Below are 114,206 nucleotides of genomic sequence, written 5' to 3'. Positions count from 1 at the left end.
CGGTTTCTGTCGAATGCCCATCTGTGGAAATGGCGCAAGAAGTGTTGCAAAGATAGACCAACTAGCGGCGCATGGGGAAAGGCGGCGCCGACGGCAACGGAGGCGCGGAAAGGACGGGGCATGTCTGAACAGGACCAGGCGGATTTGCGGCTGGCTTTTGCGCGACTGAAGCAGGAGCATGCCGACTACGATGCGGCGATCGACGCGATGACGAAGGCCGGGTGCAGCCCCTTGCAGATTCAGCGGATGAAGAAGAAGAAGCTGGCGATCAAGGACAAGCTACAGGACATTGAGGACCAGATCATCCCGGACATCATCGCCTGAAGCGGAGAAGACCCAGGTCGAAGACATGCCAGCAGACGTCGCCATCATCATGGGCAGCCAATCGGACTGGCCCACAATGCGCTTTGCCGCTGAGATTCTCGACGAGCTGGGGGTCAGCCACGAGGCCAGGATCGTTTCCGCGCACCGCACGCCGGACCGCATGGTCGAGTTCGCGAAATCCGCCAAACAGGCGGGGTTCAAGGTGATCATTGCGGGCGCGGGCGGCGCGGCGCATCTTCCCGGCATGACCGCCTCGATGACCCCGCTTCCGGTATTGGGCGTGCCTGTCCAGTCAAAGGCGCTCTCCGGCGAGGACTCCCTGTTGTCGATCGTGCAGATGCCGGCCGGCATTCCGGTCGGAACACTTGCGATCGGCAACGCCGGCGCGACCAATGCGGGGCTGATGGCGGCGGCTATTCTCGCCCTTCAGGATGAGGCGCTCGCGGCACGGCTCGACGCCTGGCGGGAAGGCCGCACAGCATCCGTGGCCGAAAAACCCGAAGACACGGAAACCGCGGCAAAATGACACTTGCTCGCGGCGCGACCATCGGCATTGTCGGCGGCGGACAGCTCGGACGCATGCTCGCCATCGCGGCTGCCCGGCTTGGATTTCGGACATGCGTGCTCGATCCGGCGGAAAATTGCCCGGCGGCGCAGACCTGCAACGAGCACATCGCGGCTGCCTACGACGACATGACCGCACTTGCCCAACTGGCGCGCCGATGCGACGCGATCACCTACGAATTCGAGAACATCGCCCTCGGGGCGGCCCGCTGGCTCGAGAAAAATGCAGTCCTGCGGCCCGGCGCGACCGCCCTGGAGACGGCGCAGGACCGGCTGATCGAGAAAACGTTTCTCAACGCCAACGGAATACCGACCGTCGGCTTTCGCGATGTCGCCGATGCGGCATCGCTTGCGGACGCTCTCGCCGCGTTCGGCGGGCGCGGCATCCTGAAGACGCGGCGTCTCGGCTACGACGGCAAGGGGCAGATCCGCTTCCGCGGCGCCGCCGGCGATCCGAGCCCCGAAGAAGCGCTGGGCGAGATCGGCCATGCGCCCGCGATCCTCGAGGCGTTCGCCCCTTTCGAAGGCGAGATTTCCGTGATCGTGACACGCGGCGGGGACGGCACGACCGTGTGCTACGAACCGGCGCGCAACGTCCATGCAGAGGGCATCCTCTCGACATCGACGGTGCCCGCCGGCATCGCAGAACCTGTCGGGGAGCAAGCCGTTCGCACAGCGGCGAAACTTGCGGATGCGCTCTCCTATGTCGGCACGCTGGGGCTTGAACTCTTCGTCATGGCGGACGGCACCCTGCGCGCCAACGAGTTCGCCCCGCGCGTCCACAATTCGGGCCACTGGACGGAAGCGGCCTGCGCGGTTTCCCAGTTCGAGCAGCACATCCGCGCCGTGGCCGGATGGCCGCTTGGCGCCCCTGACCGCCATAGCGACTGTGTGATGGAAAATCTGATCGGGGACGATATCGGCCGGATGCCGGAGCTTGCCCGGGCGCCGAACGTGGTTCTGCATGACTACGGCAAGGCGGAAAGCCGCCCGGGCAGGAAAATGGGGCATTTCACGCGGCTGCGTCCACGCCTCGGTTGACATTTGCCGGGGTTCTCGGTTATCCACCGCCAATCTGGTTTCGCGCGCCTTCCGGCGCGTTTTTGTTTGAGCCCCCAAGGGCCGCATAGGCTGAAAGATGAAGATCAAGAACTCGCTCAAGTCGCTGAAAGAGCGCGACCGCAACAACCGGCTCGTTCGCCGCAAGGGCCGTGTTTACGTGATCAACAAGCAGAACCCGCGTTACAAGGCGCGTCAGGGCTGATCGCGGCGACGCGGACATGCGTCGCGATTTCACACAAAATTGCGTTTGACGTTTGCGTGGCGGGAAATACCTTACCCGCATGCGAACGTATTTTTGCATCCTTGCGCTTGGCGCAACCTTGTTGACGGCAAGCGCGTATGCGCAGGGCCTCGACGAACTCGAGCCTGAAGAGGCGCTTCCCGTTCCAGAAGAAAATCTGACCGCGCCGCCGCCGGTCTCCGACGACGTGCCGACAGCAGCCGCTCCAGAGCAAAGCCGCCTCGACGAGTTGTTCGCCCGGCTCAAGCGTGCGCGCGATCCCCGTCATGCAAAGACCATCGCGGACGGCATCTGGGCCCAATGGTTCCGCTCCGGCAGTGCGACTGTCGACTTGATGATGGGCTGGGCGAATACGGCCTACGACGAGAAGAAATACAATGTGGCGCTCGACTTCCTGGATCAGGTCGTGACGCGCGCGCCCGGATTTGCCGAGGGATGGAATCGCCGGGCGACGCTTCACTATTCGATGGACAATTTCGCCAAGTCGATGACCGATATCCAGAAGACCCTCGAACTGGAGCCACGCCACTTCGGCGCGCTGGCCGGCATGGCAACCATTCTCGAACGCGTCGGCCGCAAGGAGGCTGCGCTCCGGGCCTGGGAGCGCGCATTGGCCGTCTATCCGGCGATGGAATCGGCGCAGCGCGCCGTCATCCGTCTCACCGACGAACTTGCCGCCGAACCCGCCTGATCACCTCCGCTCCTCTCCCTGCCATCGAAAAGCTGGCCGGCAAGCCGCGCGATCTGCAGGAAATGGCGCGCGAGCTGGAGAAACGTCTGGTCGGCGACCGTTTTGGTCCGTTCGAACGCTGGCTGAGGTAGCGTCGGCACCGGCCGCGGGATCAGATTCCCGACATTCCGTCCGAGCCGATATAGGCGATCCGGAGCATGTTGGTTGCACCGGGGGTGCGCAATGGCACGCCTGCCGTGATGATCACACGGTCGCCCGGCCTGGCGAACTCCTCACGAAACGCGATCCGGCAGGCGCGGTCCACCATGTCGTCGAGATCGCTCGCATCGTCCGTCACGACGCAGTGAAGTCCCCAGACCAGAGCCAGCCGGCGCGCGGTCTCGATGACCGGCGAAAGCGCGATGACCGGCGTCGAAGGCCGTTCGCGCGAGGCGCGCAGCCCGGTCGTGCCGGATGCGGTGTAGCAGACTATTGCCGAGAGTTTCAGGGTTTGCGCGATCTGGCGCGCGGCGGCGGATATGGCATCCGAGCCCGTGGCCTCGGCTTCCGGACGCTGGGCGTTGATGATGCCCGGATAGTTCATGTCCCTTTCGACCTTTTCGGCGATGCGCGACATGGTGGCGACCGCCTCGACAGGATAATCGCCCGCGGCGGATTCGGCAGACAGCATCACCGCGTCCGCACCCTCGAACACGGCAGTCGCGACATCCGACACCTCGGCGCGGGTGGGCACCGGCGCAGTGATCATTGATTCGAGCATCTGGGTCGCGACGACCACCGGCTTGCCTGCCCGCCGGGCCGCACGGGTGATCTGCTTCTGAATACCTGGAACGGCTTCCAGCGGCACCTCTACTCCGAGGTCGCCGCGCGCCACCATGATGGCGTCCGACAGTTCGATGATCTCGTCGATGCGTTCAACCGCCTGGGGTTTCTCGATCTTCGACAGGAGCCCGACCCTGCCGCGGGCGATCTTACGCACCTCGGCGAGGTCGTCCGGTCGCTGGATGAACGACAGCGCCACCCAGTCGATCTCCTCCTTGAGAATGGCGTCGAGGTCCTTGCGGTCCTTTTCGGTCAGCGCGCCGACGCCAAGCGTCGTATCGGGGAGGCTCACGCCCTTCCTGGACGAAATCTTCGTGCCGGAGACGACCTTGGTGACGATCGACCTTCCATCGGCCTTCTCGGCAATCAGCGCCAGCCGTCCGTCGTCGATGAGCAGGCGATGGCCAGGTTGGACAGCTTCGAGGATCTCCGGATGCGGAAGATAGACGCGCGTCTTGTCGCCGGGTTTGGCGACGCCGTCGAGAGTGAAGGTCTGTCCGGGCTCGAGTTCGACCGCATCGTCTTCGAAAGCTCCAACGCGCAGCTTCGGGCCCTGCAGATCGCCAAGGATGCCGATCGGTCGCCCCGCCTTTTTCTCGACTGTCCGAATCCGCCTGACAAGATCGCGCATCACGTCGTGGCTGGCATGACTCATATTGATCCGGAACACGTCGGCCCCGGCGTCATAGAGCTTCCGGATCATCTCCTCGGACGACGAGGCCGGTCCGAGCGTGGCCAGAATCTTGACTTTGCGGCCGCGCTTCACTGGCCTTCCCCCTGCGTAATCAACGGCTGCGCCTGTCCGCCGCTCAAGGCCGGATCCGGATCTTCGACAAGCTGCACCATCCAGTTGGACTGGTTGCCGGTGTCGTATTCCCGGAACCCTGCCTTTTGAAAACCCCTTGCGTAACAATCATTCACGCCGGTGATCTTGAACTGCAACTCCGCGATGCACATGCTGATTGGCCCGTCCCACCGGCCCCCGCGCACGCCATCCTCGGCATAAAGATAATAATAACGGGACTCCAACGGTCCCTCGATCAGCGTTTTGCATGTCGATCCCTCGACGGCCCACCAGCCTTCGGTGATCCATCCGGCCCGCGCCCGATAACCAATCGCGACGCCAACGAGATCCTGGGTGGCATTACAGACGCGGAAATCGGCCCGGGCAGAGGGTGTGGCGGCTAGCGATGCCCCGACAAGCATCGCGAACATACACAACACCTGTATACAAATCGATTTATTTTGCTGGATTTTGAGCATTTTCAATGACTGTGGTGTGACGCGGGAGAGATCGGCGCTCCTTCGAGGTTTGTCGCATTGTGTCGCTCGATGTCAATGCAAAGCTACCGCGATCCCGAACTTGATTGGTCGGTGCGACGCTCCCCTGAAGACGGGTCTTTTAAAGACCACATCCCTTGAAGAGTGCGCAAATGATCGCATTATCTGCATCACACACCCAACCGGAGCATTTTATGACCGAAATTCCATCGACCAAGCAGATCGAACTCGAAGCCGCCGCCTTTCGCCGACTCGTTTCGCATCTGCGCGCGCGAACCGATGTCCAGAACATCGATCTGATGAACCTTGCGGGCTTTTGCCGCAATTGTCTTTCCAACTGGTACAAGGACGCCGCAGACGCGGAGGGCATCGACCTGACGAAGGATGAGGCCCGCGAGATCATTTACGGCATGCCGTATTCCGAATGGCGCGAAAAGTATCAAACCGAAGCAACCGAGGCGCAAAAACAGCAGTTCGAACAATCGGCGCCCGACCATCATTGAGCTGTCGCACCAGCCGTGACGCTCTAGGGTCCGGACCCTAGGACGGCTCGACCGGTTCGGCCTGCGGTTCATCCTCCGGCCAGGTGAAATCGTTCGCGCGACCGGGCATGGGCGGTGGCGGAACCCCGTCCTGCACAAGCTTTCGGCGGATCGATTTTGCTTGGAGAGGGTTGTTTCCGGCTTCGCGCTCGCGGCGCGTGATGTCGCCGAGAAGGGCCGCACCGCCATCGAGCTCGGGATCGGTGAGCGGGATCGGGTTTATCCGAACAAGATCCGTCTCCGGTTGCAGCGGCGGCAGCCGCATGGTCGAGAAGCTCTCCGGCGCAAGCGTAGTCAGCAGCGGCGACGCGGCGTCCCCGAGCATCTGCCGGATCTGTCGCTCGACATAGAAGGCCAGCTTGCGTTTCCCGTCCTTGGTGAAATTTATGCCGTCGGACGCCCGCAACCGCACGGTCTGCCCACTGACCCCCGATCCGCTGGCGACGAAGGCGCCATCCTCGTCGACAAAACCGTCCCAGATGTCGACAAACGTGCCGCCAACCGCGGTGGCCGCATCGCGATAGAACTCGTTGAAGGCGAGAATATCGGCCGACATGCTCTTGAAGCGGAATGGCGGGCCGCCGACCCAGACGAGCGGAGTGTTGGTTGCCTGGACGGCAGCCGCAAAGCTGTTGACGCGAGAGATATATTCACGGTCCCACGCCCCGGTGCGAACCTCCTCGCTTCGGCCGCCTACACGCATCGCCTGCCGATCGTTGGAGCCGATCATCACCACGACGACCGCTGGTGAGACCTCCTCGATGATCGCACCGACGGATGCGGGCCAGTCGTAAAAATCATCGCGTACGAAGCCCGACGAGCCATTGGCCCGTGACACGATCCGTACCCCGGCCACGTCGGCGAATGCCTCTTCCAGCCCCTGGGCGAGCCCGCCGGCGATGAAATCGCCGACAACGAGGACAGTCCGGGCGCTATCGAGCTTTTCGACCGTCTCGCTCTCCGCGACCGCCGGCGCCCGCGGCGCGGACGTTGTGACCGTTCGCTTGACGGTACGGTTGCTTCGCCTGGATGTCTTGCGGGTCTTGGTCGTGCGCCGCGTGGCGCGTTTCGGCGCCTTCTTGACCTGCGGCGCGACCTGCTGCTGCTGGTTCCCTTTCAGCAGTTCCAGCAGGGTACGGCGCCGGGGCTGCTGCTGCTGCGCCTGCGCTTCGCCGATGCCGTCGAGCCTGGATGTTTCCGGAGGAAAGCCGGTCAGAAGCAACGCGACCGCCACGGGAACCGCAAAGAGACAGGTACGCAGGCGACTGAATGACAACACGTGGATGGCTCGCTTCGGGAGTCTGGCGGACTATCGCCGCCGCAGGACTTGTAGCAGTTCCATCGATGCGAAACCATCCTGTTCGAGGCCGTAACGGGCCTGATACGACTTGATCGCGGTCCGCGAGGCCGGTCCGATCTTGCCGTCGACCTCGCCGTCATAGAACCCGGCCCGTTTCAGACGGGTCTGCAGTTCCTCGCTTTCCGCGATGCTCAGCTTGGTGAAAGGCCGCGACCAGTCGCGCGCGGGAGGCGCACCGCCGCCAATCTGATCTGCGAGCAGGCCGACGGCGAGCGCATATTTGTCGGCATTGTTGTAGCGTTTGAGAACGAAGAAGTTCTTCACCATCAGGAAGGCCGGGCCGTCGCGTCCCTGCAGGACTTTCAGTTCCGCCGACTGTCCGGGCCGCGGAAACGAACTGCCATTGGTGCGGCGCACGCCAATGCTTTCCCACTGCGAAAGCGACATAGACCCGCCGGGGAACTTCCGGCCCGCAGGCAGCGTCACCTCGTAGCCCCAGGTTTCGCCGGCGCGCCAGCCATTGCGCTTGAGCAGGTTCGCCGCCGTCCACAACGCATCGGGAACCGAATTCCAGATATCCTTGCGCCCGTCGCCGTCGCCGTCCACCGCGAAGGCAAGATAGCTGGTCGGAATGAACTGCGTGTGCCCCATCGCGCCGGCCCATGACCCGACCAGCCCGTTGCGCGATACATCGCCGCGCTGAAGCATCTGCAGCGCGCCGATCAACTGGCCGCGCGCATATTTGGAACGCCTGTCGTCGGCATAGGCCAAGGTCGCCAGCGCCTGCGGCACGTAATGCAACCGGTCGGTGCGCTTGAGGAATTCGCCGTAATCGGACTCCATCGACCAGATGGCGAGAACGATATTGCGGCTAACGCCCGTCTGTCGCTCGATCCGGTCGAGCAGCCGGCCATATTTGCGGAGCATCTGGCGGCCGGTCGCGACCGAGCGCTCATGTACCCGCCCATCAATATACTGCCACGCCTCGTCCCGGAATTCCGGTTGAAACCTCGCCTTTTTCAGCACTTCGCCATCCGGCGCGTTCACACCGGCAAAGGCCTGGTCATAGACCGCTCCCGAGATGCCGTTCTTCGCGGCGGTCGAGCGGAAGTCGCTGATCCAGCGCTGGAACCCGGCGTCCGCATGGGCGACCGATCCTCCGAGCGGAGCGAATGCCGTGGCCGATGCGACGAGTGCTCCGGCAATGTGCCGATGGAATTTGAAGTCTGTCACGGACACCCCCTTTAGGTGCGATATGCATGCTTTAGCTACGATTTGCATGGCGTGGACGATGAAAATCTCACGATACGGCCGGTCCTGTTCTGGTCCGATTCGATGGCGATTTTTCGACAGCCCCCCGCTAGTGTTGCAATCTCAGGCCGACGAACGCGCTCGTGGTGGTAGAACGCTCGAGCGGATCTGAACTGTAGGTCTCTTCGTGCCTGAGGCGCGTGGTTAGGCCGGCGAACCGGTTGAACCAGTAGGTCAGGCCTGTCTGGCCGGCGACTGTGGTTTCGTCGGCCCCGCCCCGGACATCCCGGAAATCTGCGCCGAGCGAAGCTTCCGCCGACAGGTTCGCGCGAATCCGGTGTGTCACTGCCAGATCGCCGGAATAGAGCAGCGCTCCGCTCTCGCCGCCGACGCTGCTCGTCTCGGTGGTCGTCGCCAAGCGCAACGTCACGTCGGTTTCCCGGCGCGGTGACCAATTAACCAGGGCATCGAGGGCGATACCGTCGATATCCTCGAGCAGGGGGTCGGCAACGTCTTCGCGCAGATAACCGATCGCAACTTCACCGTTCAGCTTTTCGCCAAGATCGATCCCGGTTCCCGCCCGCGCCGCATAACGGACAGCATTTCTATCCATGCCGCCGCTGTCCGGCCGCTCGTCCATCCTGCGGATGCCGTAACCGACTTCGACGAAGGGGGAAAACACAGGCGACAATTCGAATCCGGCCCGAAGGCGGCCATCATAGACGGTATTGTCGAGATCATTTTGCGAGATCGACGAACCGTCACTTAGCTCGGCCGCGCCATGAAGGGTGCGTTCTACCGACACGCCGGCCTCTCCGAACAACGATCGGAAGTCCTGCCGGAGCGAAAGCGATCCGTCCAGCGTCTGCGTCGGCGGATCGTTGGTGCCGCTGACGGCGGGCACGAGCGCCGGATCGGTCGCCGCGTAAAATGCCGCCGACTGCGCATCGTCAAGCCGGTAGGCGTACCCAGCCGTTGCCGTCACCGTGGTGCCTTCGCGCACATCGATGCGGGCAACCGCGTCGAGCAGGACCTCCGGCTCGATCTTTCGGTCGCCGTCATCGCTGATGTCGCGTTGCAACCGGCCAAGCGCGTCGACATTCAGCGCGTGCCGGCTCCAGTCCGAATCGAGGTCGAGGCGCAATGCCCCGTCGCCGAGAACGGAAATGCTCGTGGACTCAGCCGCTACGGGGGGCGTTCCGCTCGCAAAGGTCGTCGTCTCGCGCGAGCTGGAGAGGCCGAGGTCGAGCGTTGAGCGCAGGATGAAGGAACCTATGCGGGTTCCCACCGGCGCATAGGGATCGCTCTCCGGCTGCCCTCCACCGCCCTGGACGGAAGGGATAGAGCCGACCGAGCCGACCCGCCCGGGAACGGAGGATATCCTGCCGTCCGACGCTGTGGTTCCATCGCTGCCCGCATTCGGTCGGGCAGCGTTCTCGCCGTCTTCACCGGTGTTCATTTCAAGCGGATCGAATGCGATCCCGTCCCGACCGGCGGCCTCGCCATCGGGGGCCGTCCCGGTGCCCAGCGGACGATATTCGGGCACGCGAATACCGCCCCGATCTCCGGCGTCATCGGGGGCGGAACGGCCACCTGGCTGATTCAGGACATCCTCGGCAACCCGCCCCCGTAGCGTGCCGAATTCCTGCGCAGAGGCGTCCGCCGCCCCCGAAAGCAGGAGCAACGCCAACGCAAGGCACCCCCCCGGGCCGCCTCGCATAATCGCACTGGTTTTCATGGGGCCAATCGGCACGACCCGTCACCTCGTTTTCGTTACCGGAACCTAAATCGCCGTGGTTAACGAAAGCTTAGGAAAGCAGCGCGTTTCCTGTGCAATCGCAGTCGTTTATGTGAAGCCGTGGAGAGCCGGTTCATGGACAAATCCAGCGGACTGGAGTAGCGGTCTGCCATGAGTGAACGTGCACACAAGATCGAGCCGGCCGAGACCGCCATTGCTTCCGCGCTGAATACGCTTTCCATCGAAAGCAAGGGGCTGCAGGCCCTCGCCGAGGCGCTGTCGAACAGCCTCGGCGGGCCTTTCCGGAAAGCTCTCGACGTTATCGGCAACATCAGCGGCAGGGTGATCGTCACCGGCGTCGGCAAGAGCGGGCATATCGGCTCGAAAATCGCCGCGACTTTGGCGTCGACCGGCACACCTGCCTTTTTCGTGCATCCCGCCGAGGCCAATCACGGCGACCTGGGCATGATCGCCCGCGACGACGTAATCATCGCGATGTCATGGTCCGGGGAATCGAGGGAACTGGGCGGCATCGTCCGCTACTCGCGCCGCTTCGAGATCCCTCTCGTGGCGATGACCGCCGGAGGAGAGTCCACCCTCGCCCGCGAAGCAGATATTGTTCTCCTCCTGCCGAAGGCGGAGGAAGCCTGCCCGCATGGGCTGGCGCCAACGACATCCACGCTGATGCAACTGGCGCTGGGCGACGCGCTCGCGGTCGCGCTTCTGGAAATGCGCGGCTTTTCCGCGCTCGATTTTCGCGATTTCCACCCGGGCGGCCAGCTCGGCGCGAGCCTCACCAAGGTCGGCGAGGTCATGCATACCGGCGACCGGGTTCCGCTGATCCGCGCCGGCGCCAGCATGCGCGACGCGATCATGCGGATATCCGAGAAGGGATTTGGTTGCGTCGGCGTCCTGGCAGAGGATGGCCGACTGTGCGGGATCGTGACGGATGGCGACCTTCGCCGTCATATCGACGCCGATCTTCTGGCCATGACGGTCGATCAGGTAATGACGGCAACGCCGAAAACGATCGGCAAGGAGACGCTCGTCGCCTCGGCGCTGACGATCGTCAACGCCTCCGCGATCACCGCCCTGATGGTGGTCGAGAACGGTGTCCCCGTCGGCATCGTTCACCTGCACGACCTGCTAAGGGTCGGCGCGGCCTGACGGGGGGCGTCCGCCTCAGATCCAGCCCTGCAATTCGCGGCGTACCATCGCCTCGATAACCGCCATTCCTTCGGGACTGTCATTCAGGCACGGGATGTGGGTAAAGTTCACCCCGCCATTCTCGCGAAAAATCTCGCCGCCCTCGCCCGCGATCTCTTCCAGCGTTTCCAGGCAATCGGAAACGAACCCCGGGTTGAGCACGGCTACGCTCTTCACGCCGTTCCGGGGAAGCTCCGCGATGGTCTTGTCGAAATAGGGCTGTAGCCATTCCTCGGGCCCGAACCGTGACTGGAAGCATGTCATCAGACGGCCCTTTTCCCAGCCGAGCCGTTCCTCGAGAAGGCGCGATGTCTTCTGGCAATGGCAATGATAGGGATCCCCTCGCTCAAAATAGCTCTGAGGAATGCCGTGATAAGAGGCGATCACCTTCTCGGGCTCGAAATCCAGCGTTGACAGATGCTGCTCGATCGACCGCGCCAGCGCTTCGATATAGACCGGCTCGTCGTGATAGGCGGATACGGTGCGAATGGCCGGCATGAACCGCGTTTTCATCAGTGATTCGAACGCTTTGTCGTTGACGGTGGCGGTTGTGGCGGCCGAATATTGCGGATAAAGCGGAAAAACCAGGATGCGGTCGCAGCCCTGCTCTCGCAGTGCGGCGAGGCGCGACTCTATCGACGGGTTGCCGTAACGCATGCCCCAGTCAACGACGATCTCGTCATGCGCCCCGAGTGCTTCCGCCAGCTTGTCGGCCTGCGACCGCGTGTAGGTGCGCAGAAAGCTCTCGTCGAGTTCCTTGTTCCATATTTCCTCATACGCCTTGCCGACCTTGCCGGGCCGGGTGTTCAGGACAATTCCGAACAGGATCGGATACCAGATCGCCCTCGGCCATTCGATGACCCGCTTGTCGGTGAGGAATTCCTTCAGGTAGCGGCGCATCGACTTGTAGTCGGTCGCATCGGGCGTCCCGAGGTTAACCAGCAGCACGCCGACCTTTTGGATTTTCACCGGCGGATGCTCCGGCGGGAGCGGTCCCACCTGCCTTGCACGGGCGCGATCGATAGTCGTCGAAATATTCATGATCGAGGTCCTTTGGGCCGAAATTAGCCCCGCCGCCGCCAAATTCAATGGCGCGGGATGCGGCAAAACGGTCCGCCCGACGCGGTTGGGCGCGGAAAGACTCCGCGCCCGATTCCGGTTCCGTCCCGAGCAGTCAGTTCGGAATGACCAACTCCGCGCCGACTTCAAGCGCGTTCGGGTTTACGTCGGGATTTGCGTCCCTGAGCTTTGTCCACATTTGCGCGTCGCCGAGATAGGTCTTCGCCAGTTCCCAAAAATTGTCCCCGCGGACGACGATGTGAACGCTCGTGCTGTCCTTCTTGTCCATCGCCGCATTCTCCCCGGCGGACACCATGGGAGCCTCGGAAGCGATCGCTCCCGCCGCCAGTCCGGTCTCCGGAACCTTGACGGCGGATTCCGCTTCTGCGTCAGCTTCCATCGCGCCCTCCGCGGCGACGGGCGGCGCCTCGGTCGATAATGATGTCGCGGCGAGACCCGTCTGCGGGACGTCGACGGTGACATCGGCAGTTGTTTCACCTTCCGATTCGACCGCGGCCTCTTCGGCGGGCTTCTCCTCGCTCATCGCCTTGGCGACCTGGATGCGGCCATCCGTGTAAGGCGTGTAGGGATTGTTCTCCGCGAGATAGTCTGCCACCACCTGTTCGACACCCGGGCCGTAATCGTAGGCGTCGATCGCGTTGTCTGCGAAGACCGAATACCCATCCCCGCCGCCACGCATGAAATTGTTCGAGGCCACGCCGTACGTTGCATCGGCCTCGATTGGCGCATAACCGCCATTGCCGTCAGCGACCATCACCTCCGATATTCGGCTGCCCGGCTCCGTGGACGGATCGACGGTATACTTCAGACCGGCGACCTGCGGGAAACGGCCGGCACCTTCCTCAATCTGGCTGACGCCGTTCTCGAGAGCGGCGACGACATCGGAACCCTTCAACTGGAATGTGGCGAGCGTGTTCTGGAACGGCAGGACCGTCAAGACCTCGCCCATCGTCACCTCGCCGGCGTCGATGGATGCGCGAAGACCGCCCCCGTTCTGGATGGCGACCTGAATACCCTGATCGGCGACGCGCTCCAAGATGGCATCTGCGACGAGGTTACCCATCTGGCATTCCATCGCCCGGCAGACGTCGCGGTTTCCTTCGATCGCCTCGGTTGTCTCGCCGATGACTTGGCCTTTCAGTTCCTCGATCGGCGCCGCCAGTTCGGCGATGCGATCGAGCGTTTCCTGATCCGGTGTGACCGAAGCGTCGAGAAGCTGCGGTTCACCGGTGGCGCTGGTTACGACACCCTCGTCATCGAACACGACCGTGAGGTCGCCCAGATATTTGCCGTAGGCATAGGCCTGCACGACCGGCACCTGATATCCGTCCGGATTGTCGACCATTGTCGGATAAACGTCGACGGCGTTTTCATCCGTGTTCGACAGCAGCGTGTTGGTATGCCCGCCGACGACAACATCAACGCCCGGAATCTTCGCAATCGCTGCAAGATCGCGCGGGTAGCCGACATGGGTCAGGGCGATGATCTTGTCGACACCCTCCTCCTGCAAAGCCTCGACAGCGGAGGTGATCGAGGCGACGTCATCCGCGATTAACACGTTCTTTCCGGGGGAAGACAGTTCGTCGGTATCGTTAGCGACGGCGCCAACCACGCCGATCTTTTCGCCCCCGCGTTCGAGCACAACATAAGCTTTTACCCGGTCGCCCAGCTCGGATTTGTAATCGGCGAGAACGTTCGCGGACACCACGGGAAACTCTGCCTTTTCCAGGAAAGACGCCAAGCCCGGTTCGCCATCGTCGAATTCGTGGTTGCCGACAGTCATGACATCGGTGCCCATCTTGTTGAGAAACTCGGCTTCTGCCTCGCCCTTATAGGTCGTGTAGAAAAGCGAACCCTGGAAATTATCGCCCGCGTTGAGAAACAGCACATTGCCGTCCGCCATCTTCTCGCGCGCGGCCGCAACCGCCGTGACGAGCCGCGCGACGCCGCCAAAGCACTTACCTTCGGCCTCGTCCTCGCCTCCGCAGGTGGAGTCGTACTTGTTGATCGACTCAATCCGCGAATGCAGATCGTTGATGTGTAGAATGTTGAGTGTGTATTCGGCGGTTGCGATGCCGGTGCCGAGCGCCAGGACCGACACCGTGGCCATGGCAAGAGTTGTCAAACGTTTCATTCCAGTCTCCCTCATCGATCGATGCGCCGGCATCGCCCGCGCGAACAAGGACCATGTCGCTTGCGCTGCTGTGCAACCGACTGTCAGGAGAGGATGTTTTCACCCTCCACGGCGGAAGGCAAGTTATCTTCGGGGCAAAAGCCGGGATGTAGAAATCCCGACCATCCGGCTACGTGTCAGGCGCGCCGGACGAGCGTGAATTGCGACCCGGTGTTGCTGGTGCAGTTCATCTGGGTGTTGTTGACGAGCAGGCAATTGGTGCGCACCTGCTGCTGCCGGACCAGCGACGTGAAATTGATCTCGATCGTGCGCGAATCGACATACCGGTAGGACCCTTGCGCGAGCGGATTGCCGGTGTCGTTGGCGTAGGAGGTGAACGCTCCGTTCCTGAACCTCGATGTGGCGACACCGCCCGTATCCCCCCAATTCCCCTCGACCGCACTAGCTGTCCTACGTGGCGTCAACCCCCCGCCCGGCGCCGGTGCGTCGATGACGCATCCGGCCAGGAGTGTCAGGCCTGCAAAGCTGCAGGCGACCGAGGCTGTCCTAGTGAGTGTTCTCGAAAGCATCCGCATATTCCCCCCTTAGTGTTAATGGTGAAAGCTTACGTCACTTTCGCCCGACGTTGAAGTCACTATGCTCGCAAACGCGGGAACCGCCATCCGGTTCCGGTAACCCTGCATTAATGCACAAGCACGTTGCGGAACTGCCACGGATCGGCTGTGTCGATGTCTTCCGGGAACAGGCCCGGGCGTCCTGTCAGCGGCGTCCAGTCGGTATAATATCCCCTGACCGGGCCGAGATAGGGCATCTGGACTTCCAGGCAGCGGCGGAAGTCCATCTCGTCGGTCTCAACAATTCCCGCCTCCGGGTTTTCCAGTGCCCAAACCATTCCTGCGAGCACCGCCGACGTGACCTGCAGCCCGGTTGCATTTTGGTAAGGTGCGAGATCCCGAGTTTCCTCGATCGATAATTGCGAACCGTACCAATAGGCGTTCTTGCCATGTCCGTAGAGCAGGACGCCGAGTTCATCGATCCCGTCCAGTAATTCGTTCTCGTCCATGACGCTGAAAGTGGACTGAGGCTTCCCCGCCTGCCCGAACATTTCGTGCAGCGAAAGAACGGCGTTATTGCATGGATGGTAGGCGTAATGGCAGGTCGGCCGGAAACGGGCCTCGCCCTGCGCATCATACACGGTGAAGAAGTCAGCAATCGAAATCGCCTCGTTATGCGTCACCAGGAAGCCGTATTGGGCCCCCGGCGTCGGACACCAGGTGCGCACCCGCGTGGCCGCGCCGGGCTGGTCGAGCCAGATCGCCGCCCTGCTGCCCTTTGTGTGGTTATGGGCGTTTGGGGGCATCCATTTTTCATGGGTTCCCCAGCCTAGTTCGGCCGGCTGCAGGCCTTCCGCGATAAACCCCTCGACCGACCAGGTATTGGAGAAATTATCGGGTTCCTTTGGAGTCTTGGAGCGCTGTGTGTCGCGTTCCGCTATGTGAATCCCCTCCACACCCACCTTTTCCATGAGGGCAGCCCAGCCTTCCCGGTCATCGGGCGCGGGTTCCTCGAAATCAAGACCGAGGTCGCCGGCGAGATTGACGAGCGCCTGCTTGACGAACCAGGACACCATGCCCGGATTGGCGCCCGAACACGACACCGCGGTGGTGCCACCCGGGTTGCTGCGTTTTTCGCGGCGGACGGTCTCGCGCAGCGCGTAATTGGTCCGCGCCGAATTGTCGGCCTCGTCGTCGAAATAGAACCCGAGCCACGGCTCGACCACCGTGTCGATGTAGAGCGCTCCGAGTTCGCGGCAGTATTTCATCAGATCGAGCGACGACGTATCGACCGACAGGTTGACGCAGAACGCCTGCCCGCCGCCCTCGGTCAGCAGCGGCCTTAACACATCCTTGTAATTGGCGGCGGTGAGCGCCTCGCGGGTATGCCGCAGACCGTGCTTCTTCATTAGCGCGCGGTCGTTTTCGTCATCGTTCGGTTCGATCACGATGAAGCGATTTTCATCATAGGTGAAATGGCGCTCGATCAGCGGCAGCGTGCCCCGTCCGATCGAGCCAAAACCGATCATCACCACCGGTCCGGTGATTTCGCCGTAAACCGGATACTCTGCTTGCGCCAATTTCCAACTCCCCGAAACAGCCGATCCCCTGGGTTCGCGATCGGCTAAAGCACGACTGAAAAGGGAAGAAAAGGGCTGGGGACGACTTTAGCCCGACACCGCCCATCTCCGGAGATGGGCGACAAGCGCGTCGCGCGAGGCGGCAAGCCCCTTGTAGGTGAGACCGTCCGCATCTATCACGGTGAGCCTTTCGGCGAGGCTGGCGCACATCTCCGGCGACGCTTCCAATGCCTTCAGCGAGCCGGTGCGCACACGGATCGTGAACAGCAGATCACCGGTCTCGGGAAGCTTGGTCAGCGTCTGAAACTCCCGCCGCAGGAACAGCCTGGCCAATGCTTCCGTCGTATTTGCCGCGGCAAGATTCCCGTGCGGTTCGTAGTGATGCAACGCGCCGTCGGCATGAACCGACCAGTTCGATCGCTGCACGGTATCGTCTGGCCGGAGCCGGTCGAAAATCCGCTCGACAAGCGCGGCGTTCCGCGTTCCCCGACCGAATGCGGGAACAGGTTGGTGGATTTCGGTGATCGGTCGGCCGAATTTCTCCGGAAGTTTCCAGAATGTGGGAAAACACAGCGACGCGGCAACGAGCGTCCAGCCGTCCGGTTTCCGGCGCATGATCACGAGGTCGTCGGCAACAAGCCGCGCCGCGTCTTCCAGAAGCCGCGGCGCATCGGTGGCCAGCCGGACCCTTCGGCCTGTCCCGGCGAGCGAAACGGTATCCCCCTCGCGCGCATAGACGTCCGCAAAGGCGCTCGTCAGATGGTCGCGCAGCCGTACCGCAACCTCGCGCTGTGCGGTCTGGGTGCCCGGCTCGGCCATGAAGACACGCGTCGGATAGGCGGCGATCAGCCGATCCTTTTCCGCCAGAACGAAATGCAGATCATCTTCCGGTGCTAGCCATGAGGCCGGGTCGGAATGCGGTGTCAGGCCGATCGAGAACGGAGGCGGCAGGCTGTCCATCGTCGCTCAGCCGTCCATCGACTCCAGTTCGTCGATGATGCCCTCGATGACCCCGAGTCCCTTCTGCCAGAAGGCGGGATCCGACGCATCGAGACCGAACGGTGCGAGAAGTTCGGAATGGTGCTTGGTTCCGCCGGCCCGAAGCATCTCGAAATACTTGTCCTGGAAGCCCGCTTCCGCGTTCTGGTAAACGGCATAGAGCGAGTTCACGAGACAGTCGCCGAAGGCGTATGCGTAAACATAGAACGGCGAGTGGACGAAATGCGGGATATAGGCCCAGAAAGTCTCGTAGCCCTCGACCAGATGGATCGACGGCCCGAGGCTTTCAGCCTGGACTTTCATCCACAATTCGCCGATTTGTCCGGAGGTCAGTTCGCCGTTCGCGCGCTCGGCATGGACAGCGCGCTCGAAGGTATAGAACGCGATCTGGCGGATGACAGTGTTGATCATGTCCTCCGCCTTCTGCGCCAACATCGCCTTGCGCTCGCGCCGGTCCGTCGTCCGGTCGAGCATGGAGCGGAAGGTTAGCATCTCGCCGAAAACGGAGGCGGTTTCCGCGAGTGTTAGTGGCGTTTGCGACATCAGCGCACCCTGCTCGGCCGCGAGAACCTGATGAACGCCGTGACCCAGTTCATGCGCAAGCGTCATCACGTCGCGCGGCTTGCCCAGATAGTTGAGCAACACGTAGGGGTGAACAGACGGAACGGTCGGATGCGCAAAGGCGCCAGGCGCCTTGCCCTCGCGGGCCGGCGCGTCGATCCAGGACTGGTCGAAGAACCTGCGCGCGATCGACGCCATGTCCGGCGAAAATCCGTGATAGGCCGACAGAACCGTATTACGCGCCTCGTCCCACCCGATGATCGCGTTCGGGGTTTCCGGCAATGGCGCATTGCGGTCCCACGGCTCCATCCGGTCGAGGCCGAGCCATTTCGCCTTCATCGCGTAGTAGCGGTGCGATATCCGGGGATAGGCCTCGCGAACGGCCGTTGTGAGCGCATCCACGACATCCCGTTCGACGCGGTTGGCAAGGTGACGGCTGTCGGCGATATCCTCGAACCCGCGCCAGCGGTCGGAGATTTCCTTGTCCTTGGCAAGCGTGTTGGTGATCAAGACGAACGTTCTCAGGTGTTCCGAGAACGTCGCCGACAGGGCGCGAAACCCCTTCTCGCGTTTGGCCCGCTCGTGATCCTGCAGCAGGTTCAGCGTTGGTTCGAGCGGAAGGCTCTGGCCGTCGACTTCGAAGCGCAGCGCCGTCATCGTCTCGTCGAACAGCCGGTTGAAGGCGGCGCGGCCGGTCAGCGATTTCTCGTGAAACAACTGCTCGATCTGGTCGTCGAGCTGGAACGGCTTTTCCTTGCGAAGGTCATCGACCCACGGCCGGTAACGGGCAAGCGTTTTGTCACCGGCATAGGCGCGGTCCAGCTCGTCCTCGCCAAGCCGGTTCAGCTCGAGTGCGAAGAAAAGCAAATGGGAACTCGCGTCGGTCAGCCTCTGCTGCACATCGCCGTAGAATTTCGCCTTGTCCGGATTGGCGGTCTCTCCCGCATAGGTGAGACTGGCGAATGCCATGATCCGTCCGAGAAGCTCCTCGAGCGTCTCGAACTCGACAATCGCCTGTCCCAGTTGCCCGTTTCCGGCGGCGATCTGTAGTTTGCCCTTCCATTCTTCCGAGAACGCTACGGACGCCGCCTCGGCCTTTTCCAGATCCCGCTGGAGCTCGGGCGCATCCATCCCGGGATAAAGATCCGCGAGATTCCACTCGGGCAGATCGCCATAGTCCGGTCGCGTTCCAGCCGCCGCAGGTTCGCCGGCCGCAAGGACCGGCCGGCCGCCGACACTCCACCCGTTGAAAAAGCTCATGTAGCTGCCATTCCTTGCCGTATCCCCGGCGCAGACCCGGCGATCGTTAAACTTGTCGGGAACCGTTTAGCCCGCGCTTCAGAAAAATGTGCCAACTTGGCGCACATGTCGCACGACGGAAATTTCTGCCCCCGGGACAATAACGAAGGCACATGGCTGATCAAGCGATGAGTGCAAACATCCTCATTGTCGACGACGATCCGGTCCAGCGCAGGCTGCTCGATGCGGCGGTAGCACGGCTCGGCCACGTCGCCCACCCAATGCCCGGCGGCAACCCGGCCCTCGCCGCGCTTTCCTCCGGGAAGGTAACTTATGACGCCGTGCTGCTCGATCTGATGATGCCCGACATCGACGGTCTGGCGGTGATGCGGGCTATGCGCGATCGCGACATCAACATCCCGGTTCTGGTACTGACAGCACAGGGCGGCATTGACGTGGTGATCTCGGCGATGCGCGCCGGCGCATTCGATTTTCTGGTCAAGCCCGTCTCTCCCGAACGTCTCGCGGGCGCCCTCTCCGACGCGCTTGCGGTTTCGAAGAAGCAGCCGCAGGCGTCGCCCGCCATCCGTCGCGAGCAGTCGGCCGCCGTTCCGATGATTGCCGAGAGCGAGGCGATGGATCGGGTCAAGATGCTCATCGGCAAGGCGGCAGCAAGCGACATCCCCGTGCTGATCGAGGGCGAAAGCGGCGTCGGAAAGGAACTGATCGCCCGCGCTATCCAGGCCGGCAGCGCGCGCCGCCGCAAGCCGTTTGTTGTGGTGAATTGCGGAGCGATACCGGAGAACCTGATCGAGAGCATTCTCTTCGGTCATGAGAAGGGCGCGTTTACCGGGGCGACCGAGAAACACGCCGGCAAGTTCGTCGAGGCGAATGGCGGCACGCTGTTCCTCGACGAAATCGGCGAACTGCCGCTGGCGGCGCAGGTGAAACTTCTGCGCGCCATCCAGGAGGGCGAGGTCGAACCCGTGGGTGCGAAGTCGCTGAAAAAGGTTGATATCCGCATCATTTCGGCCACCAACAGGGACCTTATCGCCCGCATCAGGGAGGGGCGGTTCCGGGAGGATCTGTTCTACCGGCTTAATGTGTTTCCGATCCTCGTCCCCGCATTGCGGCAAAGAGCATCCGACGTTCCACTGCTCGTCCAGCATTTCATCAGCGCTTTCCGCTCGGGAGAGGCCTCGCCGACCGCGCGCAGGATCTCGCCAGAGGCCCTGAAGCTGCTCTCGTCGCATGACTGGCCGGGCAATGTCCGCCAGCTTCAGAACGCCGTTTTCCGCGCCATGGTCCTTTGCGACGGCGATACGCTCGGAACTGCCGACTTCCGGCAAATCGCGGCTCAGGTTCATGGCATAGATTCAGCGGAACTGATGGCCGAGGACGACGAGGCGGCGGCCTCCCGCCAAGACATCGAGGCCCCCGGTCTTGTGCCGGCAGGCGACCCGACCGGTGGCAGCTGGGTCGCATCTTCCGATGACGGACCCGGGCTCGACATCCTAGATGACACCGGAAATGTCCGGACCCTGGCGGAACTGGAATGCGACGCGATCATCTTCGCGATAGAACATTACAAGGGGCAGATGAGCGAGGTCGCCCGGCGTCTCGGAATAGGACGCTCGACCCTCTATCGCAAACTCAAAGAATACGATCTCGGCCCGATCGGAGTCTCCACCGGATAGGTCAGGCGCCACGCACTATCCAACATCGCAGCCAGGTCGCTTATGCATTTGGTAACCAACGATCATTCTGGAACGCCGCAGCGCTTCCAGCGCCATGGTATTACCGCATTTCGTCGTCATGAACCGGTTACGTTAGGGGATCGATGGGGAATAATCGGTGAAGGTCCGCTCTTCCGGCCAAGTTCAACTGGATTTTTTCGGCATTCGGTGCAATCACCTCGCTAAGAGGCGGTTAACCATGCACCCGCTATTGTCTGGGGAGATGCTGTTCTTACAAGTTGGTGCAAATTGACATCGTCGACGTCAAATTCCGTCGGATGCGGCTTGCGTCGCCTGTTCGCCGGACTTGCCCTTCGCGGGGCAGTTCTCTCGGCGCTGTTCGTGCCGCTGTCGTTCACGGCCATGCAGACCGCCGAGGCGGAAACCCGCACGCTGAAGCTCTACTACGTTCACACCAAGGAACGGGCGGAGATCACCTACAAGAAGAACGGCCGCTACCTGCAAAGCGGACTAAACAAGCTCAACCGCTTCCTGCGCGATTGGCGGCGCAACGAACCGACGCGCATGGACCCGGAACTGTTCGACGTCATCTGGGAAGCCTACCGCATGGCCGGCGGGCGCGATTACATTCACGTCGTTTCGGCCTATCGATCACCTGCGACCAACGAAATGCTGCGGCGGACGCGCGGCGGGCAGGCCAAAAAGAGCCAGCACACCCTTGGCAAGGCGATGGATTTCTACATCCCGGGCGTCAAGCTGAGCAAGTTGCGCGAGATCGGCTTCAAGCTCCAGGGAGGCGGCGTTGGATATTACCCGAAATCGGGCTCACCCTTTGTCCATTTCGACACCGGAAACGTTCGCGCATGGCCGCGCATGAGCCGCTCCGAGCTTGCCCGCATCTTCCCCAAGGGGGGAACGTTGCATCTTCCTCCGGACGGCAAACCTCTTCCCGGCTATGAGCAGGCCCTGGCGTCCTACCAGTCTCGCAAGCGCAAAGGGCAGGCGACAGCCATCGTCAGCGGCGGCAGCGATGACTCCCGCAAGGGCGGCACCTTGCTCGCCGCCCTGTTCGGCGGTGGGGCGGATGACGAGGAGGACAGCGTCGAGGCCGCTTCACCGGCGCCACGTCCAACACGGGCGGTCGCCCCGCAGCCACAACCGGCGGCGCCAGAACCCGAAACCACGACACCCCAGACGTTGATTGCCGCGCTTACCACGCGCGCCACGCCCCGTCCCAGCAGCGCGCCACGGCCGCAGGCGGATATCCCGGCGCTTGCCGAACAGCCTGTCGCGGTCGCGGCAGCAGCGGCCCCGGCCGGAACAACGGAGCCCCCGAGGCCGCTTGCGCTGGTCCCGGTGCCGGACGCCAGGCCCGAAGCGCTGTTGGCGCGCGCAGACGCCCGAACGGACCCAGGTCGCCGGACGGCTTCGGAAATAGTGAACGCGCTCAATTCGGCAACGCCCCAAGAGGACGTCAAAACGCTGGTCGCGTCGGCTCCCGAGGCAACTGCAGCCGAAGCGCTGCGCATTCCGCTGCCGGTTGCCGCGCCGCGCGAAGATCAGCGGTCGGCGCCCCGGATCGAGATCGCTTCCCTGCCGGTTCCCGCCTCGCGCGCGGACGGTTCGCACAGCACCGCAGAGGGTTTGATCTCCGTTGCATATGCTCCGGCCGCTTCACCGACCGCAATACTGGCAGATCCGGCACCCGGATCGCCGCAACCGGCCGCAACCGCGGTGACCGGCCGCGTCGCGCCGCTTAACGAGCCAGACCGCCGAATTCTGGCCGCCTATGACACAGGAGTCATCACCACCGGGAAATCCGCGCGCCCCACGGCGACGGAGGCCGCGGACCGACCCGACCGTGACCCGTCCAGCGAGCTCATTCCCGCCGACCAGATCGATCCCGGTCGGTTCGGTTCCTGGACAACCGCATCGCTGAGCATTACCGACTATGGACGCCCGTCTGACAGGCCGCTGTTCATACAGAACGCGCTCCGCGGGGCTCCTACCGAGGTATACACGGACGGGTTCCGCAAGGACGCCGCTCCTGACCCTCGCCGTTTCAGCGGAAACGCTGTGACATTTCTAGCCTTCGCACGTTTCGAAGGCGGTTCCGGCGGCGACGGACAACCGCTCACCCTGCAACTGCCTCTGGCAAACTAGGCCCGCTCAGCTTTCCGCGGGATTTTCTCCGTCAGCGAGCGCCGATTGGGCCGCCGACTCGGGCGGCGCCGTTTCGGAGGTCCCGCTCTCGCCGGATGAAGAAGAGGCCTTCCTGGCTGCCTTGGCTTCGCGGCGCTTGCGGCGGGCGATGCGCCCGGCGCGATAGCGCACCTTCAGCCACCAGAAGCCCTCTTCAACATTCTCGATTTCACCTGAATACGCTTCGGCGAGGCCCTCGCGATAGGACGAATAGTTCACCATCGCCACCTCCTCGGCACGGCGCATCAACGCCATCCACGCGGGAGAAACGAGGAGAGTGATGGCGGTTACCGCAATCGAAAGGCGGTAGATGTCGTAGCCAAGCGCCCCGGCGGCAAACCCGGCGGCAGCGAGAACAAAGGAGAACTCCCCGATCTGAGCCATCGAAAGTCCACCGACCAGCGCCGTGTCCCGGTCGAAACCCGCGACACGCAAGAGGAATACGTTGAGAAGCGTCTTGATGGCGATAACGAACAAGGCGGCGGCCAGCACCACGCCCAGATGCGCCCGGATGTAATCGAGATCGATTAGCAGACCGATAGACAGGAAGAACACCACGAGCAGCACGCTCTGGATCGGCTCAATGACCGGAATGACCTTGTTGCGCAAGGACGAGTTTCCGATCACCAGACCGGCCACAAACGCACCATAGGCAGGTGAAAGCCCGATCGCGCCGGAAGCCGCCGCCGCGGCGAAGCATGCCGCAAGTGAGCCGAGGGCAAGGAGCTCCACGTTCTCGCCAACCTGCTCATCGAACGGGACCTTGATCTTCGGACTGCGTCCGAGCCACCACAAGAGCGCGCCGAGCAAGCCGACCGCAACGGCGATCTTGAGAAACAGTTCGAGAGCATTCGCCCCTGCGCCACCAAACGAGGAAATCAGAATCAGCATCGGTACGACCGCAATGTCCTGCGCGATAAGGACCCCGACCGTGATCCGGCCCGGCAGCTTGCGCAACGCACCCATGTCGTCCAGCATCTTCATCGCAACGACCGTGCTGGACAGCGCGATGATGAAGCCAAGGATGACACCCTCGGCGACGGTAGATCCGGTGAGCCAGGCGATGCCGGCCCCGATCACCATGGCCGCCGCCAGCTGCCCGGCCGCCACGATCACGGCAGGTCTCAGCGTCGCCACGAAAGCCTTGAGCGAGAGTTCGGTCCCGATAAAGAACAGCAGGACGAGAACCCCCATCTCGGCGAGCGCGGTAACGTTGTCGTTGTTGCTGATAAGGCCGAAGCCCGTTGGTCCCATGACGACGCCCGCCAGGATGAACCCGACGAGAGGCGGCTGCTTGAGCCGCATCAAGCCGAGGCCGGCGAGAACTGCGATCACGATGACCGTAGCTATCTCGACAAGCGGAAATCCGTGATGAATCTCGTCCAAGGCTGTCTCCGCAACGCTACCGAATCAGTAGTATCGCGCAAGGACCGGAACAGCAATTTGGAAGAAGCCGCCGAACTGCCAGGTTCTAGGCATCAGCCGGTTCGTCGGGCGCCGGCGCCATTCCCAGTGCATGAAGATAGAGGTCGAGGACCGCCTCCTGCTCCATGCGCTCTGCCTGATCCTGCTTGCGGATCGAGATCACCTTGCGCAGAACCTTGGTGTCGTAGCCGGTTCCCTTGGCTTCCGCATAGACGTCCTTGATGTCGTCCGCGATGGTCTTCTTTTCTTCTTCGAGCCGCTCGATACGTTCGATAAATGCGCGCAATTGATCGCGGGCGACGCCGTTCACGTCGGACATGTAAACACTCCTGCATTGCCGGAAAACGAGGCAAACGGATGCCGCATCCGCGCGCGCTGGTCAACCGCATCCGCGCGCGGATTCACAGCCAGGACGATCACCGCGGCAGCGTCGTGGACCCCATCAGATCCTCGTCGATCGCGCGAGCGGCCTGCCTGCCTTCGCGGATCGCCCACACGACCAGAGACTGCCCCCGGCGCGCGTCACCGGCCGCATAGACCTTGTCGACGGTTGTCCGGTAATCGAGGTCATTGGCATGTACGGACGTGTTTCCGCGACGGTCCTTGTCGACGGAAAGTGTATCACCGAGTTCGCCTATGAAGGCCGTATCCAGCGGCCCGGCGAAGCCGATGGCGATGAAGGCAAGATCGGCGCGGATGAAGAATTCGGTTCCGGCGATCGGTTCGCGTTTCTCGTCGACCTCGCAGCATTTTACGTGCGTCAGATGGCCGTTTTCTCCGATGAATTCGAGCGTTGCAACGCGAAACTCGCGCTGCGCGCCTTCCGCCTGGCTGGACGACGTGCGCATCTTGGTCGCCCAATACGGCCACACCGCAAGCTTGTCCTCCTTCTCGGGCGGCTGCGGACGGATATCGAGTTGCGTCACGCGCACCGCCCCCTGCCGGAAGGCCGTGCCAATGCAATCGGACGCCGTATCGCCGCCGCCGACGACCACGACATGCTTGCCGCTCGCCAGAATAGGCTCGGAGTCCCACGCCACCGAACCGATATTTTCGCCCGCGACGCGCTTGTTCTGCTGCACGAGGTAATTCATCGCCGGATGCACACCGGCAAGTTCGTCACCTGGAATGCCCGCGTCACGCGGCTTTTCCGACCCTCCGCAGAACAGCACTGCGTCGAATTCGTTCTTCAACTCGGCGACGGATTTGTCGACGCCGATATTAACGCCGGTGTGAAACGTGACGCCCTCCCCCTGCATCTGCTCCATGCGGCGGTCGATGTAGTGCTTCTCCATCTTGAAATCGGGAATGCCGTACCGCATCAGGCCGCCGATCCGGCTCTCGCGTTCAAAGACGTGAACCTCATGGCCGGCGCGCCCGAGTTGCTGCGCCGCCGCCATGCCGGCAGGGCCGGAGCCGACAATCGCTACCGTCTTGCCGGTCCTTCGGGAAGGCGGCTGAGGCACGATATAGCCCCGCTCATAGGCCTTGTCGGCGATCGCCTGTTCAACGGTCTTGATCGCAACAGGCACGTCCTCGAGGTTGAGCGTGCAAGCCTCCTCGCAGGGCGCCGGGCAGATACGCCCGGTGAACTCCGGGAAATTGTTGGTCGAATGAAGGTTGCGGATCGCGCCATCCCAATCGTCATTATAGACGAGGTCGTTCCAGTCGGGAATCTGGTTGTGGACCGGACAGCCGGTCGGGCCGTGGCAGAACGGAATGCCGCAATCCATGCAACGGGCGGCCTGCTTGGCCACTTCGCCATCGTCTGGCGCGATCGTGAACTCGCGAAAATGCCGAATCCGGTCGGACGCCGGCTGATATTTCGGCGTCTGCCGGTCAATCTCGAGAAAACCCGTAACCTTGCCCATGTCCAGCCCTGACCCTAGCGCAGCACGACAGCCGTGCCCGATGCCGATACCATCAGCATCGAGCCGTTGCCGGCAGAGATATTTTCGTAGTCGAGATCGACGCCGATCACGGCATTGCAGCCGAGCCGAGCCGCCTCTTCTTCCATTTCCCAGATCGCGATCTGGCGCGCCTCGCGCAGCGACTTTTCGTATGCTCCGGAGCGGCCTCCGACGATATCGCGGATTCCGGCGAAGAAGTCGCGAAAGATGTTGGCTCCAAGAATCGCTTCTCCGGTGACAACGCCCTTGTATTCGGCGACTTCGCGGCCCTGCAGTATATTCGTCGTGGAGACGATCATGTCTTATTCCTCGTCATATTCGAACAGCACCTCTCCGGACATTCCATCCTCGCGTCTTCGGGAAGTCCGCTTCACCTTCCCGCTCTTGTTGGAAAGGTGCAGGATCTTCTCCTGGCTAAACCCCAGTTCGCGCATCAAATGGTTAACCGTGCGCTTTCCGGTGTCATCCGCAAAGCGCGGATTTGACTTCTCTGCCGCCAGATAGCGCTCCAGCAACCCCATTTCCCGGCGCTCGGCGATACGTCGATGGACGAACCAGAAAAACGAAGCCACGACGGCGGCGATGGAAAGCGCCGTTGCCAGCGTCTCGACCATCCGACCACGCTACTCCGCCGCGAGATTCATGCGCATGCGTTCCATGTCCTCCAGCGCGCGGCGGTATTCGACCGGCATCACCTTGCGGAATTTCGGCCGGAATGCCTCCCAGTTCTCTAGTATTTCGGCGGCGCGGGCCGATGCCGTGAATTGCTTGTGGTTCGATATCATCTGCACCAGACGCTCCTCGTCGTGCCGGGTCATGTCGCCGGAGATGTCGACACGGCCCATGTGGGCCAGATCGCCGCCATGATGGTGCAGCTTCTCGAGGATATCATCCTCCTCCGGCACCGGCTCCAGTTCCACCATCGCCATGTTGCAGCGGGTCTCGAACGTGCCGTCCTCGTCGAGCACATAGGCGACGCCGCCCGACATGCCCGCGGCAAAATTGCGGCCGGTCTGGCCGAGGACGACCACGACGCCGCCGGTCATGTATTCGCAGCCGTGATCGCCGACACCCTCGACGACCGCCGCAGCGCCGGAGTTGCGCACCGCGAAACGTTCGCCGGCCACGCCTCGAAAATAGGCCTCGCCCTGGATCGCACCGTAAAGCACCGTGTTACCTACGATGATCGACTCCTCGGGCACGATACCGGCATTGTCCGGCGGGCGGACGATGATGCGTCCGCCGCAGAGCCCCTTGCCGACATAGTCGTTGCCGTCGCCGATCAGATCAAACGTCACGCCGTTTGCGAGGAACGCGCCGAACGACTGCCCCGCGGTACCGCGCAGCGTCACATGGATCGTCTCGTCGGCAAGCCCCTTGTGGCCGTAGCGCTTGGCGATTTCGCCCGAAAGCATGGCTCCGGTCGACCGGTCGGTGTTGTGGATCGGCGTCTCAATGCGCACCTGCCGCCGGCTTTCCAGCGCCGGAGCCGCCCTGGCAATCAGCTGGCGGTCAAGAATGTCGTCGATCGGGTGCTTCTGACGCTCGGTCCAGTAGATCTCGGATTTCCCGGCTTCCGGTTTGTAGAACACCTTGGAGAAATCGAGCCCCCGGGCCTTCCAGTGCTCGATCAGCGCTTCCTGCTCGAGGAGATCGGTCTCGCCGATGATTTCGTTGAGCGTTCGGTAGCCCATCGCCGCGAGCAGTTCGCGCACCTCTTCGGCGACGTAGAAGAAATAGTTGATCACATGTTCAGGCGTTCCCTTAAAGCGCTTGCGCAGGACGGGGTCCTGCGTCGCAACGCCTACCGGGCAGGTGTTCAAATGGCACTTCCGCATCATGATGCACCCTGCTGCGATCAGCGGAGCGGTCGAGAAACCGTATTCGTCGGCGCCCAAGATCGCGCCGATCACCACGTCGCGACCGGTCCGCAAGCCGCCATCGACCTGCAGCGCCACGCGAGAGCGAAGACCATTGAGGACGAGGGTTTGATGGGTCTCCGCAAGACCCATTTCCCACGGACTGCCGGCGTGTTTAAGCGAGGTCAGCGGCGACGCGCCCGTACCGCCGTCATAGCCGGAGATGGTGATGTGGTCGGCGCGCGCCTTTGCAACGCCTGCGGCGACCGTACCCACGCCAACTTCCGAAACCAGCTTCACCGAGACGTCCGCCGCCGGGTTGACGTTCTTCAGATCGTAGATCAGCTGCGCGAGGTCCTCGATCGAATAGATGTCGTGGTGCGGCGGCGGCGAGATCAGGCCGACGCCCGGCGTCGAATGGCGTGTCTTGGCGATGGTCGCGTCGACCTTGTGGCCGGGCAACTGTCCGCCCTCGCCGGGCTTCGCGCCCTGCGCCACCTTGATCTGCATCATGTCGGAATTGACGAGATATTCCGTCGTCACCCCGAACCGGCCCGACGCGACCTGTTTGATCGCCGAACGCTCGGGATTGCGGGTGCCGTCAGGCAGCGGCAGGAACCGGTCCGGCTCCTCGCCGCCCTCGCCGGTATTCGATTTGCCGCCAATCCGGTTCATTGCACGCGCCAAAGTGGTGTGCGCCTCGCGGGAGATCGAGCCGAACGACATCGCGCCGGTCGAGAACCGCTTCACGATCTCCGAAGCTGGTTCCACGTCTTCGAGCGGCACCGGAGCACGCCCCGCTTCCTCGGCGGACCTGATGTGGAACAGCCCGCGCACGGACTTGGCGTGACGCGCGTCGGCATCGACCTGCGCGGAAAATTCGCGGAACTTTTCGGGCAATCCCTGCCGCACCGAGTGCTGCAGGGACGCGACAGCGTCCGGTGTCCAGACATGTTCTTCGCCGCGCACGCGGTACATGTATTCGCCGCCGACCTCGAGCGCATTGATGAGAACCGGGTCCTCGCTGAACGCGGACGCATGCCGGCGCGCCGTCTCTTCGGCGACTTCGGCCAGACCTATCCCCTCGATCGTCGTCGCCGTCCCAGAGAAATACTCGTCGACAAATCCGCTCGACAGACCGACCGCATCGAAGATCTGCGCGCCGCAATAGGACTGGTAGGTCGATATGCCCATCTTGGACATGACCTTGAGAATGCCCTTGCCGAGCGACTTTATGTAGCGGCTGACCACCTCGTACCGATCGACTTCCGGCGGAAAGTCGCCCTTTGCGTGCATGTCGAGCAGGGTGTCGAAGGCGAGATAGGGATTGATCGCCTCCGCTCCATAACCGGCAAGGCAGCAGAAATGGTGCACCTCGCGCGGCTCGCCGGATTCGACGACGAGCCCGACCGAGGTGCGCAGCCCTTTGCGGATCAGGTGATGATGCACGGCGGCGGTTGCCAGCAACGCGGGAATCGCGATCCGGTCTGGTCCGATCTGCCGGTCGGAGAGAACAATAATGTTGTAGCCCCCATGGACGGCCTGTTCGGCCCGGTCACACAGACGCTCGAGCGCCGCTGCCATCCCGTCAGCGCCTTGTTCCGACTTGTAGGTCGTGTCCAGCGTCTTGGTGTCAAACAGGTCCTCGGTGTGGCCGATCGACCGGATCTTCTCCAGGTCGCCGTTGGTCAGGATCGGCTGACGCACTTCCAGCCGCTTGCGCTTCGACGCGCCCTCGAGATCCAGAATGTTCGGCCGCGGTCCGATGAACGAGACAAGGCTCATCACCAGCTCTTCGCGGATCGGGTCGATCGGCGGGTTGGTCACCTGTGCGAAGTTCTGCTTGAAATAGGTGTAGAGCATCTTCGATTTGCTCGACAGCGCCGAGATCGGTGTGTCCGTACCCATCGACCCGATCGCTTCCTGACCCGTCGTCGCCATCGGCGCCATCAGGATCCTGGTATCTTCCTGGCTGTATCCAAACGCTTGCTGGCGGTCGAGCAGGCTGACATCCTCCCGAAGAGCACGGGGCGCCACCGGCTTGAGTTCCTCGAGAATAAGCTGCGTATTCTCCAACCATTTGGTGTACGGGTGCATCTGCGCCATGTTGCGCTTGATCTCCTCGTCGGAGACGATACGGCCCTCATCCATGTCGATAAGCAGCATCTTGCCCGGCTGCAGACGCCACTTGGTGATGATCTTGTCTTCCGGCACGGTGATGACCCCGGCTTCCGACGCCATGATGACGAGATCGTCATCCGTGACGATGTAGCGCGCCGGGCGCAGACCGTTGCGGTCGAGGGTCGCGCCAATCTGGCGGCCGTCGGTGAACGCCACCGCGGCCGGACCGTCCCACGGCTCCATCAGCGCGGCATGATATTCGTAGAAGGCCTTGCGCTCATCATCCATCAGCGTGTTGCCGGCCCACGCCTCCGGGATCAGCATCATTACCGCATGGGCAAGCGAGTAACCGCCCTGGAACAGGAATTCGAGCGCGTTGTCGAAGCATGCGGTGTCGGACTGGCCCTCGTAGGAAATCGGCCACAGCTTTCCGATCTCGTCGCCGAACAGTTCGGAGGCCACCGACGCCTGGCGTGCCGCCATCCAGTTGACGTTGCCGCGCAGCGTGTTGATCTCGCCATTATGCGCGACCATACGGTACGGATGCGAGAGTTTCCAACTCGGGAAGGTGTTGGTGGAGAAGCGCTGATGCACGAGCGCCAGTGCGGAAACGAACCGCTCGTCGGTCAGATCCTTGTAGTAAGCGCCGACCTGATAGGCCAGGAACATGCCCTTGTAGACGATCGTCCGCGACGACAGCGACACCGGATAGAAACCGTTGTCCCGGCCTTCGGTCTCGGTATGGATACGCCCGGAAATCACCTTGCGGAGAATGAACAGGCGGCGTTCGAAGGCGTCGCCGGTGTCGATATCCGGGGCCTTGCCGATGAACACCTGCCGGTGCACCGGTTCCGTGGCCACGATCTGCGGCGCTTGGGAAAGCGATGAATTGTCGACCGGGACATCGCGAAATCCGATCAGCGTCTGTCCTTCTTCCACGATCACCGCCGCAATGATCTTCTCGATGTGCTCGCGCATCCCCGCGTCTTGCGGCAGGAAGAAATGTCCGACCGCGTAATCGCCAGCCGGCGGCAACTCGACACCCTTTTCGGCCCATTCGGCACGAAATAGCGCGTCGGGGATCTGCAACAGCATGCCGGCGCCGTCACCCATGAGCGGATCGGCTCCGACCGCTCCACGGTGGGTAAGATTTTCCAGCATCGCCAGCCCGTCGGACAGGATCCTGTGAGACTTCTGGCCCTTCATGTGGGCGATGAAACCGACGCCGCAGGCGTCATGCTCGTTTTGGGGATGATAGAGCCCCTGCGCGACGGGAAGTCCCTGAGCCACCGTAGACCGCGACGAGCCGCCGAGCATCGCCGCTTCGCGCGTCTTGCCGCGTGCGAAATGCGTCTTGCCTTTCATCGCTCAACCCTCCGTCATTGCGCCAATGGCGCGGGAACTACCGCCCTATTTAGCACTTCGTCCGGTCCGTGACATCCTTCACCGCCGATCCGGCGCGCCGCCAACGCACCGGATCGGTCTCCGGTGTGGGTGCCAATTCCGTTCGTCAGGATCGAAACGTTGTCCTGCGCCAGCGGACGCGAGAGCGGATCAGCCGCCGCAGGCTGCGGCGAATGATCCACGCTTCAAAATAGGACAGCATTGCTGTCATATTCCTATGGCAGAAATGTCCAGGTTTCTCAAGATGCAAATGCAAAAAAATTGAACCCGTAATGACGGAAAGTGTCGCGAAAGCCCCCTTTCTGGTTACTTCCTTGCGCAAATCGTGTTTTGTGCGGCTTTTGAAACACTGATCTACGGACCAACATGTTCTTCGCTTCCGACAACTGGGCGGGTGCCCATCCTCGAATTTCAGATGCCCTTCGACATCACTCCAGGGGCTTCGTACCGTCCTATGGGTCAAGCGACCTTGATCACCTGGCCGAGAAGCGTTTTGCGGAAATCTTCGAACACGAAGTTGCGGTTTTCTTCCTCCCCACCGGGACTGCCGCAAATTCGCTGGCGCTGGCGGCCGTGCACCGGACCGGCGGCGTTGCCTTCGCCCATCCCGACGCCCACATCCGGGAAGACGAGGGCGGCGCTCCCGAATTTCTCACCGGCGGAGTGCGTGTGAGACCCGTCCCCGGACCGGATGGAAAGATCGATCCGGAGGCGTTGCGCGCGTCGATCGCACCTTTTTCGCCGGGGTCGGTTAACATGGGCCGCGCCTCGGCAGTTTCATTGACCCAGGCCACCGAGATCGGCACCGTCTATGCGCCCGACCGGATTCGCGAGATCGCTGGCGTCTGCCGCGAGCACAATCTTCCACTGCATATGGACGGAGCACGGTTTGCCAACGCGCTGGCATCGCTGAAGTGCACCGCCGCAGACATGACTTGGCGCGCCGGCGTCGACATGGTCTCCTTCGGCGGCACGAAGAATGGATGCTGGTGCGCCGAAGCGCTCGTGTTCTTCGATCCGGCCAAGGCGCACGACATGCCCTATCTACGCAAGCGCTCCGGACAACTGTTCTCAAAGTCGCGCTTTGTCGCTGCGCAGTTCCTCGCCTATTTCGAAGACAATCTCTGGCTTGAACTCGCCGCCCACGCAAACGAAATGGCGCAGAAGCTCGCCATCGCCATCCAGCATTCAGGTAGTTCCAAGCTGGCATGGTCCCCGGAAGCAAACGAGGTGTTTGCCGTGTTGCCGAAGACCGAGTTCCGCCGTTTGCAGAAAGAGGGTGTCCGGCTGCACGAGTGGCTCGCACCCGTGGGGACTCCGACCGAAATGTCGGATGACGAGGTTCTGGTGCGGTTGGTGACCAGCTACGCCACGGAGCAGGAAGACGTCTCCCGATTCGCGGAATTCCTTGCACGTGGAAACGGGGTCAATTGCACCTCACGTTGATGTGACGTGCGATAACGCCCGCTTGATTTCCGTTTGATTCCTGGGTCTGCCACGTTTCTCCTCGCCGGGACGACTATCGCCCCGGTCTTCCATTTCCCAGAGGAGTCTTCCATGTCCAATGCAACCAAGTCAGCCTTCGGCGGCGCGGCGCTCGCTGGCGCAGTCGCCGTTGCCCTTTCCGGCGCACAGTTAACGACCGCAACCGACGCGGCTGCCGCAAATGTAAAATGTTACGGTGTCTCGCTCGCCGGCCAGAACGACTGCGCGGCTGGACCCGGCACGACGTGCCAAGGCACCTCGACGGTCGATTATCAGGGCAATGCCTGGAAATATGTCGAGGAAGGCACATGCACCTCGATGGAATTGCCCGATAACCGCATGGGTTCGCTCGAGCCACTTGAGCGTGACGTACCCGCATAATCCGAAAACGGGACTTCCTTTTGCCGGCCTACCGGCAATCCCACAGCCACGCCGGGCGGCTGAAGTCCCGGTATTCTCAAGTACGGGAGGAAAATGACCATGTCCAAGACGGCAAAGACAGTCAGCACAGCAATTCTTGCCGGCGCGGTGGCAACCGCGATGTCCTCATTTGCCCATGCGGGCCCCCTCACGGAGGCCGAGGGAAAGGCTGCGATGGAGGCGGGAAAGGAGAAATGCTACGGCGTTTCCCTTGCAGGCACGAATGACTGCGCCGCCGGCCCGGGTACCACCTGTCAGGGCACGTCCACCGTCGACTTTCAGGGCAATGCGTGGACCTTCGTAAGTGGCGGTACGTGCGCGTCGATTGAAGTACCGGGCGGCCGCATGGGCTCGCTCGAGCCGCTTGACCGCGACCTGCCGGCCTGATCCTGACGTCACCAGACGCCGCAAACCGGAGCGCCTCAGACATGGCCGACCCTCACACTGGCCACTTGGCAGATACCCCCTCAACTGCCTCCACAACCCGGTTTGCGGCTTCATCAATGCTTATTCCGGCGTCGGCCGGGGTGAGTTTCAAGCACACTCATCTGGACGATATTCTGGCCGATCGCGATCCGGTTGGCTTCTTCGAGGTCCACGCGGAAAACTACATGGGCGATGGTGGCTTTCCACATCGCGCCCTCGAGCGGATCCGTGAGGACTACCCCATCTCTCTTCACGGCGTTTGCATGTCGATCGGCGGCCCCGAACCGCTGAGCCGGGATCACCTGGCCCGCTTCAAGGCGCTGGTCGACCGATACGAGCCGGGGCTGGTTTCCGAGCATCTCGCGTGGTCGACGCATGACGACGTCTTCATGAACGACCTGCTGCCACTTCCCTATACCGACGAGACGCTTTCGCATGTCTGTGCACATATCGACGAGATGCAGTCCTTTATTGGCCGCCGGATCTTGCTGGAAAATCCGTCGACCTATGTCGTGTTCGAGAACTCCACCATAAGCGAGACCGATTTCATTCGCGAGATCGTGAGCCGCACCGGCTGTGGCCTGCTTCTGGATGTGAGCAACGTTTTCGTCTCCGCAACCAATCACGGTTTTTCGCCCCTCTCCTATTTGATGGATTATCCGCTCGAGCATGTCTGCGAAATCCATCTTGCCGGGCATGCGGTACAGGAAGACGATGAGGGCGAGACGCTGCTGATCGACAGTCACGACACACGTGTCGCCGAGGCGGTCTGGAACCTCTTCGAGATTGTGGTCAAACAGGCCGGTCCGGTGCCGACGCTGGTCGAATGGGATTCCGATCTGCCGGCTTGGCCGGTACTGAAATCGGAAGCAGCGGCTGCGGAGCGCATTCTCGATGACGTCGCCACCACGTTCCTGATGGGTAAACGCCATGCAACCGCATCGTGAGAGGGGAGACCTTGATACGGCCGGCTTTCGAGCCGCTATCCTGAATCCCGCCGCCGAAAGGCCGACATCGATTACCGGACCAAACGGCAAGCAGGCCGTCAGGCGGTTCAACGTTTATCGAAACAACGTCACGGTGAGCCTGATCGACGCACTGGCCGACATTTTCCCGGTAGTCCAGCGCATCACCGGCAAGAGCTTCTTTCGCGACATGGCGCGCGAATTCGTGCGCGCCCATCCGCCATCATCACCGCTGCTGTTCGAGTACGGCCATAATTTCGCATCCTTCATGGAGACATTCGAACCGGCGGCCCGCATGCCATATCTGGCCGATGTCGCCCGCGTAGAACGGTGCTGGCTGACGGCTTATCACGCGGCCGACACGGCGACGCTGGCGCCGGCGAGATTGGGCGAAATTCCGCCTGACCTGCTCGGCGATACTGGTTTTGCGCCGCATCCCGCGACCGGCCTTGTCCGGTCGAAGTTCGCAGTCGTCGAGATCTTCGACGCCAACCGGAATCAAGAAAATGTCGGACGCATAAGGGCCGGCATTCCGCAAGACGCGCTGGTCACGCGGCCGGGCCACGACGTCGCCGTCACCCGGCTCCCGGACGGCCAGGGGGCCTTCTTCGGCCGGTTGATCGCCGGTGGCACACTGGCCGAAGCCGCCGAGGCGGGTGCGAACGAGGCGGGGGGTTTTGATATCACCGAAGCGATCGGCGCGTTGATTTCAACCGGCGCATTCATCGCCGCGGAAACACGGGATCAACAGGACTAAACATCAATAGGATGAAACGCCCATGGCGGAAACAACTCGTATGGACAGCGCCAATACCGGGCGGGCGGGTGGTGCAGCTAGCGCGGTCATTCGGCTCCACTGCGGATTCTTCTCCGCGCTTGAGCGCGCGTTTGCGGGCTGGTTCAACGGATTTGCCGCGCGGTTGGCCTTCACCAGCGTGCTGCTTCTCTATTACCTGAACTCAGGCTGGAACAAGCTCGGCGAGGGCCTGTTCGGATTCCTCGATCCTTCGGTCGGCGCCTTCGCGTCGATCCTGCCGTCGGTGATGGAACAGTACGGTTTCAATCCGGCGGCGGTGCCGTTTTTCCCGTGGCACGTGATCGTACTGCTGGGAACGTGGGTCGAAATCGTCCTTCCGGTTATGATCGTAATCGGTCTGTTCAGCCGCATTTCCGCGCTCGGCATGATCGTTTTCATAATCGTGCAGAGCTATGTGGACGTTGCGCATCACGGCCTCGAGGGCAAATTTGTCGGAGCGATGTTCGACCGGTTCCCCGACGCGATCATCTTCGATCAGCGTCTACTGTGGATTTTCGTGCTATTGATGATCGTCGTCAACGGACCGGGGAGGCTGTCGATCGATCACCTGCTCCGCAGGCGCGTCGGCTGACCATTCAAAACAAAAAAGGCGGGGTTTCCCCCGCCTTTTTGTATCACGCTGAAAGCCTTTGCGGGCTCCGCAGCGGATCGATCAGTTGACCGATTTGGCTTCGATCTGCTTGGCATCCTTGCCGTTCTTGATGTCGATCTTGCGCGGCTTCATCGCCTCGGGGATTTCGCGCTCCAGATCGATGTGAAGCAGGCCGTTCTTCAACTCGGCAGCCTTCACTTCAACATAATCGGCAAGCTGGAAGCGGCGCTCGAAGGCGCGTGATGCGATCCCGCGGTGCAGGAACTCACGCTTCTCCTCAGTCGATTCCTCGGCCTTCGCGCCAGCAACGGTCAGGACGTTCGAACGGGCTTCGATCGTCAGGTCTTCCTCCGCGAAGCCGGCGACTGCCATGGTGATGCGGTAGGCGTTCTCGCCGGTCCGCTCGATATTGTAGGGCGGATAGGTCTGACCATTGCTTTCCGGCTGGGCAAGGGTGTCCAGCATGGAAAAAAGACGGTCGAACCCGACGGTTGAACGGAACAGGGGTGAATAGTCTATGTGACGCATGATTGGTCCTCCAATTGAGCGACATGGTTTGCGTTTGACGCTTCCGGCTGCCCGTTTTCGGCACAACCCTTTCACGCCAGCGGACCCGATTGGGCGTCCGCTTCCGATATCTGGGAATTCAATTTCTGCGGTTCAAGTCCACTGTTTTTCGCCATGAACTGAAGATGAACAGCCTCTTCCGGCTCAGTTCAGGTGAGGGCTGGCACATTGGCCTCAAATTTGAAGACCGATCGAACCGGCCACTGTCACAGAAAAAGCCTTTGGAGCATGAAATGAAATCCAGGATCGCCACAGCCGCCGTCGCAGCCCTTCTTTCTTCCGGCCTGTCGAGCGCCGCGTTTGCCGCGCCCGCCGCTCCCGCGCCCATCGGCGTATCCACGGCATTCGATATCCAGACCATCCACTATCGTGGCCGTGAAGCGCGCCGTTATGGCCGTCAGCGCATCCTCCCACTGCCGAGGATCGTCCGCTCCCTGCGTCACCGCGGCTACACCAGGATTCGCAGCATCGAGCGGGTGCGCGGCGACTATGTGGTGGTGGCCCGCGGGCATCGGGGTCCGGTCCGGCTCGTCGTCGACGGGCGCACGGCGGAAATCGTTTCCCGTCAGCCGCTTCGCCGCTACGGCCGCGATACAGGCTACCGTTTCCGCGGCCACAACGGCGGATTTTCATATTCGTTCGGAATCTACTGAGATTGCCAAGAGTTCTGGCCGGGCTGTAACGTCCCTTCCTGTCCGGTCCGACGCCGGGAGCGCCTTCGTGGCGCTCCCGGATTTTTTTTGATTTCTGCGATGCCCGCCCGTAACACTGATCCCGTCAACGACGTCGAACAGCCAGTCCTCCATGAACCAGACTTCAGAACTCGAAAGACCGGAGCAACCGGCAGCCTATGCAATGGGTCACGTCGAAACGCCGGACGGGTTCAATCTGCGCTACGCGGTTCACCGACAGTCAAAAGCATCGCCCACGGGTACGATCCTTCTTCTGCACGGTCGCAACGAGGCGATCGAAAAATATGCAGAGACGGTCGGTGATTTGGTCAAGTCCGGGTTCGACGTCGCCACATTCGACTGGCGCGGCCAGGGCGGTTCGGACCGGTTCTATACGAATCGTGATCCGGGTTATGTTGACGATTTCGCCCAATACGCGTCCGATCTCGAGACGATCTTCCGCGAAGTCGTCCTCCCGGATTGCCGCCCGCCCTACTTCATCCTCGCCCATTCCACCGGAGCGCTGGTGGCCCTCTACACGGCGCCCGCGATGGTCAACCGTGTGCGCCGGATGGTTCTCTCAGCGCCCCTGCTGGATATCCCCGGCTCCCCGCTCCGGCGAGCACTTTCACGGTTCGCTGCGCGCACGCTCCGGTTTGTCGGGCTTGGGAATGTCTACGTCGCTGGCGGCCCGGCCCGGAAGATGCGCAAACCGTTCGAGGGCAACCGGCTCACGTCCGATCCTGCGCGGTATGCGCGCAACCTTGCAGCGGCGGACAGCGAGCCGCATTTGACCTTGGGCGGACCCACGGCGGCATGGACCGCGGCGATGTTCGAAGCGGTCGATCATGTCAAACGTTCAGAGCACCTGGCGGCCACCGTCATTCCCACCCTGATTGTCATGGCCGGCGCGGACAGCGTGGTCTCCAATGCGGCCATTTCGGCTCACGTCCACAGATTGCGATCCGCATCCTTGCTGACGATCGATGGCGCACGTCACGAAATCATGCAGGAGGCTGACTTCTACCGCGATCAATTTCTTGCCGCATTGAACTCGTTCATCCCGGGGACGGACGACGGGTGATCCGTCAGGCGGTCTTTGCGTTGAGAACTTCCAGCGCGGCTGCGTGGAGATCCGGCGTCGCCGCGGCAACGATATCGCCTCCATCGACCGCGTTCGCGCCTTCCCACGTCGTCACGACCCCTCCGGCCTGCTCGATAAGCGGAATCAGGGCCGCAATGTCGTAAGTTTGCAATCCAGGCTCTACAACCAGATCGGCATGGCCGGCGGCGAGCATCGCAAAGGCATAGCAATCGCAGCCATAGCGGGGCAGGCGAACCCGGCTTTCAAGCCGGTCGTAGGCTGCGCGTTTGTCGTCATTATAAAGCGCCGGCGAGGTCGTGAAGAGCGTTGCCTTTTCGATTGTGCGATTCCCGCGTGTTGTCATCTCGACAGGCGCGCGCCCATGGGCGATGAGCAGGCTACGGCGACCGTCCGCTACGAACAACTCATTGGTAAAGGGTTGCGACATCATCCCGGCCCGCGCCGCCCCGTCAACCCTGAGGCCGGCCAGCGTGCCCCAGACGGGCAGGCCGGAGATATAAGCCCTGGTGCCATCGATGGGATCGATGATCCAGACATATCGGCTTTCACCGCGCACAGTTCCGCGCTCCTCGCCAATAATGCCGTGGTCGGGAAAGCGCGCCTCGATCAACGATCGCATCGCATCCTCGGCCAGACAATCCGCCTGGGTCACCGGATCAAATCCTGTGTCGAGCTTGTTTTCCACCGAAGCGGCGCTTCGAAATAATGGCAGCGTCTCGGCGGCGGCAACCTCCGCGAGTTCCTGAAAAAAGGCAATTTCCGGCAATAATGGTGCGCTCATTGGCGCTAACTGGCCGCGGGACGCCAGGTTTGCAAGAAAAATCTCCGCTCCGTTCCGCAACGTCATTGACTTTTGTGCATTGCAGCATATCATGGGTCCTGGCAGATCTCTGCCACGCCCTCCTTGGGCGTTTCCTCCCTAGACTTGGGCCGTGTCGCAACGCGATGCGGCTTCTTTTTGAGGAGACGGCTACTCTGCAGCGATGGAAAAATCGTGGAAGAGATGGTCCGGCAAGTCCATCAGCCTGGAAATGAACGCGGCGATATCGTCCTGCAGCAGGTGGAAGGACGGTTTGCGCACCAGCGTCTGCTCGTCGATGTAGAGGCCGCGGTTTACTTCCACTTGCAGGGCGTGAAGTCCCTTCAGCGGACGTCCGTAGTGTTCGGTGATGAAGCCGCCGGCATAGGGCTTGTTAGAGGTGACCATGTATCCCATCGATGAAAGAATTTCGGCCACCGCCTCGCTGACGTTCCGGCTGGCGCTGGTGCCGAAGCGGTCGCCGATGATGAAATCCGGGCGCACGCCGTCCGGTCCGTAGCGCACCGAGGCGGGCATGGAATGACAATCAATCAGCACCGCGAAGCCAAAACGGCGATGCGTCTGTGCAAGAAGCTCGCGCAGGGTCCGGTGATAGGGTTTGTAAATGCTTGTGATGCGGGCTTGCGCCTCAGCGACCGGGATGCCCGACCGGTAAATCTCAAGGCCTTCCGAAACGACCCGTGGCACCGTTCCCAGACCACCGGCAACACGGATGGAGCGGGAATTGGCGAACGGCGGCAAGCGCTCCCTGAACATGCGCGGATCAAGTTCGTATGGCTCACGGTTCACATCGAGATAGGCGCGCGGAAAATGCGCCAACAGCAACGGGGCTCCGAGCGGCACGGCGCCAGAAAACAATTCGTCGACGAAATAGTCTTCAGAGCGCCTTATCGACACGCTGTCCAACCGAGTCATGGCCATGAAACGCTCGGGGTAGTACCGCCCGCTGTGCGGAGAATTGAAAACGAAAGGCACGCGCTGCTCGGCCGGTTCCCTGACCTCGAAGGCAGGATGATCCAGAAAATCGGGCTCGCCGTACATTTTCCTCCACGCCCGCGCTCGCGGGATTCGTTGGGTTGCCAATTGATTGTTGACAGGAGCCTCGTGCCCTGTCCAGTGTGCGGCGCCCGGCGATCACGCGAAATTTCAAGTGCGGCGCGGACATTTGGGGATAATAAACCCCATGTTTACCCCATCCTGTGATGACTGGGACACTGATTTTTATTTCGACGGCCGCGAGCCGATAGAACGGGTGCGACATGAACCGCATACTTCTTGCTGAAGACGATAACGACATGCGCGCCTTCCTGGTGAAGGCACTCGAGAAGGCCGGATACCATGTTACCGACTACGACAACGGGGCCAGCGCGTACGAGCGCTTGCGCGAGGAACCGTTCTCGCTACTCCTGACTGATATCGTGATGCCGGAAATGGACGGCATCGAACTGGCGCGCCGCGCCACGGAACTCGATCCGGATCTGAAGGTGATGTTTATTACTGGATTCGCGGCGGTTGCGCTGAACCCGGATTCCAATGCGCCGAAGGATGCCAAGGTGTTGTCCAAGCCCTTCCATCTTCGCGAATTGGTGTCAGAGGTCGACAAGATGATCAAGGCCGCCTAAGGCCACTGTCAGGCCTCGTTTTTTATCGACTGCGCACTATTGACCGCACGCGTCTGTTATGGTGTATGCCCGGCTCGGATGGGCGATTAGCTCAGCGGGAGAGCACTTCGTTGACATCGAAGGGGTCACTGGTTCAATCCCAGTATCGCCCACCATCCGACCCCGGACAGGGCTGTTTTTTGGACGGACGCGGACCCGACCGACGACGCGTTCGGGATCGCGCAGACGACTAAGGATTGGCTGCGCGAACTCGTCCGCCCGCGAGTGCGAAAGCTGCTGCGCTCAAAAACCCATTCGGCTCGAAAGAGCCTTTAGGATTGCCAGCAGCGCCAGACCTGTGAATGCGCCGCCCACCGCCATGACGGCCGCCCACGTCGCGTCGCGTCCGAAGATCGGCAGATGCATTTGCGCGTAATAACCAATGAATCCGCCTGTCATCAGGATCAGCGCATTGATCAAAGTGCCAAATCCGTCCGCGCCCATAACGCCATCCATTGCAATGCCCGCAATGTAGGAGGCCGCGGCGCCAAGGAAAATAATCGACAGGACCAAGGCGATATCAGCGTCTATCCACACGATGGCCTCCATAGTCGACCAGTGACGTCTCGGCCCATGGTGCCCCATGACGATTAACACGACCTTACGTCGGGTCACCCATTCAGTGTCTTGTCTGCATCAGATGCAGGCATCAAACAGCGCTCTGGTGTTTTCGGGCGTCATCCTGACCGGATTTCCGCCCACACTCGGATCCTGAAGGGCCATCTCGGTCAGCTCGTCGATCCGGTCGGCACCGACGCCAAGCGCGCCCAACTTGTCGGGAATGCCGAGCCCGGAGCGCAGTTCGAGAACGTGATCGAAAAAGCCGTCGAACCCGCCATCGATGCCGAGATAGGCGGCGGCCCGAACGATACGCTCCTCGATCGCCGGGCGGTTGAACATCAGAACTGGCGGAATCACCACCGCGTTTGTCGTCCCGTGATGGGTATTGTAAACCGCGCCAACGGGATGACTGAGCGCGTGCACCGCACCGAGCCCCTTCTGGAACGCGACGGCTCCCATGGCCGCTGCGCTCATCATGTGGGCACGCGCCTCGAGGTCGGTCCCGTCAGCGTAGGCACGCGGGAGATATGTATCGACCAGACGCATCCCTTCCAGGGCGATGCCTTGGCTCATCGGATGATAATGCGGCGAGGAAAATGCCTCGAGGCAATGCGCAAATGCATCCATGCCCGTGCCCGCCGTGATCGCCGCCGGCATCCCCACGGTCAATTCGGGATCGGCGATAACCGCCGATGGCAGGACTTTCGGATGAAAGATGATCTTCTTTACGTGGGTCTCGGAATTGGTGATCACGCTGGCGCGGCCGACTTCCGAGCCAGTGCCCGCGGTGGTCGGCACGGCGATGATCGGCGCGATCCCGGCGGGATCGGCGCGGGTCCACCAGTCGCCGACATCCTCGAAATCCCACACCGGGCGCGACTGGCCCGACATGAACGCGACCATCTTCCCGAGATCAAGCCCCGAGCCGCCGCCGAACGCGATGACGCCATCATGCCCGCCTTCGCGATAGACCTTGAGCCCCGCCTCGAGATTGTTCTCATTCGGGTTAGGGTCAACCTCGGCGAACATCGCGCGGCCAAGGCCCCCGTCCTCGACGATGTCAAGCGCCTTGGCCGTGATGGGCAGTGCCGCCAATCCGCGGTCGGTGACCAGAAGCGGATTGCGGATGCCCAGTTCCACGCACGTCCCGGCGAGTTCCGAGATGCGGCCGGCGCCAAAGCGGATCGCCGTCGGATACGACCAGTTGCCGGTCAGGTTCATGAGGTCACCTTTTTGAGATGGTAGGATTTCGGACGTGTTAGGTTCTGATAGCCGATCACCGATAGCGCGCCGCCGCGTCCCGTCATCTTGCAGCCCGTCCAGCAAAGACCGGGATCAAGATAGTCGGCACGGTTGAGAAAAACCGTTCCGGTCTCGATTCGCGCGCCGAGGTGCTCCGCGCGTTCGACATCCGGCGTCCACAGCGACGCCGTCAGGCCAAATATGCTGTCGTTCATCAGGCGGATCGCCTCGTCATCGTCGGAGACCGGCATGATGCCGACAACCGGGCCGAAACTTTCGTCGCGCATCACCCGCATGTCGTGGGTCACGCCGGTCAGGATCTGCGGCGAAAGATATGTTCCGCCATCATCCTCCGGAAGCGGGTCGAGAAGCGCGGTCGCGCCGGCCGCAACCGCTTCGCTGATTTGGGCGCGCACCTCATCGGCGAACCGCCTGTGCGCCATCGGCCCGAGCGACGTGCCGGGATCGAGAGGGTTGCCGAGCTTCAGCGCCTTGGCAGTCTCGACCGCTTTTCCGACGAACGCGTCGAACAAGCTTTCATGAACATAGATGCGCTCGATGCCGCAGCAGCATTGTCCAGAGTTGAACATTGCGCCATCCATCAGCGTGGCGACGGCCGCATCCAGATCAGCGTCCTCCATCACGTAGCCCGGATCCTTGCCGCCAAGCTCGAGCCCAAGCGGCGTGAAGGTGCCGGCAGCAGCCCGCTCCATGGCTTTTCCGCCACCCACTGAACCGGTGAAGTTGACGAAATCGAACGCTCGCGCACCGATCAGCTTTGATGTGGTGTCGTGATCGAGGAACACATTGGCAAAGACGGCCTCGGGCACGCCCGCCTCATGAAAAGCGCGCGCCAGTCTCTCGCCAGCGAGAAGGGTTTGGGTGGCGTGCTTCAGGATTACAGTGTTGCCCGCGATCAGTGCGGGCGCGACCGTATTGATCGCAGTCATGTAGGGGTAGTTCCACGGTGCCACGACGAAGACGACGCCGTGCGGCTCCCGCTTGATCACGCGGCGGAAGCGCTCGCTACCCTCGATCTCGAGCGGTGCAAGTGCCTCCTTGGCAATCCGGGCCATGTGCGACGCACGCTCCTCGACGCCGCCGAACTCGCCGCCGTAGCGTACCGGCCTTCCCATCATGTGCGCCAGTTCCGGCACGATCTCGTCATTCATTTCGCCAAGCCGGGCAACGCCGGCGAGTACAAGTGCGACGCGTTCGGAAAGTGGCCGGGCGGCCCAGTCGGCCTGTGCGTTGCGGGCGCTCGCGGCGGCGGACGAAGCTGCCGCCTCGTCTAGTGTAGGACGTTCGGCATAGATCGACCCGTCGATCGGCGAGATGCATTGGAGTGTCTGAGTCATATTGGAGTACCCCTCAGGCGCGCTCGAAACCGCGCGCGATTTCCCAATCAGTCACCACCGCATCGAAAGCCTCCTGCTCCCATTCGGCGGCGCGGGTGTAATGGTCGACGACCTCGTCGCCGAAGGCTTCACGCAGCATCGTGGACTGGCGCAGCGCCTCGGTCGCCTCCGTCAATGTGGAGGGAATATGTGCGGCCTCTCCCTCGTAAGCATCACCCGCAGCCGGCCCGCCCGGATCGAGCTTCTCCTCGATGCCCCTGATGCCCGCAGCCAGCATGCCCGCGATCGCCAGATAGGGATTCATGTCGGATCCGCCGACCCGGCACTCGATGCGCACGCCGGGCGATGTATCGCCGCAAATCCGGAACGCCGCGGTGCGATTGTCGACCGACCAGACCTTGCGGGTCGGCGCGAAACTTCCCTTCTGGAAACGCTTGTAGCTGTTAACGTACGGAGCGAGGAAGAAGGTGATGTCTCCGGCATATTCGAGCAGGCCGCCGAGATAGTGCCGCATCGTCTCCGACATGCCGAGGTCTTCCCCGGCATCGTAAAATGCCGGTGCGCCGTCCAGCATCTGGAGCGACTGGTGCACATGGCTCGACGAGCCGACCCTGTCAGCGTGCCATTTCGGCAGGAAGCTCACCGCCCGCCCCTTCTGCCAGCCGATCTCCTTGGCGGCATGTTTGGCGATCGAGTGGTTGTCGGCGGTTTCCATCGCCGTTCCATAGCGGATATTCAGCTCCTCCTGGCCGGCCTCGGCCTCCCCCTTGGTTCCCTCGACGGGAACACCCGACCCATAAAGGCCGTTGCGAAGCGCCCGCATCACATCCTCTTCCTTGGTGGTCTGCAGGATGTGATAGTCCTCGTTATAGCCGGAGATCGGCGTCAAGTCGCGAAATCCGTCCTTGCGGATGTCATCGAAGCTCTTCTCGAAGATGAAGAATTCCAGTTCGGTCGCGGTAATGGGGCTGAAGCCCATGTCTTCCAGCCGCGTGACCTGCGCGCGCAGCATGGCCCGCGGTGAATGCGCCATTTCGTGATGGCCATGGTGATCGAGCACGTCGCACAGCACAAGCGCGGTGGCGTCGAGCCAGGCGGCGCGCCTGAGTGTCGACATGTCCGGACGCATCACGTAGTCGCCATAGCCGGCGGCCCAACTTGTCGACCGGTAACCGGCCACCGTGTGCATCTCGAGGTCAGTTGCAAGCAGATAGTTGCAGCAATGGGTTTCCTCCCACGCGCTCTCGACGAAATGCTGCGCGTGGAAGCGCTTGCCCATCAGCCGGCCCTGCATGTCGATCATGCAAGCCAAAACGGTATCGATCTCACCGGATTCGGTCAGTCGCTTCAGTTGATCGAGACTCAGGTTTCCCGGCATTTCGGCATTCCTCTCACATGGCATGGCGAAGCCCCGGGCAGGTTTCCCGGGGCTTCTCTTTGATGGTGTGATCAACTGTTGGTGTAGGGCGGGCCCGCCTGGTTGATCACCTCGTTGTACTCGCGGAAGATACCCACGATCTTCTCCTGAAGTTCGCCCTCCTCGGCGACCTCGTTCCAGAATTCCTTCGCGGCATCTTCCACCTGTGCCCATTCATCCGCCGGCACGGTGCGTAGGTCCAGCTTGTCGCCGCGCGCCCGGAGCCGGGCCTCGCCCCCCCAGTACCACTGGTTGCGGTAGGTATGCCCAGCCTGGGTGGCCGCCATGACAAGTTGCTTGAGATGTTCCGGCAGGTCCGCCCAGCGTTGCTGGTTGACGAACCACGACCCGATCCAGGCACCCGAAATGTTGTTGGTCAGGAAGTGGTCGGTCACATCGGCCCAGCCGACCGTGTAATCCTCGGTGATACCCGACCAGGCCATACCGTCGAGCTCGCCGGTCTGCACGGCAACTTCCGCATCCTCATAAGGGATCGACACCGGCACCACGCCGAACTTGGCCAGGAACCGGCCCGCGGTCGGGAAGGTGTAGAGCTTGAGTCCGTCCAGATCGGCGACCGAGGTAATTTCCTTCTTGGTGTTGAAGTTGCACGGGTCCTGCCCTGCCGCCGAAATCCAAGCGACACCGACCTTTTCGTATTCCGACCGCCAGATATCGGCCAAGCCGTACTGGTTGAACAGCACCGGAACGTCGAGGATATGCTTTGTCGCGAAGGGGAAGTAACCGCCAAACTGGCGCAGCGGCGTCGGCGACGCCATCGAGTCATCGTCCGAATGCACCGCATCGATTGTTCCGCGCTGTAGCGCCTGGAACAATTCGCCTGTGGGGACAATCTGGTCGGCATAGAACAGTTCGATTTCCATCTCGCCATTCGCGGCGTTGTTGACGAAATCCACCATGGGCTTGGTCACATGCTCGCCGAGGGCGGCGCCCGCATAGGTCTGGAACCGCCACTTGATCGGTGCCTGGGCCTTGACGATGGCCGGACTTGCAAGAACCGCCGCGCCGCCGAGACCGGCTGTACGCAAAAATGAGCGTCTTGAGGTCATTTGGAAATCTCCTTGTTGGGGTTGCTGTTGATCCGCTCCTTCCTCGGAGTCTTCTTTCGTTTATTTTCCATAGACATGATCCGGTAGCCACAGGGCGATCTCGGGGAAAACCATGACCAGCGTCAGCGCCAGCATCATCACCATCACGAACGGGATGATCGAGCGATAGATGTCGCGCAGCGAGATCTCCGGCGGAGCCATCGCGCGCATCAAAAACAAATTGTATCCGAAGGGTGGCGTCATGTACGCGATCTGGCACGTGATCGTGTAGAGCACCCCGTACCAGACCAGATCGAAACCGAGCGCACCCACCAGCGGCACGTAGAGCGGCGCCACGATCACCAACATCGCTGTATCGTCCAGAAACGTGCCCAGAAGAATAAATGACAGCTGCATCAGGATCAGGATCATCCACGGGCTCAACCCCAGCCTTTCTGTGAACAACCCTTCGATGGCCTTGACAGCGCCCAGCCCGTCGAAAACTGCGCCGAAGGCAAGGGCGGCCAGGATGATCCACATGAACATGCAGCTGATGCCGAGCGTGTTGCGAACCGACGTCTCGAATACGTCGCGCGTCATTCGCCCCTTGACGACCGCCGCGAAGAACGCGGCCAGGGCGCCAATTGCAGAGCTTTCGACGAGGGATGTCCAGCCATTGACAAACGGCACCATCATCACGGCGAAGATGAACACCGGTAAAAGCCCCGCCCTCAAAAGCCGCAGTTTTTCGCCCCAACCCACGTCCCGCTGATCGGGCGGCAAAACGGGACCAAGGGACGGCGTGATGCGGCAGCGGATGAAGATGTAGATGACGAACAGTGCCGCCATCATGAGCCCCGGAAAGACCCCGGCGAGCCAGAGCTGACCCACTGGCTGTCGCGCGATCATCGCGTAAAGCACCAGAACGACCGAGGGAGGAACAAGAATGCCCAGGCTCGATCCCGCCTGGATGACGCCGGTGACCATCAGCTTGTCGTAGTTTCGCTTCAAGAGTTCCGGCAGCGCGATCGTGGCGCCGATGGCCATGCCCGCGACGCTGAGCCCGTTCATGGCCGAAATCAGCACCATCAGGCCGATCGTGCCCATCGCGAGCCCCCCAGGCATCCCGCCGGTCCAGACGTGAAACATTCGGTACAAATCGTCGGCGATTTTCGATTCCGACAACACGTAGCCCATGAAGATAAACATCGGCAGGGTCAGAAGCGGATACCACTTCATCAGCTTCATCGCTGCGGAAAAGCCCAGATCGAATCCGCCCTGATCGCCCCACAGAAGCAGCGCCGCCACCACGGCCACGAACCCGATCGCGCCGAACACCCGCTGCCCCGTGAACAGCATCAGCATCATGGTCGAGAACATGAGGATTGCGATCAACTCGTAGGACATCAGATCGTGATCCCCCGGATCCTGAGAATGTCCTTGAAGAACTCCGAGACCGCCTGCAGAAGCATCAGGAAGATGCCAAGTACCATGATCAGTTTGATCGGCCACAAATACGGGCGCCATGCCGTCGCACTGCGTTCCATGAATCCGACCTCTTCGGCTACGGCTTCGGCCCCGCCGGTGAAGAATGCTCCGATGATCCCGGAGAAGAAGGTGATCGGCTCGCCCGAGAAATGGCCGAGCGAATAGGAGGCCGAACTGACCCCGCCCCACAAGAGCACGAAAAGGTAGCAGATCAGGAACAGCACGGTGAAGGCGTCTACCCAGGCCCTCTTGCGGTTCGACCAGTTCCCGTAGAACAGGTCCATCCGTACGTTCGATCCGATCTGGATCGAATAGGGACCGCCGAGGATGTAATAGGCCACCATCGCGAACTGGGCCATCTCCAGCGTCCAGAGCGAGGGATTGATGCCGAACCCCATATCGCTGCCGACCTTCGTGAAGGCCGACCAGAGAAGGATCGCCATCATGGCGAAGATGCCATACATCATCACCCGTCCGACCCGGCGATTCAGACCGTCGACGACGCGCACATAGGCTAAGAGCAGACGGTGCATCAGCTTGTCGTCTCCCGGCTTACCCCGCATTTGGCGAACGCCGATTCCAAGAGTGTCGCAAGATCACCGGCGACACGCTCTTGAGCATCTTCCTGCGCAACCAAATCGTTGCGGATCTCGATCATCACATTGAGCAATCCGCGGCTCTCTGCATGCAGCCGCAATGAATGCATGACCCCGTCCCCGGGACCGTAAGGCTGGTTGCGTGCGACCTTCAATTCAACCTTTCCGGACCGGTCGAGCATCGCGTCCGCGAGACGGCTATCCGTGTCATGCAGCAGACCAATTTCGACTGCACGCGGTTTGCCGAAATACACCGGCGTGAAACTGTGCACCGTCACGATCGCCAATGGCTGGGCCTCGGCGACAGCCGTATCCACCGCCGTGCAGAACGGCCGGTAGATAAGATCGACCCGCCGCTGCCGTTCCTGCTCGCTGAGACCGATATTGCCCGGGATCTCGAAGATCTCGCTTTTCGCCGGTACCGCATCCGCAGCTTCCGGCGGACGATTACAATCATAGAGGAGGCGCGAAACCGCACCCCTGACCAGCGGCGCATCGAATGTCCTTGCCAGGTTCTGCGCGACTGGCAACGCACCCGGATCCCATGCAACGTGGCTTTGGCGCACCTCCTCGGTAAGGCCAAGTTCGCCGAAGGATTCCGGAAAGGCGCGTGACGCATGTTCACACAGGAAAAGCACCGGCGACCGCCCCTCCGGTCCCTCGGTCTTCACTGCATCAAATGGCTGGATTTCCCGCGTCATCCTGTCTCCCGTGAAGAAGATCGTTCAGGGGAGGTCAGCGTGTCAATTCCTTTTCTGAAAAATTTTCTTCAGCATTTGAGATGCTGACGCTATGCTTACAAAAGATGCACGACGATGACGGAAGAAGCACGTTGACCGGCACCATTCACGAGCGGATAAAGTCCATCTTCGACGCGCTGACCCGCGCAGAACGCCAATTGACTGACACCATTCTAGAAAACTATCCGATGTCGGGGCTTGGAAGCATCACGCGGTTGGCGGAGAGCGCGGGCGTTTCCACGCCGACCGTCGCGCGTATGGTCCAGAAGCTCGGCTATTCGGGTTTTCCGGACTTTCAGGAAGCCCTGCGCGGCGAACTTGAAGCCCGATTTTCAGATCCGATCGCCAAGCACGAGAACTGGGCGCAAACCGCACCACAGGGACATATTCTCAATCGGTTCACCGAGGTCGTGACGCAAAACATCCGCCAGACGCTCGCCCATGTCGATCCAGAGCAATTCGATCGCGTGACGGGATTGCTGGCCGATGAGCGCCACAACGTCTTCATTGCCGGGGGGCGCATTACGCATGCGCTTTCGGACTATTTTCACATGCACATGCAGGTAATGCGCAAGGGTGTTGAGCATATCCGCTCGACATCGAATGCCTGGCCGCACAGCCTGCTCGACGTCAGCTCCAGCGACGTCGTCGTCATCTACGACATCCGCCGCTACGAAAACAGCACGCTGAAACTGGCGGAAATGGCGAGCAAGCGCGGCGCGACCATCGTTCTGATCACCGATCAGTGGCAATCGCCGGTCCGCGAGTACGCACAATATACGTTCAGTTGCCGGATCGAGGCGCCATCGGCCTGGGATTCGACAATCACGCTCCTGCTCCTCACCGAAACGCTGATCACAGCAATTCAGGAGGCGTCCTGGGAGCGCACGAAGCTGCGGATGAACGAACTGGAGGACATGTTCGATCACACCAGGATTTTCCGCAAATTCGTCTGAACCGCGCGTCAAGTAGCCGCAACGCGCTAAAATAATCGAGGCGGTTTTCCCGCCGGCTGGCACATGGTAGCGCTCCTGTCAGTGACCACCGGCGAAGCGAAACGGCATGAAAACGATAACCCTCGACGACATTCCCGGCGCCATCGGGACCGAAATCGGCCGCTCGGAATGGCGAACGGTGACGCAGGAGATGATCGGGCAGTTCGCCGAGGCGACCGATGATCACCAGTGGATCCATCTGGACGCCGGACGCGCCGCGAGGGAAACGCCGTTCGGCGGGACCATTGCCCACGGGTTCCTCACGCTTTCGCTTCTCTCGACCCTCGCCTACGAGGCGCTTCCCCCACTCGATGGTGCGACAATGGGAATCAACTACGGTTTCGATAGGGTCCGCTTCATGGCGCCGGTCAGGTCAGGCGCCCGCGTACGTGCCCTCTTCAAGCTGGCGAACGCCGATGTCCGTCCGTCCGGGCGGGTGCTGTCGACCTATGACGTGACGCTGGAAATCGAAAACAGCGTAAAACCGGCGCTCACCGCGACTTGGCTGACACTCGCGGTCGTCGAGCCGAGGGAATGAGCGCGGGCTAGCGCGCCCGCGCCGCCTCTGCCAGAAACGCGAAGGCGTATTGGGAGAACGAACGCCAGCATTCGACCCGGAAGACATCCTCGGCCGTGCGGTAGAGAACGATCTCGATCTTGCCAAGCACCGTGCGCGAACAGGCCCCGACCGGAAAGGCTTCGAGAGACAAATCCTGCGGGCAGCCCGCATTGAGGGTATCGGCGGCGGCCGGACCGGAAACAACGATGGCCGTGTTGCGATGGGACACGTCGACCGCCGAATAAAGCGCTTTCGCCCGCCCGAGATCGGCCAGGAGATCGCGCTCCCCTTCCTCGATGACCAGCCACTCGTCCGGCCCCAGCCAGAGAACGGCCCGCGCTCCGGCCCGCGCCGATTGTTTCGGCGTTATCGGCAGATCAACCCCCAGTCCCTTCGAGACTGCCGAAACCGCGTCCGCCGAAGCGCGCAGGGAAACCCGTTGCGCCGTTGGCGCAGGACGGATCGTCACTCTTGGCCCGCTGGATACGCGGCCTTCGAGCGGCAGTGTGCGCTGGAGTGTCGTGGCCTCAACCATTGATACGACCTCCCTCTTCATCAAAGAACACCGTTCCCGTCACCTCGACCTCGATCGCCCGGTCGGGCATCGGCACGTAGAGAGTCCTGCCCATTCGTTCAAAACCGCCCTCGACCAATGCGAGCGCGATCGGGCGGCCGCAATTTTCCGACCAGTAGGAGGACGACACCCAGCCGATCATCTTCATCGGCACTGGCTGGTTCGGGTCGGCGACGATCTGCGCCCCCTCCTCGAGCACGGTCTTGCCGTCCTTCACTTTCAACCCGACGAGTTGCCTGCGGCCATCGGCAACCAGATCCGGGCGCTTCAATCCGCGGATGCCGACAAAATCCGTCTTGTTCTTGCCGACCGCCCATCCCAGCCCCGCATCGTAAGGCGTGACGGTTCCGTCGGTGTCCTGGCCGACGATGATGTAGCCCTTTTCCGCGCGCAGGACATGCATGGTCTCAGTCCCGTAGAGACACATCCCCATGGACTTGCCGCGCTCATACACCTTCTCCCACACCTGCCTGCCATAGTCTGCCGGCACGTTGATTTCGAAACCGGTCTCGCCGGTGAACGACATGCGGAACAATCGTGTCGGCACACCACAGAACGTTCCTTCGCGAACGCTCATATGCGGGAAGGCCTCGTTTGAAAGATCGATACCCTCCACGAACGGCTCGATGATCTCGCGCGCCTTTGGCCCCTGCACCGCGATCACCGCCCACTGCTCGGTGGTCGATGTCAGCCACACCTTCATGTGCGGGAACTCGGTCTGCAGATAATCTTCCATGTGCTGCAGCACCCGTGGCGCGCCGCCGGTCGTCGTCGTTACATGGAACCGGTCCTCCGCCATGCGTCCGACGACGCCATCATCGTAGATGAAGCCGTCTTCCCGGCACATGATGCCGTAGCGCAGGCGTCCGACGCCCAGCTTCAGGAACGGATTGGTGTAGATCAGGTTCAGAAATTCTGCCGCGTCCGGCCCGACGACCTCGATCTTCCCCAGCGTCGTCGCGTCGAACATGCCTGCAACTTCGCGCACCGTCCGGCACTCGCGATTGACGGCGGCATGCATGTCCTCGCCTGCGCGCGGGTAATACCAGGCCCGTTTCCATGGGCCGACGTCCTCGAACACCGCCCCCGCCGCCACTTCCGATTCATGCATCGGCGTGTGCCGCGCGGGGTCGAAGAGCTCGCCGCGCGCATGACCGACAATGGCGCCGAATGTTGTCGGCGTGTACGGCGCGCGGAACGTTGTGAGGCCGACCTTCGGGATTTCGCGCCCCAGTGCCTCCGCCGCAATCGCCAGCCCGTGCAGGTTCGACAGCTTGCCCTGGTCGGTCGCCATGCCGTTGGTCGTGAACCGCTTCACATGCTCGATGGAATGCATGCCCTCCTGCACGGCGAGCCGGATGTCCTTGGCCGTCACATCGTTCTGGAAATCGACGAACGCCTTGATCACCTTGCCGTTTGCACCGTTCGGTCCGGCGCCGAGCATGCTGCCGGTCCAGTCGCCGCCGCCTTCGACCGCGATCTTCACCTTCGATTTCTTCGCCCGCTTCCGCGTTGCCTTTGCCGCGCTCTCGCCGGCGGCAATCGCTTCACTGACGCTTTCCTCAAGCCTGTCCGTGCCGTTGCACGCACCGATGGATACGCAGTCCTGGGCGTAGGTTCCGGGCAGGAAGCGCTCGGTCGCCGCGTCCCATGCCACTTTGCCGCGCGACTGGGAGAACATGTGCACCGACGGCGTCCAACCAGCGCTCATGATGAGCGCATCGACCGGAATGATTTCGGCCGCACCGCCCTTGTTCGGCTCGACGATCATCGAGGCGACCCGCAACTTTCCGCCGGTGCCCGTAACGGCATGGCCCGTCAGAACGCGGATGCCGAACGCGCGCGCCTCGTCGATTGCGGAGCCTTGCGGATTGTCACGCACATCGACGATCGCGGGTATGTCGATGCCCGCCTTCTTCAGGTCGATAGCCGCGGCATAGGCGGAGTCGTTGGCGGTATAGACCCCCACCTTGCGGCCGACCGCGACGCCATGATGGTTGAGGAACGTTCGCGCCGCCGAGGCGAGCATGATGCCCGGCCGGTCGTTGTTGGCGAACACCATGTGCCGTTCGATCGCGCCCGCCGCGATGATCACGCGCCCGGCGCGTACCTGCCAGAGACGCTCGCGCGGGGCATCGGCGGCTGGCGCCGCAAGATGCTCGGTCACCCGTTCGGCCAGTCCGACGAAATTCTGCGCGTAATAGCCGAACGCGGTTGTCCGGCTCAAAATCCGGACATTGTCCATTGCGGCCAGCGTCGCGGCGGCATCCTGCGCCCAGTCATAGCCGGGCTTGCCGTCGAGACGCGCTTCGGCCTCGAAACGCAGCGCACCGCCGAAAGCGGCACGCTCGTCGCACAGGATCACCCGCGCTCCGCTTTCCGCGGCCGCAAGCGCCGCGCTCAGCCCGGCGACCCCGCCACCGATGACGAGAACATCGCAATGGGCGTATTGCGCGGCGTAATGATCGGGATCGGGTTCAGTCGGCGCCTGCCCCAGGCCCGCGGCATTGCGGATGAACGGCTCGTAGACGTGTTCCCACGCCACTTTCGGCCACATGAAAGTCTTGTAGTAGAACCCCGCCGAAAAAAGCGGTGACGCGATGTCGTTGACCGCGCCGACATCGAAGGAAAGCGACGGCCAGCGGTTCTGGCTGACCGCGTTGAGCCCGTCATAAATCTCCTGCACCGTCGCCCGGACGTTCGGCGTGGCCCGCGCCGCGTCCCGGCGCACGCCGACAAGTGCGTTCGGCTCCTCCGGCCCGTCGCTCAGAATGCCGCGCGGGCGGTGATATTTGAAGGACCGCCCGACGAGATGAACGCCGCTGGCGATGAGCGCCGACGCGATAGTATCCCCTTGGAGTCCGGAATAAGCCTTGCCGTCGAAAGTAAAGCGGACCGGATTGGCCGGGGTCAGACGCCCCACGCCCGCGATGCGGTGTTCGCCAGCACTGCTCATTTGCCGCTCTTCCCAGATTTTGCCGGAATATTCATGTTCGCCGCTCCCACGAGGTCGGGTTTGGGTTGACCCGCCTTGTAGGTCGTCAGGAACTTGTCGGAAACGGTGTCGCGCGCTGCGTTGAAGAATCGCGCGCAGCCATGGAGATGGCGCCAGCGCTCGAAGACGACGCCCTTCGGATTGTCCCGATAGAAGAAATAGGCGGCAAATGCCTCGTCGCTGATTTCGGCGATGTTCTTAGGCCGCTCAAGATGCGCCTCGCCGGCATGCCGGAATTCCATTTCCGGACGCTCTTCCTCGCAATAGGGGCAGTGTATCAGAAGCATGTGAAGTCTCTCAGTGCGCCACGGCCGCAGCCGCCGCCTCGTCAATCAGCCGGCCGGAATTGAACCGTTCGATGGTATAGGCGGTATTGATCCGGTGCGGATTGTCATTGGCGATGGTGTGGGCGAACACATGCCCTGAACCGGGCGTCGCCTTGAAACCTCCGGTTCCCCACCCGCAATTGACGTAGAGCCCCGACACCGGCGTCTTTGCGATAATCGGGGAGCGGTCCGGCGTCACGTCCACGATTCCGCCCCACGAACGCAGCATCTTCATGCGGGTGAACATCGGGAACATCTCACAAATCGCATCGAGCGTGTGCTGGATGATGTGAAGGCCACCGGTCTGCGAATAGGATGTGTACTGATCGGTACCGGCGCCGATCACCAGTTCGCCCTTGTCGGACTGGGAGATGTATGCGTGGACCGTGTTCGACATCACGACGCAGGGAAAGCACGGCTTGACCGGCTCCGAAACGAGCGCTTGCAGCGGAAAGCTTTCGAGCGGCATGCGAACATCGGCCATCTCCATGATGACGGATGTGTGTCCAGCTGCAACCACGCCCACCTTCTTGGCGCCGATAAAGCCGCGGGAGGTCTCGACGCCGGTGACCTGTCCGTTGCCCCCGCGCCGGACGCCGGTCACCTCGCAGTTCTGGATCACATGCACACCGCGATCCGACGCCGCCCGGGCATAACCCCATGCGACCGCGTCATGCCGGGCCGTTCCGCCGCGCCTCTGCAATGCCGCTCCCATCACCGGATAGCGCGCTGACTGCGAAATGTTCAAGGGTGGACAGTATTCCTTGGCCGCTTCCGGTGTCAGCCACTCATTGTCGACCCCGTTCAGGCGGTTGGCGTGGATGTGGCGCTTGAACACCTGCACGTCGTGCACATTGTGCGCCAGCATCATGACGCCGCGCGGTGAATACATGACATTGTAATTGAGATCTTGCGACAGGTTTTCCCACAGCTTCACCGCGTGATCGTAAAGCCCGGCGGACTCGTCGTAGAGATAGTTCGACCGGATAATCGTGGTGTTGCGGCCGGTGTTGCCGCCGCCGAGCCAGCCCTTCTCCAGGACGGCGATGTTGGTGATGCCATGTTCCTTGGCGAGGTAATAGGCGGTTGCAAGGCCATGTCCGCCCGCCCCTACGATGATGACGTCGTATTCTTTCTTCGGTTCCGGCGAGGACCACTGCTGTCCCCACCCCTTGTGGCCGCGCATCGCCTCGCGCACCAGTGCAAATCCGGAATATCGCCGCACCGCAATCATGCTCCGTCGATCAGTGTGAGTCCGTCACGCATGCAAGCGTGCTCGCAAACTGTAGCACTAACGCGCGGCGGCGCGACACCCTGCCCTTATTGCGACCCGGGATGACGCCCTGCAGCGGACGAGGGGGAAGGAAGGCAGGGGGATGGGGCGTTGCACCCTGCCTTCCTTTGACGATCCAAACTGGGGGGTCGAGATCGTCAAACTCCAAACGTTTCCGAAGATCGGGAGGGGATCTTGGGGAGCGAAATCACCGTACCCGTCCGCGCGTGTGACAAGCGTGATGCCTGCGTGAATAAGGTCTGCCGATTCGGCTGGCGCATTTTTCGTCGCGCCATGGTGCACGGCAGTGGACATCGGGCGGCAATTCTGCTACCCGGCAGTCCAGATTCTGCGGCGCATTCGTCGCGGGGCGGATTGTTATGTCCGTCAAGGGTGTCAACGCCAAGAGAGAGATCGAATCCACGTGCAAGTTCTCGTCCGCGAAAACAATGTCGACCAGGCACTCCGTGTGCTGAAGAAAAAGCTGCAGCGGGAAGGCGTCTTCCGCGAGATGAAGATGCGCGGCCACTATGAAAAGCCGTCCGAGAAGCGCGCCCGGGAAAAGGCGGAAGCGGTACGCCGGTCACGCAAGCTTGCGCGCAAGCGGGCGCAGCGCGAAGGCCTCCTCGGCGGCGGTCGCTGATCACTGTCGCGATTTCGTCTTTATTTGACACGAAAGGTGGTGCTGGATGAAACGGCGCCGCCTTTTTGCGTTTGAGGCGCGCACGAGAACCCGGGGAATACGAATGATGGCGACACCGGCCGAGACAGCAGAAAAAGCAACCCGCCGCACCGGTACGAGCGGCCGGTCACTCCGCTATCGCCTGTTGGCGAATGCGGCTGTAATCAGCCTCGCGCTCGCCGGCTGTCAGACCGCGTCCGTCGACTCGCAGTTCGGATCGACGATCGAGGAAGACCAGGGCAGCGAACAGAACCTTGCCTCGCTCACCGCTGTCATTCGCGCGAACCCGTCTGATCCGAGCGCCTACAACGTGCGCGGTTCGGCCTTCGGTCGGGCCGGCCGCTACCAGGAGGCCATTCGCGACTTCGACCGCGCCATCCAACTCAATCCACGCTTCTTCGAAGCGTACGCGAACCGGGCCCTGATCTACCGTTTCACCGGGGACCTGGGTCGGTCTGCGGAAGACTACAACCGCGCCATACAGATCAATCCCAGTTACGAGGCGGCCTATATCGGACGGGGCGAACTCTACAGGCGCGCCGGCCGGACACAGGAGGCTTTCAACGATTTCCAGAAGGCGATCCAGCTAGACACGACCGATCCCCGCGCCTATCACCGCCGCGGATTGGTCTATCAGACACAAGGCCAGCATGATTTTGCGATCGACGATTTTTCGACGGCGATCTCTCTGCAGCCGAGTGCACCCGAGCCCTATAACGGACGCGGCATCTCCTACATCGCCACGAACCAGCTCGATAATGCGTTTGACGACGTCAACTACGCCCTGCGTCTGGACGATAGCGTGGCGGAGAGCTGGGCGAATCAGGGACTGATCTACGAGCGGCGTGGCGAGAGAGACAAGGCGCGCAAGTCTTTCCAGCGGGCTCTACAGCTCGACGCCAAATACGAGCCTGCCCGAAGCGGCCTGGCCCGAGTGGGCGGCGCCTGACGCCAAAGTTAGGGTCAAACAAAAGCGCCGGTCGAGGAGACCGGCGTTTCTTGTTCGCGATAGAGATCGCCCTCAGTGCTCCATCGCCTTGACGATTTCCTCCGTCATTTTCTTGGCGTCACCGAGCAGCATCATCGTACCGTCCTTGTAGAACAGCGTGTTGTCGATCCCGGCATAGCCAGAGCCGAGGGAGCGCTTCACGAACAGGCACGTCTTCGCCTTGTCGACGTCGAGGATCGGCATTCCGTAGATCGGCGACGACGGATCGTCGCGCGCCGCCGGGTTCGTGACGTCATTGGCGCCGATGACATAGGCGACATCCGCTTGCGCGAACGCGCTGTTGATGTCCTCCAGTTCGAACACCTCGTCATACGGCACGTTCGCCTCCGCTAAGAGCACGTTCATGTGGCCGGGCATCCGTCCCGCAACCGGGTGGATGGCGTAAGACACCTCGACGCCCGCCTCCTTGAGAGTGTCGGCAAGCTCGCGCAGCGCGTGCTGCGCCTGCGCGACGGCCATCCCGTAACCCGGGACAATGATAACCTTCGACGCGTTCTGCATCAGGAAGGCCGCGTCGTCGGCGGACCCCTGCTTGACGGTCCGCTCGATACCGTCATCCGCGGCCGCCGCTGTCTCGCCGCCGAACCCGCCGAGAATGACCGAGATGAACGAGCGGTTCATTCCCTTGCACATGATATAGGACAGGATCGCGCCCGATGAGCCGACCAGCGCGCCGGTGATTATCAGCGCCAAATTGCCGAGCGTGAAGCCGATACCCGCGGCCGCCCATCCTGAATAGGAGTTCAGCATCGAGACGACCACCGGCATGTCCGCGCCACCGATCGGAATGATGATCAGCACGCCCAGCAACAGGGAAAGGGCAACAATAAGCCAGAACACAAAATGGCTTTCCGTGGCCACGAGCACGACGACGAGCACAACCAGCGCGAGGCCCAACCCCGCGTTGAGCGCATGGCGTCCCGGCAGCATGATCGGCTTTCCCGACATCCTGCCGTCCAGTTTCAGGAAGGCGATGATCGAACCGGTAAAGGTGATCGCGCCGATCGCCACGCCGAGCGACATCTCGATCAGAGCCTGCGCATGGATCGATCCGACCTCGCCGATGCCGAAAGAGGAGGGCGTGTAGATCGCTGCCGCGGCCACAAGCACGGCAGCAAGACCGACAAGCGAGTGAAACGCGGCCACGAGCTGCGGCATTGCGGTCATCGGAATGCGCTGGGCGATATAGGCGCCCGCGCCGCCGCCCATCGCCAGACCCACCAGAATCAGCACCAGGCCGCCGAAGCCCGGGCTGGCGAGGATCAGCGTCGTGCCGATGGCGATCGCCATGCCGATCATGCCGTAGGTGTTGCCGCGTCGGCTGGTCGTGGGGTGCGAGAGCCCGCGCAAGGCAAGGATAAACAGGATGCCGGATACGAGATACAGGAACGCAGCGAGGTTGTGTGCCATGGTTCAGTGCCTCACTTTTCTTTTTTCTTGTACATGGCAAGCATGCGCTGGGTGACGAGAAACCCGCCGAAGATGTTGACGCTGGCAAGCACCAGCGCAACGAAACCGAAGCCGGTCGCAAGACCGCTTGCCGAGATCCCGACCGCCAGCAACGCGCCGACCACGATCACTGAGGAGATGGCGTTGGTGACGGCCATGAGAGGGGTATGAAGCGCCGGCGTCACCGACCAGACGACGTAATATCCGACGAAGATTGCCAGCACGAAGATCGCAAACCGGAAGATGAAGGGGTCGATGGCGCCCCCGGACACCCCCTGCGCCGCAGCCGCCGCGGCATCGCCGACAGCTTCCGCATTCTGTGATAATTCCGATGCGGCCTCACGGACCCCCTCGATCGCCGTTTCGAGGCTCTCCATCGCCCTGTCTAAAGCAGTCTCAGCCATGGCGTCAGGCCCCCTTGTCTTCGGATTTTACGGTCGCGTCTCCGGCGTCTGGCTTCTTCGCCCCCGCCGCCGCTTTCTTTGCGGCCGGTGTCTTTTTCGCCGGGGTCTTGCGGGCGGAGGCCTTCTTGGCGGAGGGAACTGTCTTCGCCGGAGCCGAACCGCCGAAACGGTCATGCACGATCGCGCCATCGTGGGTCAGCAGCGTTGCCTTGACGAGTTCGTCATCCCGGTCGATTGACAGCTTCCCGGCTTCCTTGTCGATCATCGTTTCCAGAAACGCGAGCAGGTTTTTCGCGTAGAGGAGCGATGCCGAGGCGGCGATCTTTCCGGGCATGTTCAGGTAGCCGGCCACTCTGACGCCGCCAATCGTAACGACTTCGTCGGGTTTCGCGCCTTCGACATTTCCGCCGCGCTCCACTGCAAGATCGATGATGACCGCACCCGGTCTCATCGATTCGATCATCGCCGTGGTCACCAGTTTGGGTGCAGGACGACCGGGGATGAGAGCGGTGGTGATGACGATATCCTGCTTGGCGATATGTGAGGCGACGAGCTCTGACTGAGCCTTCCGCTCCTCGGCAGTCAATTCCCGCGCATAGCCGCCCTCTCCCGAAGCATCCTTCAACGCGTCCGTCATGATGAACTTGGCGCCAAGCGACTGCACCTGCTCGCCCGCCGCCGCCCGCACATCTGTTGCGGTCACCGCGGCGCCCAGCCGCCTGGCGGTCGCGATGGCCTGGAGGCCGGCAACGCCCGCCCCCATGACAAAGGCCTTTGCGGCCGGAACTGTCCCGGCTGCCGTCATCATCATTGGAAGCGCTCGGTCGTACAAATGGGCCGCGTCAATCACCGCCTGGTATCCGGCGAGGTTTGCCTGCGACGACAGAACGTCCATCACCTGGGCACGCGTGATGCGCGGCATCAGTTCCATCGCAAAGGCCGAAACCCCCGCCTTGGCCATCGCCGCAAGTTCCTTGTCGGCCTCGAAAGGATCCATGATCGCCAGGATCGCGGCACCCTTCTTGATCTGGCTCAGCCTGCTGTCCGGACGGCGCACGCAAAGCACGACGTCCGCCTTCCTAATGTCGGAAGCGGCCGCAATCTTTGCCCCGGCCTTATCGTACTCTTCATCGGAGATGCGCGACATCTCGCCGGCCCCTCTCTCAACGAGTACGGAACAGCCGAGTCCCGTCAGTTTCTTGACGCTGTCGGGCGAAGCGGCGACGCGTGGCTCATCCGCGCCCGATTCCCTCGGAACAAAAATTGTGATCGACACGCGCACCCCCCTCAATCAGTCAGTCGTTCGTCCGGAAAGGTCGTCACGACGAATCCAGAGCCACGGCGCGGACATGCCGCCATATGGTCAGAGAATGAAATAGGCCAGAATGATCAGCGCAGCAAATGCGATAACGCCCCCGAACAGTCCACCGCCGGCAAAGAAGCCAAAGGCCATCGCAATGAGAAGCGCTACGCATGCGATGACCCCCCACTTGCTCATCGCAATGAACATTCCATACGTCCGTTCGTGTTCTGGATAGTCCATGTCGGCTCCGGTTTCGGCAGTACCCGACGGATAATCTTCGGCCATTTCGCTCGCTCCGCTACGCAATTCAGTATCGTTGCTGCGATTAGCGAAAACGCGAACCGACATCAATGCCCCGCACTACCTATTATGGGATCACGCTGCCTTCGCGGCTACCTTCGCGGTCGGAACGACTACAAGAGGCAAAGCACCGCTGGCCGGGGTCTCGAACATCAGTCGCCGTTCGCTCTCGGTATAGCAGAACAGCGGATAACGCCGACAGATGTCTGCTTCGTTTTGACGAGGACTCGCGAAAAGAACCGCAGGAAACGCAAATAAGTCGAACTGTTCCGGTCCGGCAAGCGCCGTAGAACGGAACACTCGCCGGTAGAATGGTGCATGGCCCTCCTTGACAAGCGAAAGGCAGAAATCCGCTTCGAAATAGGTCGTCGCCATGACGGCCGTGCGGAGCATAATGAGTGGCAATCCCGGAACGAGGTGAGAAATGCGCTCATCTACCGCCAGACGCGTGGGATCAATGAAGCTCATACCTTGTTCTATCAGCGGCTTCAGCGTGCTGGGAAAGAGAGAAGTGGAAACAGAGGTCGGGTACTCTTTCGATACAACCTGAAGGCGAACAGTAGAAACCAGCTCGCCGTAGTAGTACATCCCGAAGACATAGGCGTTCGGCGCACGGTCCGTCTCGTCCACGGCAGAGTTCGCCATTCCCTTTGCGTAGATATAACGCGCGTCGAAAGCTTGGCTCCGGAGTCTCCCTATCGCCTCAAAATCCTCGGACGCCGTGATTCGCCGGTACTCGACGTGTTCCATCACATCTAGGATGCGTCGGTTCAGTCCACCATCGCCGCTAGATTTATCGTTTGACCCCAGTCCCATCGAAGTGCCCCATCTCGCGAGTGAGGAAAGGTAAACAACCCATTGATTTTGTAAATACACCTGTCCCGATTTAGATTTCGTAAACGGTGTTTATTGCCCGACATGGTTAAGGGCGCAAACTGCCGCCTGTAGCTGCACGAGAGGCAGCGTGAAAGCGGAAGCCTGAAGCTGCCGGATCAGACAGCGGAAGTCATCAGGCTGGTTTCAACCCGGGCCGGGGACACCGGCAGCAGCGTGTGCTTCGCCAGTTCGAGGATGGACGAGCGCGGGAGAGCCGGTCCCAGCGCGTAGCCCTGAATGCGGCTGACGCCTTCGGTCGCAAGGATGAGGTCGATCTGGGCATCTGACGATACTCCCTCGATCGTCACCTCGAGACCGAGCGTGTTGCAAAGGTTAACGACGCCACGGAGCAACGAGATCGGCGTCTTGCCACTATCGATGCCCTCCACGAAGGAGCGGTCGATTTTCACCTTGTCGAGCGGCAGGCGATGCAGATAGCTGAGGCTAGAATATCCTGTTCCGAAATCGTCCAGCGAAATCTTGATCCCGCGCTTGCGAATCTGCTCGAGCACGCAAAGCATTTCCTGCTCATTGGAGATGACTGCGGTTTCGGTCACCTCTATCTCAACCCGGCTGGGCGAGAGGCCGGACACGGCCAAGGCCTCGTCGATTTCTTCCATCAGGCGCGAGCGGCGGAAATCGATTGCCGAAAGGTTGATGGAGATATTTACGCTTTCGGGCCAGTCGGCGCAGTCGCGCATAGCGGTCTTGAGAACCAGCCGGCTCACCTTGCCGATCATTCCCATTTCCTCCGCAAGGGGAATGTATTCGGCCGGCGAGACATCGCCGAGGTCGGCGTCGTTCCAGCGACTAAGCGCCTCGCACGCGACCAGCTTGCCGCTCTTTGCATCCGCGATCGGCTGATAGCGGACACCAAGTTTCTCGTTTTCGATCGCCTTGGACAACTGGGTCTTTATCAACTGGCGGCGCTTGTACTCGGCGTCCATGCTGTCTTCGAAGACCGACCAGATGCCCTTGCCACCGGCTTTCGAGCGGTAGAGCGCCAGATCGGCCTTTACCATCATCTTGGTCAGATCAAAGTTTGAAACGCTCGAGGTTACCGCGCCGATGCTGACCGTAACATGGATTTGTTCGCCTTCCAGATCGTAGACGCCAGCCAGGCGCGACCGTAGCGTTTCGGCGATCTTCGCGGCAGACGTTTGATCCGTCACTTCAGGCGCGAACACCATGAATTCGTCCCCGCCCTGGCGCGAGACCATGAAGCGTTCGCCGCGGAGTTCCTTGAGGCGCATCGCGACCGCCATCAGGAGCGCGTCGCCGAGCGCATGGCCGTGGGTGTCATTGACGTGCTTGAAGTCGTCCACATCCAGCATAACCAGGACGCAATCGGCCTCTCTCTCCTGCTGGCGAAGCCGTTCGATGATCTGGGTGGAGAAATAACTTCTATTTGGCAGGCCCGTCAGAGCGTCGTAACGCGCCATGTTGACCATCTGCTTTTCGGCGTTGATCCGGTCGGTAATGTCATCGAAAGTAAGCACCGCGCCGGAGAAGGCGCGAGGGTTGGACCTGAACTCGACATGCCGGTCGCCATTTAGCGTGAAACGGCGACTTCCGCCTTCGAGAATCATCGCTCCGAGGCTGCTTTTCAAACGTTGCGCCTGCTTTCTGCTGAACGCACCGCGCTGCGCGCCGTACCGCAAGATCGCCTCGAACTGACGCCCTTCGAGATTGATATGCGCGGGAATGTCGAACAGACGTCGGGCGGTCCTGTTGGCGACTAGCACTCGCAAGTCGCCGTCGAACATGATCAGTCCATGCGACATGTTGTTGAGCGCCACATCGAAGCGTTCAGCAATCTCCTGATTTTTCCAGCGTCCGTGAATGGCATCGAGGACCGAAGAGCGAATGTTGCGAACGAGCGATTGAATCAACAGAACGTAGGGCGGGCACAATAAGGCGATCATCAGATGTGCAGGATCGCCGTAGAAAACCGCGCCCAGGGCGGTAGGCGCCAGAAGGGAAATCACTATGACGGAAACGAGGCGCTGCGATCCGTACAGCCTACCGACCACGGTCGGTAATGTTGCGAAAACCAGCGTGGTTGCGGAAATTATCGAGTACTCGCTCGAAGCAATTCGCAAGGCCACGTACGCGTACAGGCCGATCAACATCGAGCCTGCAGCGCTGAGCGCCATATACCGGTTTTCCCAGCGTGTCGCCCAGCGTACACGCGATTCCATATCGGGATGCTGCACCCGAGCCTGGTCTGCGTGATAGGCCTTCGCCTGGCGCAGCCGCAGGAGTGCGGTGGCAAGCATGGTCGTGAGCAGGACAAGGTAGATCGGATGTCCGGTGTCGAACCATGCGGCGCCCACCACGACAGCTTGAAGCGCCGCCCCCATGACAAGGGAACGCTTGTCGGAGAAGAACGTGTCCACAAAGGACGTGTAAACTTCTGCCGTGATCGCTTTTGACGTGACCTGCTTCAATGGACTTTCATATCCCCACGCAAGCCGGGAAGCTATCACGCCGCGCTTAATGAAGCGTTTAGTGCAAAATCACCCGAGAAATCCGGTTTACGGGCAATTTCAAACCTCTATCGGGTGATTTGGGTCAGATTTTCGCCTTGAACGGCACGGCTTGGGACGCCCGCAGAGCCAGAGCCGCGTTGATGCTCTTTTCTCGGATATGTCCGTAGCCGGCAATCTCCTCCGGCCATGCGGCAAGTTCCGCAGCCGCGGCTGCGTTCTTGCCGTCCAGCATCGCCGCGATCCGGTCGATATCCTTCTCGTAGGTATCCAGTGTCGCGCGCTCCAGCTTACGCTCGGCGGTCCGTGCGAACACGTTCAGCCGGGTGAACCGCAGCCGTTTCAGCCGTGCAAGGACCTTGAAGGCTCCCATCATCCAAGGCCCGAAAACCGACTTGCGCGGATGGCCGGAAGCGTCCTTTGCGCCGAGAATTGGCGGCGCGAGGTGAAACTCGAGCTTGTCGAACGTCTCGAATTCGCGCTCAAGCTGCGCCTTGAAAGAGGACGTCGTGTAGAGCCGCGCGACCTCGAACTCGTCCTTTATCGCCATCAGCTTGAACAATTGGCGCGCTACCGTTTCGGTGATGACACCCGGTTTTCCGGAAATCTCCGTCTCGCGCGCCTTCACGGCGTCGATCCGCTCCAGGTAGCGTCCGGCGTAAAGAGCATCGTGATAATCGGTAAGAAACTCTGCGCGCCGGGCGATGACGTCATCCAGTGTCCGGGCGATCGGACTGCGGTCAGCTGTCGACGATTTCGTCTCGAGTAATTTTGTGATCGCGGCGGGGTCATGTGCTGCGCGCCGACCCCAGCGGAATGCCGCGATGTTCATCTCGATCGCCTGCCGGTTAAGCCTGGTGGCTTCCTCGACCGCCTCGCACGACACTGGCAGTCCTCCGAGTTGGGCAGCATGTCCAAGCATGAACATGTTGGCGGCAATGGAGTTGGCGAAGAGCGCCTCGGCGGCCCGGCTGGCATCGAGGAAATGCAAACGCTCGTCGCCGACCGCCTCGCGGATCGACTCTATCAGCCGGTCGGTCGGAAGCCGGAACTCGCGATGGCGCGCGAAATCGCCCGGCATCACCTCCGCCTTGTTGACGAGGCACAGCGTTTCGTCCCTGCGGATCGCGGACAAGATCTTTCGGCTGCCGGTCACGACGATGTCGCAGCCGAGCACGAGATCGGCCTTTCCCGGCGACACGCGAATAGTCGAGATCGCCTCAGGCGTCGTGCCGATGCGCATATGGGTGAAGACTGCGCCGCCCTTCTGGGCCAGACCGGCCATGTCGATGATGCCGACACCCTTCTTCTCCAGATGCGCCGCCATGCCGAGAATCGCGCCGATGGTCACGACGCCGGTACCTCCGATGCCGTCGATCAGGCCGGCCCATTCGGGACGGTTCTCGTCAAGCGCGAAAACTGGCGCCGCCGGCACGCCTGCGAGAGGATCCGCCGGCTGATCGGCAGGTTTGGGCTTGCGCAGCTTTCCGCCATGAACGGTCACGAAGGAAGGGCAAAAACCCCGCAGGCAGGAAAAATCCTTGTTGCATGCCGTCTGGTCAATCCGCCGCTTGCGGCCGAATTCGGTGTCCACCGGCTGGATGGCGATACAGTTCGACTTCACGCCGCAATCGCCGCAACCCTCGCAAACGAGCTCGTTGATGATCACGCGCCTGTCAGGATCCGGATAGGTGCCGCGCTTGCGGCGGCGGCGCTTTTCCGCGGCGCATGTCTGGTCGTAGAGCAAAACGGATACGCCGGGAACCTCTTGCAACTCGCGTTGAACGGCATCGAGATCATCCCGGTGATGAACCGTCGAACCGTCCGGAAACGTCACTTTTCCGGGATACTTCTCCGGTTCGTCCGTAACAACAGCGATCCGCTCGACGCCTTCGGCGCGCACCTGTCTGGCGATTTCGTCGACGGTCAGATCGCCTTCGACATGCTGCCCGCCGGTCATCGCGACCGCGTCATTGTAGAGAATCTTGTAGGTGATGTTCGTACCTGCTGCGAGCGCGAAACGGATCGCCAGGGAACCCGAATGGTTGTAGGTGCCGTCGCCGAGATTCTGAAAAATGTGGTCCCGCTTCGAGAACGGCGCCTCGCCCACCCAGTTGGCGCCTTCGCCGCCCATTTGGGTGAAACCTTCGTGCTCGCGCTCCATCCAGACCGCCATAAAATGGCATCCGATACCCGCTGACGCGCGCGCGCCTTCCGGGACCACCGTCGAGGTGTTGTGCGGACATCCGGGACAATAAGTTGGCATCCGGGACGCCACGTCCTGGATTTCGGCAAAACGTTTCTGGGTCTTGCGGATATTTGCCACCCGCGCGGCGATTTCTTCGTTCTCGCCGCAGATCGCCAGCACCCGCTCGCCGACCGCGATGGCGATGTCGTTGGGATCGAGCGCGCCCATGATCGGGAAAAGCGTCCGATTCTGCTCGTCACGCTTGCCAATCACCATGGGTCGTTTGGAAAAGCCATAGAGTTCTTCTTTGATCTGTACCTCGATGAGGCCTCGTTTCTCCTCCACCACGACGATCGTGTGCAGCCCGTCGGCGAACCGGATCAGATCGTCGGGATCGAGCGGCCAGGGCATTCCAACCTTGTACAGCCGGATGCCGAGCCTGGAAGACATCACCTCGTCTATTCCCAGATCGTGCAACGCCTCCCGCAGATCGAGATAGTTCTTTCCGGCCGCCACGAGACCCAGTCTGGGCCTCCGCCCGCCACTCCACACGACATGGTCGATCTTGTTGGCGCGGTTGTAGGCGACAGCCGCTTCGCGCTTGAACCGGTGCAGGCGTTGCTCCTGGCCGACAAAGTCCAGATCCATTCGGCGAATGTTGACCCCGCCTTCAGGCATCTCGAATTCCGGAATGATCGGATTGATCCGGTCGAGCCCGGCATACACCGACCCGGTGGACTCGATATTGTCCTTCACGCACTTCATCGACGCCCAGGTGCCGGCAAAGCGGCTCATCGCATAGGCATGAAGTCCGTAGTCGATAATTTCCTGCACACCCGCCGGATTAAAGATGGGAATCAGCGTGTCGACAAAGGCAAATTCCGATTGATGGGCGTTGGTGGACGATTCGGCCGTATGATCGTCGCCCATCAACGCGAGAACGCCGCCGTGTTTGGATGAGCCTGCCAGATTGGCGTGCCGGAACACGTCGCAAGTGCGGTCGACGCCTGGACCCTTGCCGTACCAGAGCGCGAAAACGCCGTCGTATTTTCCGTGTCCTCCGAGTTCCGCCTGCTGCGTTCCCCAGCAGGCCGTCGCTGCAAGTTCTTCATTGAGACCGGGCTGAAACCGGATATTGGCCTTCTTAAGCACGTCGCCGGCTGCCCAAAACTGCTGATCCAGTCCGCCAATGGGTGATCCCCGATACCCTGACGCAAACCCCGCCGTATTCAGCCCGGCGCGGCGATCGCGCTCGCGCTGCATCAACATCATGCGCACGATTGCCTGCGTCCCCGTGACGAACACCTCCTCACAGGAAAGGTCGTACTTGTCCCCGAGCGTTACTGTTCTCAGCGCCATCCAAATCTCCCGGCACGGATTGCGAAACGTCACTGCAGTGTTGGTCCGCGGAACCGGCAGGTCAAATCATTTCGATTGTGCAACGCGAAGGTGAAACATTGAGTATTTTCAGGGGGTTCAGAGGTAACAATCCGTCTTGCGATGCCCTTCCGCAGCAATTTTCAACCGGCTGCGGAAAACCCGCCGTCGACCGTGATGACCGTTCCGGTCATGTAGCGCGACGCATCCGATGCCAAAAGCAGCAGCGCGCCGTCGAGATCAGGAGCCTCTCCGAGTCGCCTCAAGGGAATTCTGCTCTTCAGCACCCCGTCGAGACCTTTTTCAAAATGTGGCTGGGTCATCCCGGTGAGAAACCACCCTGGCGCGATTGCATTGACCCTTATCCCGTGCCGGCCCCACTCCGCCCCTTGCGCCCTGGTCAAGTGCTCCAGTGCGGCCTTGGACGCGGCATAGCCTGAAAGACCACTCATCGACCGGCCGGCGAGCACACTCGTGACATGGATGATCGCGCCACCGCGCCGGGCGGAGCGCATCCGCTTAAATGCCTCAGCCGTTACCCGCGCAGTGCCGACAACATTCACGTCCAAGAGATTAGCCAAGTCCTCGGCACGTGTTTCTTCAGCGCGCGCGAATTGAGATACTCCGGCATTGTTGATGACTACGTCGATCGGTCCGAAAAGCCGCTCGGCAGCATCAAAAGCCGCCGAAACGTCTTCCTGATTCGTAATATCGCACGGCAGGTGATGCAGATTTTCGTGATCTGTCTCGGCGGCCGAACGGCTTGCACCGATCACCTTGGCCCCGCGCCGTGCGAGAAGTTCGGCAAAACGCGCGCCGAGGCCGCTCGAAGCACCCGTCACCAGGCACACCCGCTCACTGACGCTGAAGAGGTCACTGTCCATGCTTTTTCCCGCGTGATCGCGGACCCCTTACAGGCCGCGCGGCGGGCGTCAACACCAAGGTACTGCGCCGCCAGAAGTGGTAAAGAAAGTTTACCAATCAATTGTCTTCATCGCGGTCCGGTGTTAGCAGGACCACAAGAGGTTTAGGGCCGTCCCCGCGATTGTGCAGGTTGTCCCGTTCGTGCACAAATGCGGGAGGGATACGGTGCCGATCATTTCGGGTCGCTCATATTTGGGGAGAAATATGGCTCCATTACTGAAGTTATCGCGCGCTATCGATGCCGTGACCGCCTTTATCGGCCGGTCGGTCTCGTGGCTCATTCTGATCGCCGTGCTGGTAAGCGCCGGCAATGCCACTATCCGCAAGATTTTCGACACCTCGTCTAACGCATGGCTCGAACTGCAGTGGTATCTTTACGGCACCGTGTTCATGCTGGCCGCAGCGTACACGCTTCAGCGCAACGAGCATGTACGCATTGATATTGCTACGTCAGGCCTTTCCAAGAAGACGCGCGACTGGATCGACCTGCTTGGCCACATCTTCTTTCTCATGCCGTTCTGCCTGATCATGGTCTTTCTGGGGTGGCCGTTCCTGACCACCTCGTTCACCTCGGGAGAAATATCGGTCAACGCCGGTGGTCTCGTTCTCTGGCCGGCGAAATCCATGGTCTTCCTCGGCTTCCTGCTGCTAACGGCGCAGGGTATCTCCGAGATCATCAAGCGCATTGCGGTCATCCGCGGCATTATTGACGATCCGACCCAGAAACATGAATTGCCGCCGTTGGTGGAGGAACTCGAGTCGGCGGCCGATCTCAAGACGAGGATCAGGCCATGATTGAGATTGCCCACAATCTCGCGCCGATCATGTTCACGTCGGTTATGGCGATGCTGCTGCTCGGCTATCCGGTTGCCTTTACGCTCGCCGCGGGCGGCCTGATATTTTTCTTCATCGGCGTCGAGTTGAGCCAGTTCGCGCCCAGTGAAATCCGGCTTTTTCCCAACCTGATTCAGGCCAACCCGAACCGAACGTTCGACATCATGCGCAACGACACGTTGCTGGCGATCCCGTTCTTCACCTTCATGGGCCTGATACTGGAACGATCACGCATGGCCGAGGATCTGCTCGACACGATCGGGCAACTGTTCGGTCCGGTTCGGGGCGGCCTCGCCTACGCTGTCATCGTGGTTGGCGCGCTGCTCGGTGCGACCACGGGCGTGGTTGCAGCCTCGGTCATCGCAATGGGCCTGATCTCACTGCCGATCATGATGCGTTACGGGTACGACCGTTCGCTCGCGACAGGAACGATCGCCGCGTCGGGAACGCTCGCGCAAATCGTCCCCCCGTCACTCGTTCTGATCGTCATGTCCGACCAGCTCGGACGGTCGGTGGGCGATATGTATGTCGGCGCGCTGCTGCCCGCCGTGATGATCATCGCGATGTACTGCGCGTACATCTTCTTCGTCACGCTGTTGCGCCCGCGAACGGCCCCCGCCCTGCCGGCCGAATTCCGCACCCTCGGCGGTGGGGTCTTGTCACTGCTCGTAATGATCGCCGTGACGGTCGGTATCCACTATGCGCTCTACGAATTCGCCTTTGCCGATATGCGCTACGAAACAAGGTTTGTCTGGTCCGCGACCATCGCCACCGCGGCCGCGCTCGGCTTCAGCCTGATCAACCGTCGGATGAAACTCGGCATCATTTCGCGGTTGGCGGAGCAGGTTGTGATCGTCCTGATCCCTCCACTGGCGCTGATCTTCCTTGTGCTTGGAACGATCTTCCTGGGTATCGCGACGCCCACCGAAGGCGGGGCGATGGGCGCAACCGGCGCGCTCGTTCTTGCCCTCGTGAAACGGCGGCTCAACCTGCCCACCCTGAAGGAGGCTCTCGATTCGACGACCAAGCTGACCGCCTTCGTGATGTTCATTCTGATCGGCGCGCGGGTGTTCGGCCTGACGTTCTACGGAATCAACGGCCATATCTGGATCGAGGAGTTGCTCCTCGCGCTTCCCGGCGGCGAAACCGGTTTCCTGTTTGTGGTAACCGTGATCGTCTTCATCCTCGGCTGTTTCCTCGACTTCTTCGAAATTGCCTTCATCGTCGTACCGCTGCTTGTCGGTCCGGCGGAATCGTTGGGAATCGATTTGATCTGGCTGGGCATTATCCTCGGCATCAACCTTCAGACATCTTTTTTGACCCCGCCCTTCGGGTTCGCGCTTTTCTATCTGCGATCGATATCACCGAAACAAAGCTGGGATGACGAGGTCACCGGAGAGCGTATCGAAGGCATCAGGACAGGCCAGATTTACAAGGGAGTCCTGCCCTATATTGTGATCCAGTTCATCGCGATCATGATCGTCATCTTCTTCCCCCGCCTCGTCACCCACTACAAGGACGAAGTTGCGCCGGTGAATCTCGATGAATTCCAGATACAGCTTCCGAATTTGGGCGGCACCCAGAACGATGGCACTGGTGGAGGGCTTCCCGGACTCGGACTTCCAAGCGGGCTGGGTGACCAGAACGGCAGCGGCGGCACCCCCGGCCTTCCCGGACTCAGCCTTCCCGGCGGCCTGAACCTGAACGGCAGCCCGCCGCCGAACGGCCCGGGCGGGCAGGATGCGCCGCAAGAACCGGAGCAACCGGCCGATCTCAGCCAACCTCCTGTCATTCAGTGATCCCGATTGAACGCCCCGACCCTCGGGGCGTTTTCCCCTTCATGCGCAACCACCACGTTGCATTCCTGCGCCGAGCGAAAAGAACCCCGACCTGTCGACACGGCGCGTCCGGCAGACCAGGGCAATCGGATGCGCGTGAGGCGTGTGCTCTGGCGCTGACGCCAAACGGTGTTATGCATCTCCCGTGACGGTAAGGCCGGAACCAGGATTCGCATGACGACTCGCGAGAAGCCGCAAATCCATCTACGCATCCGGCTCGACGGCGAGACCGCCATCGGACCCGGCAAGGCGGACCTGCTCGAAGGCATTCGCGAAACCGGGTCTATCGCCGGGGCGGGACGACGCATGAATATGAGCTATAAGCGCGCGTGGTTGCTGGTCGAAAGCATGAACCGCTGCTTTCGTGAGCCGGTCGTCGAGGCGGTGCGCGGCGGAAGGGCGCGCGGCGGTGCGACGCTGACCCCGCTGGGCGAATACGTGCTTGCGGCCTACCGGCGCATGAACGAGGAAACGAACCGCGCTATCGGCGGCGAGATCGAGGCCCTGCGCGGAATGCTCGCCGACAACGGCGATTGACCCACTTCGTGGTTCCGATATGTTTCAATGACTATTTCGGAACGATGAGGCCGCTGTGACTGGGATCTTCGCCCGACGCGCCGTCGCGATGCTGGCTCTGTTGACGGGCGCGTTGCTGAGCCCGTCAACAGGCTCGTCGGAAACGCTGAAGTGCGGCGACCGGCCGCTTCTTGTCTTCGCCGCCGCCAGCCTTACCGATGTCATTGAGGCGGCAGCCGCAGCCTTCACCGCGGCAACCGAATGCCCGGTCGCCATCTCCGTTGCGGGAAGCTCCGTGCTGGCCCGGCAGATCGAGGCGGGCGCGCCCGCCACGCTTTTCCTGTCAGCGAATTCCGAATGGGTCACATGGCTCGAAACGAACGCTGCCGAACGAATTTCTGGGCCGCCGCGTGTCCTTGCCCGAAATCGACTCGTCGTTGTGGGACGGGCCGACCCGGCCGAGATTGCGGATCTTCTCTCAACGCGCTTCGCGATGGCCGATCCGGCCCATGTTCCGGCCGGTATGTACGCGAAAACAGCACTGGAGGCACTCGGCGTCTGGACGGATGTCGCATCCAATGCGATTTTCACCGAGAATGTCCGCCTTGCCCTCTCCCTCGCCGAGCGCGGCGATGTCAGCACAGCGATTGTCTATGCGACTGATGCCCGGATGGAACCCGGCCTGAACGTTCTTTATCGCTTCGACGATGCAAACTACCCGGAAATAAGATACGAGGCCGTCTTGCTGACCGGCGCCGGCGAAACGGGCGGCGCGTTCCTGGATATGCTGGCCGGACCGGAGGGTCAGGAAATTTTGGCGAAATACGGCTTTCTGGCCCCTGACGGAACACCGTGACCGTATGCTCACCACCGAGGAACTGACGATCATCGGCCTGTCGTTGAAGGTCGCCGCGGCTGCGATGGCGGTCGCTCTACCCGTTGCGTTTTTTACCGCATACGCGCTCGCTAACTGGCGTTTTCCCGGACGCGGCCTGCTTCAGGCGGTGACGACACTGCCGTTGGTGCTGCCACCCGTCGTCACCGGATACATCCTTTTGATCTGGTTCGGCGCCAACGGGTCGGCGGGCGCCTTTCTGCGCGATACAATTGGCCTGGAATTCGCCTTCCGCTGGACCGGCGCTGCGCTCGCTGCGGGGGTCATGGCGTTCCCCTTGCTCGTGCGTCCGATGCGCCTTTCGCTGGAAGCCATCGATCGCGGCCTTGAGGAGGCCGCCGAAACCCTTGGCGCAGGCCGGCTCCGCATTCTCGTCACTATTGTTGTCCCGCTGGCAATGCCCGGCATCCTTGCTGGCGGCATTCTGGGTTTCGCCAAGGCGCTCGGCGAATTCGGGGCGACAATCACCTTTGTGTCCAACATTCCGGGCGAGACGCGCACCCTGTCGCTTGCCATATATTCGCTGCTACAGAGCCCCTCGGGCGATGCCGCGGCGCTTCGGCTGATCAGTTTTTCGGTGGTGCTGGCCCTGGGTTCCGTTCTGCTGTCGGAATGGATTTCGGCCCGGCTCCCGGCAAACGGAAAGGCACGGGATGAGTGAGCTTGCCGTCGATTTCCGCACACGGGCGGGCTCGTTCATTCTCGAAGGCGCGTTCGAAACGGACCGGGGGATCACCGCCATTTTCGGTAAGTCCGGCTCCGGAAAATCCACCCTTCTCCGGACTGTGGCGGGCCTTGTCCGTCCGGAGCGTGCCCGCATAAGGCTTGACGGCCGCTTTCTGGACGATACCGCGGCGGGGATCCGGATTGCCCCGCGCCATCGCCGTATAGGTTTCGTCTTTCAGGATGACCGGTTGTTTCCGCATCTCTCGGTGCGCGGCAACATTCTCTATGGTGCAAGGAGAAATGAGACACTCACGGAGCCGGCCTCGCGCCACGTCATAGACATGCTGGGCCTCGGCGCTCTGCTTGACCGCCGCCCGGGCACGCTTTCGGGTGGGGAGCGAAAACGGGTTGCAATCGCGCGCGCCTTGCTGTCGTCACCCGACATCTTGTTGATGGACGAGCCGCTTTCGTCACTCGACCACGCCCGCCGAAATCGCGTGATGCCTTATCTCGAGCGGGTCCGCGCCGACACGGGAATCCCGCTCCTCTATGTCAGCCACGAGATTGACGAGGTCGCGCGGTTGGCTGACACGCTGGTTATCCTCTCGGACGGCAGGATCGCCGATTATGGCGAAACCGCCGATCTATTCTCCCGGCTGGACCTCGGGCCGGCGCTCGGCCGTCATGAGGCGAGCGTGCTGCTCGACGGCCAGATCACCGGTTACGACCGGCACTACGACCTCCTGTTGGTGTCGGTCGGCGCCCACACGCTGTTTCTGGCCTCGCGCGGCAATAATGCCGAAGGCGCCCGGCCAGGCCAGGCGCTTCGCCTGCGGGTTCGCGCGCGTGACGTCGCCATCTCGCTCGCCCGCCAGCCGGACATCAGCATGCGCAACCAGCTTCCGATGACAATTGACTACATCCGTCAGGAGGGAGGCGCATACGCCGAGATTCGCGGCCGGATAGGGAAGCAGTTCCTGCGCGCACGCGTCACGCGCAAGACAGTCGATGATCTTGCGCTCACCGAGGGCATGGAGGTTTGGGCGCTGATCAAGACGATTTCGTTTGACCAACGGCTTGTCCAGCCCCGTGTCCCGCCGGTAGAAGGCGCCTGATGAAGACGATGAGCGGCGTACAGCAGCGCAACAGCCACCGGCGATTATTCGGCGCGGTGATCGTGGCTGCGTGTATCTGTCTCGTTGTGTCGGTCTATCTAGCTCGCGAATGGGCCGGCCGGCGTGCCTACGAGGATTTGCGTACGGCGGCTGAGGAAAGCCTCGCCTTGCAGATCGAGGCGTTGACCGGCGTGATGGAAAAATACCGGCTCATTCCGGCCCTTCTCAGCCGCCGCCAGACCCTCCGCGGTTTTCTCGACGGATCGTCTACGGCGGACGAAATCGAGGTCGTCGAGATGCTGAGAGGCATCGCCGCCGCCTCGGGTGCGCGTGATATCGTCCTCGCCGATCCGGCGGGCAAGGTCATCGCGTCTGCGCGTTCGCTCACCGACACCGGTACAATCGAACGATCGAAATTACCCGAGGCGACAATGCAGCGCCGTCTTGGCAGGGCCGCGCTGGAGTTGGATGATGGCACGCGCGCTTACGCCTTTGCCTCACATGTTGCCGGAGCGGACGGCGCCAATGCCGGAATGATCGCGGTCATGGTTCCGTTCGGTGCGATCGAGGCGAACTGGTCGCTATCCAGCAATCCGATTTTCGTCACCGACACGCGGGAATTCGTGTTTCTCTCCAACCGTCTCGACTGGCTGGGGAAGCCTTGGCAAGCTTCGGCAAGCGCGCCGAATGTAGAGCCTCTTTCCTTTGCAGCGGGTGACTTCGTGCGGGTCCCCGCAGACCGGACGGTGCGTTATATCGAGGCGGCGCGGACAATCCCGAATCTCGGCTGGACGATGCACGTGCTGATCCATGCGGAGCCGGTCGCGACGGCGCGCCGCAATGCGGGCTGGCTCACAGCACTGGCAATCATTCTCGTGACGGTCAGCGTTCTCATTCTGATCGGACGACGGGAAATGAACCTCGCCCGAGCCCGGCTGGAGAAAGCCCAGAATCTCCGTCTCGAGCGGTTGGTTCGCGACCGCACCGCAGAACTGTCGACAGTCAATGCGGCGCTGCGAAACGAGGTTGAGGTTCGCCGCGAAGCCGAGCGCCAGTTGCGTGAAACGCAGGACGAACTCGTCCATGCGGCAAAACTCGCCGTGATCGGTCAGATGTCGGCCACCTTGAGCCACGAGTACAATCAGCCGCTCGCCGCGATCAAAACATATGCTGCGAATGGCGTCCGAATGATCGAGCGTGAGAAAACCGACGGACTCCCCGACGTATTGGCGCGAATTGGCCAGATGGTCGACCGGATGAGTGCGCTCTCCAGGACCCTGCTGGCCTTTTCGCGCAAACCCGGCACAAAGCTGCAGCCGGTCGCAATCGACGAGGTGGTGAGCGACGCCCTGATTCTGATCGGTCAGCGCGCGCGAAAGGCTGGAATATCGATCGTCAGCGACGTGCCTGCCGGCGTAACCGCGCATTCGGGAAAGCTTCGCCTTTCGCAGGTGTTGGTCAACCTGGTGGGCAACGCGATCGATGCATTGCGCGGCGAAAATGAAACTGCGCCCGCCGGGGCCGTCATCCGCATCTGTGCAGCGATGGAAGGCGGACGCGTCGTCCTGTCGATCGAGGATAATGGTCCCGGCATGGGTGCCTCGGTCCGTGACCGGATATTCGAGCCCTTCTTCACGACCAAGCCTGTCGGTTCCGGCCTCGGGCTGGGCTTGTCCGTGGTCGACAACATCGTGCGCGACCTGAACGGTACGGTCCGGGTGGAAACACCCGGACCCGGCGGGGGCGCACGCTTTGTCATTGAGCTTCCAGCAGAGGCGGCTGCCGCGGAGGCAGCGGAATGAGTGCCGAAGCGTCCAGCCGCCCCGACATCGTTCTGGTCGATGACGACGATGATCTGCGCCACGCCCTGCGGCAAGGCCTGGAACTTGAAGATCTCGCCGTCGCAGACTTCAAGTCTCCGGGCGACGCGCTTCTGAAGCTGAGCCAGGACTTCGCTGGCGCGGTTATCAGCGACATCCGGATGCCCGGCATGGATGGCATGCAGTTCATGGCTAAGGTGCTCGAGATCGACGCGGCGATCCCGGTAATCCTCGTCACCGGCCATGGCGACATAACCCTCGCCGTCGATGCGATGCGCGAGGGCGCCTACGATTTCATCCCCAAGCCGTTTCGCGTGCAGGACCTCGGAGCGGTAACGCGCCGGGCCCTTGAGAAGCGGCGGCTGGTGCTGGAAAACCGGGTTCTTCGCAGTGAGCTCGAAACGGGCAGTAGCATGGCCGAACGCATCGTCGGCCGGTCTCCGGCAATCAAGGCGTTGCGCGAGGAAATCACGGTCGTCGCCGATACGGGCGCCGATGTGATCATCTTTGGCGAGACCGGTGCGGGCAAGGAGGTGGTTGCGCGCGCTCTGCACGACTTTTCGCCGCGCGCGGCGGGAAATTTCGTTGCGCTCAACTGCGCCGCGCTCCCCCCGGAAATATTCGAATCCGAGCTTTTCGGCCACGAAGCCGGGGCGTTCACCGGCGCGCAGAAACAGCGTATCGGCAAGCTGCAACACGCCGATGGTGGCACCGTCTTTCTCGACGAGATCGAATCCATGCCGCTCGACCTGCAGGCGAAACTGTTGCGCGCCATCGAGGACCGCACGATCGTCCGGCTCGGGTCGAACCGGCAAATTCCGCTCGACGTGCGGTTCATCGCCGCCACAAAGTCCGATCTGGACAAGGAATCCGCGTCCGGCCGCTTTCGCGCCGATCTCTTCTACCGGCTCAATGTCGTCACGCTGACCATTCCCCCCCTTCGGGACCGGCGCGAGGACATTCCGCTACTCTTCGTTCATCTGGCGCGGCAGGCACGCGCGCGATACCGGCGCGAAATGCCCAACCTCACGCCCTCGCTCGAACACCAGCTTCTGGACCACAAATGGCCCGGAAACGTGCGCGAATTGAGAAACATAGCCGACCGCTGGGTTCTGGGCCTGTGGAACGGGTTTTCCCCGGAAGGCGATGCCGGGGCACGGACCCTGGAGGGTCCCCTCGCAGATCGCATTGCGGTATTCGAAAGAACGGTGATCGAGGCTGAGATCAGAAAATCCGGCGGACGGCTGAAGGACGTTTACGAGGCGCTCCAGATTTCGCGAAAGGGACTTTATGACAAGATGCGCAAGCTCGGCATCTCGGCAGGCGAGGCCGACGGGTAGCTGACTACCCAAAGCGGACTGGAGATGGGTCAATCACTGCACGTCCGAACGCCCCGGCACCTGTCTTCGCCCTGCATCTCGCTGATATGCGAACTGGCACGACACATGCTAACGTCACTCATCGAAGGGCCGTCGTGCCTTTTGAGGGAGGAGACGGGGTTCCGGCGATCCATGGGATCGGCACGGCCCGGATGTTCCCTGTCACCAGACGATCCGGGGATCGACCCCCGACGAGACAAGATAGTGGAGGCAATACTCATGAAAATGCTGCTTGGCGCCGTATCGGCGCTTGCGATCTCGCTCACCGCGACCCAAGCGATGGCGCAGTGCGAGGATGGCGAAATGGTCATCAAGTTCAGTCACGTCGTGGCTGCGACCGGTCACCCGAAAGGCGACGCGGCGACGATGCTCGCCGACCGGGTCAACGAGGAAATGAACGGCACCGCCTGCATGGAAGTGTTCGCCAACTCGACCCTTTATGACGACGACAAGGTAATGGAAGCCTTGCTGCTCGGCGATGTGCAGCTTGCGGCCCCGTCCCTGTCGAAATTCGAGGCATACACCAAGAAATATCGTCTGTTCGACCTGCCGTTCCTGTTTTCCAGCCTCGATGCCGTTGACGCTTTCGCTGCGAGCGATGCCGGCAAGGAGCTGCTCAAGGCGACCGAGTCGTCCGGCTACACCGGCCTCGGCTACTGGTCCTCGGGCCTCAAGCAGTTTTCGGCGAACAAGCCGCTTGAGGTGCCAAGCGACGCAAACGGCTTGAAATTCCGGGTGCAGACTTCCGATGTGGCTGTCGCCATGATCGAGGCCATGGGGGCTTCCGCCCAGAAGCTTGCCTTCAAGGAAGTCTATGGCGCCTTGCAGACCGGCGTTGTCGACGGACAGGAAAACACCTGGTCAAACATCTACACCCAGAAATTCTTCGAGGTGCAGGACGGGATTACCGAGACGAATCACCAGCTGCTCGCCTATCTGCTCGTCACCTCGACTGAATGGCTCAACGGTCTCGATCCGGCCGTGCGCGATCAGTTCCTGGCGATCGTCGACGACGTGACGATGAAGGCCAACGGGCAGGTTGCCGAGAAAGAAGCCGCCAACCGGCAGAATATCATCGATGCCGGCGCGACGGTTCGCGAACTGACAGCCGAGCAGCGTGCGGAATGGGTCAGCACGATGAAGCCGGTTTGGCAGAAATTCGAGGGCGACATTGGCAAGGATCTTATCGACGCCGCTGTTGCCTCCAACGGCTCGTAACGGTCATATTGAATGTGCCAGCCGGCGGTTTCACCGCCGGCTGGCGGATTTGACGAGGGAGCGGCGGGGATCGACGCGTTTCGTCGCCGCGGGGGGATTTTGGCGTGGAATTGCTGTTACCATCCGTTCTGCTGGTTGGGATGATCGGGGCCCTGTTTGTCGCCGAGCGATGGAACAGGGAGGCTGTCAACACGCTAGAGGAGAGCTTCATCGCTCTCCTGCTCGCGGCCATTACCATCATTTCGTTTTCGCAGGTTGTCGCCCGCTACGGTTTCAACTCCGGCTGGGGCGGCGCGCTTGAGCTGACTCGCATCCTGTTTGCCTGGCTGATCCTTTTCGGGATGGCCTACGGCGTCAAACAGGGAATGCATCTGGGCGTCGATGCGCTCATTCGCATGTTGCCGAAAAGTCTCTTCAGGATCGTCGCGCTGTTTGGCGCACTGTGCTGTCTGCTCTACGCGGCCATGCTGCTTCACGCTGGATGGCTCGCCTTTTTCGGGGGCAAGGACGTGACCAATTACCGGCAGTCCGGAGCACTCGGGTACTGGACACTGATGTTCAATCTCGGCACTGGACTGGACGACCTCCGTTATCCGGTCTGGATGCAGGAGACCTTCGGTGTTCAGGAGCGTGTGCAGCGCTGGGTCGCCTATCTGATGCTGCCCGTCGGCCTGGCGCTACTGGCGTATCGCAGCATTCAGGCATTCATCGATATCTGGCGCGGCAACCGCGAACTGATCATCGCCGGTCACGAAGCCGAAGAGCTTGTGGCCGAAAACAAAGATCTGCTGAAGGACTAGCGCACGATGGAAACCGGAATCCTGTTCGCGCTGGTCATCGGCCTTCTGTTCCTTGGCGTGCCGGTCGCGGTCGCCCTCGGCCTGTCCTCCATCATCGTGATCGCCTTTTTCTCTGACGACTCGATGTCGTCGGTGGCGTTGCAACTGTTCACCGCCTCACAGAACTACACCCTGCTGGCGATCCCGTTCTTCGTCCTTGCATCGGCGTTCATGTCGACTGGGGGTGTGGCGAAGCGCATCATTCGCTTTTCGATCGCGTCCGTCGGCCATTTTCGCGGCGGTCTCGCAATGGCGTCCGTTCTCGCCTGCATGATGTTCGCCGCGCTGTCCGGCTCGTCGCCGGCGACTGTGGTTGCGATCGGCACCATCGCCATCGCCGGAATGCGCCAGGTCGGGTACACGAAGGAATTCGCGGCCGGCATTATCGCCAATGCCGGCACGCTCGGCATTCTCATCCCGCCTTCGATCGTCATGGTCGTCTATGCGGCGGCGACGAACGTTTCGGTCGGTCGCATGTTCCTTGCCGGCGTTCTGCCGGGCCTGCTTGCCGGTTTCATGCTGATGATCGCCATTTATGTCATCGCCCGTCGCCGCAATTTGCCCGCCGAGGAATGGAAGGGCGTCAACGAACTGCTCAACGGCGGCAAGGAGGCAGGCTGGGGCCTGTTCTTGATCATTATCATCATCGGCGGCATCTATGGCGGCGTCTTCACGCCGACCGAGGCCGCCGCCGTGGCCGCGGTTTATGCGTTCTTCATCGCACTGTTTGTCTATCGCGACATGGGTCCGATGAAGGACCGGCGGTGGCTCGGCGCCGACGACGTGCGTGGCACACCCGCTCACATCGGCTTTTCCGCGACCGTCTATGCGGTCGCCTTCTTTTTTGTCTGGGAAGTGCTGTCTTTCTTCGTCACCGCCGATTGGGAGAACGTCACAGCCGCGGGCCGCGCCTGGACGGGACTGGCCCTGTCGGTAGCCGTCCTGATTGCCTACTCGGTTTGGCGTGATCCCGCTTCGAACCCGGCGAACATTCCCCGCTTCGTCGCTGCCGGGCTCCCCGTCTGGGGTCGCAATCTGGGGCTGATGGGCAGGCACCTGTTCGGCGCCTTCGCCCATGAGGATACGCGCAAGGTGATGATAGACTCGTCGAAGACGATCATCATGCTGATGTTCATCATCGTGAATGCGCTTCTCTTTGCCCACGTGCTGACGGCGGAACGCATACCTCAGGCGATTACCTCGGTGATGGTCGATGCCGGCTTTACCTGGTTCACCTTCCTGATTGCGGTCAATCTGCTGCTTCTGCTCGGCGGCCAGTTCATGGAGCCCTCGGGGCTGCTGCTCATCGTCGCACCGGTGGTGTTCCCGATCGCCATGGAACTCGGCGTCGATCCGATTCACCTCGGCATCATCATGGTGGTGAACATGGAGATTGGAATGATCACCCCGCCGATCGGCCTCAACCTGTTCGTCACCTCCGGTATCACCGGCATGAGCCTGATCCAGGTGGTGAAGGCGGCGGCGCCATTCGTCGCAGTGCTTCTCGTCTTCCTGGTGATCGTCACCTACGTGCCGATCCTGTCGACCGCGCTCCCCTATGCGCTGATGGGCCCGGAAATCATCACACGCTGACCCGGAGTCACGACACGTGCGAAGGACGCCGCCCCCTGGCGGCCTCCCTCGCTATTCTTCCCTTCGTTTCCACAGGATGCCGGAGGCGCGAACCCCCTGGTCCCGAAAGTGGTCCGGACTAGATACTGCACCGGAAAGCGCCTGGAGGCTCCTGTGTACCGCATCTTGATCCTGTTTTTTCTTCTGGTGACTGTCTCGGGCTGCTCCGGCGCCAGTATCCTGAACGCCCTTTCCCGAAGCCCGGACGAGGTTGAGCGGGATATCGCCTATGGACCCTTGGCCCGCCAGCGGCTTGACGTGTACCGTCCTCGCGACGCCGGCGGGAACACGCCTGTTCTGCTTTTCATCCATGGCGGCAGCTGGCAGCACGGCTCGAAGGAGGATTATCCCTTCCTCGGAAGCGCCTTGGCGCGGATCGGCATTGCGACTGTCGTCGCGGATTACCGGCTTCATCCGGAGGTTATCTATCCCTCCTTCGTTGAGGATGTTGCTGCGGCAATCGCCTACACCAAGCGGGAAATCGCCGGGAGTCGCCCGCTTTTCCTGATGGGACACTCCGCCGGCGCGCACATCGCGGCGCTTGCTGCGGGCGATCCGCGGTTTCTGGAGGGCGTCGCGAACATCTGCGACCTCGTGGCGGGTTTCATCGGTATAGCCGGGCCCTACGACTTCAAGTTCACGGAGGACGTCTACAAGCGCATATTCCCGGAGCAGATCCGCGAAACGGCAAAGCCGGTGAACCATGCGTCGGGGTCGTTTCCCCCGGCCCTGCTGCTGCACGGGACCGACGACGACACCGTGCCGCCTCTTCGAAGTGTTCAGATGCAGGAGGCCCTGCGAACCGCCGGAAACATGGTCGATCTGAAGCTCTACGAGGGCGTGAATCACCTGATGATCGTCGGCGCTTTGGCGCCGATCTTGCGAAGCAGGGCGCCCACGCTTGAGGATATTCGGGGGTTTGTGAACAGCCTTTCACAGGGCTCATCGGCCGCATGCGACTAATATTGGCTGGAATTTCAATAATGTACCGGGAATTGTGGCAAGTTCGCCACAGTTGCCGCAAATCCTTCCGGGAAAGGGTCATGTGGACTGACGAGTATTAACGAAGATGTTAACTATTGATTAAGCGATTCGTGCCAACATGAAACAGTGGTGGCATAAAAGACCGACAGCTCCTCCCTCTGCGGTCTTTAAGAAGCCGGGCGATCTTTCTCAAAAAGAAGGTCGCCCGCTTTGTGTCGGAACCGCCGAATCATCCCTCATACGGAATGCGCTGTCCGGCAGGGCGCGCCGCATCAGATCTTCGATCACGCCGCGCTGTTCGTCGAATTCGAGCGTCGCCACGAACCCCATCCTTCCGGAAATCACCAGCTGCGCATAGCCGTGCACCATCGACCAGCACGCCGCGACATCGCGCCAGCCCTCCTCCGACTTGAACACGTGTCTGCCCCGAATGTGGCCCACCGCGTTCACCAGAACCGAGAACGCGGCCTCGGCGTGCCGCGCGAGATCCGGATGGTCGCCGTCCGTGCGCGATCTGCCGAACATGAGCTCCAGCATTTCCGGATTGTCGATCGCGAAGCGAACATAGCCCACCCCTGCGGCGACGAACTGCTCGCTCTTGCCGGGACCAGCCAACGCCTGCTCCCCCCGCATTGTGTCTGCCAGCCGTGAAAATCCAACGGCTGCGACTGCGTCAAGAAGGGCAGTCGCGTCCCGGAAATGATGGGCAGGCGCCGCATGGCTGACCCCGGCGCGCTTGGCGGTCCCGCGAAGCGAGAAGGAATCCACGCCCTTCTCAATGAGTTCGGCCTCGGCCGCTGTCAGCAGCGCGGCGCGCAAATCCCCGTGATGATAGGGCTTTCCCTCCTTGCTTGCCGCCACCATGCCTGCCTCCGCCCCGACGAATCACAAGAGGTTATCTTTTCAGTGGAAAGTACTCAAGCATCCGAGATTCTTGACGCCGTAAAGACCAACTTCCTCCGCCGGGATTTCCGTATTCAACGTTCCAGAAATGCGCCGATCCGCTCGATCGCCCGTTCGATATTCTCGGCCGAGTTGGCGAAGGACAGTCTTATGTACCCCTCTCCGAGCACGCCGAAATCAGGCCCGCCGATCAACGCCACGCCCGCCTTCTCGAGCAGCGCCGAAGCCAGTTTCTTCGCCTTCCATCCAGTGTCCTTCACATTCGGAAACGCATAGAACGCACCTTTCGGCGTCACACAACTCACGTTGGGCAACGCGTTCATCCGCTCCACGACGATGTGCCGGCGCCTGTCGAACGCCGCCATCATCGTTTCCACCGCGTCCTGCGGACCGTCGATTGCCGCTATCCCGGCATATTGCGCCGGCGCGTTCACGCAGGACCAGCAATTGACGGCGAGCTTGCGAACCTTGTCGATCAGCCCGTCCGGCCAGATCGACCAGCCGAGCCGCCATCCCGTCATCGCCCAGGTCTTCGACCAGCCGTTGAGGATGATCAGCCGGTCATGCAATTGCGGATAGGTGAGCAGGGACGTATGGCGTTCGCCGTCATAGGTCATGACGTCGTAGATCTCGTCCGACATGATCGCCACGTCCGGAAATGCCTCCAGCCCCTTCACCAGCGCGTCGATTTCGGACTTCGGCGTCACGCCGCCGGTCGGGTTGGCCGGCGAGTTGAGGATCAGCAACCGGGTCTTCGAAGTGATGAGCGACAGCGTTTCTTCCGCCGAGAACGCAAATCCGTTCTCCTCTCGTATCGGCACGGGCACCGGTGTCGCGCCGGTGAACTCGATCATCGAACGATAGATCGGAAAGCCCGGATCGGGGTAGAGGATCTCCGCGCCCGGCTCGCCGAACATCGTGATCGCTGCATACATCGTCGGCTTGCCGCCCGGCATGATCATGACGCTTTCCGGCGAGACTTCGACGCCAGTCGTCGCCAAGGTCCGTCGAACGACCGCCTCGCGCGCGGGCAGGATGCCGGTGGCGGGCGTATAACCATGATGCCCGTCACGAAGCGCCTTGATCGCGGCCTCGACGATATGTTCCGGCGTTTTGAAATCCGGCTGGCCGATGCCGAGATTGATGATGTCGCGACCCTCGGCGGCGAGGCTGGTGGCGCGGGCGAGCACCGCGAAAGCGTTCTCCTCGCCCATCCGGTCGTAGGCGGCAACCGTTTGAAGCATATTGTTCCCCGGACAATTTCAAGCGTGAACCTCTCTCGCATTGCATCTAGAAAAACGCAATCTGCACGCGCGGAGGGACATTGAAATGGAAGATCTTTCGGCATGGACACCGCGGCCCACCCCGACCAATGCGCCTATGTCCGGATGCTATTTCGCCATTCATCCGTTCGACGCCGAAAGCCATTGTCTTGCACTATGGGAAGCCTTCGGCGGTGAACGGACCAACGAATATCTGTTCCACTTCGGCTGGCCGAAAATGACGTCGTGGCGGGATCTGGCCGGCGAACTCGAACCCCGCAACCAATCCGGTGCTTTCGTTACCTGCGTTTTCTGCGACCGGGAAACCGGCGTGCCAATGGGCATGGCGAACTACATGCGCATCGACGAGAAGAATGGCGTGGTTGAGGTTGGCGCGGTGGCCCACGGCGCGCCGATGGCGCGCAGCCGGGCGGCGACCGAAGCGCATTATCTGATGGCCCGGCGTGTCTTCGACGAGCTCGGCTACCGCCGTTACGAGTGGAAGCTCAACAACGCCAACGAAGCGTCGCACCGAGCCGCGCGCCGTTTCGGCTTTGTGTTCGAGGGAATATTCCGGCAGGCCGAGGTCAAGCCCTATGGCAACCGGGACACGGCTTGGTATTCCTTGATCGACAAGGATTGGCCAGCAGTCAGGCTCGCCTTCGAGACTTGGCTCGCGCCGGAGAATTTCGATGGGCATGGTGGGCAATTGATGTCGCTGTCCTCCCTGACGGCCCGCACGCTCGCAACCGGCGATCTTCGGCTCGTGCGAGCTGGCTCCGATAGCCGGACCATGGTCGAGGAGTTCCAGGCAAAGGCCTATCGGCGCACCCGCGAGGCGATCGGCGGAGAACCCATGCCACTGGAATGGGATTATGGGGACATTTTCGCCCAATGCGAGGTCTGGCTCGCCTCCCGTTCCGAAAAGCTGGTTGGCGTGCTGATCCTGCGGCCCCGCCCGGGCGACCTCTATCTGGAGTCGATCGCCACCGCGCCGGAGGCCGCCGGAACCGGCCTTGGCGCCGCCATGATGACGGCGGCCACCGAACGCGCCCGCGCGCTCGCAAGGCCTGCGGTCCGCCTCGTCACCAATACGCGGAACCCGGCTCAGGATTGGTACAGGCGTGTCGGCTTCGAGGAGGAAAGGGAAGAAGTGCTGTCGGATCGCAAGGCCTTGCATATGGTACTGCGGCTTTGATGAGTGATAGGTTGGACGCGCAGAGGGAGAATCTGAATGGCAGGACAGCTTGAGGGAAAGGTCGCCGTCGTCACGGCGGCCGGCCAGGGGATCGGGCGGGCGATCGCCGAGGCCTTCGTCAGAGAAGGCGCGACAGTCCACGCCTCCGATCTGGACATTGACAAGTTGGAAGGCTTGGACGTCTCCAAGGCTGCGCTCGACGTCACCGATACAGATGCGGTCAAAGCCTATGCAGGTACGGTCGGCGGTGTCGACATCCTAGCAAACGTGGCCGGGTTCGTGCATCACGGAACGGTGCTCGAATGCGATGAGAAGGCCTGGGACTTTTCCTTCGACCTGAACGTCAAATCCATGCACCGGACGATCCAGGCGTTCCTGCCCGAGATGATCACCCGCGCGGAGGCGAACGGCACCTCAGGTTCGATCATCAACATGTCGTCGGGCGCCTCGTCGATCAAGGGCGCCCCCAACCGCTATGTATACGGCGCGACGAAGGCTGCCGTCATCGGCCTGACCAAATCGGTCGCCCAGGATTTTATTCGCCGCAACATCCGCTGCAACGCGATCTGCCCGGGCACGGTTGAGTCCCCCTCATGGCACGCGCGCGTTGAAGAACTGGGTCAATCCGTCGGTGGAACGGACAAGGCCTTGCAGATGTTCGTCGAGCGCCAGCCGATGGGGCGCGTCGGCCGTCCGGAGGAGGTCGCGGCGCTGGCCGTGTATCTGGCGAGCGATGGCGCGGCATTCACCACGGGCACCGCCATTCCGATCGACGGCGGATGGACCTTGTGACGGCTCCAAACGACAACGGCCGGTACGATCGCAAGACCCTCGTCACTGCGGCGCTCCTGCTCGTCGGGTTCGGGGCACTCGTCTATTTTCTCCCGCCGCTGATGCTGATGCTGGGCGGGAACAACCGCTGGATCGCCGGAGCCGTCCTCGCCGCGGTTCTCGTTCTGCCTTTCGCGGGGCTTTGGCTGCGCGGCCGCTATCGCCGGAAGAGAGACTGACATGCGCATTCTGATCACGGGCGCGGCCGGCATGATCGGCCGCAAGCTGACCGCACGCCTCGTCGCCGACGGGATGCTGCGCAAGGAGCAGATTGTCAGCATCCACTTACACGATATCGTCGCGTTCGAGGCGCCCGACGCGCCATTCGACATTACAGTTTTGGCAGGAGACCTTGCCTCCGAAGGCGTAGCCGGGGCGCTGGTGGCCGGAAGGCCGGACGTCATTTTCCATCTTGCCGGAGTCGTATCCGGCGAAGCCGAGACCGATTTCGACAAGGGGTACCGGGCAAATCTTGACGGGACGCGAGCGCTTTTCGATGCCGTTCGGAAAGCGAATGGTTACGTTCCGCGCCTGGTCTATACGTCCTCCATCGCCGTCTTCGGCGCGCCGTTTCCCGAGACGATTGGCGACGATTTCGCGCCTGTGCCACTGACGTCATACGGAACGCAGAAGCTGGTCGGGGAGCTTCTGCTGAACGACTACACCCGCCGCGGTTTCATGGACGGAGTCGGATTGCGGCTGCCGACGATCTGCGTGCGGCCCGGAAAGCCGAACCTTGCGGCATCCGGCTTCTTCTCCTCGATCATCCGCGAACCGCTCGCCGGCAAGGAGGCAGTGCTGCCTGTCTCGCGCAATATCGTTCACACCCATGCAAGTCCGCGTTCGGCCGTCGGTTTTCTGCTTCACGCGGCGGCGCTTGCGGGCGATGCCATCGGACCGCGCCGCAACATCACATTGCCGAGCGTGGCGGTCTCGGTGGCCGGACAGATCGAGGCCCTGCGAGAAATCGCAGGCGACGAGACCTTCCGCTTGATTCGGGAGGAGCGCGATCCAGCCATCGAGGCGATCGTCAATTTCTGGCCGACCCGTTTCGACGCGGCCCGTGCACGTAAGCTTGGCTTCGTCGCCGAGACCGATTTTGCCGAAATCATCCGCGCTCATATCGAGGACGAGTTGGGCGGCTAGGTGGAGGATAAGCTCAGGCGAGCGCCCCGCCGAGCAGCAGCAGCCCGAGCAGCAGCACCAGCGCCGCCCCGCCAATTTCGACCGTCCGATGAACCCGGGCCGACATGGCGCCGGAGCCGGAGACTTTCAGCGCCACATTCTTTGCGGTCACCGCCAGTGTCGCCAGCGCAGAGACGGTAATAGCGGTCCCGAGGGCCATCGCGAAGACCGACAGAACCCCGCCCGCATAGAGGCCGTTCAGGAGCGCGAAGGTCAGCACGATCAGCGCGCCGGAACACGGCCGCAAGCCGACTGCGGCGACCGCTGTCCACGCGGAACGCCAGTGCAGCGGTCCGGCAAGATGTTTCGGGTCAGGCGCGTGAGCATGGCCGCATGTATCGCAACTCCCCCCCTCCCCGTGGTGATGGTGGTGGTCGGCGCTATCTGCCATCGCAGCCACCGGCGACAAGGCCCCCGCCTTCGACGGAACGCGGAGCTTTGTTAGCAGTAGCCACGCTCCGAACAGCGCGATCAGCGCGTAGCTCGCCACTTCCATGAACCATGTTGCATCCGTCATCGAGACAGCGGTCCCGCGCAGCACCAGATAGGCGGCGCCAACCAGCACGATTGCCGAAATCGCCTGAAGAAACGCCGAAATGAAAGAAAGCACGACACCTCGCCGCAGCAGGATCTCGTTGGCCAGCATGTAGGATGAGATCACCGCCTTGCCGTGCCCCGGTCCGGCGGCGTGGAAAATTCCGTATGCGAAGGAAAGGCCGACGAGCAGCCAGGCCGCTCCGCCATCCTCGCGCATCGCTTTCAAGGCATTGGTCATGGCTCGATAGAAGCCGCGCTGCATCTCGTTGATCCAGGCAAAGAGTCCGGCAAAGACGCCGGAGGGCTGCACTGAAACCTCGTTGGACCCTATGCCGAGAGAAGATTGTGCCTGTGCCGCCGCGACCCCCAGTAACAGGATCGCAATCACCGCGCCGAGGCGGGCGGACTTCGCACGGGTCAACTGCACGAGACGTCCATCCGCGTGGCGAAAAGTTTCGACATGTCATTGCCGCCGGGGTCGTTGAAGAACGCCTCGGTCAACTTGTCCTGGTTCTGCGCGATGGCTTCATCTGGATCGGGAATCACCATTTCGTGCCCGCAATTGGCGGGCGCCCCTTCCAGTACCATCTCCTTTTCGTCGAGAAACTCGATCGCTGTGTAGAACGTCGGATCGAACACGCCGAAGGAGGGTTCGTCGGCTATCGCGACCGTCTCGGCCGGAACCGCAGTGAAAAAAATGATCATCTGGCCGTCCTCGAACAGGACCTTGAGATCATCCACCGGCGCGACGCCGACCTCGTTGCCGCTCACCTCGATGCGCTGAAAATAACCGAATTCGGCGATCGAGCCGGTCACCACGCCTGCAACTGTCTCCCGCTCCGCGTCGTCGAGCAGGAGATCGGAGTTGGCGTCGAACTCCAGCATCACCGTCGAGGAAAAAAGTTCGTCAAAACGCCACACGTGACGCAGCCGGTCCACCGTTCCGTCCGGCTTGATGGTGACCTCCAGCCGCGCTTCCGCAAACACATGGGGGTGGGCGCGCGCCGCTCCTTGCGGCAACAGGACACCGGATGCGCAAAGCGCGGCAATGATCGCGGATCGTCTCACGTTGATAAACCTGTCCCACCCGAGTAGTCGAGGCGTGATGCAAGAGCCGAAAATCCCGGCGGCATTATGGCGTCAGCCCTCATGGTTCTTGAACCAGTCGGCCAGGAAATCGACCAGCGCCCGCACCTTGCCCGGCAGATAGCGGCGATGCGGATAGACCACATGGATGCCGGCATCGGTTCTCACGCATTCGGGCAGGACATGAACCAGGGCACCGCTGGCGATCTCGTCGCGGACGATAAAATCCGGCGAAAACGCGAAGCCGAGATGCGAAAGCGCGGCAGCGCGTGCCGCGAGCGGGCTGTTGACTTCGATTGGCCCTGAAACGGTGATCGCCGTGGTTTCGCCGTTCTCGGGCTTCATGACCCAGGTATTTCGCCGCCGCGCATTGGTGTCGACGATGCAGGGCTTGTCCGCCAGATCCTCCGGCTTCTCGGGCATACCGTGCCGTTTGATCGTTTCCGGCGTGGCGACGACGAACACCCGAAAGGGCGCGAGCCGCCGCGCGATCAGCGCTGAATCCTCGAGCGCCGTGATCCGGATCGCGACATCGAACCCCTCCTCCACCAGGTCGACGAACCGGTCGTCGAGGTGGATATCGAGCCCGATCTCCGGGTTGGCGACCACGAAATCGATCAGCGACTGGCCCAGATGGGCATCAGCGAAGGTGCGCGGCGCGGAGAGCTTTATCCGGCCGCGCAGTCCCTCGCGGCTGTCGCGCACCATGTCCTGCAACGTGTCAATGTCGCGGACGATCTCGATGGCACGCCGGTAGTAGGTATGCCCCATTTCGGTCAGCGAAAACTGCCGCGTCGTACGGTTGAGGAGGAGCGCCCCCAACTCGTCTTCCAGTTCCCGCACATATTTCGACAGCAGCGCTTTCGACCGCCCGATCTTGCGCGCTGCCGCGGAGAACCCTTCGTTTTCGACGACCGCGATGAAGGCCCGCATCCGCGTCAGTGTGTCCATCCGGTGGTTCTCCGCTGACCGCTAGCATTTTGCCGGGTGGCAGTGATTGCGTTCGCGCGGAAATCTCCACGCCGATGCTGCCCGGGCGCAGCCACGTATCCCGATTTGCAACTCGGTCGTCAATCCCGGGACGGCGATGCCGAAATTGCCTGATCGGCAGGGCCGGGCACCGTGCAAGGGAAGGATCAGGCGGAACGGATCTCCGCATTCTGCCGCAGACGGCCGGCCAGTCCTTCCGCAATTGCGATCACCGCCCGGTCGCTTCCCTTTGGTCCGAGCACCGAAACGCCGAACGGCGCGCCGTCGACAACTCCCGCCGGAATGCTCATTTGCGGAAAGCCGGTCAGGCCGGAGACGCAGAGCAGCCGAAGCGCCTGCTCGCGATAGGCCTGCCGCGTCTTCGGGTCGCCCGCCGCGAGCGGTGCGGGCCCGGGCATTGTGGGCATGACCAGCATCCTGCGGCTTCCGAGAAAGGCGGCCAGTTCATCCCGCAATGCTGTGCGCGTTATTGTATCTGCGGCGGCTTCTCCGCACGAGATCGGCTCGCCGAAACGGAACCGCTCGGCGATATCCGCCGACACGCGACTGGCGGGATCGCTGACAAAGTCGCCATGCAGTGCCCACGCTTCATAGGCCTGCAGCCGGCGAAACAGCATGTAGTTTTCGTCCACTGCATCAAGGCAGGAGACCGGTTTCGCCGACAGCCCGAGTTTCGTCTTGATTTGATTCCAGTGCGCCACGCTCTCAGCCGCGAGCAGCGCCTCGGCGAAGGCGGGAACCACCAACTCCGGTGCGGCAAGAGCCACCGTGTCCGGCGGCAGGACGACGTCGGCGACACGCTGGAAAATATCTACGTCACGGGCGAACCATCCGAACGTGTCGAAGGACGGAGCCAGCCCGCGCGCATGGTCGAGCCCGATGGCGCCATGCGTCGGTCGCAAACCGAAAAGCCCGCAGAAGCTCGCCGGCCCGCGCACCGAGCCGCCGGTGTCCGATCCGATTGCGAAATCGCAAAGCCCGGCCGCGACCGCCGCTGCCGAGCCGCTCGACGATCCTCCGGTCACCCGATCCGGCGCCGCGCTGTTGATCGGCCGCCGGTAGTGGGCATTCTCGCCCATCAGCGAAAAGGTCAGTTCGTCGCACTGGGTCTTGCCGACCATCCGCGCGCCCGCGTCCAGCAGCCGCTGGATAACCGAATTGGTCTCGGTTGCCGGCTCGGCCCGCTCGAGAATGACCGGATTGCCGAAGCCGGTCCTCAATCCGGCGACGTCATACATGTCCTTGACCGCAAAGGTCAGTCCGGCAAGCGCGCCAGCCTCAGCATGCGCGACCGGACTGTCGAACCCGTGCGGCATGAATGCATGCACCGCGTCCCTGATCGCGTCGTCCATCGCCGTTCCTCTCCTTGGTCGTCGGCCGATGTGACATGCAGAAAAAAATTTCTGCAATGCCGAATTATTCATTGATCCGAAACCTGTATGCGATTATCTGCGCTTCACCCAAAGTCGCATGTGCCTGTGGGTGTCCGCCGATCCCTCGAATGGTGAGGGATGGGTAAGGTACCCGGAGCTAACCCCTCCGGTCGCTTCCCGGCCAACCGGACGAGCGAGGACATCTTGAAGCAACGACGGTCGGGTCTATCGATCACTCGTCTGGCGGTCCAAACGCCGGGGTAGTTGAGAGACACTTACCATCCTTGCCAAACGTGCGGTCGGGCGATCCCACCAATCAATGGCAAATCAAGGCCGGTCAGACCGGCCTGAGATTTCACGCGGTTCTTGCCGGCCGGCGCATATGCGTCTGTCGTGACAGAACCGCAAATTTTGACGCGGCACGCGCCGCACGGAATTGCCGATTGGGAAGAGACATGACGACTGCTCGCATCCACGACTTCTTCGCCACCCGCCGTCCGGCCTCCCCATGCCTGGTCGTCGACCTCGACGTGGTTCACGACAACTACAAGGCATTCGAGAAGGCGCTGCCCGACTCGCGCATCTATTACGCCGTGAAGGCCAACCCGGCGCCGGAGATCCTGCGCCTGCTGGCCACGCTCGGCTCGTCCTTCGACACCGCCTCCGTAGCGGAAATCGAGATGGCGCTCGAAGCCGGTGCCACGCCTGACCGCATCTCCTTCGGTAACACCATCAAGAAGGAGCGCGACATCGCGCGCGCCCACGAACTTGGCATCTCGCTGTTTGCGGTCGACTGCGTCGAAGAGGTTGAGAAAGTCGCCCGCGCAGCTCCCGGCGCCCGCGTGTTTTGCCGTGTCCTGACCGACGGCGAGGGTGCCGAGTGGCCGCTGTCACGCAAATTCGGTTGCGTTCCGGCGATGGCCGTCGACGTGCTGGCGCAGGCCGCCCGTCTCGGTCTCGACGCCTACGGTGTGTCCTTCCATGTCGGTTCCCAGATGACCAATCTCGACGCTTGGGACAAGGCGCTAGCCGATGCGCGGATGGTCTTCGAGGCGATGCTGGAAAAAGGCATCCAATTGAAGATGGTCAACATGGGCGGCGGCTTCCCGACCCGCTATCTCAAGGACGTGCCGTCGGCGCAGGCCTATGGCCGGGCCATCTTCGACGCCTTGCGCAAGCATTTCGGCAACCGCATTCCCGAAACCATCATCGAGCCGGGCCGCGGCATGGTCGGCAATGCCGGTGTCATCAAGTCGGAAGTCGTTCTGGTCTCGAAGAAGTCCGACAACGACAATGTCCGCTGGGTCTATCTGGACATCGGCAAGTTCGGGGGCCTCGCCGAAACCATGGACGAGGCGATCCGCTACAACATCGTCACCGATCGCGACGGCGACGCGTCGGAACCCTGCGTCCTCGCCGGCCCGACCTGCGATTCCGCCGACGTGATGTATGAGAAGAACCCCTACCCCCTGCCGCTCACATTGACGGTCGGCGACGAGGTTCTGATCGAGGGCACCGGCGCCTACACGACGACCTATTCGGCCGTCGCTTTCAACGGCTTCGAGCCGCTGAAATCCTATGTCATCTGACTCCGCCATCGGGATTACGCACATGGAACCGCTTGTTCAAGACGGCGAAGCTGTCGCCATCGAGCAGGAAGCCCCGGGGGACGTGGCTGCGCGCGACATGCTGCTCGACCGCGCCATGGGCCCGCGCTGGAGGAAAAAGACTTCGCAGAAGATCCGCCAGGGAAGGCGCCCGGCGGACGGTCTGGCATTCGTTGCGAGGAGCGCCGACGGTGGTCTCGCAGCGACTGTCCGGCTGTGGAACATCGAGGCCGGCATCGACCCCTTCGGCCGTCCGGTTCCGGCGCTTCTGCTCGGCCCGCTCGCCATTGACCCCGCTCTGAAGGGCTGCGGCGTCGGCGCGGCGCTGATGCGCCACGCGATTGCCGAAGCCGCCCGCCTTGGCCACGGCGCGGTCCTGCTGGTGGGTGACGCGCCCTACTACGAGCGCTTCGGCTTCACCTGCGCGAAGACCGGCGCCATCGCGCTGCCCGGACCGGTCGAGCGCGAACGGTTCCTGGCGGTCGAACTCGTCGAGGGCTGGCTCGACGGTGCTGCGGGCATGGTCGTGCCGACCGGCCGCTACGTGACGAAATCAAGGGTACGGGCGACGGCAATCGCCGCCTGACCGCCTGCCTCTAGTCTCCGACGGCGAGGTCGCGCTGATAGCCCCTCGCCTTCCCGCCGCCGGTTGCCCCACTCCCGGGCATCGCCTCAAACAGATCAGCGATACATCATTCCCGGACCGTAGCCGGGCCCGTACATACCGGGTCCGAACATCCCCGGACCGGCTCCCATCATGCCCATGCCCATCATCGGCAGCACAAGCTCATCGGCGGCCTTCTTCTGGTCATCATCGAGAACGGCATAGAGCGTCTCGACGGATACCCTGACCTTCTTGATTTCCTCAAGCTGCGCCGACATGTGCTTTTCCTGGAATTCCAGGCGCGCCGGAAGGCCGCTCTTCAGATAGGTCCCGTCCTGCAACTGCCGGAACATGTCGCGCATCGTCTTCGTGTGGCTCTCGAGCGACTCGCTGACGGTTTTCGCGGTTTCGTCCCAGGCGTCCGACTGTTCGGCGGTGATTTTCAGCTCGGTTTTGAGAAATGCGAGCCTCGCCTCGATGCCGCCGTACATTCCACCCGGGCCGAATCTCCCGGAGCCGTCGCCCCAACCCCAGCCGGGCATCATGCTGCCCGCACCATAACCCGGTTGCCAGCCGCCTCCCTCATAATGGGCCGCGGCAGGAACGGCAGCCATGGCCGCCACTGCGCCTGCAATCGCCAATGTCTTCAATGCGCGATATGTGATTTTCATCGTCTTCGCCTCGCTCTTCATGCGAAAGGCCCCAAGCCTTTCGACCGAAGCCGATCATATGCTTCGGCCAAGGGCCCGCTTTGATCGGCGTCAACCCGCTTCGCGACGAGCGTCCCGGCCTGCCAGCCAGTCACGCGCTTTCATCAGGTCCTGGGCCAAATTCGCGCGTTCGCGCGCCTTGCCCGCCTGATCCGGAATGCGCAGCAGAAACGAGGGGTGATAGGTTAGCAGAACGGGCAATCCATCCGCGGCGCGCGGCTGAATGGAGCCGCGCTCCCGCATGATCCCGCCCCGACGGCCGAGCAGCGCCGCGGCCGCGGTCGCGCCAAGCGCGACCAGCAGCTTCGGCCCGACCAGTTCGATCTCCTTTTCAAGCCACCAGCGGCACTGTTCGACTTCTCCCGCATTCGGTGTCTGATGTATGCGGCGCTTGCCGCGCGGCTCGAACTTGAAGTGCTTCACTGCGTTTGTGACATAGGCATCCGACCGATCGATTCCGACCTCGGCCAAAATCTGATCGAGCAATTGACCCGCCGGCCCGACGAACGGGCGACCCTCTATATCCTCCTGATCACCAGGTTGCTCGCCTACGAAAAGGAGATCCGCGTCCGCCGGGCCCTCGCCGAATACCGCCTGTGTTGCGCCTCGGTAGAGCGGACAGCGGGTGCAGCCGGCTGTGGCGGCTCGCAGTTCCTCAAGTGTCTTCGCCTCAGGCGTATGCGCGGATTCGTCAGCCATGTCCTTCACGCTGTTCCAGTACCGCGCCTGAACCGACCTGTGGCTTGGCGGGGGTAACGTCGGCGCCCTCTCGATCATCGCTTCATGCGCTTTTCCCGCGCCGGCGATCAGGCCGGGAATGAGATCGGCTTCCGGCATGTTCTTCCAGTACTTTTTCGGCATTTCCGCCTGCATCGCCTTCACTTTCAGGCGCGCCGGATTGAAAATGGAGGAGAAATACGTCTTCCAGAGATCTTCGGTCGCATCGTCGGGCGGCAGATCGGCTTTCTTCGCGCCGGGCCCGACGGACAGGGTCTCCCCGTCCCATCGCGCAGATCGGTCGGGCGTCAGAATTGCCCATTTCATGCCGGTGAACCGTTTAACGAAAAACTCCGCATTCCGCTGGACGATGTGATGCTCCGGTTCGAACCATGCGACAAAGCGCTCCTCGGCGCCCTCGCCGATTTTCCGAAACCGCACGAACGCGCGCATCTTGTGAACGTCGCGACCGATGGATTTCTCCATCGCCTCCATCTGACGGACATCAGGGTCGGTCGCGAACTTCAGCAGTTCCTTGTTTTCAGCGAGCCGCAACAACATGCGATACATAAACGCGAACCGCTGTGGGTCGCGGTGGCAGACAAGGCTCCCTGCCCGTTCCACGAATTCCCTTGTGATATTCAGAACAGCCGCATTCGAAGCGGGCGGGACCGGATCGCCGCGGATGCCGAACAGATCCTCGTCGGCAGATCCCTCGACCTGCCAAACCACCTCCGCCGGGGCGATGCCATTTAAAGCGAGCGCGCGCGCCGCCCTCCGCCATCCGTCGAAATCCGTTTCATGCTCGAGTCTGGCGGTGATCATCGGAAGAGCGAAAGTTGCTCCTCGCGCCCGACCAGGCGCGATCGAAGGTCGAGCCGGTCGATTGTGCCGCCAGGCGACCATCCTTCCGCGACGATGAAGGAGCGCACCTTGTCGATCGACTGGCAGACCCGGCTGACGTCTTCAAGTCGCAGCCTCGCGTACCGGCGGCTCGACAGGATGCGTGTCACAGCCTTGCTTCCCAAGCCGGGCACGCGCAAAAGCGTCTCGCGGTCGGCGCGGTTTATGTCGACCGGAAATTCAGCGCGGTTGCGCAGCGCCCATGCGAGCTTTGGATCGATGTCGAGATCGAGCATCCCCGTTTTCGCTCCAGCCAGGATTTCCTGCTGTTCGAACCCGTAGAACCGCATCAGCCAGTCGGCCTGGTAAAGCCGGTGCTCGCGCATCAGCGGTGGTCTGACCAGCGGCAATCCTCTGGACGCATCGGGAATGGGCGAAAAAGCGGAATAGTAGACCCGTTTCAAGTGATACGATCCGTAAAGCCGGGCGCTCGTCTGCAGGATCGTGTTGTCGTTCGAATTGTCGGCGCCGACGATCATCTGGGTCGACTGCCCTCCCGGCGCAAACCGCTGTCTGCGTCCCGTGCGCTCTACCGGCTCGCTCTTCTCCTCGATGAAGCTGCGCAGCCGCGCCATGGACTTGCGAATCTCGCCGGGACGTTTTTCCGGCGCCAACACGTTGATGCTGGCGTCCGTCGGCAATTCCACATTGATGGAAAGCCGGTCCGCATGGCGGCCGGCCGCTTCTATCAAAATCGGATCACAATCGGGAATTGTCTTGAGGTGGATATAACCGGCGAATTTCTCGTCCTCGCGCAACCGCCGCGCCACCTCGACCATTTCGCCCATCGTCTCGTCGGGCGAGCGGATGACACCGGAGGACAGAAAAAGCCCTTCGATATAATTGCGCTTGTAGAAGTCGAGCGTCAGCTTCACCACCTCATCGACGGAAAACCGCGCCCTGCGCGTGTTCGACGACGAGCGATTGATGCAATACCTGCAGTCGTAGATGCAGAAGTTGGTCAGCAGAATCTTCAGCAGTGATATGCAGCGCCCGTCCGGCGCGTAGGCGTGGCAGATTCCGGCCCCCGTGACGGATCCAATTCCACCGGAAGCTCTGGAGTCGCGCCTTGTCGAACCGGACGACGCGCAGGACGCGTCGTATTTGGCCGCATCCGAAAGGATCTCGAGTTTCTGAATGACGGAGAGTTGGCCCATTTGTTCATCTTATGTTCCAATCTTCTCCCGCGCCATATACTTTGACACATCGATTAGGAAAAAGCCGGCGCTGATCCTTACCCGCGAATGTCGATCACACCGCAATCCCCGGCTTCCGACCCGAAGGCAATGCGGTAGCCCTTGTCGTCCCATGTCATCGAGGTGATCGGCCCTTTGCCGCCGCGGCGCAGCAGAATTTCCTTGGCGTCCGTGAAGCGCACCGCAAGCACCATACCGTCCGCGTAGCCGATCGCCACGATGTCCTCGGTCGGGTGGCAGACGACGGACGACACCAGCGAATCGCCCCGTGTGCCGAGTTCCAGCGGCGCCTTGCCCATCGGGCCATCCTTGCCCTGGAACGGCCAGACGATTGCGGCGGGCGCTCCCGAGGTCGCCAGCCATTTGCCCTTGGCCGACCACGACCAGCTCTTGACCTTGGCCGGATAGCCGGACATCCGCATGTGCTTCATGTCGGCGAGCCGCCAGCCGTGGAGTGCGTTCTCCTGCATTGTGGTGACGACATATTTGCCGTCCGGCGAGAACATCACGGCGGTATGCGCGCCTTTCCATTCGAGATCGATTGGCTGCCCTGCGGCCGTCACCCAATGCAGCGTCCCGCCATTGTACCGCGCTGTCGCCAGGCGCAGTCCTTTGGGCGCAAAGGCTAGTCCCTCGATCGAGCGCTCCTCGGCAAAGTCTTTCACGGTGCCGTCATTCAGGCGCACATGGGCGTTCTTGCCTGCGGAAAAGCCCACCGCGCCTTGCGGCCCTGCCGCGAGCGCCGACACCCACTTCCTGCCGACCGAACCGATCTCGGCGGCCGTTCCGCCTGCATTCAGCGCCCGCACCAGCCCGTCCTCGCCACCGGTGATCAGCGCCTTGCCGTCAAGGGTCCTGACCGCACATGTCAGGCCATCATGCATCTCGACCGCATGATGGCCGTGATCGAGCCGGTGCACCGTGCCGTCGGCCAGCGCGTAAACCGGAACCTCGCCTATAAACGATGCGAAGAGGCAATATCCGTCGAGATCGAGGGGCGCGACTGTTGGCATGGGGCTGCAGGTACTTTTGTGAAGATGAGGATGCGGCGAACGACTTCTCCGGAATGCGGGGCCGCGTCAACCCGACATATCCTCAACTTAGATCGGTGCCCGGGTTTCATTTGCCGGCGAGTTGACTAAAGTTCGCCTTCCGTAAGCTTCAAGAGGGAGGGTTCCTTGCCGCACCGTTTCAAGATTGTCAGCCGGAAGAACGGCCAGTTCGCAGCACAGTTCGTGTACAATTCCGAGATCATGTTTTGGTCGGAAAGCTATGCCGGCAAGGCAAGCGCCCAGAACTGCATCGATTCCCTCAAGAAAAACGCCCCCGGCGCGGCCACGGCCGATCTGACCAAGGACGAGAAGGGGTCCGGTTACCGTTTCGAGATTGCCGGCTCCAAGGATGGCCAGACCTTCGTGCGGTTTGTCGCTTCCAACGGCGAGACGATGGTTCGCACGGAGACCTACAAGTCCAAGTCGAGTTCCAAGAACGCCATTGCGTCCCTGCAGAAAAACGGTCCCCGCGCCGAGGTCGTCGACGAGACCTGACGCCCGCTTAGGGGCCCGCGCGGGTTACACCGCGCAGGCCTGAAACGTCCGCTCCAGTTTTTCGCGGTCGAGTTCCCGGCCGATGAATACGATCCGGCTTTCGCGCTTTTCGCCGTCCTTCCATGCGCGCTCGTGATCGCCCTCGACGATCATGTGCACGCCCTGCACGACATAGCGCTGCGGCTCGTTCGGAAACGCGATGATGCCCTTCAGGCGAAGGATGTTCGGCCCGTCGAGCTGCGTGATCTTCTGGATCCACGGCATGAATTTCTGCGGATCGACCTCGCCCGTGCGCAGCGAGACGGACTGGATGGTCGTTCCGTGGATGCCCGGCCCGTGATCATGGTGACGATGGTGATCGCCATCGCCGTGGTGATGATCATGCCCGTGGGCATGATCATGATCGCATTCCGGGCCGCAGACATGATCCGGATCGTCGTGATCGAGAAAATGCGGATCGCTCTCCAGCGCCCGCTGCAGGTCGAACGCGCCGCGGTCGAGTATTTCCGGCAAGGCGATTCCCGCCCGTTCGGTGCGGTGGATCCGCGCATGCGGATTGATTGTCCGGATCGCGTGCTCGAGACCGTGCAACTCTTCCTCGGACACGAGATCGGTCTTGTTCAGAAGGATCACGTCGGCAAACGCGATCTGGTCCTCCGCCTCGCGTGAATCCTTCAGCCGCATCGCCACGTGCTTGGCGTCGACGAGCGCCACCACCGCGTCGAGGCGGGTCTTCGCACGAACATCGTCGTCCATGAAGAATGTCTGCGCGACCGGCGCCGGATCGGCGAGTCCGGTGGTCTCCACCACGATCGCGTCGAAGCGACCGGGCCGGCGCATCAGCCCTTCGACGACGCGCACGAGATCGCCGCGCACCGTGCAGCACACGCAGCCATTGTTCATCTCGTAGATTTCCTCGTCGCTTTCCACGATGAGGTCGTTGTCGATGCCGATTTCGCCGAATTCGTTGACGATCACCGCGTAACGCTTGCCGTGATCCTCCGAGAGGATGCGGTTGAGAAGCGTCGTTTTGCCCGATCCGAGGTAGCCGGTCAGCACGGTTACGGGAATGGATGTCTGGGTGTCGCTCGATGGGGTGTCTGACATGAAGGCCTCGCGAAAATCAGCCCCGCATATAGGCGGCCTCGGCTTCGCCTGCCAGCCGTTCCCTAACGAGAAATTCCGCGGCCAGCCGTCCGCTGTCGAACGCCGCTTCCGCGCGCGCGCCGATGCACCAGTCGCCGCAGGCGATGACCCGCCCCCGGCAGCCGGCAAGGAACGGCTCGCCCACCGGCCTGTCCACCCGCGCATATCGCCATCGATGAGCGACGGCATGGACCGGCGATAGGGCCTCTCCGCCTGCGGCACCGCGCAACGCGGTGAGAACCGCATCGAGAACCGCTTCCGGCGTTTCCTCCAGATGGTCGCGGCTCCAGTCCGTCCCGGCGTGCACGACGATGTTCTCCAGCCCCTCGCGACCCGGTTTCGAACTGTCGCGCGCGATCCAGCCGAGAACATCCCCATCATTGCCGCGGCGGATATCCGGCAGCCGGTCGATCCGCTTTCCGAATGCCAGCATGACCGACCAGCACGGTGCCATCTGCGCCTTGGCAATTTTCGCGAACGCGCCGTCGATATCCTTGAGCAATGCAAGGCTTTGCGGCGCTGGCGCGGTCACCAGCGCCACTTCGAAATCCTGCTCCCGACCGTCTTCCAGTTGCACCCGAATTGCATCGTCGCCGGCCTGGATCGCGGAAACGCGGCTGTTGGTACGCACATCGATGCCGCCGAGCAGCGGCTTGACGAAACCGCTCATGCCCGGGTGGCCGACATGCCATTCGTCCTCACGGTCCTTGCCGGCGGGCGACCAGTTCATCGCCCCGCCTTCGGCGACGAGCCGGTAGACCGTGTCCAGGAAGGCGTCCCCGCGCGCCGAAACATACTGCGCGCCGTGATCAAAGCTGCCGTAGTCGGTACGCCGCGTTGAAAGCCGCCCGCCCGTTCCGCCGGACTTCTCGAAGACTGTCACCTTCGCGCCGGCGCGCGTCAGCAGCCTGGCGGCTGTCGCGCCCGCCAGACCGGCTCCGACGATCGCGATTCGTGCGGTCATGCTTCGTCGTCTCCTTTGGTCCGTCATCCTGCTCCAACCTAGCGCGCTTCACGTCCAGATTAAGGTTTCCCCGCCGACCGGGGTGCTAAAGCCCGCCCTCCGGCAGTGGCGCAATGCCCCGAAGGGAGGCCTTTCACTGCTTGATCCGTGTCAACGCAAGGGTATGCTGACACTCTAGGATCGCCTCGAACAGCAGGAGAATCCGCAATGCCGCTTTACAATGTCCGCCTTGAAATGGCCCGCGAACCGGGCTTTCCGAATGGCAATCCCAATCGCGGATATGAACTCGTGCTACCGCTCGACAACGCCATGAAGATCGACGCGGAGCAGTGGAAAGAAAATCCGAAGGCATGCACCGTCGAGCGGTTCTGGGACGGCGAGCGCACCGAACTCGGCTATCTGGAACAGCACCGCAACGGCCAGTGGGTTTTCGATTACGATTTCGAGGACGAAGAGGACGACGAGACCGGCTTTCGCCTCGGCGAACACAGTTTCCACCGCGGCGAATATGTCTCGATTGCCGGCCATGACGGCCAGATGCACACGTTCTCGGTGGTCGCGAGCACGCCTGTGCGCTGAACACCGGAAGCGGCCTCAAAATCCCGGATGTCGCTCCACGTCCCGCAGCAGTTCGACCAGCCCGTTCACGGCATGAGCGAGAATCGCCTCGCCGTTCTGCGCCGATGCGCGCGACGCGTCGCCGGCGACACCGCTCGCCGACAGGTCCGACATCTGCCAGCCGAACGAATGCGGGCCGTAGGCGCGCAGATGGGCATAGGTCTCGATGAATTCCGACTGGCGCGAATCGAAGTTCGCCGCGTGCCGCATGTCCACCCGATCCGGGTGGAGCGCCAGCATCACCGACGTCTCGATAAGGCCGCCATGGATATCGAGATGCTTCTCCTCCGCCGAGAGAATGCCGTCAGGCAGCCCGAACCGGGTCCAGCTCGTCGCCACCGCCAGCATGTTGAACCGGACCCGCAGTTCCGTCGCGACGATTGTCATTAGCGGCGAGTTTCCACCATGGGCGTTCAACATCACGAATTTGCGGATTCCCGACCGATGGGCCTGCTCGCCGATACGCACCCATCGCCGGATCGCCTGGTCCCATTCGAGCGTCTTGGTCCCCGGCACGAACATGTGCTCCGGCGAGTAGCCTATCTCCTCGACGGGCAGGAAAACGACCGGTGCCGAGTCCCCCAGTTGTTCGCCCAGCCGCTCGACCAGGGCCTCCGCGATCAGCGTGTCCGTCTCGAAGGGAAGGTGCGGTCCGTGCTGTTCGGTCGCGCCGAGCGGTAGGACGGCGATCCATTTGGCCGCGTCCCCGGGCGCGGTTCCGGTCTGGTGAAGAGCATCCAGCCGCCGCTTTATCTGCCGGTTGGTTTTGTCCGGCTCGTCGGACATCGTTACTGGGCTCCTGCAAACTTTCGTGCGATGGCCCCATGTTCGTGGCGCAGGCGCTCCACGTCAACGTCTGTCGGTAGGCCGTTTTCGATCGTCCATCGGCCCTTGATCATCACCCGGTCGGCCCGATGCGCCCCGCAGAGCACAAGGGCCGCGATTGGGTCGTGCGCCCCGGAGAAACGCAGTTCGTCAAGCTTGAACAGCGCGAGATCCGCCTGCCTTCCCGGCGCAATCGCGCCAATATCGGTTCGGCCGAGACATGCCGCGGATCCCTCGGTCGCCCATCTCAAAACGTTCTTGTGGCTCACCGTTGTTCCGTAACGCAGCCGGTTGACCATCAGCGCGTGGCGAACGGTCTCCATCAGGTTCGATGAATCGTTCGACGCCGATCCGTCGACGCCCAGACCGACACTCACGCCGGCTGTCTCCATGTCCCGCGTTCTGCAGATGCCCGACGCGAGAACCATGTTGGATGTCGGACAGTGACAGACACTTGTCCCGGCCCTGCCCATGCGGGCGATCTCCCCGTCATTGAAATGGATGCCGTGCGCAACCCACGTCTTGGGTCCCAGCCATCCGTTTTCTTCCAGATAGTCGAGCGGGCGGAAGCCGAATTTTTCCTGGCAGAACGCATTCTCGTCCTCGCTTTCCGCCAGATGGGTATGCAGCGCGCATCCGCAACGCCCGGCGAGCGCGGCGGTCTCGCGCATCAGTTCCGACGTGACCGAGAACGGCGAGCACGGCGCCAGCGCCACCTGCAGCATCGCCCCATCCGAGGGGTCGTGGTAGCGCCCGATCACGCGTTCGCAGTCCGCAAGGATGGTGTCCATGTCCTGTACCACGGCATCCGGCGGCAAGCCTCCATCGCGCTGCGACAGATTCATCGAGCCGCGATTGAGCACCATCCGCATTCCGAGGGCGGCGGATTCCTCGGCCTGCACGTCCATGGCGTCCTCGATCCCGTCCGTGAACAGGTACTGATGGTCGGAAGTGCAGGTAACGCCGGACATCATCAGTTCTGCAAGCGCGAGTCGGGTTGCGAGTCTGAAGGCGTCCGGGCCGAGTTTCGCCCACACCGGATAGAGCGCCTTCAGCCAGTCGAACAGTTCCTTGTCCAGGGCCTCGGGATGCGCGCGCGTTACGGTCTGGAAAAAATGATGGTGGGTGTTGATGAGGCCCGGCAGAACGACATGTTCGCTTGCATCGAATGTCACATGGTCGCCGGACGGCACGCCGCCATGCCCGACAAGCTCCGTGATACGTCCGTCCTCGACGACGATGCCGCCGGAGGCATCCTGTCCCTCCTGCGCAAGCACGGCGAGAGGGCGTTTCAGCCACAGGCGTTTCGAAGACATGCCGGCGAGATCCCCCATCACCCAGCGTGACTGTTTTGCGGAAATACCTCCGATACCGAGGCCGCGGAGCGCGTCACTACCTTGAACCGCACACCTTTAGCCGGTTTTGCAACGATCACAACCTGTGGTGACGAATTCAAGCCACCGGGTCGAGCGGTGGAGGAGTCGGCTTCCAGCTTGACGCAGGATTTTTCGCCAGCTTAACTTTCCCGATGAACCGCTACTATATTGAAGATGACGCCGGCGACGCCGCGCGGCTCTTCGCCGGTCTTCAGAACACGGCACGCGCCGGCCGCACCCGCATGGCGCAACTTCTTCTGTCGACGGGCCTCTACGCCGGACAGGAAGGCGTAATGGAACTACTGAGCAGGCGGGACGACTACACGCTCGGCGAATTGGCGCATGCCCTTGGGGTCAAACCGCCCACCGTGACGCGGACCATTACCCGGCTCCAGGAGCAGGGATTCGTCGAACGCTACGCCTCCGATAATGACGGCCGGCAGATCCATGTTCGGCTGACGGACGACGGCCGGGCGCTGCTGTTGCGCATGAACGCTGCAATGGCGGGGGCGGAAGAACACGCCTTCGGGACGTTGAAAAAGAAAGAGCGCAAGCAACTGGCGAAGATTCTGGAAAAGATTGATGCCGCCCTCGCCGCGGATGCGCCCCCGCCCGGGCGTAAAAAGTCCGGAGGCGCAGGCAAGAAGCGCAAGAAATCCCGCAAGAACGGAAAGCCTTGACGGCCCCCCAGCGGCTCCAAAGCGGACGATCGCCCTTCCGCTGCGGCCCGCGCGATCTCTTAGACAATAGACGCACTGCCAGATATCGCCCTTCACATTCGAGGCTCAACGCGTTTAAAGCATTTTAAACGCGTTCAGTGGGGGGTTTCTTGGCGCAGAAAATCAAGCTTTCTACGATCGGCGAGGCACTCGGCGTCTCAACGGCCACGGTCTCTCTCGCCCTTCGCGACAGCCCTCTGGTGGCCGAAGCCACAAAGGAGCGTATCAAGACGCACGCCCGGCAGATGGGGTATATCTACAATCGCCGCGCGGCCAGTCTCCGCACTTCGAAATCGGGCATTATCGGCGTCGTGGTGCATGACATCATGAATCCGTTCTATGCGGAAATCCTGAAGGCGATCGAAACCGAGCTCGACCGTTCGCGGCAAACCTTCATCCTCTCCAACCACTACGACAAGGTCGAGAAACAGCGCGATTTTCTCGACACGCTGATGCAGTTGGGCGCCGACGGCGTGATCATGTCGCCTGCGATCGACACGCCGCTCGACGACATCGACCTTGTGCTGCGCAATGGATTGCCGGTCGTGCTCATCGCCCGCTCCATCCCACGCGCCAGCCTGCCGGTCTTCCGGGGCGACGACGCTTTCGGCATCGGACTGGCCACCAAGCATCTCATTTCACTCGGTCACACCCGCATCGCGATGATCGGCGGCACCGACCAGACATCCACCGGCCGCGACCGCTATCAGGGCTATATGGCCGCCATGGAAAAGGCCGAACTCCCGGTCAAGCCTGAGTGGCGCATCGCCGGACCCCGCACCAAGCAGGCAGGATTCGAGGCTACCGGGGAATTTCTCGCATTGCCCGACAAGCCGACAGCCGCGGTTTGCTGGAACGATCTCGTCGCCATCGGCCTGATGAACGGGATTGCGCGCGCCGGGCTGGTTCCGGGAGTCGACATTTCGGTGACCGGATATGACGATCTCGAGGAAGCCGCCATCGCCACGCCCGCGCTCACCACCGTCTGGAACGGCCAGACGGAAGTCGGCCGCCGCGCGGCGCGCGCTTTGCTCGACCGGATCGACGGCGTCAAGGATCAGTCGGGCAAACTCGACCTGATCCGCCCGGAACTGCATATTCGCCAGTCGACGACTCCCGTGAAGGAACGCAGTTGAAATGTCCAACGCCACAAAGCCGATCAGCATCGTGCTGCCCGAAGGATTCAACCAGCGCGCAACCGACCGCATTTGCAAGGAATTTGATCCAGTCATCCTGAAGCGGCCGGATCCGGAGCTTGTCCCGGCTGAAAAGCGTGAAGAAATTCGTGGCATGGCCGCATGGCTCGATCCAGCCTGGATCCCGCTCATCGACGCCCTCCCGAACCTTGAGATAGTTTCCAATTTCGGCGTCGGTTATGATCCTGAGTCATCGCTCCATGCGATCGGGAAGGGAATCCCGGTCACGCACACGCCATCCGTTCTCGACGAGGAAGTCGCAGACACCGCGCTGGCGCTGCTCCTCAATACTGTGCGCGAATTGTATTTCGCCGAAGAATGGCTCCGCGGCGGAAAATGGAAGAACGAGGGCAATTACCGCCTCACCCCGCTGACGCTGCGCGAGCGCACTGTCGGCATATATGGCCTTGGCCGCATCGGAAAGGCGATTGCCCGCCGCATCGAGGCGTTCGGCCTGATGGTCCACTATCATAATCGCAATCCCGATCCGGAAGCCGGCTACAAGTATCACGATAGCCTCGCCTCGCTCGCCGCCGCGGTCGATACACTGATCGTGGTTGCGCCGGGCACACCGTCCACACGCCACACCGTTAACGCCGATATCCTGAAGGCGCTTGGACCGGAGGGCGTTCTGGTCAATATCGGACGCGGAACTGTAGTGGATGAAGCCGCGCTCATCCGGGCGCTCGCAGACAAAACCATCGCCGCCGCCGGACTCGACGTGTTCGAGGACGAACCGCATGTACCCGCCGATCTGATCGCAATGCGCAATGTTTGCCTTCTGCCGCATGTCGGCTCGGCCTCGGTGCACACCCGCGGAAAGATGGGCGATCTGGTCGCCGACAATCTGGTCTCATGGTTCACGCAAGGCAAGGCGATTACGCCTGTACCCGAGGCCCGCGACATCGCCCGCAGGAGGGAAAATTAACAACCCGTTAACCTGCCTGGAGCGATACTGAGGCCATATCGAGGGGTACGGACTCATGGTCGGAACATTTCTGCATGCCGTCAACGGGGTGGTCATTATCGGCATCACCGGCCTGGCAATCATTGCCCAGCCTGTAAAGCCCGGTGCCGCCCGTGACGAAGCGGCTGTAAGCGCAGCCTTTTCGGACGTGGCTGCAGATCGCTTCACCGTGATCGATCATAGAGCCGGCGAAACCTGCGTGATCGCCATCCACAGGGCCGAGGGCTACGGCGCGCGCCGGGTCGAACCAGGCGATTGCGGAGCGGTCAATGGGGGACTCGTGGCCGCGAGAACCTGGCAGGACACGGCCGCCGGCGATGTCCGGATCACCGACAGCGATGGCAACACGCTGATGAAACTCGCCGCCAGCGACGGCTTCGCGTGGGAAGTCATGGAGCCGCGCAACGTCGCCCTGTCCTTCGAGGCCCGCTAAACCCCGCTCGGATCAGTACTGCGCGTAAACGATGCGGGCGAGACCGAGCAGGATTTCGCGGTCGAGGGCGCCCGACATCGCATAGCCGAAACTGTCGTCGGTCCAGTAGAACGTGCTCACCCCGTCCTGCGACGCGAATCGAAAACCCGTACCTTCGTGCTGCGGATTACTTCCAATCAGCACCGTCAGGCGGTCACTTCCCGCATTTTCATACATCAGCATTGCCCCTGGCTCGTCGACGAATGGCACGAGGCGCCCTCCGACCAGTCTGAAGCCCTTCGAACTCAGATCGGGCGCAAAGAGTTTTCGCCCGACCCGCGCTCCTAGCCAGTTCACCAGGTGCTCCTCTTCATCCGCCCTCACCTCTACCGGGTGGCGCACCTCGCTCGCATAAATCAGATAGTTGGTCTTTGACGCTTCGGGGAGAACCTGTGCGAACGCCGCCTCGCCTCCGCCGTCCAGCATTCTGGTGACAAGCGCACCGGCGCCGGTGCCGGCCAGAAAGAACAGGGCAAAACCGGCGGCGATTGCCGGTGATGTCCACCGGGAGCGCCGGGCGCCCAACTTTCGGATCATCATGCGGTCCGTCGCTCTCTCGGGAAGCGGCGCCTCTCCGAACATGCCGCGAATCGCGGTATTCTGCGCGCGCCACTTTGCGACCAGCGCGGCCGCCTCCGTATCGGACGCGAGAAACGCCTCCACCTCCGCCCTGCGTCCGGGATCGAGTTCGCCATCGACATAGGCGTGGAGTTCGTCGTCTCCGATATTTTTGCCGGATTGATCCGTCATCTGCTTCTCCGGAATTCGACTATGTTGTCGGTCTCGAGAGACCGGGCGAGATTTCGTCTTGCCCTGGAAAGCCGCGACATCACGGTTCCGATGGGGATCTCCAGCATCGCGGCAACCTCGGCGTAACGGTATCCTTCCACCACGATCAGCATTAGGACCGCCCGCTGGTCGGCGCCGAGCCGGTCCAGCGCCGCCGCCAGCCGGTCGCGTTCGAGCGGGTCGGCCTCCACCTCCGACACGGCCGGTTCCCCCGCCTCATCCATCGAAATCAGGTCCGGTGTCCGCCCCTGCGCCCCTATCCTGTCGCGGTTGAGATTCGTCAGTATGGTCATCAACCAGGCTCGCAGGTTCACGCCCCGCCAGGTGACGCGCTTGGAAAATGCCCGTTCAACGCAATCCTGTACGAGATCCTCCGCCTCTTCGCTGTTTCGCGAAAGGCTCCGCGCATAGCGCCGCAACTGCGGCAGCACGCTCAGCAGTTCTTGTTCGAAACGGCTCATCCGGCGCTTCCGAACGGGACGCCGGAGCGCGTCCCGTTCGCCGCGGCGGGGTTACGGCCGCGCGACATGCCAGACATCGTTGACGCCGTCACCGGTCGTGTCGCCTGAATTCTCATCCTTGATCCAGAGATAGAGCGGCATTCCGTCCTTGGCCCATTGTTTCGTCCCGTCCTTGCGTTCCACAATCGAGTAGGTGCCGTCTGCCATATCGCCGTCCGAAGCGGCTAGTGGAGGCCAGTTGACCGCGCATTTGTCGTAACAGTTCGAGGTGCCGGTCGTATCCTTGTCGAACGTGTAAAGCGTCATGCCGTTCTCATCGGCGAGCACGTCGCCATTGTCCGTCGTGACTGTGGTCACCGGGGCGGCCGCGGCGGCTCCGGCGCCGATGAGCGCCAGCATCATGGTTGCGGTTGCGAAAGCGTGTCTCATGGGAATTCTCCTTGGTGGTGTTCCATCGAAAAACGGAAAAGTCCGTTTCCGAAAAGAAAGACACCGCCGGGAGCCGGTTTATTCCCGCCCGCGCAATTTTCTATGCGGCCAGCTCGCGATTTTCCGCGTAGGCGCGCACGGCGTTGCCGAATGCTTCGAACAATGCGCGCGATGGCGTATCGGTCCTCGCCCAGTATTCCGGATGCCACTGCACCCCGATCGCAAAGCCCTTGGCGTCGGTCACCGACACGGCCTCGATGGTGCCGTCATCCGCGGTTGCCTCGATCCGAAGTCCCGGTGCCAGCGTATCGATCGCCTGCCGGTGCAGCGAGTTGACGTCCACCCTGCCGGCGCCGGTGATTGACGCCATGCAGCTGCCCGGCTTGACGTTCACGCCATGCGCGATGGCAAACCGCTCGGCCTGATCGTCACTCACCGGTGCGCGATGGTCGTCGATGCCGTCCTGCTCCTGGATTTCGGTGGCGATCGAGCCGCCGAGCGCCACATTCAGTTCCTGCATGCCGCGGCAGATCGCGAACAGCGGCACGCCCGCCTCGACGGTTGCGCGGATCAACGGCAGCGCCGTCGCGTCGCGTGCCTCATCGAACGGTTCGTGACCCGCGGATGCGGGTTGTCCGTAGCGCTGCGGATGGACGTTCGACTTTGACCCGGTGAGCATCACGCCGTCGACGCGCGTGAGCAGGTTCGTAAAGTCGATCCGCTCCCCCAACGCCGGCACCAGCACCGGCAGAACGCCGGCAACCGTCATTGCCGCCTCGAGATAGGTGTCGGGCGCCGCGTGCCAGCGGTATTTCTCGAACTCGCGCACATCGGCGACCACGGCGACGATCGGCTGCATGACGAAACCTCCATTGATCACCGCGTATATGAGCCGGAGCGGCGGCCGATGCAACGGGTCGCGCGGCCAGCGCGGCCTCACCGCATCGGCTCTGATCCAAGTGGACAATAAAATTTACCAATTCAGGCATTTAGGCGTCTGAGGCTTCTGGACAGCCCAAGGCAAAACTGTAAGGTAACGCAGGGTTCCGCCGGCCGGACGATCGCAGGATTGCCGGGTTCTGGCGGCCCGTTTTGTTTCATCTGGGAGGATCGTATGGATCGTCGTTCGTTTATCAAGAAGACCGGCGCGGTGGGTGCCGGTGCTGCTGCGGCTACCGCGCTGGCCGCTCCGGCCATCGCACAGTCGATGCCCAAGGTCACGTGGCGCTGCTCGTCGGGTTTTCCGAAGGCGCTCGACACCATCTATGGAGCGGCCGAGGTGTTTGCTGACGCGGTGGCGGAAGCGACCGACGGCAATTTCAACATCCAGGTCTTCGCGGCAGGCGAGATCGTCGGCGCGCTCGAAGGGGCCGACGCCGTCACCAACGGCACCATCGAAATGGCGCACACCGCCTCCTACTATTTCTGGGGCAAGGATCCGACATTCGCCTTCGGCACCGGCGTGCCGTTCGGCCTCAACCAGCGCATGACCAATGGCTGGATGTATGAAGGCGGCGGTCTCGATCTTCTCAACAAGTTCTACGCCAAGCAGAACATGATCTGCTATCCGGCGGGCAACACCGGCGCCCAGATGGGCGGCTGGTTCCGCAAGGAGATCAACTCCGTCGAGGACATGCAGGGCCTCAAGATGCGCATTGGCGGCTTCGGCGGCCGCATCATCGAGAAGGTCGGCGTCGTGCCGCAGGGCCTGCCCGGCGGCGACATCTATCCGGCGCTCGAAAAGGGCACCATCGACGCGGCCGAATTCGTCGGTCCGTATGACGACCAGAAGCTCGGCTTCAACAAGGTCGCGCCCTACTTCTACTACCCCGGCTGGTGGGAAGGCGGCGTCGCGCTGATGAACATGATCAACCTCGACAAGTGGAACGAGCTTCCGAGTGCCTACAAGGGCGTCGTCAAGAACGCCTCGGCGCTTGCCAACTCGGTCATGATGGCGCGCTACGACACACTCAACCCGATCGCCCTGAAGGAACTGGCGGCATCGGGCACGCAGCTGCGCCCCTACAGCCAGGATATCCTCGAGGCCTGCTTCGACGCCGCGCAGGAAACCTATGCGGAAATCGGCGCCGAGAACGCCGACTTCAAGGAAATCCACGACAGCTACATGGGCTACCGCCGCGACAGCTATCTGTGGTTCCAGCTGTCGGAGTACAACTTCGACACCTTCCTGATGCTGCAGCAGCGCGCCGGCAAGCTCTAGGCCGCGCCGCCCTTGAAACGAAAGACCCGGGATGGACCGCCATCCCGGGTCTTTCATTGGAACGCTTGTTGCGGCAAGGCGCTATCCCAGTCTCGCCGCTTCCTTCGACAATTCCGTGATCCGCTCCCAGTCACCGGCCGAGACTGCATCCTTCGGTGCGACCCATGAGCCCCCGACGCACAGCACGTTCGGCAGCGACAGATAATCGCCGGCATTGACGGCGGAGACCCCGCCCGTGGGACAGAACCGCACCCCGCCGAACGGCGACGACAGCGATTTCAGATAGGCGGCCCCGCCCGCCTGCTCGGCGGGAAAGAACTTCAACAGCGAGTAGCCTTCCTCCAGCGCCGCCATGATTTCGCTCGATGTCACCGCGCCCGGAAGCAGCGGAACCGCGCTGCCGTCGGCTGCATCGACCAGCTCCGGGGTAAGGCCGGGGCTGACGATGAATTTCGAGCCAGCCTCGACCGCCGCCTTGAAGTCTTCCGCGTTGAGGATCGTGCCCGCGCCGACGATCGCGTCCGGCACCTCCGCGGCGACCGCCCGGATCGCGTCCAGCGCCGCCGCCGTCCGCAGCGTGATCTCGATTGCCGGCAGTCCGCCGGCGACCAGCGCCTTCGCCAGCGGCACGGCGTCCTTCGCGTCATCGATGACGATCACGGGAATGACCGGCTGCCCGGTCATGATGGTGTGAAGCGTTTCCGTCTGCTGCGGCATGGGAGGTTCCTCGGCTGTTCGGTTGCCTGTCAGTTAAATCGGTTTAGCCGGTGCGTCCAGCCCATCGGATGCGCAGGCGCTGCAGGAACCGCCCGATATCGCCCGCGATACCCGCGACCCGCCCGGTAAGGGACGGTACGGCATTCTCGCCCGGAGCCTCGCGCAGCGCCGCCATCGTCGCCGGCCCGGCGATTCCGTCGGCCGGGAGCCCCTGATCGCGCTGGAACCGCTCGACAGCGCGCGCCGTTGCCGGTCCGAAGCGACCGTCCTGCGTCAGCGGATAACCCGCCGCGGTCAGCGAACGTTGCAGTTCCAGCACCCCGGCCCCCCGCGCCCCGCGCCGCAATGGGCTCACGGGCGGCGGCGTTTTCTCCCCTCCGGCATATCTGGCGTAGGCTGCGGCCATTCGGCTGTCATAACGATTGCGCCTGAATTGGGGACCGTTGTAGCGCCGGGCGAACCCTGCCCAGTCGCGCGCCTTCAACAACTTCCCCAGCCCGTTTTTCTTCAGAAAGCGGATCATCAGGGCGATCTGCCCGGCAACGCCCGATCGGGCCTCTGCAGCAAGCGAATCCACCGAGCCGTAGCCGAGATCGCACCAATGCGATCCCATCACCTGGCCGATTCCCCATGAGACGGATTGCAGGGCCGCGGCCCGGTCGAGTGCCATCGCCTCCCCCAGCAGTTTCCAGCGCGCCGCCTGCGAGGCAGGATTCTTTACCGCCCCCGCGCGGGGCGACGCCAGCCCCTTCGCCCGCGCCCTCTGCCGGTCCGCATCGTCGAGCAGCCGGTCGAAATAGTGACCCTCGAAACGGATCAGGGGCTCCTTCCGGCCATTGATCATCGCGAAGGCACGCCCGCCGCTTTCAACGTCCGCGATTGCCAGCAGCGCCGCCGGCTCGAGGCCCTCCTCGCGCGCTGCGCCTTCTATTTCCTTGATTGTCTGTCTTGAGAACACCTTGCCATCTCCACTGTTGTCGCCGTCGCCTCCATTGTGCGCCCGAATTTCACTGGGTGGATAAGTTGGCTGCGGCGCAATGCGGAACGGGCGCCGCGGATCTCTCCGCGACGCCCGTTTCTCCTGCTCTCTTAAGGGCCTGCGCCCTACCGTTTGAAGCCTTAGAAGTCGGACCATTCCTGAGTGACAGCCGCATTGCCCGCAGCGCCACTGCCAAAGGCCTTGCGGACCTTGGTCATCATCGACTTGGCCGGAGATTTGGATGGCGTGCGTTGGTCGTCATTCTTGCCAACCACGGTGAGCGCCGGAGCCGGTTTCGCCCCGCGCGAACCGCCGGCCGAAGGAACGGTGAAGCGGCCGACCAGAGCCGTGAGCCCGTCGGCATCGCTTGCGAGGCGGTGCGTGACGGCGGTGGTTTCTTCCACCATCGCCGCGTTCTGCTGGGTCACCTGGTCCATCTGGCCGACGGCCGC

Annotated in this window: 107 protein-coding genes, 1 tRNA gene and 1 pseudogene; 48 read left to right on the top strand and 61 right to left on the bottom strand. The window is 62.0% G+C overall.

Annotation, left to right across the window (positions count from 1 at the left end):
* The first annotated feature begins 120 nt into the window (after window positions 1–120).
* The 5 genes from LC298_RS17215 to LC298_RS17195 all read left to right on the top strand — a co-directional run bounded on the left by LC298_RS17215 (window position 121) and on the right by LC298_RS17195 (window position 2,882).
* Window positions 121–324 carry a YdcH family protein gene (locus tag LC298_RS17215; protein ID WP_131571483.1) on the top strand — a complete coding sequence of 68 codons (204 nt, stop codon included), beginning with the start codon at window positions 121–123 and terminating at the stop codon, window positions 322–324.
* A gap of 25 nt (window positions 325–349) precedes the next feature.
* Window positions 350–850, top strand: coding sequence for a 5-(carboxyamino)imidazole ribonucleotide mutase (gene purE, locus LC298_RS17210; RefSeq protein ID WP_131571480.1), 501 nt, complete (start codon window positions 350–352; stop codon window positions 848–850).
* The gene (locus LC298_RS17205; RefSeq protein WP_131571477.1) at window positions 847–1,929 is read left to right on the top strand and encodes a 5-(carboxyamino)imidazole ribonucleotide synthase; all 1,083 of its coding nucleotides are present in this window, start codon (window positions 847–849) and stop codon (window positions 1,927–1,929) included. Before purE ends, LC298_RS17205 begins: the two co-directional genes overlap by 4 nt.
* Window positions 1,930–2,026: 97 nt before the next feature.
* A complete protein-coding gene (ykgO, locus tag LC298_RS17200; RefSeq protein WP_131571474.1) occupies window positions 2,027–2,152 on the top strand; it encodes a type B 50S ribosomal protein L36 in 126 nt (41 codons plus the stop codon).
* 79 nt (window positions 2,153–2,231) lie between these two features.
* Window positions 2,232–2,882, top strand: coding sequence for a tetratricopeptide repeat protein (locus LC298_RS17195; RefSeq protein WP_131571470.1), 651 nt, complete (start codon window positions 2,232–2,234; stop codon window positions 2,880–2,882).
* Window positions 2,883–3,033: 151 nt separating this feature from the next.
* Here the strand turns inward: LC298_RS17195 and pyk are convergent, their stop codons facing one another.
* Both pyk and LC298_RS17185 read right to left on the bottom strand, forming a co-directional pair.
* Window positions 3,034–4,470 carry a pyruvate kinase gene (gene pyk / locus LC298_RS17190; protein ID WP_131571467.1) on the bottom strand — a complete coding sequence of 479 codons (1,437 nt, stop codon included), beginning with the start codon at window positions 4,468–4,470 and terminating at the stop codon, window positions 3,034–3,036.
* Window positions 4,467–4,919, bottom strand: a complete 453-nt coding sequence (locus LC298_RS17185; RefSeq protein WP_223385723.1) for a DUF1036 domain-containing protein — start codon at window positions 4,917–4,919, stop codon at window positions 4,467–4,469. The genes pyk and LC298_RS17185 overlap by 4 nt, the downstream gene beginning before the upstream one ends.
* A gap of 260 nt (window positions 4,920–5,179) precedes the next feature.
* Between LC298_RS17185 and LC298_RS17180 the strand changes: the two genes are divergently transcribed.
* Complete coding sequence (locus LC298_RS17180) at window positions 5,180–5,488, top strand: DUF1244 domain-containing protein (RefSeq protein ID WP_131571464.1); 309 nt, start codon at window positions 5,180–5,182, stop codon at window positions 5,486–5,488.
* A 37-nt stretch (window positions 5,489–5,525) separates the two neighbouring features.
* Here the strand turns inward: LC298_RS17180 and LC298_RS17175 are convergent, their stop codons facing one another.
* From LC298_RS17175 to LC298_RS17165, 3 genes are all read right to left on the bottom strand, one after another.
* Entirely contained in the window at window positions 5,526–6,806 is a 1,281-nt protein-coding gene (locus LC298_RS17175) for an SGNH/GDSL hydrolase family protein (protein ID WP_158284807.1), read from the bottom strand.
* A gap of 30 nt (window positions 6,807–6,836) precedes the next feature.
* On the bottom strand, window positions 6,837–8,060 hold the full coding sequence (locus LC298_RS17170; protein WP_428977570.1) for a lytic murein transglycosylase: 1,224 nt from the start codon (window positions 8,058–8,060) through the stop codon (window positions 6,837–6,839).
* A gap of 127 nt (window positions 8,061–8,187) precedes the next feature.
* Entirely contained in the window at window positions 8,188–9,768 is a 1,581-nt protein-coding gene (locus tag LC298_RS17165; protein ID WP_158284806.1) for an outer membrane beta-barrel protein, read from the bottom strand.
* A gap of 219 nt (window positions 9,769–9,987) precedes the next feature.
* Here LC298_RS17165 and LC298_RS17160 point away from each other — a divergent pair, with 219 nt between their 5' ends.
* On the top strand, window positions 9,988–10,983 hold the full coding sequence (locus tag LC298_RS17160; protein ID WP_131571453.1) for a KpsF/GutQ family sugar-phosphate isomerase: 996 nt from the start codon (window positions 9,988–9,990) through the stop codon (window positions 10,981–10,983).
* 15 nt (window positions 10,984–10,998) lie between these two features.
* On the opposite strand, the gene hemH is transcribed toward LC298_RS17160, so the two are convergent.
* The 6 genes from hemH to LC298_RS17130 form a co-directional block, all read right to left on the bottom strand.
* The gene (gene hemH, locus LC298_RS17155; protein WP_131571451.1) at window positions 10,999–12,063 is read right to left on the bottom strand and encodes a ferrochelatase; all 1,065 of its coding nucleotides are present in this window, start codon (window positions 12,061–12,063) and stop codon (window positions 10,999–11,001) included.
* Between the two features lie 133 nt (window positions 12,064–12,196).
* A complete protein-coding gene (locus tag LC298_RS17150) occupies window positions 12,197–14,236 on the bottom strand; it encodes a 5'-nucleotidase C-terminal domain-containing protein (RefSeq protein WP_131571448.1) in 2,040 nt (679 codons plus the stop codon).
* A 176-nt stretch (window positions 14,237–14,412) separates the two neighbouring features.
* Window positions 14,413–14,805, bottom strand: a complete 393-nt coding sequence (gene omp10 / locus LC298_RS17145) for an outer membrane lipoprotein Omp10 (protein ID WP_131571445.1) — start codon at window positions 14,803–14,805, stop codon at window positions 14,413–14,415.
* A 113-nt stretch (window positions 14,806–14,918) separates the two neighbouring features.
* Window positions 14,919–16,319 carry a homospermidine synthase gene (locus LC298_RS17140; protein WP_428977571.1) on the bottom strand — a complete coding sequence of 467 codons (1,401 nt, stop codon included), beginning with the start codon at window positions 16,317–16,319 and terminating at the stop codon, window positions 14,919–14,921.
* Window positions 16,320–16,457: 138 nt separating this feature from the next.
* On the bottom strand, window positions 16,458–17,330 hold the full coding sequence (locus tag LC298_RS17135) for a heme-dependent oxidative N-demethylase family protein (protein ID WP_131571439.1): 873 nt from the start codon (window positions 17,328–17,330) through the stop codon (window positions 16,458–16,460).
* Window positions 17,331–17,336: 6 nt separating this feature from the next.
* The gene (locus tag LC298_RS17130) at window positions 17,337–19,190 is read right to left on the bottom strand and encodes a M3 family oligoendopeptidase (RefSeq protein WP_131571436.1); all 1,854 of its coding nucleotides are present in this window, start codon (window positions 19,188–19,190) and stop codon (window positions 17,337–17,339) included.
* Between the two features lie 167 nt (window positions 19,191–19,357).
* Between LC298_RS17130 and LC298_RS17125 the strand changes: the two genes are divergently transcribed.
* The gene (locus LC298_RS17125; RefSeq protein ID WP_131571546.1) at window positions 19,358–20,866 is read left to right on the top strand and encodes a sigma-54-dependent transcriptional regulator; all 1,509 of its coding nucleotides are present in this window, start codon (window positions 19,358–19,360) and stop codon (window positions 20,864–20,866) included.
* 324 nt (window positions 20,867–21,190) lie between these two features.
* Window positions 21,191–23,029 carry a peptidoglycan L,D-endopeptidase MepK gene (locus LC298_RS17120; protein ID WP_223385722.1) on the top strand — a complete coding sequence of 613 codons (1,839 nt, stop codon included), beginning with the start codon at window positions 21,191–21,193 and terminating at the stop codon, window positions 23,027–23,029.
* Between the two features lie 6 nt (window positions 23,030–23,035).
* Here LC298_RS17120 and LC298_RS17115 read toward each other — a convergent pair whose 3' ends face one another.
* The 6 genes from LC298_RS17115 to gltB form a co-directional block, all read right to left on the bottom strand.
* On the bottom strand, window positions 23,036–24,454 hold the full coding sequence (locus LC298_RS17115; RefSeq protein WP_223385721.1) for a cation:proton antiporter: 1,419 nt from the start codon (window positions 24,452–24,454) through the stop codon (window positions 23,036–23,038).
* 85 nt (window positions 24,455–24,539) lie between these two features.
* A complete protein-coding gene (locus LC298_RS17110; RefSeq protein ID WP_131571433.1) occupies window positions 24,540–24,812 on the bottom strand; it encodes a DUF2312 domain-containing protein in 273 nt (90 codons plus the stop codon).
* 97 nt (window positions 24,813–24,909) lie between these two features.
* Window positions 24,910–26,364 (bottom strand): glutamate synthase subunit beta, encoded by a 1,455-nt coding sequence (locus LC298_RS17105; protein ID WP_131571430.1) that lies wholly within the window; start codon window positions 26,362–26,364, stop codon window positions 24,910–24,912.
* A gap of 14 nt (window positions 26,365–26,378) precedes the next feature.
* Window positions 26,379–26,702 carry a heavy metal-binding domain-containing protein gene (locus tag LC298_RS17100; protein WP_131571427.1) on the bottom strand — a complete coding sequence of 108 codons (324 nt, stop codon included), beginning with the start codon at window positions 26,700–26,702 and terminating at the stop codon, window positions 26,379–26,381.
* Between the two features lie 3 nt (window positions 26,703–26,705).
* Window positions 26,706–27,017, bottom strand: coding sequence for a hypothetical protein (locus LC298_RS17095; RefSeq protein WP_131571425.1), 312 nt, complete (start codon window positions 27,015–27,017; stop codon window positions 26,706–26,708).
* Window positions 27,018–27,026: 9 nt separating this feature from the next.
* Window positions 27,027–31,700, bottom strand: coding sequence for a glutamate synthase large subunit (gene gltB, locus LC298_RS17090; RefSeq protein ID WP_487353242.1), 4,674 nt, complete (start codon window positions 31,698–31,700; stop codon window positions 27,027–27,029).
* 453 nt (window positions 31,701–32,153) lie between these two features.
* On the opposite strand from gltB, the gene LC298_RS17085 reads away from it, so the two are divergent.
* From LC298_RS17085 to LC298_RS17060, 6 genes are all read left to right on the top strand, one after another.
* Complete coding sequence (locus LC298_RS17085) at window positions 32,154–33,233, top strand: threonine aldolase family protein (RefSeq protein ID WP_131571419.1); 1,080 nt, start codon at window positions 32,154–32,156, stop codon at window positions 33,231–33,233.
* 111 nt (window positions 33,234–33,344) lie between these two features.
* Window positions 33,345–33,653, top strand: a complete 309-nt coding sequence (locus tag LC298_RS17080; RefSeq protein WP_131571416.1) for a BufA1 family periplasmic bufferin-type metallophore — start codon at window positions 33,345–33,347, stop codon at window positions 33,651–33,653.
* A 99-nt stretch (window positions 33,654–33,752) separates the two neighbouring features.
* Window positions 33,753–34,079, top strand: coding sequence for a BufA1 family periplasmic bufferin-type metallophore (locus tag LC298_RS17075; RefSeq protein ID WP_131571413.1), 327 nt, complete (start codon window positions 33,753–33,755; stop codon window positions 34,077–34,079).
* A 116-nt stretch (window positions 34,080–34,195) separates the two neighbouring features.
* Window positions 34,196–35,065, top strand: a complete 870-nt coding sequence (gene bufB, locus LC298_RS17070) for an MNIO family bufferin maturase (RefSeq protein ID WP_223385720.1) — start codon at window positions 34,196–34,198, stop codon at window positions 35,063–35,065.
* Window positions 35,049–35,840, top strand: coding sequence for an HvfC/BufC N-terminal domain-containing protein (locus LC298_RS17065; protein ID WP_131571407.1), 792 nt, complete (start codon window positions 35,049–35,051; stop codon window positions 35,838–35,840). Before bufB ends, LC298_RS17065 begins: the two co-directional genes overlap by 17 nt.
* A 22-nt stretch (window positions 35,841–35,862) precedes the next feature.
* Window positions 35,863–36,471: a DoxX family protein gene (locus tag LC298_RS17060; RefSeq protein WP_223385719.1), complete on the top strand. Its 609-nt coding sequence runs from the start codon at window positions 35,863–35,865 to the stop codon at window positions 36,469–36,471.
* An 81-nt stretch (window positions 36,472–36,552) separates the two neighbouring features.
* Here LC298_RS17060 and LC298_RS17055 read toward each other — a convergent pair whose 3' ends face one another.
* Window positions 36,553–37,020 (bottom strand): Hsp20 family protein, encoded by a 468-nt coding sequence (locus LC298_RS17055; RefSeq protein ID WP_131571404.1) that lies wholly within the window; start codon window positions 37,018–37,020, stop codon window positions 36,553–36,555.
* A gap of 272 nt (window positions 37,021–37,292) precedes the next feature.
* On the opposite strand from LC298_RS17055, the gene LC298_RS17050 reads away from it, so the two are divergent.
* Together LC298_RS17050 and LC298_RS17045 are read left to right on the top strand one after the other, a co-directional pair.
* Window positions 37,293–37,712, top strand: coding sequence for a hypothetical protein (locus tag LC298_RS17050; protein ID WP_131571402.1), 420 nt, complete (start codon window positions 37,293–37,295; stop codon window positions 37,710–37,712).
* 151 nt (window positions 37,713–37,863) lie between these two features.
* Window positions 37,864–38,814, top strand: a complete 951-nt coding sequence (locus LC298_RS17045; protein ID WP_223385718.1) for an alpha/beta fold hydrolase — start codon at window positions 37,864–37,866, stop codon at window positions 38,812–38,814.
* A 4-nt stretch (window positions 38,815–38,818) separates the two neighbouring features.
* Here the strand turns inward: LC298_RS17045 and hisN are convergent, their stop codons facing one another.
* Window positions 38,819–39,616, bottom strand: coding sequence for a histidinol-phosphatase (gene hisN, locus LC298_RS17040; RefSeq protein ID WP_131571399.1), 798 nt, complete (start codon window positions 39,614–39,616; stop codon window positions 38,819–38,821).
* Window positions 39,617–39,805: 189 nt separating this feature from the next.
* Entirely contained in the window at window positions 39,806–40,696 is an 891-nt protein-coding gene (locus LC298_RS17035) for an N-formylglutamate amidohydrolase (protein WP_131571396.1), read from the bottom strand.
* A gap of 218 nt (window positions 40,697–40,914) precedes the next feature.
* Here LC298_RS17035 and cpdR point away from each other — a divergent pair, with 218 nt between their 5' ends.
* Together cpdR and LC298_RS17025 are read left to right on the top strand one after the other, a co-directional pair.
* Entirely contained in the window at window positions 40,915–41,277 is a 363-nt protein-coding gene (gene cpdR, locus LC298_RS17030) for a cell cycle two-component system response regulator CpdR (RefSeq protein WP_131571393.1), read from the top strand.
* An 80-nt stretch (window positions 41,278–41,357) separates the two neighbouring features.
* Window positions 41,358–41,432, top strand: a tRNA-Val gene (locus LC298_RS17025).
* A 127-nt stretch (window positions 41,433–41,559) separates the two neighbouring features.
* On the opposite strand, the gene LC298_RS17020 is transcribed toward LC298_RS17025, so the two are convergent.
* From LC298_RS17020 to LC298_RS16985, 8 genes are all read right to left on the bottom strand, one after another.
* Window positions 41,560–41,853 (bottom strand): hypothetical protein, encoded by a 294-nt coding sequence (locus tag LC298_RS17020; RefSeq protein ID WP_131571390.1) that lies wholly within the window; start codon window positions 41,851–41,853, stop codon window positions 41,560–41,562.
* Window positions 41,854–41,952: 99 nt separating this feature from the next.
* Window positions 41,953–43,098, bottom strand: a complete 1,146-nt coding sequence (locus LC298_RS17015; protein WP_131571387.1) for an iron-containing alcohol dehydrogenase — start codon at window positions 43,096–43,098, stop codon at window positions 41,953–41,955.
* Window positions 43,095–44,477 (bottom strand): aldehyde dehydrogenase family protein, encoded by a 1,383-nt coding sequence (locus LC298_RS17010; protein ID WP_131571384.1) that lies wholly within the window; start codon window positions 44,475–44,477, stop codon window positions 43,095–43,097. The genes LC298_RS17015 and LC298_RS17010 overlap by 4 nt, the downstream gene beginning before the upstream one ends.
* A gap of 13 nt (window positions 44,478–44,490) precedes the next feature.
* Window positions 44,491–45,855, bottom strand: a complete 1,365-nt coding sequence (locus tag LC298_RS17005; protein ID WP_131571381.1) for a glutamine synthetase family protein — start codon at window positions 45,853–45,855, stop codon at window positions 44,491–44,493.
* A 71-nt stretch (window positions 45,856–45,926) separates the two neighbouring features.
* On the bottom strand, window positions 45,927–46,964 hold the full coding sequence (locus tag LC298_RS17000) for a TRAP transporter substrate-binding protein (protein ID WP_131571378.1): 1,038 nt from the start codon (window positions 46,962–46,964) through the stop codon (window positions 45,927–45,929).
* Window positions 46,965–47,024: 60 nt separating this feature from the next.
* Window positions 47,025–48,350: a TRAP transporter large permease gene (locus LC298_RS16995; RefSeq protein WP_131571375.1), complete on the bottom strand. Its 1,326-nt coding sequence runs from the start codon at window positions 48,348–48,350 to the stop codon at window positions 47,025–47,027.
* A complete protein-coding gene (locus tag LC298_RS16990) occupies window positions 48,350–48,964 on the bottom strand; it encodes a TRAP transporter small permease subunit (RefSeq protein ID WP_131571372.1) in 615 nt (204 codons plus the stop codon). The genes LC298_RS16995 and LC298_RS16990 overlap by 1 nt, the downstream gene beginning before the upstream one ends.
* Entirely contained in the window at window positions 48,964–49,728 is a 765-nt protein-coding gene (locus tag LC298_RS16985) for an N-formylglutamate amidohydrolase (protein ID WP_131571369.1), read from the bottom strand. The genes LC298_RS16990 and LC298_RS16985 overlap by 1 nt, the downstream gene beginning before the upstream one ends.
* 104 nt (window positions 49,729–49,832) lie before the next feature.
* Here LC298_RS16985 and LC298_RS16980 point away from each other — a divergent pair, with 104 nt between their 5' ends.
* Together LC298_RS16980 and LC298_RS16975 are read left to right on the top strand one after the other, a co-directional pair.
* Entirely contained in the window at window positions 49,833–50,723 is an 891-nt protein-coding gene (locus tag LC298_RS16980; protein WP_131571365.1) for a MurR/RpiR family transcriptional regulator, read from the top strand.
* 106 nt (window positions 50,724–50,829) lie between these two features.
* On the top strand, window positions 50,830–51,300 hold the full coding sequence (locus LC298_RS16975; RefSeq protein ID WP_131571362.1) for a MaoC family dehydratase: 471 nt from the start codon (window positions 50,830–50,832) through the stop codon (window positions 51,298–51,300).
* Between the two features lie 7 nt (window positions 51,301–51,307).
* Here LC298_RS16975 and LC298_RS16970 read toward each other — a convergent pair whose 3' ends face one another.
* From LC298_RS16970 to LC298_RS16955, 4 genes are read right to left on the bottom strand one after another with little or no spacing between them, the layout of a single operon-like run.
* The gene (locus tag LC298_RS16970) at window positions 51,308–51,856 is read right to left on the bottom strand and encodes a sarcosine oxidase subunit gamma (protein ID WP_131571359.1); all 549 of its coding nucleotides are present in this window, start codon (window positions 51,854–51,856) and stop codon (window positions 51,308–51,310) included.
* On the bottom strand, window positions 51,849–54,851 hold the full coding sequence (locus LC298_RS16965) for a sarcosine oxidase subunit alpha (RefSeq protein WP_131571356.1): 3,003 nt from the start codon (window positions 54,849–54,851) through the stop codon (window positions 51,849–51,851). Before LC298_RS16965 ends, LC298_RS16970 begins: the two co-directional genes overlap by 8 nt.
* Window positions 54,848–55,177 (bottom strand): sarcosine oxidase subunit delta, encoded by a 330-nt coding sequence (locus LC298_RS16960; RefSeq protein ID WP_131571353.1) that lies wholly within the window; start codon window positions 55,175–55,177, stop codon window positions 54,848–54,850. Before LC298_RS16960 ends, LC298_RS16965 begins: the two co-directional genes overlap by 4 nt.
* A 10-nt stretch (window positions 55,178–55,187) precedes the next feature.
* Entirely contained in the window at window positions 55,188–56,441 is a 1,254-nt protein-coding gene (locus LC298_RS16955) for a sarcosine oxidase subunit beta (protein ID WP_131571350.1), read from the bottom strand.
* Between the two features lie 472 nt (window positions 56,442–56,913).
* Here LC298_RS16955 and rpsU point away from each other — a divergent pair, with 472 nt between their 5' ends.
* Entirely contained in the window at window positions 56,914–57,132 is a 219-nt protein-coding gene (gene rpsU, locus LC298_RS16950; protein ID WP_131571347.1) for a 30S ribosomal protein S21, read from the top strand.
* Window positions 57,133–57,235: 103 nt separating this feature from the next.
* Entirely contained in the window at window positions 57,236–58,120 is an 885-nt protein-coding gene (locus tag LC298_RS16945) for a tetratricopeptide repeat protein (RefSeq protein ID WP_199223345.1), read from the top strand.
* Between the two features lie 72 nt (window positions 58,121–58,192).
* Here the strand turns inward: LC298_RS16945 and LC298_RS16940 are convergent, their stop codons facing one another.
* From LC298_RS16940 to LC298_RS16905, 8 genes are all read right to left on the bottom strand, one after another.
* The gene (locus LC298_RS16940; protein ID WP_131571344.1) at window positions 58,193–59,590 is read right to left on the bottom strand and encodes an NAD(P)(+) transhydrogenase (Re/Si-specific) subunit beta; all 1,398 of its coding nucleotides are present in this window, start codon (window positions 59,588–59,590) and stop codon (window positions 58,193–58,195) included.
* Window positions 59,591–59,601: 11 nt separating this feature from the next.
* The gene (locus LC298_RS16935; protein ID WP_131571341.1) at window positions 59,602–60,033 is read right to left on the bottom strand and encodes a proton-translocating transhydrogenase family protein; all 432 of its coding nucleotides are present in this window, start codon (window positions 60,031–60,033) and stop codon (window positions 59,602–59,604) included.
* 4 nt (window positions 60,034–60,037) lie between these two features.
* Window positions 60,038–61,309 (bottom strand): Re/Si-specific NAD(P)(+) transhydrogenase subunit alpha, encoded by a 1,272-nt coding sequence (locus tag LC298_RS16930; protein ID WP_131571338.1) that lies wholly within the window; start codon window positions 61,307–61,309, stop codon window positions 60,038–60,040.
* 87 nt (window positions 61,310–61,396) lie between these two features.
* Entirely contained in the window at window positions 61,397–61,621 is a 225-nt protein-coding gene (locus tag LC298_RS16925; protein ID WP_131571335.1) for an aa3-type cytochrome c oxidase subunit IV, read from the bottom strand.
* 90 nt (window positions 61,622–61,711) lie between these two features.
* A complete protein-coding gene (locus LC298_RS16920; RefSeq protein ID WP_131571332.1) occupies window positions 61,712–62,386 on the bottom strand; it encodes an N-acyl amino acid synthase FeeM domain-containing protein in 675 nt (224 codons plus the stop codon).
* A gap of 242 nt (window positions 62,387–62,628) precedes the next feature.
* On the bottom strand, window positions 62,629–64,962 hold the full coding sequence (locus LC298_RS16915) for a putative bifunctional diguanylate cyclase/phosphodiesterase (protein ID WP_131571329.1): 2,334 nt from the start codon (window positions 64,960–64,962) through the stop codon (window positions 62,629–62,631).
* 124 nt (window positions 64,963–65,086) lie between these two features.
* Window positions 65,087–68,548 (bottom strand): indolepyruvate ferredoxin oxidoreductase family protein, encoded by a 3,462-nt coding sequence (locus LC298_RS16910; RefSeq protein WP_131571326.1) that lies wholly within the window; start codon window positions 68,546–68,548, stop codon window positions 65,087–65,089.
* Between the two features lie 161 nt (window positions 68,549–68,709).
* The gene (locus LC298_RS16905; protein WP_131571324.1) at window positions 68,710–69,450 is read right to left on the bottom strand and encodes an SDR family NAD(P)-dependent oxidoreductase; all 741 of its coding nucleotides are present in this window, start codon (window positions 69,448–69,450) and stop codon (window positions 68,710–68,712) included.
* A gap of 244 nt (window positions 69,451–69,694) precedes the next feature.
* Here LC298_RS16905 and LC298_RS16900 point away from each other — a divergent pair, with 244 nt between their 5' ends.
* The 12 genes from LC298_RS16900 (at window position 69,695) to LC298_RS16845 (ending at window position 83,205) form a co-directional block, all read left to right on the top strand.
* Window positions 69,695–70,285, top strand: coding sequence for a TRAP transporter small permease subunit (locus tag LC298_RS16900; protein ID WP_131571321.1), 591 nt, complete (start codon window positions 69,695–69,697; stop codon window positions 70,283–70,285).
* A complete protein-coding gene (locus LC298_RS16895) occupies window positions 70,282–72,123 on the top strand; it encodes a TRAP transporter large permease (RefSeq protein ID WP_131571319.1) in 1,842 nt (613 codons plus the stop codon). Before LC298_RS16900 ends, LC298_RS16895 begins: the two co-directional genes overlap by 4 nt.
* Before the next feature lie 213 nt (window positions 72,124–72,336).
* Entirely contained in the window at window positions 72,337–72,699 is a 363-nt protein-coding gene (locus LC298_RS16890) for a winged helix-turn-helix domain-containing protein (protein WP_131571316.1), read from the top strand.
* Window positions 72,700–72,754: 55 nt separating this feature from the next.
* Complete coding sequence (gene modA, locus LC298_RS16885) at window positions 72,755–73,534, top strand: molybdate ABC transporter substrate-binding protein (RefSeq protein WP_131571313.1); 780 nt, start codon at window positions 72,755–72,757, stop codon at window positions 73,532–73,534.
* 4 nt (window positions 73,535–73,538) lie between these two features.
* Window positions 73,539–74,234: a molybdate ABC transporter permease subunit gene (modB, locus tag LC298_RS16880; RefSeq protein ID WP_131571310.1), complete on the top strand. Its 696-nt coding sequence runs from the start codon at window positions 73,539–73,541 to the stop codon at window positions 74,232–74,234.
* Window positions 74,227–75,354 carry a molybdenum ABC transporter ATP-binding protein gene (gene modC, locus LC298_RS16875; protein ID WP_131571307.1) on the top strand — a complete coding sequence of 376 codons (1,128 nt, stop codon included), beginning with the start codon at window positions 74,227–74,229 and terminating at the stop codon, window positions 75,352–75,354. Before modB ends, modC begins: the two co-directional genes overlap by 8 nt.
* The gene (locus LC298_RS16870) at window positions 75,354–77,156 is read left to right on the top strand and encodes a sensor histidine kinase (RefSeq protein ID WP_131571304.1); all 1,803 of its coding nucleotides are present in this window, start codon (window positions 75,354–75,356) and stop codon (window positions 77,154–77,156) included. Before modC ends, LC298_RS16870 begins: the two co-directional genes overlap by 1 nt.
* The gene (locus LC298_RS16865) at window positions 77,153–78,514 is read left to right on the top strand and encodes a sigma-54-dependent transcriptional regulator (protein WP_131571301.1); all 1,362 of its coding nucleotides are present in this window, start codon (window positions 77,153–77,155) and stop codon (window positions 78,512–78,514) included. The genes LC298_RS16870 and LC298_RS16865 overlap by 4 nt, the downstream gene beginning before the upstream one ends.
* Window positions 78,515–78,772: 258 nt before the next feature.
* Window positions 78,773–79,771, top strand: coding sequence for a DctP family TRAP transporter solute-binding subunit (locus LC298_RS16860; RefSeq protein WP_131571298.1), 999 nt, complete (start codon window positions 78,773–78,775; stop codon window positions 79,769–79,771).
* A 104-nt stretch (window positions 79,772–79,875) separates the two neighbouring features.
* Window positions 79,876–80,571 carry a TRAP transporter small permease gene (locus LC298_RS16855; protein WP_223385717.1) on the top strand — a complete coding sequence of 232 codons (696 nt, stop codon included), beginning with the start codon at window positions 79,876–79,878 and terminating at the stop codon, window positions 80,569–80,571.
* A gap of 6 nt (window positions 80,572–80,577) precedes the next feature.
* The gene (locus tag LC298_RS16850) at window positions 80,578–82,203 is read left to right on the top strand and encodes a TRAP transporter large permease (protein ID WP_131571295.1); all 1,626 of its coding nucleotides are present in this window, start codon (window positions 80,578–80,580) and stop codon (window positions 82,201–82,203) included.
* 153 nt (window positions 82,204–82,356) lie between these two features.
* Window positions 82,357–83,205, top strand: a complete 849-nt coding sequence (locus LC298_RS16845) for an alpha/beta hydrolase (RefSeq protein WP_158284805.1) — start codon at window positions 82,357–82,359, stop codon at window positions 83,203–83,205.
* Window positions 83,206–83,415: 210 nt separating this feature from the next.
* Here LC298_RS16845 and LC298_RS16840 read toward each other — a convergent pair whose 3' ends face one another.
* Window positions 83,416–84,090, bottom strand: a complete 675-nt coding sequence (locus tag LC298_RS16840; protein ID WP_131571289.1) for a TetR/AcrR family transcriptional regulator — start codon at window positions 84,088–84,090, stop codon at window positions 83,416–83,418.
* Window positions 84,091–84,203: 113 nt separating this feature from the next.
* Complete coding sequence (locus LC298_RS16835) at window positions 84,204–85,373, bottom strand: pyridoxal phosphate-dependent aminotransferase (RefSeq protein ID WP_131571286.1); 1,170 nt, start codon at window positions 85,371–85,373, stop codon at window positions 84,204–84,206.
* 85 nt (window positions 85,374–85,458) lie between these two features.
* Here LC298_RS16835 and LC298_RS16830 point away from each other — a divergent pair, with 85 nt between their 5' ends.
* From LC298_RS16830 to denD, 4 genes are read left to right on the top strand one after another with little or no spacing between them, the layout of a single operon-like run.
* Window positions 85,459–86,589 carry a GNAT family N-acetyltransferase gene (locus LC298_RS16830; protein ID WP_131571283.1) on the top strand — a complete coding sequence of 377 codons (1,131 nt, stop codon included), beginning with the start codon at window positions 85,459–85,461 and terminating at the stop codon, window positions 86,587–86,589.
* 36 nt (window positions 86,590–86,625) lie between these two features.
* The gene (locus LC298_RS16825; RefSeq protein ID WP_131571280.1) at window positions 86,626–87,381 is read left to right on the top strand and encodes an SDR family oxidoreductase; all 756 of its coding nucleotides are present in this window, start codon (window positions 86,626–86,628) and stop codon (window positions 87,379–87,381) included.
* Complete coding sequence (locus LC298_RS16820) at window positions 87,378–87,599, top strand: hypothetical protein (protein WP_131571276.1); 222 nt, start codon at window positions 87,378–87,380, stop codon at window positions 87,597–87,599. Before LC298_RS16825 ends, LC298_RS16820 begins: the two co-directional genes overlap by 4 nt.
* A gap of 1 nt (window position 87,600) precedes the next feature.
* The gene (gene denD / locus LC298_RS16815) at window positions 87,601–88,566 is read left to right on the top strand and encodes a D-erythronate dehydrogenase (RefSeq protein WP_131571273.1); all 966 of its coding nucleotides are present in this window, start codon (window positions 87,601–87,603) and stop codon (window positions 88,564–88,566) included.
* A 13-nt stretch (window positions 88,567–88,579) separates the two neighbouring features.
* Here denD and LC298_RS16810 read toward each other — a convergent pair whose 3' ends face one another.
* The 4 genes from LC298_RS16810 to LC298_RS16795 all read right to left on the bottom strand — a co-directional run bounded on the left by LC298_RS16810 (window position 88,580) and on the right by LC298_RS16795 (window position 92,570).
* Complete coding sequence (locus tag LC298_RS16810) at window positions 88,580–89,563, bottom strand: nickel/cobalt transporter (protein WP_199223348.1); 984 nt, start codon at window positions 89,561–89,563, stop codon at window positions 88,580–88,582.
* A complete protein-coding gene (locus tag LC298_RS16805) occupies window positions 89,560–90,210 on the bottom strand; it encodes a DUF1007 family protein (RefSeq protein ID WP_223385716.1) in 651 nt (216 codons plus the stop codon). Before LC298_RS16805 ends, LC298_RS16810 begins: the two co-directional genes overlap by 4 nt.
* A gap of 72 nt (window positions 90,211–90,282) precedes the next feature.
* A complete protein-coding gene (locus LC298_RS16800; RefSeq protein ID WP_131571265.1) occupies window positions 90,283–91,179 on the bottom strand; it encodes a LysR family transcriptional regulator in 897 nt (298 codons plus the stop codon).
* A gap of 185 nt (window positions 91,180–91,364) precedes the next feature.
* Window positions 91,365–92,570 carry an amidase gene (locus LC298_RS16795; RefSeq protein WP_131571262.1) on the bottom strand — a complete coding sequence of 402 codons (1,206 nt, stop codon included), beginning with the start codon at window positions 92,568–92,570 and terminating at the stop codon, window positions 91,365–91,367.
* A 476-nt stretch (window positions 92,571–93,046) separates the two neighbouring features.
* Between LC298_RS16795 and odc2 the strand changes: the two genes are divergently transcribed.
* Both odc2 and LC298_RS16785 read left to right on the top strand, forming a co-directional pair.
* Window positions 93,047–94,180: an ornithine/lysine decarboxylase gene (gene odc2 / locus LC298_RS16790; protein ID WP_131571259.1), complete on the top strand. Its 1,134-nt coding sequence runs from the start codon at window positions 93,047–93,049 to the stop codon at window positions 94,178–94,180.
* Between the two features lie 22 nt (window positions 94,181–94,202).
* The gene (locus LC298_RS16785) at window positions 94,203–94,784 is read left to right on the top strand and encodes a GNAT family N-acetyltransferase (RefSeq protein WP_131571257.1); all 582 of its coding nucleotides are present in this window, start codon (window positions 94,203–94,205) and stop codon (window positions 94,782–94,784) included.
* A gap of 95 nt (window positions 94,785–94,879) precedes the next feature.
* Here the strand turns inward: LC298_RS16785 and LC298_RS16780 are convergent, their stop codons facing one another.
* The 4 genes from LC298_RS16780 to LC298_RS16765 all read right to left on the bottom strand — a co-directional run bounded on the left by LC298_RS16780 (window position 94,880) and on the right by LC298_RS16765 (window position 99,341).
* On the bottom strand, window positions 94,880–95,473 hold the full coding sequence (locus LC298_RS16780; protein ID WP_223385715.1) for a Spy/CpxP family protein refolding chaperone: 594 nt from the start codon (window positions 95,471–95,473) through the stop codon (window positions 94,880–94,882).
* A 90-nt stretch (window positions 95,474–95,563) separates the two neighbouring features.
* Complete coding sequence (locus LC298_RS16775; protein ID WP_131571254.1) at window positions 95,564–97,054, bottom strand: UdgX family uracil-DNA binding protein; 1,491 nt, start codon at window positions 97,052–97,054, stop codon at window positions 95,564–95,566.
* Complete coding sequence (locus tag LC298_RS16770; RefSeq protein ID WP_131571251.1) at window positions 97,051–98,289, bottom strand: putative DNA modification/repair radical SAM protein; 1,239 nt, start codon at window positions 98,287–98,289, stop codon at window positions 97,051–97,053. The genes LC298_RS16775 and LC298_RS16770 overlap by 4 nt, the downstream gene beginning before the upstream one ends.
* Window positions 98,290–98,366: 77 nt before the next feature.
* Window positions 98,367–99,341 (bottom strand): WD40 repeat domain-containing protein, encoded by a 975-nt coding sequence (locus LC298_RS16765; RefSeq protein WP_131571249.1) that lies wholly within the window; start codon window positions 99,339–99,341, stop codon window positions 98,367–98,369.
* Window positions 99,342–99,506: 165 nt separating this feature from the next.
* Here LC298_RS16765 and LC298_RS18230 point away from each other — a divergent pair, with 165 nt between their 5' ends.
* The gene (locus tag LC298_RS18230; RefSeq protein WP_199223344.1) at window positions 99,507–99,875 is read left to right on the top strand and encodes a YegP family protein; all 369 of its coding nucleotides are present in this window, start codon (window positions 99,507–99,509) and stop codon (window positions 99,873–99,875) included.
* A 24-nt stretch (window positions 99,876–99,899) separates the two neighbouring features.
* Here LC298_RS18230 and LC298_RS16750 read toward each other — a convergent pair whose 3' ends face one another.
* Window positions 99,900–100,982: a CobW family GTP-binding protein gene (locus tag LC298_RS16750; RefSeq protein ID WP_131571246.1), complete on the bottom strand. Its 1,083-nt coding sequence runs from the start codon at window positions 100,980–100,982 to the stop codon at window positions 99,900–99,902.
* A 16-nt stretch (window positions 100,983–100,998) separates the two neighbouring features.
* Window positions 100,999–101,985, bottom strand: a complete 987-nt coding sequence (locus LC298_RS16745) for an NAD(P)/FAD-dependent oxidoreductase (RefSeq protein ID WP_158284804.1) — start codon at window positions 101,983–101,985, stop codon at window positions 100,999–101,001.
* Window positions 101,986–102,192: 207 nt separating this feature from the next.
* Between LC298_RS16745 and LC298_RS16740 the strand changes: the two genes are divergently transcribed.
* On the top strand, window positions 102,193–102,564 hold the full coding sequence (locus LC298_RS16740) for a hypothetical protein (protein ID WP_131571240.1): 372 nt from the start codon (window positions 102,193–102,195) through the stop codon (window positions 102,562–102,564).
* Window positions 102,565–102,579: 15 nt separating this feature from the next.
* On the opposite strand, the gene LC298_RS16735 is transcribed toward LC298_RS16740, so the two are convergent.
* Together LC298_RS16735 and LC298_RS16730 are read right to left on the bottom strand one after the other, a co-directional pair.
* Window positions 102,580–103,389, bottom strand: coding sequence for a creatininase family protein (locus LC298_RS16735; protein ID WP_131571237.1), 810 nt, complete (start codon window positions 103,387–103,389; stop codon window positions 102,580–102,582).
* A gap of 2 nt (window positions 103,390–103,391) precedes the next feature.
* Window positions 103,392–104,744: an 8-oxoguanine deaminase gene (locus tag LC298_RS16730; RefSeq protein WP_131571234.1), complete on the bottom strand. Its 1,353-nt coding sequence runs from the start codon at window positions 104,742–104,744 to the stop codon at window positions 103,392–103,394.
* Window positions 104,745–104,956: 212 nt separating this feature from the next.
* Here LC298_RS16730 and LC298_RS16725 point away from each other — a divergent pair, with 212 nt between their 5' ends.
* The 4 genes from LC298_RS16725 (at window position 104,957) to LC298_RS16710 (ending at window position 108,119) form a co-directional block, all read left to right on the top strand.
* Complete coding sequence (locus LC298_RS16725) at window positions 104,957–105,484, top strand: MarR family winged helix-turn-helix transcriptional regulator (RefSeq protein WP_131571231.1); 528 nt, start codon at window positions 104,957–104,959, stop codon at window positions 105,482–105,484.
* Between the two features lie 149 nt (window positions 105,485–105,633).
* The gene (locus tag LC298_RS16720; RefSeq protein WP_131571229.1) at window positions 105,634–106,659 is read left to right on the top strand and encodes a LacI family DNA-binding transcriptional regulator; all 1,026 of its coding nucleotides are present in this window, start codon (window positions 105,634–105,636) and stop codon (window positions 106,657–106,659) included.
* A 1-nt stretch (window position 106,660) separates the two neighbouring features.
* Complete coding sequence (locus LC298_RS16715) at window positions 106,661–107,647, top strand: 2-hydroxyacid dehydrogenase (protein ID WP_131571226.1); 987 nt, start codon at window positions 106,661–106,663, stop codon at window positions 107,645–107,647.
* 55 nt (window positions 107,648–107,702) lie between these two features.
* Window positions 107,703–108,119, top strand: coding sequence for a hypothetical protein (locus LC298_RS16710; RefSeq protein WP_131571221.1), 417 nt, complete (start codon window positions 107,703–107,705; stop codon window positions 108,117–108,119).
* A gap of 12 nt (window positions 108,120–108,131) precedes the next feature.
* On the opposite strand, the gene LC298_RS16705 is transcribed toward LC298_RS16710, so the two are convergent.
* The 4 genes from LC298_RS16705 to LC298_RS16690 form a co-directional block, all read right to left on the bottom strand.
* Window positions 108,132–108,908, bottom strand: coding sequence for an anti-sigma factor family protein (locus tag LC298_RS16705; protein WP_131571218.1), 777 nt, complete (start codon window positions 108,906–108,908; stop codon window positions 108,132–108,134).
* The gene (locus tag LC298_RS16700; protein ID WP_131571215.1) at window positions 108,905–109,408 is read right to left on the bottom strand and encodes an RNA polymerase sigma factor; all 504 of its coding nucleotides are present in this window, start codon (window positions 109,406–109,408) and stop codon (window positions 108,905–108,907) included. Before LC298_RS16700 ends, LC298_RS16705 begins: the two co-directional genes overlap by 4 nt.
* 51 nt (window positions 109,409–109,459) lie before the next feature.
* Window positions 109,460–109,837, bottom strand: a complete 378-nt coding sequence (locus tag LC298_RS16695; protein ID WP_131571211.1) for a COG4315 family predicted lipoprotein — start codon at window positions 109,835–109,837, stop codon at window positions 109,460–109,462.
* A 100-nt stretch (window positions 109,838–109,937) separates the two neighbouring features.
* The gene (locus LC298_RS16690) at window positions 109,938–110,696 is read right to left on the bottom strand and encodes a gamma-glutamyl-gamma-aminobutyrate hydrolase family protein (protein ID WP_131571208.1); all 759 of its coding nucleotides are present in this window, start codon (window positions 110,694–110,696) and stop codon (window positions 109,938–109,940) included.
* Window positions 110,697–110,951: 255 nt separating this feature from the next.
* Here LC298_RS16690 and LC298_RS16685 point away from each other — a divergent pair, with 255 nt between their 5' ends.
* Complete coding sequence (locus LC298_RS16685; RefSeq protein ID WP_131571204.1) at window positions 110,952–112,058, top strand: TRAP transporter substrate-binding protein; 1,107 nt, start codon at window positions 110,952–110,954, stop codon at window positions 112,056–112,058.
* An 81-nt stretch (window positions 112,059–112,139) separates the two neighbouring features.
* On the opposite strand, the gene LC298_RS16680 is transcribed toward LC298_RS16685, so the two are convergent.
* The 3 genes and pseudogenes from LC298_RS16680 to LC298_RS16670 form a co-directional block, all read right to left on the bottom strand.
* Window positions 112,140–112,775, bottom strand: a complete 636-nt coding sequence (locus LC298_RS16680; RefSeq protein WP_131571201.1) for a 2-dehydro-3-deoxy-phosphogluconate aldolase — start codon at window positions 112,773–112,775, stop codon at window positions 112,140–112,142.
* Between the two features lie 43 nt (window positions 112,776–112,818).
* Window positions 112,819–113,733, bottom strand: coding sequence for an N-acetylmuramidase domain-containing protein (locus LC298_RS16675; protein ID WP_131571198.1), 915 nt, complete (start codon window positions 113,731–113,733; stop codon window positions 112,819–112,821).
* A 161-nt stretch (window positions 113,734–113,894) separates the two neighbouring features.
* Window positions 113,895–114,206: pseudogene (locus LC298_RS16670) on the bottom strand (hypothetical protein); the annotation flags it as partial.

The sequence above is a fragment of the Oricola cellulosilytica genome, from assembly GCF_019966575.1.
Lineage (GTDB): Bacteria > Pseudomonadota > Alphaproteobacteria > Rhizobiales > Rhizobiaceae > Oricola > Oricola cellulosilytica.
Note: the sequence above shows the minus strand (reverse complement) of the source record. Positions and strands in the feature narration are given on the sequence as shown.

Coding starts and splice junctions, on each gene's coding strand:
- LC298_RS17105 (WP_131571430.1), bottom strand. CDS start 26,364: ATGGGCAAGGTTACGGGTTTTCTCGAGATTGACCGGCAGACGCCGAAA.
- LC298_RS17085 (WP_131571419.1), top strand. CDS start 32,154: ATGTTCTTCGCTTCCGACAACTGGGCGGGTGCCCATCCTCGAATTTCA.
- LC298_RS16830 (WP_131571283.1), top strand. CDS start 85,459: ATGGAAGATCTTTCGGCATGGACACCGCGGCCCACCCCGACCAATGCG.
- LC298_RS17100 (WP_131571427.1), bottom strand. CDS start 26,702: ATGATCGTCTCCACGACGAATATACTGCAGGGCCGCGAAGTCGCCGAA.
- bufB (WP_223385720.1), top strand. CDS start 34,196: ATGCTTATTCCGGCGTCGGCCGGGGTGAGTTTCAAGCACACTCATCTG.
- LC298_RS16870 (WP_131571304.1), top strand. CDS start 75,354: ATGAAGACGATGAGCGGCGTACAGCAGCGCAACAGCCACCGGCGATTA.
- LC298_RS16985 (WP_131571369.1), bottom strand. CDS start 49,728: ATGACGCGGGAAATCCAGCCATTTGATGCAGTGAAGACCGAGGGACCG.
- LC298_RS16840 (WP_131571289.1), bottom strand. CDS start 84,090: ATGGTGGCGGCAAGCAAGGAGGGAAAGCCCTATCATCACGGGGATTTG.
- modB (WP_131571310.1), top strand. CDS start 73,539: ATGCTCACCACCGAGGAACTGACGATCATCGGCCTGTCGTTGAAGGTC.
- LC298_RS16775 (WP_131571254.1), bottom strand. CDS start 97,054: ATGATCACCGCCAGACTCGAGCATGAAACGGATTTCGACGGATGGCGG.
- hisN (WP_131571399.1), bottom strand. CDS start 39,616: ATGAGCGCACCATTATTGCCGGAAATTGCCTTTTTTCAGGAACTCGCG.
- LC298_RS16710 (WP_131571221.1), top strand. CDS start 107,703: ATGGTCGGAACATTTCTGCATGCCGTCAACGGGGTGGTCATTATCGGC.
- LC298_RS16990 (WP_131571372.1), bottom strand. CDS start 48,964: ATGCACCGTCTGCTCTTAGCCTATGTGCGCGTCGTCGACGGTCTGAAT.
- LC298_RS17095 (WP_131571425.1), bottom strand. CDS start 27,017: ATGGTCGAGACGCTGGCAACGGCGCTTTCCATCGCCGCCGTCGTGGCT.
- LC298_RS16705 (WP_131571218.1), bottom strand. CDS start 108,908: ATGACGGATCAATCCGGCAAAAATATCGGAGACGACGAACTCCACGCC.
- gltB (WP_487353242.1), bottom strand. CDS start 31,700: ATGCTCGGCGGCTCGTCGCGGTCTACGGTGGCTCAGGGACTTCCCGTC.
- LC298_RS16690 (WP_131571208.1), bottom strand. CDS start 110,696: ATGCAGCCGATCGTCGCCGTGGTCGCCGATGTGCGCGAGTTCGAGAAA.
- odc2 (WP_131571259.1), top strand. CDS start 93,047: ATGACGACTGCTCGCATCCACGACTTCTTCGCCACCCGCCGTCCGGCC.
- LC298_RS16745 (WP_158284804.1), bottom strand. CDS start 101,985: ATGACCGCACGAATCGCGATCGTCGGAGCCGGTCTGGCGGGCGCGACA.
- LC298_RS16725 (WP_131571231.1), top strand. CDS start 104,957: ATGAACCGCTACTATATTGAAGATGACGCCGGCGACGCCGCGCGGCTC.
- LC298_RS16895 (WP_131571319.1), top strand. CDS start 70,282: ATGATTGAGATTGCCCACAATCTCGCGCCGATCATGTTCACGTCGGTT.
- LC298_RS16680 (WP_131571201.1), bottom strand. CDS start 112,775: ATGCCGCAGCAGACGGAAACGCTTCACACCATCATGACCGGGCAGCCG.
- LC298_RS17135 (WP_131571439.1), bottom strand. CDS start 17,330: ATGGACAGCCTGCCGCCTCCGTTCTCGATCGGCCTGACACCGCATTCC.
- LC298_RS17055 (WP_131571404.1), bottom strand. CDS start 37,020: ATGCGTCACATAGACTATTCACCCCTGTTCCGTTCAACCGTCGGGTTC.
- LC298_RS17180 (WP_131571464.1), top strand. CDS start 5,180: ATGACCGAAATTCCATCGACCAAGCAGATCGAACTCGAAGCCGCCGCC.
- purE (WP_131571480.1), top strand. CDS start 350: ATGCCAGCAGACGTCGCCATCATCATGGGCAGCCAATCGGACTGGCCC.
- LC298_RS17005 (WP_131571381.1), bottom strand. CDS start 45,855: ATGCCGGGAAACCTGAGTCTCGATCAACTGAAGCGACTGACCGAATCC.
- LC298_RS16890 (WP_131571316.1), top strand. CDS start 72,337: ATGACGACTCGCGAGAAGCCGCAAATCCATCTACGCATCCGGCTCGAC.
- denD (WP_131571273.1), top strand. CDS start 87,601: ATGCGCATTCTGATCACGGGCGCGGCCGGCATGATCGGCCGCAAGCTG.
- LC298_RS17125 (WP_131571546.1), top strand. CDS start 19,358: ATGAGTGCAAACATCCTCATTGTCGACGACGATCCGGTCCAGCGCAGG.
- LC298_RS16860 (WP_131571298.1), top strand. CDS start 78,773: ATGAAAATGCTGCTTGGCGCCGTATCGGCGCTTGCGATCTCGCTCACC.
- LC298_RS17010 (WP_131571384.1), bottom strand. CDS start 44,477: ATGACTCAGACACTCCAATGCATCTCGCCGATCGACGGGTCGATCTAT.
- LC298_RS17150 (WP_131571448.1), bottom strand. CDS start 14,236: ATGAAACGTTTGACAACTCTTGCCATGGCCACGGTGTCGGTCCTGGCG.
- LC298_RS16770 (WP_131571251.1), bottom strand. CDS start 98,289: ATGGGCCAACTCTCCGTCATTCAGAAACTCGAGATCCTTTCGGATGCG.
- LC298_RS17130 (WP_131571436.1), bottom strand. CDS start 19,190: ATGAGCTTTTTCAACGGGTGGAGTGTCGGCGGCCGGCCGGTCCTTGCG.
- LC298_RS16995 (WP_131571375.1), bottom strand. CDS start 48,350: ATGTCCTACGAGTTGATCGCAATCCTCATGTTCTCGACCATGATGCTG.
- LC298_RS16765 (WP_131571249.1), bottom strand. CDS start 99,341: ATGCCAACAGTCGCGCCCCTCGATCTCGACGGATATTGCCTCTTCGCA.
- LC298_RS16960 (WP_131571353.1), bottom strand. CDS start 55,177: ATGCTTCTGATACACTGCCCCTATTGCGAGGAAGAGCGTCCGGAAATG.
- LC298_RS16825 (WP_131571280.1), top strand. CDS start 86,626: ATGGCAGGACAGCTTGAGGGAAAGGTCGCCGTCGTCACGGCGGCCGGC.
- LC298_RS16735 (WP_131571237.1), bottom strand. CDS start 103,389: ATGTCCGACGAGCCGGACAAAACCAACCGGCAGATAAAGCGGCGGCTG.
- LC298_RS16715 (WP_131571226.1), top strand. CDS start 106,661: ATGTCCAACGCCACAAAGCCGATCAGCATCGTGCTGCCCGAAGGATTC.
- LC298_RS17060 (WP_223385719.1), top strand. CDS start 35,863: ATGGCGGAAACAACTCGTATGGACAGCGCCAATACCGGGCGGGCGGGT.
- LC298_RS17140 (WP_428977571.1), bottom strand. CDS start 16,319: ATGATCGGTTTTGGCTCGATCGGACGGGGCACGCTGCCGCTGATCGAG.
- LC298_RS17075 (WP_131571413.1), top strand. CDS start 33,753: ATGTCCAAGACGGCAAAGACAGTCAGCACAGCAATTCTTGCCGGCGCG.
- LC298_RS17160 (WP_131571453.1), top strand. CDS start 9,988: ATGAGTGAACGTGCACACAAGATCGAGCCGGCCGAGACCGCCATTGCT.
- LC298_RS16965 (WP_131571356.1), bottom strand. CDS start 54,851: ATGAGCAGTGCTGGCGAACACCGCATCGCGGGCGTGGGGCGTCTGACC.
- LC298_RS17080 (WP_131571416.1), top strand. CDS start 33,345: ATGTCCAATGCAACCAAGTCAGCCTTCGGCGGCGCGGCGCTCGCTGGC.
- LC298_RS17045 (WP_223385718.1), top strand. CDS start 37,864: ATGAACCAGACTTCAGAACTCGAAAGACCGGAGCAACCGGCAGCCTAT.
- LC298_RS17215 (WP_131571483.1), top strand. CDS start 121: ATGTCTGAACAGGACCAGGCGGATTTGCGGCTGGCTTTTGCGCGACTG.
- LC298_RS16945 (WP_199223345.1), top strand. CDS start 57,236: ATGATGGCGACACCGGCCGAGACAGCAGAAAAAGCAACCCGCCGCACC.
- cpdR (WP_131571393.1), top strand. CDS start 40,915: ATGAACCGCATACTTCTTGCTGAAGACGATAACGACATGCGCGCCTTC.
- LC298_RS16975 (WP_131571362.1), top strand. CDS start 50,830: ATGAAAACGATAACCCTCGACGACATTCCCGGCGCCATCGGGACCGAA.
- LC298_RS16740 (WP_131571240.1), top strand. CDS start 102,193: ATGCCGCTTTACAATGTCCGCCTTGAAATGGCCCGCGAACCGGGCTTT.
- LC298_RS16935 (WP_131571341.1), bottom strand. CDS start 60,033: ATGGCTGAGACTGCTTTAGACAGGGCGATGGAGAGCCTCGAAACGGCG.
- modC (WP_131571307.1), top strand. CDS start 74,227: ATGAGTGAGCTTGCCGTCGATTTCCGCACACGGGCGGGCTCGTTCATT.
- LC298_RS16795 (WP_131571262.1), bottom strand. CDS start 92,570: ATGGACGACGCGATCAGGGACGCGGTGCATGCATTCATGCCGCACGGG.
- LC298_RS17065 (WP_131571407.1), top strand. CDS start 35,049: ATGCAACCGCATCGTGAGAGGGGAGACCTTGATACGGCCGGCTTTCGA.
- LC298_RS16910 (WP_131571326.1), bottom strand. CDS start 68,548: ATGGCGCTGAGAACAGTAACGCTCGGGGACAAGTACGACCTTTCCTGT.
- LC298_RS16850 (WP_131571295.1), top strand. CDS start 80,578: ATGGAAACCGGAATCCTGTTCGCGCTGGTCATCGGCCTTCTGTTCCTT.
- LC298_RS16780 (WP_223385715.1), bottom strand. CDS start 95,473: ATGAAAATCACATATCGCGCATTGAAGACATTGGCGATTGCAGGCGCA.
- LC298_RS16685 (WP_131571204.1), top strand. CDS start 110,952: ATGGATCGTCGTTCGTTTATCAAGAAGACCGGCGCGGTGGGTGCCGGT.
- ykgO (WP_131571474.1), top strand. CDS start 2,027: ATGAAGATCAAGAACTCGCTCAAGTCGCTGAAAGAGCGCGACCGCAAC.
- LC298_RS16835 (WP_131571286.1), bottom strand. CDS start 85,373: ATGCTTCAAACGGTTGCCGCCTACGACCGGATGGGCGAGGAGAACGCT.
- LC298_RS17050 (WP_131571402.1), top strand. CDS start 37,293: ATGAAATCCAGGATCGCCACAGCCGCCGTCGCAGCCCTTCTTTCTTCC.
- omp10 (WP_131571445.1), bottom strand. CDS start 14,805: ATGCTTTCGAGAACACTCACTAGGACAGCCTCGGTCGCCTGCAGCTTT.
- LC298_RS16865 (WP_131571301.1), top strand. CDS start 77,153: ATGAGTGCCGAAGCGTCCAGCCGCCCCGACATCGTTCTGGTCGATGAC.
- LC298_RS16905 (WP_131571324.1), bottom strand. CDS start 69,450: ATGGACAGTGACCTCTTCAGCGTCAGTGAGCGGGTGTGCCTGGTGACG.
- LC298_RS17035 (WP_131571396.1), bottom strand. CDS start 40,696: ATGTACGGCGAGCCCGATTTTCTGGATCATCCTGCCTTCGAGGTCAGG.
- LC298_RS16925 (WP_131571335.1), bottom strand. CDS start 61,621: ATGGCCGAAGATTATCCGTCGGGTACTGCCGAAACCGGAGCCGACATG.
- LC298_RS17195 (WP_131571470.1), top strand. CDS start 2,232: ATGCGAACGTATTTTTGCATCCTTGCGCTTGGCGCAACCTTGTTGACG.
- LC298_RS16700 (WP_131571215.1), bottom strand. CDS start 109,408: ATGAGCCGTTTCGAACAAGAACTGCTGAGCGTGCTGCCGCAGTTGCGG.
- LC298_RS16940 (WP_131571344.1), bottom strand. CDS start 59,590: ATGGCACACAACCTCGCTGCGTTCCTGTATCTCGTATCCGGCATCCTG.
- LC298_RS16900 (WP_131571321.1), top strand. CDS start 69,695: ATGGCTCCATTACTGAAGTTATCGCGCGCTATCGATGCCGTGACCGCC.
- LC298_RS16980 (WP_131571365.1), top strand. CDS start 49,833: ATGCACGACGATGACGGAAGAAGCACGTTGACCGGCACCATTCACGAG.
- LC298_RS16785 (WP_131571257.1), top strand. CDS start 94,203: ATGGAACCGCTTGTTCAAGACGGCGAAGCTGTCGCCATCGAGCAGGAA.
- LC298_RS16750 (WP_131571246.1), bottom strand. CDS start 100,982: ATGTCAGACACCCCATCGAGCGACACCCAGACATCCATTCCCGTAACC.
- LC298_RS16970 (WP_131571359.1), bottom strand. CDS start 51,856: ATGGTTGAGGCCACGACACTCCAGCGCACACTGCCGCTCGAAGGCCGC.
- LC298_RS17015 (WP_131571387.1), bottom strand. CDS start 43,098: ATGAACCTGACCGGCAACTGGTCGTATCCGACGGCGATCCGCTTTGGC.
- LC298_RS17185 (WP_223385723.1), bottom strand. CDS start 4,919: ATGTTCGCGATGCTTGTCGGGGCATCGCTAGCCGCCACACCCTCTGCC.
- LC298_RS16695 (WP_131571211.1), bottom strand. CDS start 109,837: ATGAGACACGCTTTCGCAACCGCAACCATGATGCTGGCGCTCATCGGC.
- LC298_RS16920 (WP_131571332.1), bottom strand. CDS start 62,386: ATGGAACACGTCGAGTACCGGCGAATCACGGCGTCCGAGGATTTTGAG.
- LC298_RS17205 (WP_131571477.1), top strand. CDS start 847: ATGACACTTGCTCGCGGCGCGACCATCGGCATTGTCGGCGGCGGACAG.
- LC298_RS16800 (WP_131571265.1), bottom strand. CDS start 91,179: ATGGACACACTGACGCGGATGCGGGCCTTCATCGCGGTCGTCGAAAAC.
- LC298_RS17110 (WP_131571433.1), bottom strand. CDS start 24,812: ATGTCCGACGTGAACGGCGTCGCCCGCGATCAATTGCGCGCATTTATC.
- LC298_RS16730 (WP_131571234.1), bottom strand. CDS start 104,744: ATGTCTTCGAAACGCCTGTGGCTGAAACGCCCTCTCGCCGTGCTTGCG.
- LC298_RS17000 (WP_131571378.1), bottom strand. CDS start 46,964: ATGACCTCAAGACGCTCATTTTTGCGTACAGCCGGTCTCGGCGGCGCG.
- hemH (WP_131571451.1), bottom strand. CDS start 12,063: ATGAATATTTCGACGACTATCGATCGCGCCCGTGCAAGGCAGGTGGGA.